This window comes from Methylobacterium sp. Leaf456 (genome assembly GCF_001425465.1).
In the GTDB taxonomy this organism is placed as follows: Bacteria; Pseudomonadota; Alphaproteobacteria; order Rhizobiales; family Beijerinckiaceae; genus Methylobacterium.
Window position 1 is genome coordinate 336,070 of sequence record NZ_LMQV01000043.1, and the last position, 111,814, is coordinate 447,883.

General features: G+C 69.4%; 105 protein-coding genes, 1 tRNA gene and 3 pseudogenes (1 of these 109 cut by a window edge). 63 read left to right on the forward strand and 46 right to left on the reverse strand.

Features of this window, described 5'->3' with window-relative positions; all coding sequences use genetic code 11:
* The 3 genes from prfA to ASG52_RS23060 form a co-directional block, all read right to left on the reverse strand.
* Positions 1–675 carry the 5' portion of a peptide chain release factor 1 gene (gene prfA / locus ASG52_RS23050; protein WP_056248364.1) on the reverse strand. 411 nt of this gene lie to the left of the window's left edge, so 675 of the gene's 1,086 nt are visible here — the first part of the coding sequence; it begins with the start codon at positions 673–675; its stop codon lies beyond the left edge, outside the window.
* 108 nt (positions 676–783) lie between these two features.
* Positions 784–3,048: a phosphoenolpyruvate--protein phosphotransferase gene (ptsP, locus tag ASG52_RS23055; protein ID WP_056248367.1), complete on the reverse strand. Its 2,265-nt coding sequence runs from the start codon at positions 3,046–3,048 to the stop codon at positions 784–786.
* A 143-nt stretch (positions 3,049–3,191) separates the two neighbouring features.
* Positions 3,192–4,427 (reverse strand): aspartate kinase, encoded by a 1,236-nt coding sequence (locus tag ASG52_RS23060; protein WP_056248369.1) that lies wholly within the window; start codon positions 4,425–4,427, stop codon positions 3,192–3,194.
* 166 nt (positions 4,428–4,593) lie between these two features.
* Between ASG52_RS23060 and ubiG the strand changes: the two genes are divergently transcribed.
* From ubiG to ASG52_RS23075, 3 genes are all read left to right on the forward strand, one after another.
* Positions 4,594–5,331, forward strand: a complete 738-nt coding sequence (gene ubiG / locus ASG52_RS23065; RefSeq protein ID WP_056248372.1) for a bifunctional 2-polyprenyl-6-hydroxyphenol methylase/3-demethylubiquinol 3-O-methyltransferase UbiG — start codon at positions 4,594–4,596, stop codon at positions 5,329–5,331.
* A 56-nt stretch (positions 5,332–5,387) separates the two neighbouring features.
* Positions 5,388–5,960 (forward strand): YbhB/YbcL family Raf kinase inhibitor-like protein, encoded by a 573-nt coding sequence (locus tag ASG52_RS23070; RefSeq protein ID WP_056248376.1) that lies wholly within the window; start codon positions 5,388–5,390, stop codon positions 5,958–5,960.
* A 76-nt stretch (positions 5,961–6,036) separates the two neighbouring features.
* Positions 6,037–7,011, forward strand: a complete 975-nt coding sequence (locus ASG52_RS23075; RefSeq protein ID WP_056248379.1) for an NADPH:quinone oxidoreductase family protein — start codon at positions 6,037–6,039, stop codon at positions 7,009–7,011.
* 66 nt (positions 7,012–7,077) lie between these two features.
* Here the strand turns inward: ASG52_RS23075 and ruvC are convergent, their stop codons facing one another.
* On the reverse strand, positions 7,078–7,644 hold the full coding sequence (ruvC, locus tag ASG52_RS23080; protein ID WP_056248381.1) for a crossover junction endodeoxyribonuclease RuvC: 567 nt from the start codon (positions 7,642–7,644) through the stop codon (positions 7,078–7,080).
* 87 nt (positions 7,645–7,731) lie between these two features.
* Complete coding sequence (locus ASG52_RS23085; protein ID WP_056248385.1) at positions 7,732–8,349, reverse strand: YceI family protein; 618 nt, start codon at positions 8,347–8,349, stop codon at positions 7,732–7,734.
* 103 nt (positions 8,350–8,452) lie between these two features.
* On the opposite strand from ASG52_RS23085, the gene ruvA reads away from it, so the two are divergent.
* Positions 8,453–9,070, forward strand: a complete 618-nt coding sequence (gene ruvA, locus ASG52_RS23090; protein ID WP_056248387.1) for a Holliday junction branch migration protein RuvA — start codon at positions 8,453–8,455, stop codon at positions 9,068–9,070.
* 34 nt (positions 9,071–9,104) lie between these two features.
* Here ruvA and ASG52_RS23095 read toward each other — a convergent pair whose 3' ends face one another.
* Positions 9,105–9,401 (reverse strand): DUF3572 domain-containing protein, encoded by a 297-nt coding sequence (locus ASG52_RS23095; protein WP_056248391.1) that lies wholly within the window; start codon positions 9,399–9,401, stop codon positions 9,105–9,107.
* A 77-nt stretch (positions 9,402–9,478) separates the two neighbouring features.
* Between ASG52_RS23095 and ASG52_RS23100 the strand changes: the two genes are divergently transcribed.
* Positions 9,479–9,859 carry a response regulator gene (locus ASG52_RS23100; RefSeq protein ID WP_056248867.1) on the forward strand — a complete coding sequence of 127 codons (381 nt, stop codon included), beginning with the start codon at positions 9,479–9,481 and terminating at the stop codon, positions 9,857–9,859.
* 64 nt (positions 9,860–9,923) lie between these two features.
* A complete protein-coding gene (locus ASG52_RS23105; protein WP_056248394.1) occupies positions 9,924–11,297 on the forward strand; it encodes a PleD family two-component system response regulator in 1,374 nt (457 codons plus the stop codon).
* A gap of 225 nt (positions 11,298–11,522) precedes the next feature.
* Here ASG52_RS23105 and ASG52_RS27990 read toward each other — a convergent pair whose 3' ends face one another.
* The 6 genes from ASG52_RS27990 to ASG52_RS23125 form a co-directional block, all read right to left on the reverse strand.
* Positions 11,523–11,678 carry a hypothetical protein gene (locus ASG52_RS27990; RefSeq protein WP_200945651.1) on the reverse strand — a complete coding sequence of 52 codons (156 nt, stop codon included), beginning with the start codon at positions 11,676–11,678 and terminating at the stop codon, positions 11,523–11,525.
* A 23-nt stretch (positions 11,679–11,701) separates the two neighbouring features.
* Positions 11,702–12,028, reverse strand: a complete 327-nt coding sequence (locus ASG52_RS23110) for a hypothetical protein (protein WP_056248397.1) — start codon at positions 12,026–12,028, stop codon at positions 11,702–11,704.
* Positions 12,021–12,365, reverse strand: a complete 345-nt coding sequence (locus ASG52_RS23115; RefSeq protein WP_056248401.1) for a hypothetical protein — start codon at positions 12,363–12,365, stop codon at positions 12,021–12,023. Before ASG52_RS23115 ends, ASG52_RS23110 begins: the two co-directional genes overlap by 8 nt.
* 116 nt (positions 12,366–12,481) lie before the next feature.
* Positions 12,482–13,447 (reverse strand): cysteine synthase A, encoded by a 966-nt coding sequence (cysK, locus tag ASG52_RS23120; RefSeq protein WP_056248404.1) that lies wholly within the window; start codon positions 13,445–13,447, stop codon positions 12,482–12,484.
* A 258-nt stretch (positions 13,448–13,705) separates the two neighbouring features.
* Entirely contained in the window at positions 13,706–13,882 is a 177-nt protein-coding gene (locus tag ASG52_RS27995; protein ID WP_200945652.1) for a hypothetical protein, read from the reverse strand.
* Between the two features lie 123 nt (positions 13,883–14,005).
* Complete coding sequence (locus ASG52_RS23125) at positions 14,006–14,512, reverse strand: META domain-containing protein (RefSeq protein WP_056248408.1); 507 nt, start codon at positions 14,510–14,512, stop codon at positions 14,006–14,008.
* 300 nt (positions 14,513–14,812) lie between these two features.
* Between ASG52_RS23125 and ASG52_RS23130 the strand changes: the two genes are divergently transcribed.
* A complete protein-coding gene (locus ASG52_RS23130) occupies positions 14,813–15,142 on the forward strand; it encodes a helix-turn-helix domain-containing protein (protein ID WP_056248411.1) in 330 nt (109 codons plus the stop codon).
* A gap of 6 nt (positions 15,143–15,148) precedes the next feature.
* On the opposite strand, the gene ASG52_RS23135 is transcribed toward ASG52_RS23130, so the two are convergent.
* A complete protein-coding gene (locus tag ASG52_RS23135; RefSeq protein WP_056248413.1) occupies positions 15,149–16,375 on the reverse strand; it encodes an NAD(P)/FAD-dependent oxidoreductase in 1,227 nt (408 codons plus the stop codon).
* Positions 16,372–17,376, reverse strand: coding sequence for a LysR family transcriptional regulator (locus ASG52_RS23140; RefSeq protein ID WP_056248416.1), 1,005 nt, complete (start codon positions 17,374–17,376; stop codon positions 16,372–16,374). The genes ASG52_RS23135 and ASG52_RS23140 overlap by 4 nt, the downstream gene beginning before the upstream one ends.
* A gap of 155 nt (positions 17,377–17,531) precedes the next feature.
* Between ASG52_RS23140 and ASG52_RS23145 the strand changes: the two genes are divergently transcribed.
* Complete coding sequence (locus ASG52_RS23145) at positions 17,532–18,581, forward strand: class 1 fructose-bisphosphatase (protein WP_056248418.1); 1,050 nt, start codon at positions 17,532–17,534, stop codon at positions 18,579–18,581.
* A gap of 40 nt (positions 18,582–18,621) precedes the next feature.
* Positions 18,622–19,482, forward strand: a complete 861-nt coding sequence (locus ASG52_RS23150; RefSeq protein WP_056248420.1) for a phosphoribulokinase — start codon at positions 18,622–18,624, stop codon at positions 19,480–19,482.
* A gap of 170 nt (positions 19,483–19,652) precedes the next feature.
* On the opposite strand, the gene ASG52_RS23155 is transcribed toward ASG52_RS23150, so the two are convergent.
* From ASG52_RS23155 to ASG52_RS23165, 3 genes are read right to left on the reverse strand one after another with little or no spacing between them, the layout of a single operon-like run.
* Positions 19,653–21,464: a DEAD/DEAH box helicase family protein gene (locus ASG52_RS23155; protein WP_056248424.1), complete on the reverse strand. Its 1,812-nt coding sequence runs from the start codon at positions 21,462–21,464 to the stop codon at positions 19,653–19,655.
* A 30-nt stretch (positions 21,465–21,494) separates the two neighbouring features.
* The gene (locus tag ASG52_RS23160; RefSeq protein ID WP_286159148.1) at positions 21,495–21,824 is read right to left on the reverse strand and encodes a hypothetical protein; all 330 of its coding nucleotides are present in this window, start codon (positions 21,822–21,824) and stop codon (positions 21,495–21,497) included.
* Positions 21,821–22,219, reverse strand: a complete 399-nt coding sequence (locus ASG52_RS23165) for a CBS domain-containing protein (RefSeq protein WP_156384096.1) — start codon at positions 22,217–22,219, stop codon at positions 21,821–21,823. The genes ASG52_RS23160 and ASG52_RS23165 overlap by 4 nt, the downstream gene beginning before the upstream one ends.
* A gap of 253 nt (positions 22,220–22,472) precedes the next feature.
* Between ASG52_RS23165 and oxlT (ASG52_RS23170) the strand changes: the two genes are divergently transcribed.
* The 5 genes from oxlT (ASG52_RS23170) to ASG52_RS23190 all read left to right on the forward strand — a co-directional run bounded on the left by oxlT (ASG52_RS23170) (position 22,473) and on the right by ASG52_RS23190 (position 29,868).
* Positions 22,473–23,768: an oxalate/formate MFS antiporter gene (oxlT, locus tag ASG52_RS23170; RefSeq protein WP_056248432.1), complete on the forward strand. Its 1,296-nt coding sequence runs from the start codon at positions 22,473–22,475 to the stop codon at positions 23,766–23,768.
* 601 nt (positions 23,769–24,369) lie between these two features.
* Positions 24,370–25,110, forward strand: coding sequence for an aquaporin Z (gene aqpZ / locus ASG52_RS23175; RefSeq protein ID WP_056248435.1), 741 nt, complete (start codon positions 24,370–24,372; stop codon positions 25,108–25,110).
* A gap of 477 nt (positions 25,111–25,587) precedes the next feature.
* A complete protein-coding gene (oxlT, locus tag ASG52_RS23180; RefSeq protein WP_056248436.1) occupies positions 25,588–26,898 on the forward strand; it encodes an oxalate/formate MFS antiporter in 1,311 nt (436 codons plus the stop codon).
* 248 nt (positions 26,899–27,146) lie between these two features.
* Positions 27,147–28,904 (forward strand): oxalyl-CoA decarboxylase, encoded by a 1,758-nt coding sequence (gene oxc, locus ASG52_RS23185; RefSeq protein ID WP_056248440.1) that lies wholly within the window; start codon positions 27,147–27,149, stop codon positions 28,902–28,904.
* Positions 28,905–29,148: 244 nt separating this feature from the next.
* Entirely contained in the window at positions 29,149–29,868 is a 720-nt protein-coding gene (locus ASG52_RS23190) for an alpha/beta hydrolase (RefSeq protein ID WP_056248442.1), read from the forward strand.
* Positions 29,869–29,870: 2 nt separating this feature from the next.
* Here the strand turns inward: ASG52_RS23190 and ASG52_RS23195 are convergent, their stop codons facing one another.
* The 3 genes and pseudogenes from ASG52_RS23195 to ASG52_RS23205 all read right to left on the reverse strand — a co-directional run bounded on the left by ASG52_RS23195 (position 29,871) and on the right by ASG52_RS23205 (position 33,138).
* Positions 29,871–31,100, reverse strand: coding sequence for an HPP family protein (locus tag ASG52_RS23195; protein WP_286159149.1), 1,230 nt, complete (start codon positions 31,098–31,100; stop codon positions 29,871–29,873).
* 205 nt (positions 31,101–31,305) lie between these two features.
* A pseudogene (gene frc, locus ASG52_RS23200) lies at positions 31,306–32,557 on the reverse strand (formyl-CoA transferase).
* A 107-nt stretch (positions 32,558–32,664) separates the two neighbouring features.
* On the reverse strand, positions 32,665–33,138 hold the full coding sequence (locus ASG52_RS23205) for a PAS domain-containing protein (RefSeq protein ID WP_056248445.1): 474 nt from the start codon (positions 33,136–33,138) through the stop codon (positions 32,665–32,667).
* A gap of 178 nt (positions 33,139–33,316) precedes the next feature.
* Between ASG52_RS23205 and ASG52_RS23210 the strand changes: the two genes are divergently transcribed.
* From ASG52_RS23210 to ASG52_RS23235, 6 genes are all read left to right on the forward strand, one after another.
* Entirely contained in the window at positions 33,317–33,760 is a 444-nt protein-coding gene (locus ASG52_RS23210; protein WP_056248448.1) for an OsmC family protein, read from the forward strand.
* Positions 33,761–33,799: 39 nt separating this feature from the next.
* Positions 33,800–34,156 (forward strand): YybH family protein, encoded by a 357-nt coding sequence (locus ASG52_RS23215; RefSeq protein ID WP_056248449.1) that lies wholly within the window; start codon positions 33,800–33,802, stop codon positions 34,154–34,156.
* A 40-nt stretch (positions 34,157–34,196) separates the two neighbouring features.
* Positions 34,197–34,574, forward strand: coding sequence for a hypothetical protein (locus ASG52_RS23220; protein WP_156384097.1), 378 nt, complete (start codon positions 34,197–34,199; stop codon positions 34,572–34,574).
* Positions 34,575–34,662: 88 nt separating this feature from the next.
* The gene (locus tag ASG52_RS23225; protein WP_056248454.1) at positions 34,663–36,345 is read left to right on the forward strand and encodes an efflux RND transporter periplasmic adaptor subunit; all 1,683 of its coding nucleotides are present in this window, start codon (positions 34,663–34,665) and stop codon (positions 36,343–36,345) included.
* 12 nt (positions 36,346–36,357) lie between these two features.
* Positions 36,358–39,561 carry an efflux RND transporter permease subunit gene (locus ASG52_RS23230; RefSeq protein ID WP_056248457.1) on the forward strand — a complete coding sequence of 1,068 codons (3,204 nt, stop codon included), beginning with the start codon at positions 36,358–36,360 and terminating at the stop codon, positions 39,559–39,561.
* A 34-nt stretch (positions 39,562–39,595) separates the two neighbouring features.
* Positions 39,596–39,946, forward strand: a complete 351-nt coding sequence (locus ASG52_RS23235) for a hypothetical protein (RefSeq protein ID WP_056248460.1) — start codon at positions 39,596–39,598, stop codon at positions 39,944–39,946.
* A 5-nt stretch (positions 39,947–39,951) separates the two neighbouring features.
* Here the strand turns inward: ASG52_RS23235 and ASG52_RS23240 are convergent, their stop codons facing one another.
* Positions 39,952–40,470 carry a hypothetical protein gene (locus ASG52_RS23240; protein WP_056248463.1) on the reverse strand — a complete coding sequence of 173 codons (519 nt, stop codon included), beginning with the start codon at positions 40,468–40,470 and terminating at the stop codon, positions 39,952–39,954.
* Positions 40,471–40,639: 169 nt separating this feature from the next.
* Here ASG52_RS23240 and ASG52_RS23245 point away from each other — a divergent pair, with 169 nt between their 5' ends.
* Positions 40,640–41,737: a PA0069 family radical SAM protein gene (locus ASG52_RS23245; RefSeq protein ID WP_056248466.1), complete on the forward strand. Its 1,098-nt coding sequence runs from the start codon at positions 40,640–40,642 to the stop codon at positions 41,735–41,737.
* Between the two features lie 58 nt (positions 41,738–41,795).
* On the opposite strand, the gene rnhB is transcribed toward ASG52_RS23245, so the two are convergent.
* The 3 genes from rnhB to ASG52_RS23260 all read right to left on the reverse strand — a co-directional run bounded on the left by rnhB (position 41,796) and on the right by ASG52_RS23260 (position 44,407).
* Entirely contained in the window at positions 41,796–42,434 is a 639-nt protein-coding gene (rnhB, locus tag ASG52_RS23250; protein ID WP_056248872.1) for a ribonuclease HII, read from the reverse strand.
* A 78-nt stretch (positions 42,435–42,512) separates the two neighbouring features.
* Positions 42,513–43,589 (reverse strand): glycosyltransferase family 4 protein, encoded by a 1,077-nt coding sequence (locus tag ASG52_RS23255; protein WP_056248469.1) that lies wholly within the window; start codon positions 43,587–43,589, stop codon positions 42,513–42,515.
* A 2-nt stretch (positions 43,590–43,591) separates the two neighbouring features.
* On the reverse strand, positions 43,592–44,407 hold the full coding sequence (locus ASG52_RS23260; RefSeq protein WP_056248471.1) for a UDP-2,3-diacylglucosamine diphosphatase: 816 nt from the start codon (positions 44,405–44,407) through the stop codon (positions 43,592–43,594).
* Between the two features lie 645 nt (positions 44,408–45,052).
* On the opposite strand from ASG52_RS23260, the gene ASG52_RS23265 reads away from it, so the two are divergent.
* The 8 genes from ASG52_RS23265 (at position 45,053) to ASG52_RS23300 (ending at position 55,535) form a co-directional block, all read left to right on the forward strand.
* The gene (locus ASG52_RS23265; RefSeq protein ID WP_056248474.1) at positions 45,053–46,261 is read left to right on the forward strand and encodes an aminotransferase class V-fold PLP-dependent enzyme; all 1,209 of its coding nucleotides are present in this window, start codon (positions 45,053–45,055) and stop codon (positions 46,259–46,261) included.
* 108 nt (positions 46,262–46,369) lie between these two features.
* Positions 46,370–47,314 carry a D-2-hydroxyacid dehydrogenase gene (locus ASG52_RS23270; RefSeq protein ID WP_056248478.1) on the forward strand — a complete coding sequence of 315 codons (945 nt, stop codon included), beginning with the start codon at positions 46,370–46,372 and terminating at the stop codon, positions 47,312–47,314.
* Between the two features lie 250 nt (positions 47,315–47,564).
* Positions 47,565–48,431 carry an NADP-dependent methylenetetrahydromethanopterin/methylenetetrahydrofolate dehydrogenase gene (locus ASG52_RS23275; protein ID WP_056248481.1) on the forward strand — a complete coding sequence of 289 codons (867 nt, stop codon included), beginning with the start codon at positions 47,565–47,567 and terminating at the stop codon, positions 48,429–48,431.
* A gap of 3 nt (positions 48,432–48,434) precedes the next feature.
* Positions 48,435–49,061: a methenyltetrahydrofolate cyclohydrolase gene (gene fchA, locus ASG52_RS23280; RefSeq protein ID WP_056248483.1), complete on the forward strand. Its 627-nt coding sequence runs from the start codon at positions 48,435–48,437 to the stop codon at positions 49,059–49,061.
* Between the two features lie 314 nt (positions 49,062–49,375).
* A complete protein-coding gene (locus ASG52_RS23285; RefSeq protein ID WP_056248486.1) occupies positions 49,376–50,548 on the forward strand; it encodes a malate--CoA ligase subunit beta in 1,173 nt (390 codons plus the stop codon).
* Positions 50,549–50,568: 20 nt separating this feature from the next.
* Positions 50,569–51,459, forward strand: coding sequence for a succinate--CoA ligase subunit alpha (sucD, locus tag ASG52_RS23290; RefSeq protein WP_056248489.1), 891 nt, complete (start codon positions 50,569–50,571; stop codon positions 51,457–51,459).
* Between the two features lie 205 nt (positions 51,460–51,664).
* On the forward strand, positions 51,665–54,436 hold the full coding sequence (locus ASG52_RS23295) for a phosphoenolpyruvate carboxylase (protein WP_056248492.1): 2,772 nt from the start codon (positions 51,665–51,667) through the stop codon (positions 54,434–54,436).
* A gap of 127 nt (positions 54,437–54,563) precedes the next feature.
* Complete coding sequence (locus ASG52_RS23300; RefSeq protein WP_056248494.1) at positions 54,564–55,535, forward strand: HpcH/HpaI aldolase/citrate lyase family protein; 972 nt, start codon at positions 54,564–54,566, stop codon at positions 55,533–55,535.
* 80 nt (positions 55,536–55,615) lie between these two features.
* Here ASG52_RS23300 and ASG52_RS23305 read toward each other — a convergent pair whose 3' ends face one another.
* The gene (locus ASG52_RS23305; protein ID WP_056248497.1) at positions 55,616–56,614 is read right to left on the reverse strand and encodes an AraC family transcriptional regulator; all 999 of its coding nucleotides are present in this window, start codon (positions 56,612–56,614) and stop codon (positions 55,616–55,618) included.
* Positions 56,615–56,747: 133 nt separating this feature from the next.
* Between ASG52_RS23305 and ASG52_RS23310 the strand changes: the two genes are divergently transcribed.
* A complete protein-coding gene (locus ASG52_RS23310) occupies positions 56,748–57,191 on the forward strand; it encodes a cupin domain-containing protein (RefSeq protein WP_056248500.1) in 444 nt (147 codons plus the stop codon).
* Positions 57,191–57,745 (forward strand): DUF2380 domain-containing protein, encoded by a 555-nt coding sequence (locus ASG52_RS23315; protein WP_082552706.1) that lies wholly within the window; start codon positions 57,191–57,193, stop codon positions 57,743–57,745. The genes ASG52_RS23310 and ASG52_RS23315 overlap by 1 nt, the downstream gene beginning before the upstream one ends.
* Before the next feature lie 145 nt (positions 57,746–57,890).
* Here ASG52_RS23315 and ASG52_RS23320 read toward each other — a convergent pair whose 3' ends face one another.
* Positions 57,891–58,268: a 4a-hydroxytetrahydrobiopterin dehydratase gene (locus ASG52_RS23320; protein ID WP_056248502.1), complete on the reverse strand. Its 378-nt coding sequence runs from the start codon at positions 58,266–58,268 to the stop codon at positions 57,891–57,893.
* Between the two features lie 199 nt (positions 58,269–58,467).
* On the opposite strand from ASG52_RS23320, the gene ASG52_RS23325 reads away from it, so the two are divergent.
* The 8 genes and pseudogenes from ASG52_RS23325 (at position 58,468) to xoxJ (ending at position 65,296) form a co-directional block, all read left to right on the forward strand.
* Positions 58,468–59,460: an ABC transporter substrate-binding protein gene (locus ASG52_RS23325; RefSeq protein ID WP_056248876.1), complete on the forward strand. Its 993-nt coding sequence runs from the start codon at positions 58,468–58,470 to the stop codon at positions 59,458–59,460.
* A 35-nt stretch (positions 59,461–59,495) separates the two neighbouring features.
* Positions 59,496–60,230 carry an ABC transporter permease gene (locus tag ASG52_RS23330; protein ID WP_056248505.1) on the forward strand — a complete coding sequence of 245 codons (735 nt, stop codon included), beginning with the start codon at positions 59,496–59,498 and terminating at the stop codon, positions 60,228–60,230.
* Positions 60,211–60,957, forward strand: a complete 747-nt coding sequence (locus tag ASG52_RS23335; RefSeq protein WP_056248508.1) for an ABC transporter ATP-binding protein — start codon at positions 60,211–60,213, stop codon at positions 60,955–60,957. The genes ASG52_RS23330 and ASG52_RS23335 overlap by 20 nt, the downstream gene beginning before the upstream one ends.
* Positions 60,958–61,607: 650 nt before the next feature.
* On the forward strand, positions 61,608–62,968 hold a 1,361-nt coding region (gene xoxF1, locus ASG52_RS23340; protein WP_286159150.1), incomplete at its 3' end, for a lanthanide-dependent methanol dehydrogenase XoxF1.
* A gap of 1 nt (position 62,969) precedes the next feature.
* Positions 62,970–63,372: pseudogene (locus ASG52_RS28540) on the forward strand (PQQ-dependent dehydrogenase, methanol/ethanol family); the annotation flags it as partial.
* A gap of 1 nt (position 63,373) precedes the next feature.
* Positions 63,374–63,613: pseudogene (locus ASG52_RS28545) on the forward strand (PQQ-dependent dehydrogenase, methanol/ethanol family); the annotation flags it as partial.
* 229 nt (positions 63,614–63,842) lie between these two features.
* On the forward strand, positions 63,843–64,433 hold the full coding sequence (gene xoxG / locus ASG52_RS23345) for a methanol metabolism c-type cytochrome XoxG (RefSeq protein ID WP_056248510.1): 591 nt from the start codon (positions 63,843–63,845) through the stop codon (positions 64,431–64,433).
* Complete coding sequence (gene xoxJ, locus ASG52_RS23350; RefSeq protein WP_056248513.1) at positions 64,433–65,296, forward strand: rare earth element methanol dehydrogenase accessory protein XoxJ; 864 nt, start codon at positions 64,433–64,435, stop codon at positions 65,294–65,296. Before xoxG ends, xoxJ begins: the two co-directional genes overlap by 1 nt.
* Positions 65,297–65,356: 60 nt before the next feature.
* On the opposite strand, the gene folK is transcribed toward xoxJ, so the two are convergent.
* From folK to pqqA, 9 genes are all read right to left on the reverse strand, one after another.
* On the reverse strand, positions 65,357–65,833 hold the full coding sequence (gene folK, locus ASG52_RS23355) for a 2-amino-4-hydroxy-6-hydroxymethyldihydropteridine diphosphokinase (protein WP_056248516.1): 477 nt from the start codon (positions 65,831–65,833) through the stop codon (positions 65,357–65,359).
* The gene (gene folB, locus ASG52_RS23360; RefSeq protein WP_056248518.1) at positions 65,830–66,198 is read right to left on the reverse strand and encodes a dihydroneopterin aldolase; all 369 of its coding nucleotides are present in this window, start codon (positions 66,196–66,198) and stop codon (positions 65,830–65,832) included. Before folB ends, folK begins: the two co-directional genes overlap by 4 nt.
* Positions 66,191–67,042 carry a dihydropteroate synthase gene (folP, locus tag ASG52_RS23365; protein ID WP_056248520.1) on the reverse strand — a complete coding sequence of 284 codons (852 nt, stop codon included), beginning with the start codon at positions 67,040–67,042 and terminating at the stop codon, positions 66,191–66,193. Before folP ends, folB begins: the two co-directional genes overlap by 8 nt.
* Before the next feature lie 83 nt (positions 67,043–67,125).
* Positions 67,126–67,488: a hypothetical protein gene (locus ASG52_RS23370; RefSeq protein ID WP_056248523.1), complete on the reverse strand. Its 363-nt coding sequence runs from the start codon at positions 67,486–67,488 to the stop codon at positions 67,126–67,128.
* The gene (locus tag ASG52_RS23375) at positions 67,469–68,191 is read right to left on the reverse strand and encodes a hypothetical protein (RefSeq protein ID WP_056248526.1); all 723 of its coding nucleotides are present in this window, start codon (positions 68,189–68,191) and stop codon (positions 67,469–67,471) included. Before ASG52_RS23375 ends, ASG52_RS23370 begins: the two co-directional genes overlap by 20 nt.
* Entirely contained in the window at positions 68,188–69,342 is a 1,155-nt protein-coding gene (gene pqqE, locus ASG52_RS23380; protein ID WP_056248528.1) for a pyrroloquinoline quinone biosynthesis protein PqqE, read from the reverse strand. The genes ASG52_RS23375 and pqqE overlap by 4 nt, the downstream gene beginning before the upstream one ends.
* Positions 69,339–70,415, reverse strand: coding sequence for a pyrroloquinoline-quinone synthase PqqC (pqqC, locus tag ASG52_RS23385; RefSeq protein WP_056248530.1), 1,077 nt, complete (start codon positions 70,413–70,415; stop codon positions 69,339–69,341). The genes pqqE and pqqC overlap by 4 nt, the downstream gene beginning before the upstream one ends.
* Positions 70,416–70,607: 192 nt before the next feature.
* Complete coding sequence (gene pqqB / locus ASG52_RS23390; RefSeq protein WP_056248879.1) at positions 70,608–71,507, reverse strand: pyrroloquinoline quinone biosynthesis protein PqqB; 900 nt, start codon at positions 71,505–71,507, stop codon at positions 70,608–70,610.
* A 48-nt stretch (positions 71,508–71,555) separates the two neighbouring features.
* Complete coding sequence (gene pqqA, locus ASG52_RS23395) at positions 71,556–71,645, reverse strand: pyrroloquinoline quinone precursor peptide PqqA (protein WP_012317526.1); 90 nt, start codon at positions 71,643–71,645, stop codon at positions 71,556–71,558.
* Between the two features lie 555 nt (positions 71,646–72,200).
* Between pqqA and ureE the strand changes: the two genes are divergently transcribed.
* The 6 genes from ureE (at position 72,201) to ASG52_RS23425 (ending at position 77,538) form a co-directional block, all read left to right on the forward strand.
* Positions 72,201–72,674, forward strand: a complete 474-nt coding sequence (ureE, locus tag ASG52_RS23400) for an urease accessory protein UreE (protein ID WP_056248533.1) — start codon at positions 72,201–72,203, stop codon at positions 72,672–72,674.
* 4 nt (positions 72,675–72,678) lie between these two features.
* The gene (locus ASG52_RS23405; RefSeq protein ID WP_056248883.1) at positions 72,679–73,359 is read left to right on the forward strand and encodes an urease accessory protein UreF; all 681 of its coding nucleotides are present in this window, start codon (positions 72,679–72,681) and stop codon (positions 73,357–73,359) included.
* 13 nt (positions 73,360–73,372) lie between these two features.
* Positions 73,373–74,068, forward strand: a complete 696-nt coding sequence (locus ASG52_RS23410) for an urease subunit gamma (protein ID WP_056248536.1) — start codon at positions 73,373–73,375, stop codon at positions 74,066–74,068.
* Positions 74,069–74,324: 256 nt separating this feature from the next.
* A complete protein-coding gene (gene ureC, locus ASG52_RS23415) occupies positions 74,325–76,037 on the forward strand; it encodes an urease subunit alpha (protein ID WP_056248539.1) in 1,713 nt (570 codons plus the stop codon).
* On the forward strand, positions 76,034–76,675 hold the full coding sequence (gene ureG / locus ASG52_RS23420; protein ID WP_056248541.1) for an urease accessory protein UreG: 642 nt from the start codon (positions 76,034–76,036) through the stop codon (positions 76,673–76,675). Before ureC ends, ureG begins: the two co-directional genes overlap by 4 nt.
* 8 nt (positions 76,676–76,683) lie before the next feature.
* The gene (locus ASG52_RS23425) at positions 76,684–77,538 is read left to right on the forward strand and encodes an urease accessory protein UreD (protein ID WP_286159152.1); all 855 of its coding nucleotides are present in this window, start codon (positions 76,684–76,686) and stop codon (positions 77,536–77,538) included.
* A gap of 196 nt (positions 77,539–77,734) precedes the next feature.
* On the opposite strand, the gene ASG52_RS23430 is transcribed toward ASG52_RS23425, so the two are convergent.
* From ASG52_RS23430 to ASG52_RS23450, 5 genes are all read right to left on the reverse strand, one after another.
* Positions 77,735–78,523 carry a WecB/TagA/CpsF family glycosyltransferase gene (locus ASG52_RS23430; protein ID WP_056248546.1) on the reverse strand — a complete coding sequence of 263 codons (789 nt, stop codon included), beginning with the start codon at positions 78,521–78,523 and terminating at the stop codon, positions 77,735–77,737.
* A complete protein-coding gene (locus ASG52_RS23435) occupies positions 78,520–79,725 on the reverse strand; it encodes a glycosyltransferase (RefSeq protein WP_056248550.1) in 1,206 nt (401 codons plus the stop codon). Before ASG52_RS23435 ends, ASG52_RS23430 begins: the two co-directional genes overlap by 4 nt.
* On the reverse strand, positions 79,722–80,666 hold the full coding sequence (locus ASG52_RS23440) for a GDP-L-fucose synthase family protein (protein ID WP_056248553.1): 945 nt from the start codon (positions 80,664–80,666) through the stop codon (positions 79,722–79,724). The genes ASG52_RS23435 and ASG52_RS23440 overlap by 4 nt, the downstream gene beginning before the upstream one ends.
* Before the next feature lie 8 nt (positions 80,667–80,674).
* On the reverse strand, positions 80,675–81,775 hold the full coding sequence (gene gmd / locus ASG52_RS23445) for a GDP-mannose 4,6-dehydratase (RefSeq protein WP_056248556.1): 1,101 nt from the start codon (positions 81,773–81,775) through the stop codon (positions 80,675–80,677).
* A 448-nt stretch (positions 81,776–82,223) separates the two neighbouring features.
* Entirely contained in the window at positions 82,224–83,348 is a 1,125-nt protein-coding gene (locus ASG52_RS23450) for a lipid II:glycine glycyltransferase FemX (RefSeq protein WP_082552709.1), read from the reverse strand.
* A 591-nt stretch (positions 83,349–83,939) separates the two neighbouring features.
* On the opposite strand from ASG52_RS23450, the gene ASG52_RS23455 reads away from it, so the two are divergent.
* The 6 genes from ASG52_RS23455 to ASG52_RS23480 all read left to right on the forward strand — a co-directional run bounded on the left by ASG52_RS23455 (position 83,940) and on the right by ASG52_RS23480 (position 92,344).
* Positions 83,940–85,166: a DUF2252 family protein gene (locus ASG52_RS23455; RefSeq protein WP_056248558.1), complete on the forward strand. Its 1,227-nt coding sequence runs from the start codon at positions 83,940–83,942 to the stop codon at positions 85,164–85,166.
* A gap of 348 nt (positions 85,167–85,514) precedes the next feature.
* Positions 85,515–86,810: a quaternary amine ABC transporter ATP-binding protein gene (locus tag ASG52_RS23460; RefSeq protein ID WP_056248561.1), complete on the forward strand. Its 1,296-nt coding sequence runs from the start codon at positions 85,515–85,517 to the stop codon at positions 86,808–86,810.
* Positions 86,726–87,577 (forward strand): ABC transporter permease, encoded by an 852-nt coding sequence (locus ASG52_RS23465; RefSeq protein WP_056248564.1) that lies wholly within the window; start codon positions 86,726–86,728, stop codon positions 87,575–87,577. Before ASG52_RS23460 ends, ASG52_RS23465 begins: the two co-directional genes overlap by 85 nt.
* Before the next feature lie 97 nt (positions 87,578–87,674).
* Positions 87,675–88,511 carry a glycine betaine ABC transporter substrate-binding protein gene (locus tag ASG52_RS23470; RefSeq protein ID WP_056248566.1) on the forward strand — a complete coding sequence of 279 codons (837 nt, stop codon included), beginning with the start codon at positions 87,675–87,677 and terminating at the stop codon, positions 88,509–88,511.
* A gap of 78 nt (positions 88,512–88,589) precedes the next feature.
* Entirely contained in the window at positions 88,590–89,948 is a 1,359-nt protein-coding gene (locus ASG52_RS23475; protein ID WP_056248568.1) for a hypothetical protein, read from the forward strand.
* A 353-nt stretch (positions 89,949–90,301) separates the two neighbouring features.
* Entirely contained in the window at positions 90,302–92,344 is a 2,043-nt protein-coding gene (locus tag ASG52_RS23480) for a methyl-accepting chemotaxis protein (RefSeq protein ID WP_082552710.1), read from the forward strand.
* Between the two features lie 292 nt (positions 92,345–92,636).
* Here ASG52_RS23480 and ASG52_RS23485 read toward each other — a convergent pair whose 3' ends face one another.
* Positions 92,637–93,668: a GlxA family transcriptional regulator gene (locus ASG52_RS23485; protein ID WP_056248888.1), complete on the reverse strand. Its 1,032-nt coding sequence runs from the start codon at positions 93,666–93,668 to the stop codon at positions 92,637–92,639.
* A 435-nt stretch (positions 93,669–94,103) separates the two neighbouring features.
* On the opposite strand from ASG52_RS23485, the gene ASG52_RS23490 reads away from it, so the two are divergent.
* From ASG52_RS23490 to ASG52_RS23535, 10 genes are all read left to right on the forward strand, one after another.
* A complete protein-coding gene (locus ASG52_RS23490) occupies positions 94,104–95,357 on the forward strand; it encodes a sarcosine oxidase subunit beta family protein (protein WP_056248573.1) in 1,254 nt (417 codons plus the stop codon).
* A gap of 15 nt (positions 95,358–95,372) precedes the next feature.
* Positions 95,373–95,669 (forward strand): sarcosine oxidase subunit delta, encoded by a 297-nt coding sequence (locus ASG52_RS23495; protein ID WP_056248575.1) that lies wholly within the window; start codon positions 95,373–95,375, stop codon positions 95,667–95,669.
* A gap of 1 nt (position 95,670) precedes the next feature.
* Positions 95,671–98,661: a sarcosine oxidase subunit alpha family protein gene (locus ASG52_RS23500; protein WP_056248578.1), complete on the forward strand. Its 2,991-nt coding sequence runs from the start codon at positions 95,671–95,673 to the stop codon at positions 98,659–98,661.
* A complete protein-coding gene (locus tag ASG52_RS23505; protein ID WP_056248580.1) occupies positions 98,654–99,220 on the forward strand; it encodes a sarcosine oxidase subunit gamma in 567 nt (188 codons plus the stop codon). The genes ASG52_RS23500 and ASG52_RS23505 overlap by 8 nt, the downstream gene beginning before the upstream one ends.
* A complete protein-coding gene (locus ASG52_RS23510) occupies positions 99,217–100,581 on the forward strand; it encodes an L-serine ammonia-lyase (RefSeq protein WP_056248583.1) in 1,365 nt (454 codons plus the stop codon). Before ASG52_RS23505 ends, ASG52_RS23510 begins: the two co-directional genes overlap by 4 nt.
* A gap of 438 nt (positions 100,582–101,019) precedes the next feature.
* Entirely contained in the window at positions 101,020–104,118 is a 3,099-nt protein-coding gene (locus tag ASG52_RS23515; RefSeq protein ID WP_056248584.1) for a bifunctional diguanylate cyclase/phosphodiesterase, read from the forward strand.
* 133 nt (positions 104,119–104,251) lie between these two features.
* On the forward strand, positions 104,252–104,839 hold the full coding sequence (locus ASG52_RS23520; RefSeq protein ID WP_056248586.1) for a PilZ domain-containing protein: 588 nt from the start codon (positions 104,252–104,254) through the stop codon (positions 104,837–104,839).
* Between the two features lie 155 nt (positions 104,840–104,994).
* Positions 104,995–105,282: a hypothetical protein gene (locus ASG52_RS23525; protein WP_056248891.1), complete on the forward strand. Its 288-nt coding sequence runs from the start codon at positions 104,995–104,997 to the stop codon at positions 105,280–105,282.
* A gap of 123 nt (positions 105,283–105,405) precedes the next feature.
* Positions 105,406–106,782: an ethanolamine permease gene (gene eat / locus ASG52_RS23530; protein WP_056248589.1), complete on the forward strand. Its 1,377-nt coding sequence runs from the start codon at positions 105,406–105,408 to the stop codon at positions 106,780–106,782.
* Positions 106,783–106,792: 10 nt separating this feature from the next.
* Positions 106,793–107,488, forward strand: coding sequence for a glutamine amidotransferase-related protein (locus ASG52_RS23535; protein ID WP_056248592.1), 696 nt, complete (start codon positions 106,793–106,795; stop codon positions 107,486–107,488).
* Between the two features lie 8 nt (positions 107,489–107,496).
* Here the strand turns inward: ASG52_RS23535 and ASG52_RS23540 are convergent.
* Positions 107,497–107,581: transfer RNA gene (locus tag ASG52_RS23540), tRNA-Leu, on the reverse strand.
* A 231-nt stretch (positions 107,582–107,812) separates the two neighbouring features.
* Between ASG52_RS23540 and ASG52_RS23545 the strand changes: the two genes are divergently transcribed.
* Positions 107,813–108,394, forward strand: a complete 582-nt coding sequence (locus ASG52_RS23545; RefSeq protein ID WP_056248594.1) for a YqaA family protein — start codon at positions 107,813–107,815, stop codon at positions 108,392–108,394.
* Positions 108,391–108,897 carry a disulfide bond formation protein B gene (locus tag ASG52_RS23550; RefSeq protein WP_056248599.1) on the forward strand — a complete coding sequence of 169 codons (507 nt, stop codon included), beginning with the start codon at positions 108,391–108,393 and terminating at the stop codon, positions 108,895–108,897. The genes ASG52_RS23545 and ASG52_RS23550 overlap by 4 nt, the downstream gene beginning before the upstream one ends.
* Here ASG52_RS23550 and ASG52_RS23555 read toward each other — a convergent pair.
* The 4 genes from ASG52_RS23555 to ASG52_RS23570 form a co-directional block, all read right to left on the reverse strand.
* Entirely contained in the window at positions 108,861–109,478 is a 618-nt protein-coding gene (locus tag ASG52_RS23555; protein ID WP_056248601.1) for a ParB-like protein, read from the reverse strand. The genes ASG52_RS23550 and ASG52_RS23555 overlap by 37 nt on opposite strands.
* A gap of 161 nt (positions 109,479–109,639) precedes the next feature.
* Positions 109,640–110,059 carry an EVE domain-containing protein gene (locus tag ASG52_RS23560; protein WP_056248604.1) on the reverse strand — a complete coding sequence of 140 codons (420 nt, stop codon included), beginning with the start codon at positions 110,057–110,059 and terminating at the stop codon, positions 109,640–109,642.
* Between the two features lie 246 nt (positions 110,060–110,305).
* Positions 110,306–110,761 (reverse strand): opioid growth factor receptor-related protein, encoded by a 456-nt coding sequence (locus ASG52_RS23565; protein ID WP_056248606.1) that lies wholly within the window; start codon positions 110,759–110,761, stop codon positions 110,306–110,308.
* Positions 110,758–111,768, reverse strand: coding sequence for an NAD(P)H-dependent glycerol-3-phosphate dehydrogenase (locus ASG52_RS23570; RefSeq protein ID WP_056248610.1), 1,011 nt, complete (start codon positions 111,766–111,768; stop codon positions 110,758–110,760). Before ASG52_RS23570 ends, ASG52_RS23565 begins: the two co-directional genes overlap by 4 nt.
* Positions 111,769–111,814 lie beyond the last annotated feature (46 nt).

Here is a 111,814-nt window from a genome sequence, read left to right on the forward strand (position 1 = left end):
GATCTTCAGGTCGGCGTCGTTGATCGCGATATCGACCTCCTCCGCCTCCGGCAGCACCGCGACGGTGGCCGCCGAGGTGTGGATGCGACCCTGGGTCTCGGTGTCGGGCACGCGCTGGACCCGGTGGGCGCCGCTCTCGAACTTGAGGCGGGAGAACACCGAACGGCCCTTCACCTCGGCCACGACCTCGCGGAAGCCGCCGACGGTGCCCTCGCTCTCCGAGATCACCTCGACGCGCCAGCCCTTCGACTCCGCGTATTTCGCGTACATGCGGAACAGGTCGCCGGCGAAGAGCGCCGCCTCGTCGCCGCCGGTGCCGGCGCGGATTTCGAGGATGGCGCTCTTCTCGTCGGCGGCGTCCTTCGGCAGCAGGATGAGCTGGAGGGCGCGGTGGGCCCGCTCCAGTGCCTCTTCCGCCTCCGGCTTCTCGTCGGCGGCCATTTCCCGCATCTCGGGATCGCCGCCGGGCTCGTCGATCATCGCGCGGATGCCGGCGAGGTTGGTCTCCGCCGCCCGGTAGTCGCGGATGCCCGCCACGACCCCGTCGAGCTCGGACAGCTCGCGGGAGAGCTGCACGATATGCTCGGGCGAGCCCGTGCCGTCGGCGAGCTGCGCCGTGACGAACTCGTGCCGGGCCAGGATGGCGTCGAGGCGGTCGGAGGGGATGGGTGTCACGGGGTCTTCGATGTCACGACGTGGGAAGGGGGCTTCCCTACTTCACTGCCGCGCAGAGGGCGAGTGCCGCCGGGAGCATGGGCATCATCGCTGTCGCGAGCGCCCGCCTTACACCGGCACGCCGTGCGTCTTGGCAAAAGCCGCGAGCGCGGGCCGCAGCGAGGCCCCGTCGGTCACCTTGGTCAGTTCGGCGTCGATGAGCGCCGCGACGGCGCCCGCGTCGGCTAACAGCACCATCGCCTTGATCGGGCCGATGGCGGCGGGCGACATCGAGAAATCGCGGAATCCGAGGCCGATCAGCGCCAGCGCCTCCAACGGACGCCCGCCGATCTCGCCGCAGACCGTCACCGGGCAGTTCTGCGCGGCGGCGCGCTCGGCGATCAGGCGGAAGGCCCGCATGGCGGCGCCGCAGAGCGGGTCGAAGCGGTTGGCCACGCGCCGGTTCTCGCGATCGACCGCGAACAGGAACTGCATCAGGTCGTTGGAGCCGACCGAGAGGAAGTCCGCCTCGCGGGCGATCTCGTCGATCTGGAACAGGAGCGAGGGCACCTCGACCATGGCCCCGAGGCGGCACTCGCTCGGCAGGGTGTAGCCGTGGCGGCGCAGATGCGCCTTCTCGCGCTCGACGATGGCGCGGGCGCGGGTGAACTCCTCTACTGTGGCCACCATCGGGAACATGATCTTGATCGGGCGGCCGGCGGCGGCCTTCAGCAGCGCGCGCAGCTGCACCCGCAGGAGGGCCGGCCGGTCGAGGCCGATGCGGATCGCCCGCCAGCCGAGCGCTGGGTTCTCCTCCTCCAGGGTCGGCATGTAGGGGAGGATCTTGTCGCCGCCGATGTCGAGCGTCCGGATCGTCACCGGCAGGTCGCCGGTGGCGGAAAAAACCGCCTCGTAGAGCGCCTGCTGCTCGGCCGCCGAGGGCATCCGCTCGGCCACCATGAACTGGAGCTCGGTGCGGAACAGGCCGACGCCCTCGGCCCCGGTCTCGTGAAGATGGGTGAGATCGACGAGCAGGCCCGCGTTGAGGTGGAGGCCGATCCGCACCCCGTCGCGGGTGGCGGCGGGCACGTCGCGCAGCGCCCGGTACTGCTCCTGCCGCCGGGCGCGCAGGCGCACCATCTCGGCGTAGGAGGCCTCGATCTCCGGCGTCGGGCGAATCTGCACCTCGCCCGAGAGGCCGTCGACGATGATGGCGTCCCCTGAGTCGCACAGGCCGGTGGCGTTGGCGATCTCGCCCACCGCCGGGATGCCCAGCGCGCGGGCCACGATGGCGATGTGGCTCGTCGGCCCGCCTTCCTCCAGCACGACGCCGCGCAGCCGCGCCCGATCGTAGTCGAGCAGCGCCGCCGGCCCCATGGAGCGGGCGACCAGGATGGCGTTCTCGGGCAGGCCGTCGGCACCGCGCCCCTCCTGGCCGACGAGGCGGCGCAGCAGGCGGTTGGCGAGGTCGTCGAGGTCGTGCAGGCGGTCGCGGAGATACGGGTCGCTCTGGCGCAGCATCCGGGCGCGGTTGTCCGACTGCACCCGCTCGACCGCGGCCTCCGCCGTCAGGCCCGACTGGACCGCCTCGCGCATCCGGCGCAGCCAGCCCTTGTCGTGGGCGAACATGCGGACGGTTTCCAAAACCTCGCGGGATTCGCCCGAGCCGATCCCGTCGCCGCGCTCCACCAATTCGTCGATGGCCGAGCGGACCTCTTCGATCGCCGATTCCAGCCGCTCGACCTCGCGCTCGACGTTCTCGGCGATCAGGGTCTTCACGACGATGCGCGGCTCGTGCAGCACCACATGGCCGAGCCCGATGCCGTCGGCGAGCGCCACGCCGCGGGGGCTGACCGGGCGGCGTGCCGCGGAGCCGGCCCCGGGGGCGAGCGCCTGCAGCTCGCCCGAGGCGATCATCTCCGAGAGCACCATCGCGGTGGTCTGGAGCGCCTCGATCTCCTCCTCGGAATAGACCCGGTAGGTCTTGTTCTGCACCACCAGCACGCCGAGCGTGTTGCCCGCGCGCAGCAGCGGCACGCCGAGGAAGGCGTGGTAGATCTCCTCGCCCGTCTCCGGCCGGTAGGAGAACGAGGGGTGCGATTGCGCGTCGGACAAGGCCAGCGGCTCGGCCGTCTTGGCGATCAGGCCGACGAGGCCCTCGTCGGCGCGCAGGCGGGTGATGTGGACCGCGTCGCGGTTGAGGCCCTCGGTGGCGAACAGTTCGAGGGTGTTGTCGTCGTCGCGCACGACGTAGACCGAGCACACCTCGGCGATCACGTTCTGCGCGATCAGGACGACGATCCGGTCGAGGCGCGCCTGCGGAGAGACCGACTCCGCCATGGCTTCGCGGAGCCGGCGCAGCAGCAGGCGCGGGCCTCCGGGCGCAGCGGGCATCGGGTCGTCAATCCGGGTCGGCTAGAGCACCGAAGGGTGCCCTAGACTGGAAATTTCACGTCGGCCGGTCCGCTTCCCTCCGGTCCCGCGTCTCGGGCCGGGATCGGCGCAACCCTCACGTGCGGGCGCGCCGACGGCTACGGTCAGGCCTTGTCGAGGCCGTATAGCGAGTGGAGCGTGCGAACGGCAAGCTCCGTGTAGGCCGCGTCGATGAGCACCGAGAACTTGATCTCGGAGGTGGTGATCGCCCGGATGTTGATACCCTTCTCGGCCAGCGCCCGGAAGGCCTTGGCGGCCACGCCCGCATGCGAGCGCATGCCGACGCCGATGGCCGAGACCTTGACCACGTCGGTGGCGCCCTCGATCTGGCCGAAGCTGATCGTCTCGCGCTGGGCGTCGAGGATCGCGCGGGCGCGCTCGTAGTCGGCCGCCGGAACCGTGAAGGTCATGTCGGTGGTCGATTGGTCGCCCGACACGGTCTGGATGATCATGTCGACGTTGATGTTGGCGTCCGCCAGCGGCCCGAAGATCGCCGCGGCGATGCCAGGGCTGTCCTTCACGGCGCGGAGCGTGATCTGCGCCTCGTCCTTGGCGAAGGCGATGCCGGTGATGGTCTGCTGTTCCACGATCTGATCCTCGTCGCAGATGAGGGTGCCCGGCCGCGCGGCATCGGGGGGATCGAAGGAGGAGCGCACCGTGGTCGGCACGCGGTGGATCATGGCGAGCTCGACCGAGCGCACCTGGAGCACCTTGGCCCCGAGCGACGCCATCTCCAGCATCTCCTCGAAGGTGACGCGCTCCATGCGCCGGGCCTTCGGCACCACCCGCGGATCGGTGGTGTAGACCCCGTCCACGTCCGTGTAGATGTCGCAGCGCTCCGCGCCGATGGCGGCGGCCACCGCCACGGCGCTCGTGTCCGAGCCGCCGCGCCCCAGCGTCGCGATCCGGCCGGTCTCGGCATGCACGCCCTGGAAGCCCGCGATCACCGCGACTTCGCCGCGCTTGAAGCCGGCGTCGAGGTTCTTGGGGTCGATACCCTCGATCCGGGCCGAGCCGTGGGCGTCGGAGGTGTGGAGCGGGATCTGCCAGCCCTGCCAGGAGCGGGCCTTGATGCCGATCTTGTTCAGCGCCACCGCCAGCAGGCCCGACGTGACCTGCTCGCCCGAGGCCACGACGGCATCGTACTCGGTCTCCGCATAGAAGGCGTCGGCGCCCTTCACCCAGGCGACCAGCTCGTTGGTCTTGCCCGACATCGCCGAGACCACGACGGCGACCTCGTAGCCGGCCGCGACCTCGCGGGCGACGTGGGCCGCCACGTTGCGGATGCGCTCGACGTTGGCGACGGAGGTGCCGCCGAATTTCATCACCAAACGGGGCATGTCGCGTCCGGTCTGCCTCTCGTCGCCCTAAGATACCGGCGTGCGCCACATCGCCTGCGGTCAGGTCGGGCGCGGCTGTACCGGGGATGCGCCCGGCGGGTACAAGGGGCCTCCGGCCGTGTCAATCGGACGGCCGACAGGTTGAAACGATACGAAAGTGAGCCGGATGACGAGCGCCTCGGTCGATCGGGACGAAGTGGCGCGCTTCGATGCGCTGGCCGCGCGCTGGTGGGACGCGCGCGGGCCGATGGCGGTGTTGCACAAGTTCAACCCCGTGCGGGTCGGCTACATCCGCGACGAGGTGTGCCGCACGTTCGGGCGCGATCCGGCCGCGCCGTTCCCGCTGGAGGGCCTGAGCGTGGTCGATATCGGCTGCGGCGGCGGCGTGCTGTCCGAGCCCCTGGCCCGGCTCGGCGCGACGGTGACCGGGCTCGATCCGGCGCGCGCCAACATCGCCGCCGCCCGTGCCCACGCGGAAGGCGAAGGGCTCACCATCGATTACCGCGACGAGACCATCGAGGCGGTGGTGGCAGGCGGCGCCCGGTTCGACGTGGTGCTCGCCATGGAGGTGGTCGAGCACGTCTCCGACCGCGCCGGTTTTTTGCGCGCGACGTGTGAGGCCGTCAGGCCCGGCGGGCTCCTGTTCGCCGCGACCATCAACCGGACGATGCGCTCCTTCGCGCTCGCCATCGTCGGCGCCGAATACGTGCTGCGCTGGCTGCCGCGGGGCACGCACGACTGGGAAAAGTTCGTGACGCCGGCCGAGCTGACCGCCGACATCGAAGCCGGCGGACTCAGCGTCACCGACACGACCGGGGTGGTCTACAACCCGCTCGGAGATTCCTGGAGGGCGAGCCGGGATACGGGGGTGAACTACATGCTGGCCGCGCACCGCCCGGCCTGAACGAAGCGGGCCGGCCGCCGTTGTTCCGGTTCAGGATCAGGACGGGATAGGCCACCATGCTGGAAAAGCTGCCGCACGCCGTTGGCGAAGCCCTGTCGGGGGTGAGGGCCGGCATCGAGAAGGCCGCGTTCCACACGGTCGCGGCGCAGGCGCCCGCCACGTTGCGGGTGACGAGTCCGGCCTTCACTGAGGGCGCGCCGATCCCGGCCCGCCACACCGCCGACGGCGAGGGCGTCTCGCCCCCGCTCGCCATCGCGGGCGTGCCGCCGGAGGCCGCCGCCCTGGTGCTGTTCGTGGAAGACCCCGACGCACCGGCCCTGCACCCCTTCGTCCACCTGATCGCCTGGAACCTCCCGCCGCGGGACCGGGACTTCGCCGAGGGCGCGTTCGCGAGCCCGGCCGGGGAGGGGGGGCGGCACGATCTCGGCCGCAACTCCTTCCTCAAGGACGGCTGGCTTCCCCCGGACCCGCCGACCGGCCACGGCCCGCACCGCTACCTGTTCCAGGCCTTCGCGCTCGCCCGCGCGCCGGACCTCTCGGCCTCGCCGGGGCGCGCCGCGCTGCTGGAGGCGCTCGACGGCACCGTGATCGCCAAGGGGTGGCTGACGGGGACGTACGAGCGGGCGTGAGCGCTTGCGCGACGGGCGCGGCGACGGGCATTGAAGGGAAATGCATCGGCGCGCGTGAGGCGGAGACCCGGACGGTATGAAAGCCCTGATGTGCACCCGGCTCGGTGGGCCGGAGGATCTTGCGGTCGAGGATGTGGCCGATCCCGATCCCGGGCCCGGCGAGGCGCTGGTGCGGGTGCGGGTCGCCGCGCTCAACTTCTTCGACACGCTGATCATCGCCGGCAAGTATCAGGTGAAGCCCGAACTGCCGTTTTCGCCCGGCGGTGAGGCCTGCGGGATCGTCGAGGCTCTGGGCGAAGGCGCCGAGGGGTTCGCGGTCGGCGACCGGGTCATGGTCCATCTCAGCCACGGCACCGCGCGCGAGCGCATCGCTGTCCCGGTGGCGCGGCTCGCCCGCGTGCCGGACGGCGTCTCGGACGAGGTCGCGGCGGGGCTCTCCATCACCTACGGGACGACGCTGCATGCGCTGGTCGATCGCGCCCGCATCCGGCCCGGCGAGACGCTGGTGGTGCTCGGGGCCTCGGGCGGGGTCGGACTTGCGGCCGTCGAACTCGGCAAGCTGCTCGGCGCCCGCGTGATCGCCGGCGCCTCTTCGCCGGAGAAGCTGGAGGTCGCCCGCGCGCATGGGGCCGACGACCTCATCGACTACAAGGCGGACAACCTGCGCGAGGCGCTACGCCGCCTCGCGCCTGAAGGCGTCGATGTCGTCTACGACGCGGTCGGCGGGGACCTCGCCGAGCCGGCGATGCGGGCGCTGGCCTGGAAGGGCCGCTTCCTCGTGATCGGCTTCGCGGCGGGCGAGATTCCGAAGTTTCGCCTTAACGTCATCATGCTCAAGGGCATCGACGTGCAGGGCGTCCACTGGGGCGCCTTCGTGGAGCGCGAGCCGGCTCTGCACCAGAAGAACCAGACGCAACTCCTCGCCTGGGCCGCGGAGGGCAAGCTGACGGTGAAGGTCCACGGGGTCTATCCGCTCGACGCCTACGCGGAGGCGCTGGGCATCCTCAAGCGCCGTGAGGCCAGCGGCAAAGTGATCCTGAAAGTCAGCTGATTCCGGTCCAGGGTGTCCAGAGGGCAAGCCCTCTGGCGGGTCGTCAGGGCGGAGCCCTGACACCATTCACCCCTGCCGGGCGAGCGCGGCGGCGATCCGCGCCGCGCCCGGTCCGCTGCCCGCGGGCACGGCGTTGCGGCGGTCGATCGCAGCGCGGCCGCGATGGCTCGCGTGGGTGATCGCGATGGCGAGGGCGTCCGCGGCGTCGGCGACCTTGAACTCGGCCTTGGGGAGCAGGAACCGCACCATCGCCTGGATCTGGACCTTCTCGGCATGGCCCGATCCGGTCACGGTCTTCTTGACGAGGTTGGCGGCGTATTCCGCCACCGGCAGCCCGGCCAGCGCCGGCACCAGCAGGGCGATGGCGCGGGCATGGCCGAGCTTGAGCGTCGCCTGCCCGTCCTTGTTGACGAAGGTCTCTTCCACCGCGACCTCGTCGGGCGCGTGGCCGGCGACGACGCGGGTCAGCCCCTCGTGCAACTCGCGCAGGCGCAGCGCCAGAGGCAGATCGCCGTCCGAGGTCACGACCCCGCAGGCGAGATAGGACAGCTTGCTCCCCCGCGCGACGATGAGGCCCCAGCCGGTGCGGCGGAGGCCCGGATCGATGCCGAGGATGCGCACGTCGTCGGTCATCGGAGGTCTCCGGCCCTACGCCGCCGCGGCGCGCGACCTTTGTGCGCACATATCGTGAACGAAGAGTTCCGGCAAACAGCTCCGCCGTCATTCCACCGCCTTGAACTCGCCCTCCAGCCGCAGGGCCACCTCGTCCCCCAGCACCGGCAGGAAGGCGTTCACGCCGAACTCCGAGCGCTTGATCACGGCCCATCCGTCGAAGCCCACGGTATAGAGCTTGTCGACCGGATGCGGGCCGGCTTGGTTGAAGGTGGCGTCGAACGAGACGGGTTTCGCCACGCCGCGCAGCGTCAGGGTGCCGTTGACGCGGGCCGTGGTCGGGCTCGTGGGCTCGACCGAACTGCTGACGAAGGTCGCCTCGGGATGGGCCTCGACGCTCAGGAAGTCCGGCGCCTTGAGGTGGGCGTCGAGCTTGTCGTTCAGCGCGTTGACGCTGGCGGTGCCGATCCTCACCGAGAGGCGGCTCTCGGCGGGCGCCTTCGGGTCGAGGGCCAGTTCGCCCGACACGTCGGTGAACTGGCCGTAATAGGTCGAGTAGCCGAGATGGCTCAGCGACCACGTGATCTTGCCGTGCGCCGTGTCCAGCCGGTAGCGCCCGGCCTTCACCTGTCCGGGGTCCTTGGTGAGCGCGGGCGGACCTTCTTGCGCCATCGCGGGGGCGGCTGCGCTCGCGAGGAGGAGGGCGGCGAGGAGCGTACGCTTCATGCGGTCACCTTGTCGGTTGGGCCGCCCTGACGGATATGGCGTTCGGGCGGGCGCGGCAACGAGGGGCCGGGCGCCGATCCTGACAAACGATCGGTGATTCCGGATGATCGGCAAGCTCAAGGGACTGGTGGATTCCTACGGCGAGGATTTCGTCATCCTCGACGTGAACGGCGTCGGCTACGTGGTGCATTGCTCCGCCCGCACGCTCCAGCGCCTGCCCCCGCCCGGCGAGGCGACCGATCTCGCCATCGAGACGCATGTGCGCGAGGACATGATCCGCCTCTACGGCTTCCGCTCGGACGCGGAGCGGGAGTGGTTCCGCCTGCTCCAGACCGTGCAGGGCGTCGGCACCCGCGTCGCGCTCGGGGTGCTCTCGGTGCTGGAGCCGGGCGCGCTCGCCTCGGCCATCGCCACCGGCGACAAGGGCGGGATCGCCCGCGCGCCGGGCGTCGGCCCGCGGCTCGCCGCCCGGCTCGTGGCCGAGCTGAAGGACAAGGCGCCGGCCTTCGCCCCGATCGATCCGGCGCTCATCGCGCTGACCGGCTCGGTCGAGGACCGCACCGCGCCCCAGCCGGTGGCGGATGCGATCTCGGCGCTGGTCAACCTCGGTTATCCCCAGGTTCAGGCGTCCGCCGCGATCGCCGCCGCGCTGAAGGCGGGCGGGGAGGGGGCGGAGGCCAAGATCCTGATCCGGCTCGGCCTGAAGGAACTCGCCCGTTAGCGGTTTCCGGAGATCGTCGCGAAAATAAAGCCGTTCAAAAGCCGTCGTCGAACGGCGGCGGTTGCAGCCTCTGCCACGCGGCGGCGATTTTTTCCGGCTTCACCTCCAGCGCCTGCGCGCAGGCGATGAGCCGCAATTCCTCGCCCATCACGTGGTCGAGCACGGCCGTGAGGAAGCCCGGATCGCGGGCGCTCTCGCGTAAGCGGCCGGGGTCGAGCCCGCTCTCGACGACGAAGCGGGTGAGCCGCTCGTCGTCGCCCGCGATCCAGCCCAGCACTTCGACCGCGAGACGCTCGTCACCGGCTGCCGTATGATCAAGTTTGCGTTTCATCAACGAGTGGCAGTTTAAAGAGAGTTCGAGGGCTGTGCCAGGTGATGGAGCGCGGTCGGACCGCCTCGGAGCAGGTCATGAAGAAAACCGTTCTCATCGTTGAGGACAACGAGCTCAACATGAAGCTCTTCAACGACCTGCTGGAGGCGCACGGCTACGCGACGCTGAAGACCGCCAACGGCATCGAGGCGATCGAACTGGCCCGCGCCCACCATCCCGACCTGATCCTCATGGACATCCAGCTGCCCGAGGTGTCGGGGCTGGAGGTGACCAAGTGGCTCAAGGACGACGACGATCTGCGCGACATCCCCGTCATCGCCATCACGGCCTTCGCGATGAAGGGCGACGAGGAGCGCATACGCGAAGGCGGCTGCGAGGCCTACCTCTCGAAGCCGATCTCGGTCGCGAAGTTTTTGGCAACGGTCCGTCGCTACATTGGCGAAGACGGCGCCGCCTGATTCTCCCGAGAGCCCCTCTCTCGAGGATACCCCGGCGGCCGGTCAGCCGCATAGCGGAGGAACGATGTCGGCCCGCGTCCTGATCGTAGACGACCTCTATCCGAACGTGCGGCTGCTCGAGACGAAGCTGTCGCTCGAGTATTTCGACGTCGTCGTCGCCATGAACGGGCCCGACGCCCTGACGATCTGCGAGCTCGGCGCCTGCGACGTGGTGCTGCTCGACGTGATGATGCCGGGCATGGACGGCTTCGAGGTCTGCCGCCGCCTGAAATCGAACCCCAACACCGCCCACCTGCCGGTGGTGATCGTCACCGCCCTCGATCAGCCCGCCGACCGCCTGCGGGGGTTGGACGCCGGGGCCGACGACTTCTTGACCAAGCCCATCGACGACACCGCCCTGATGACGCGGGTGCGCAGCCTCGTGCGGCTCAAGGCCGTGACCGACGAGCTGCGCTCGCGCGCGCTCGCCACCCGCGCCATCGGCGGCGTCGATCCCCTGGCGCTCGCCGCCGCGGACACCGGCGAGAACGCGAAGGTGCTTTTGGTCGAGGATCGCGCCAGCGCCATCGACCGGATCGGCACAGCGCTCGCGCAGCACCATCAGGTGACCGTCGAGACCGATCCGCACCGCGCGCTGGTGCTCGCCCCCGAGGGCGGGTTCGAGGTCGCGCTGGTCAGCCTCGATCTCGAAGGCTTCGACGGCCTGCGCCTCTGCAGCCAGCTCCGCTCGCTCGAGCGCACCCGCAACCTCTCGCTCATTATGCTCGGCGAGATGGGCGAGAAGACCCGCATCACCCGCGGGCTCGAATTCGGTGTGAACGATTACCTGCTGCGCCCGATCGACCGGAACGAACTGGTGGCGCGGGTGCGGACGCAGGTGCGCCGCCGCCGCTTCACCGAGACCCTGCGCGGCGCGCTCCAGGCCTCGATGGAACTCGCCATCACCGACGACCTCACCGGCCTGCACAACCGGCGCTACCTCGACCGCCAGATCGGTCCGGTCTTCGGCGACGCGATGCTGCACCAGAAGGGGCTGGCCTGCCTGCTCCTCGACATCGACCGCTTCAAGACGATCAACGACACCTGGGGCCACGAGGCCGGCGACGAGGTGCTGCGGGCCTTCGCCGAGCGCATCCGCGCGCAGGTGCGGCCGATGGATATCCTGGCCCGCTACGGCGGCGAGGAGATCGTGATGGTGGTGCCCGGCGTCGATCTGCCGGAGGCGCAAGCCATCGCCGAGCGCATCCGCGAGCGCGTCGAGGCCGCGCCCTTCGCCGTGCAGCGCGGCACCCGCGAGATTCCGGTCACGGTCTCGATCGGCGTCGCCGTGCGCCGCGGGTCCGACACCAACCCCGCCGACATTCTGGGACGGGCCGATGCCGCGCTGTATCGGGCAAAGTCCGCCGGGCGGAACCGGGTCGAGGCGGCTGCGGCGTGAGAGGAAGCCTGCCCCTGCGCAAGCCGGAGCGTGAAGGCTGATGCGCCATCCCTCTCCCCTCCGCGGGAGAGGGTGGGCTTCGCATAAGCGAAGGTTGGGTGAGGGGAGCGACGTTTCAGGAGAGTTCGGGGCGAGGGCGGCCAGGCGGAACCGTGGTTCCCCTCTCCCGTCCGCTCCGCGTAACCCTCCCCCGCAGAGGGGGAGGGTTACGCGCGCTGGTGGCGTTCAGCCCGCGCCCGGATCGGTCTCGTCACCCTGGCCCGGCACGCCGGGCTTTCCGTCGGTCTTCTCGTTCGGGTCCTTGACGGCGTCGGGCGCCGAGTTGGTCGGCTTGCCGCCGTCCTTGTCCGTCTCGGACGAATCCTTGTCGCGTTCGTTCATCGGCTCACACCCCCCTTTCGATCTCAGGATCGTTTGGCCCGGTCGGGCTCACCCGCCACCGGTTCGCCCGCGCGCGGACCGGCGGACGCCTTGCGGTCGGAATGGCCGCCGGAGGAGCCGCCGATGGCGGGCGGCGTGCGCCCTTCCTCGGAGCCGTCCGTGCCCTTTGCCCACTCGCCCGTCCGCTCGTCGTCGCTGCGTCCGCCCGGGCCCTGCCCGGTGATCGCCGCCTGCTCGGGCGTCTGATGGCCGCCGCCCGCCGGGCTCGGGCCGCGGGAGCCGACCGAATCCTCGGGCTTGCGGGTGCCGACGTTGGTCAGGTCCTCATCGGGACGGTTCTCGTTACCCATGACGCGGCGGCTCCTCGCTGCCGACGGCGGCGGTGGCGCGCTCGATCGCCTCTTCGGCCTTGGCGTCCGGCTTGGGGCCGTTCGTCGGATCGGAGATGCGGCGCAGGTTCTCCGGCGGGGTCTCGGCCTCGGTCTGGTCGGTCGCGTCCGAACGCGGCGTGCCGGAGGCGATGCGCGCGGCTTCCGCCGTTCCGTCGGGGTTGCCCTTCAGCTCGGCCTGCGTCCGCGACGGGATGCCGACATCCAGCGGCGAGGCGGTGCCGAAATCCTGGCCGTTGCGGTCCGCGTAGGCGTCGAACTCCTTCAGCGACGGCCGGGTGCGGTCGGTGTCGGTCATGAATGCTCTCCTCGGATTTGCCGGGACAACCGTCCGGGAACCCGAGGAGTTGCCACAACTCGAAGAGTTGCCGCGCGGGCCCTGCGACAGGCCCGCGCCGTTGCGCTGAAAAAAGACTAACCGATGCCCTCGAACAGCACCGACGAGATGTACCGCTCGGCGAAGGAGCAAGCGATGGTGACGATCCGCTTGCCCTGGAACTCCGGCCGCGCCGCCAGTTCCAGCGCCGCCGCGACGTTGCCGCCGGTGGAGATGCCGCCGGGGATGCCCTCGAGCTTGGCGAGATCGCGGGCGGTGTCGATCGCCTGCTGGTTGGTCACCTGAAGCACGCCGTCGAGCACGTCGGTGTGAAGGTTCTCGGGGATGAAGCCCGCGCCGATGCCCTGGATCTTGTGCGGGCCCGGCTGGCCGCCGGAGATGACGGGCGAATCCACCGGCTCGACCGCGAACACCTTGAGGCCGGGCAGACGGGGCTTGAGCACCTCGCCGACGCCCGTCACCGTGCCGCCGGTGCCGACGCCCGCCACGAACGCGTCGAGCCGGCCGTCGGTGTCGTTCCAGATCTCTTCGGCGGTCGTCTTGCGGTGGATCTCGGGGTTGGCCGGGTTGGCGAATTGCTGCGGCATCACCGCCCCGTCGATCTCGGCGAGCAGTTCTTCCGCGCGGGCGATGGCGCCCTTCATGCCCTTGGCGCCGGGCGTCAGCTCCAGCTGCGCGCCGAGGAAGGCGAGCATCTTGCGCCGCTCCAGCGACATCGTCTCGGGCATGACGAGGATCAGGCGGTAGCCGCGTGCGGCGGCGACGAAGGCCAGCGCGATGCCGGTGTTGCCCGAGGTCGGCTCGACCAGGGTGCCGCCGGGCTTCAGGCGGCCCGAGGCCTCCAGCGCGTCGATCATGTTGACGCCGATGCGGTCCTTCACCGACGCGATCGGGTTGAAGAATTCGAGCTTGAGCAGGATCTCGGCATCGACGCCGCGCTCCTTGGTGAGCCGGTTGAGGCGCACCAGGGGGGTGTTGCCGATGGTCTCGGTGATCGAGCCGTATACGCGGCCGTGTCCGGCTTTACGCGCGGTGTCTGTCATGGCGGTCCACTCCCTGGTCGGCGAAATCGAGGGACTGCGGCGCGTCGTCGAAAGCGCCGATCCGCCCCCGCTGTCCGGCGCAGGGCTGTAGCCGATTTCCCAAGGAACGTCGAGGTTTACGGGGTTTCTACGGGGGAGCTCCGCATTCGCCGGGCGGCGGGGAATTCTCTTCTCCCGCCGGCTTCTGCGACGACAATACTCTTATCCGAAGAGCCGCTTCCGCATCGGTAATGATCTCTCGGATTCCCAGCGCGCGTGTCAGGCCGGCCCGAGAGCGGCGGCGAGCACCAGCAGGGCGACGGCCGCGCTGGTCGCCCAGGCGGCGAGGAGGGCGGCGCCCTCGTGGTGGGCGCGCATGAAGGTGTAGCGCGGCAGCGCGACCGCGTGCGGCACCACCTTCGGCACCACGCGCTGGTGAACCCGGCCGATCCGCATCCCGTCCTCCGCTGGAAGACCGGTCGCGCGGGGGCGCCACCGGTAGCGGGTTCAGGAAACGGCCAGGACGCCTGACGAGGAATGAATCCGCGGGAGCGACCGCGGATCGTCGTCAATGCCCGGTTAAAGGGCGCGGTCGAACTTCAACTCGCCGCTCTGGGTACGGATCACGAGCTGCGAGCCGACGAGGTCCCAGGCGCCCGAGGTGCGCAGCGCGACCAGGAAGGACTGCTCGGTGGCGGCGAGCGCCTTGTCGCAGCTCTTCTTGGTGAGCGCGAGCGGGCCGACCGCGAGGTTCTGCTCGCGTAGGGGGAAGGCGGTCGCCGTGAAGGTGTTGCATCCGCCGTAGCCGCGGGCGCGGTACTGGCTGTCGATGATGAAGGTCGGGCGGTCGTTGCCGCTGAACGGCTTGCCGTTGAGGCTCACCGCGGTCCAAGTGGCGCCGAGCGGGAACATCTTCTCCTGCGGCTTGGCCCCGGGGACGTATTGCGGCTTTTTCTCCGGCGCGCGTCCGCCCTGGCCGAAGCCGGTGATCGCGTTGGTGCCCTGCTGCGCCAGGGCCGGCCCGGCGGCCAGCGTGGCGATGGCGACCGCGCCGGCGGCCAGCGCGGCGGTCAGCTTTCCGTTCATGTCCTTACGACCCCCTTCGCTCGCTCGGCTGCTTCGGTGTGTGAAGTCATGTCGCCGATGCCGTTGCCTTCGCATCGGCGCTGAGATCGTCGAAGGCGATTCGCGTGGACCGGCGGCGGAACGGGAAATCGTCAGAGATTCAAGCACAATTATGGTCGCGGCTGCCCTCTGCGCCGCCGTTCACAGGCGTGAGGCGCCGCCGCGCCGCTTTCTTGGTGCCTTCGCCGAAACGATTGCCGCGCCTGCCCCGTTGTCCGGCAGACGGGCCATGCGGCCGGACAGGGTGAGCAGGAGAGCGGTTTGACGGGATCGGACGAAGCGGGCGCGAGCGGCACCAGCGGCGAGAACCTCAACACGATCGGGCCCGGCCAGTCCCGGGCGGCGCGCGGCCTGCTCGGCTGGAGCGTGGCGGACCTCGCCCGCGCCTCCGGCCTCGACGAGGGCTTCCTGACGGGCTTCGAAGCCGGCAGCGGCGATCCGGCGTCGGGCCAGATTGAGGCCCTGCGCAGCGCGCTGATGCGGGAGGGCGTGGTCTTCACGGACGGCGACGGCGTGCGCCTCTCCGAGCGCCAGAGGGGCGGCGACGAGGGTACGCGCTTGGGCGACCTGACCACCGAAAACGATCGGTAGAGACGCTCAGGCGGTGGCGAGCGCCTTCAGATCGAAGGCAGGGTCCGCCGCCTGCTCCGGGGTGAGCGAGCGGCCGGCCGCGATGATCCGGCGGGCCGCCATGTGATCGGCCGGGCGATCGACCGACTCGACCGCGGCGAGGCGCCCCTGGCGGAAGCGGAACACGGAAAAACCCGCGCCGGCGCGACGCAGCACGCTGGAATCCTCCGGGCTGCCGAGCCCCGCGATCTGCAGCTTGCGCGGGCCCTGGTCGCTCCAGAACCACGGCACCGCGTCGTAGGCCGCCGGGCGCCCGGTGAGGCGGGCGGCGAGGCAGCGGCCCTGATCGACGGCGTTCTGCACCGATTCGATCCGCACCCGGTCGCCGCCAGGCAGCCCCGCGGCGAAGCGGGTCGGGAAGCGGGCGCAGTCGCCGATGGCCGAGATCGCGGGATCGGAAGTCGCCAGGAAGGCATCGACCGCGATGCCGTCCTGCACGGTCAGCCCGGCTTCCGCGGCAAGCTCTTGGTTCGGCACCACGCCGATACCGACGAGGACGAGGTCGGCGGGCAGATTTTTTCCATTGGCCAAGGCAACGGACGTGACGTGTCCGTCCGCGCCTTCGATGGCGCTCACGCCGACTCCGAAAAAGATCGTGACGCCGGCCGCCTCATGGAAGTCGCGAAACGCCTGCGAGGTCTCCGCCGAGACCGCCCGCGCCATGACACGCGGCGCCGCTTCGATCACCGTGACGGACAGGCCGCGGGCGGCGCAGACGGCCGCGAATTCGAGTCCGATGAAGCCGGCCCCCACCACGACGATGTTTTTTGCATGCTCCAGCGCGCTTTTGAGCGCGTCGGCCTCGTCGAGCGAGCGCAGACCGTGGACGCCGACGAGATCGGCACCGGGCACCGGCAGCGCCCGGTTGCGGGTGCCGGTGGCGAGGATCAGGTGGTCGTAGGCGAGAGCGTCGCCGTCCTCCAGCCGCACCCGGTTCTCCGCCCGGTCGATGCCGGTCGCGCGGGCGCGGCGATGGGTGATGGCGTGCTCGGTGAAGAACGTCTCCTGCCGCAGGAGCAGGCCGCGGGCATCGGTCTTGCCGGCAAGATAGGCCTTGGACAGAGGCGGGCGCTGGTAGGGCGGCTGCGCCTCCTCGCCGACGAGGGTGAGGGGGCCGGTGAGACCCGCCTCCCGCAGCGAGGCCGCGGCCTGGAAGCCGGCCTGACCCGCGCCGACGATCAGGATGCCGCTCACTCGCCCGCCTCCGCGGCGAGGTCGGCCCCGTTCCGCTCGGAGGCGAGCCGCGGCGCCATCTCGGCGGCCATGCCGGCGAGCGCTTCGTCCGGCAGGCGCGGCAGGAAGCGCCGGCCCTCGCGAGACAGGTAATCCCAGAACGCATCCGCCGCCGGGCCCAGAACCTTGTCGGAGCGGCGCACCACGTACCAGTCGCGGCGGATCGGCAGGCCCTGCACGTCGAGGAGCGCGAGGCGCCCGCTCTCGACCTCCGAGGCCACCGTGTGGCCCGACAGGAGCGCGATGCCGAGGCCCGCCATCACCGCCTGCTTGAGCGTCTCGTTCGAACCGGCATCGATCCCGAGCTTGGCCCGGCGGATCATCACGCCGTTCATGAATTCTTCGAAGACCGAGCGCGTGCCCGAGCCCTCTTCCCGAACGAGGAAGGATTCCTCGGCCAGATCGGCCCGGCTCAGGCCCCGGCGCCCGGCGAGCGGATGATCCGGAGCGGCGATCACGACGAGCGGATGGGGCCCGAAGGTCTCGGCCTCGATGGCGAAGTCGCGCGGCGGGCGGCCCATGATCGCGAAATCGATGTCGTAGTTGCGCAGCGCGTCGATCGTGCCCTGGCGGTTGCCGACGGTCAGCGCGATCTCGACCTTCGGATGGCTCTCCATGAAGCCTGCGATCACGGCCGGGGCGAAATATTTCGCGGTGGAGACCACGCCGAGCGCCACGCGCCCGCCGCCGCCCCCTTTCAAGGTGCGAAGCCTGTCGGTACAGGTCTCCAGCACGGTGTTGATGCTGTTGATCGCCCACAGCATCTCGCGGCCGGCATCCGTCGGCTTGAGGCCGGTGGGCGTACGGTCGAACAGCAGGAGCCCCGCCTCCTCCTCGAGCTGGCGGATGCGGGCGTAGAGCGCCGCGGAGGTGACGTTGAGCTCCTGCGCCGCCCGCGTCATGGTGCCGAGCCGCGCCACCGCGGCGACCGCCTGGAGCTGCTTGAGCGAGAGATTGCGCATGATTCGCTTTTAGTTTTTTTGCGCGGCACCACAAGTTTTTTCAAAAACCTTCCCCGACTGTGTTGCGCCCGCTGGCGCAGGCGCCACGGCACGGGGTATCATCGGGGCGAGAAATCCGCCGGGCCGGCGGTGACGGGAGCGAGCGCGACAAGCCGATGACGAAGCCGACCGGGTCCTCCCTCGACGCGTTTCTCGACGCCGAGGTCGCGCGCGACGCGACGCTCGCCGACACTGCCGCGACGATCCGCGCGCTCAGTGCCGCCGCCATCGACGTGAGCGAGACCTGCGGGCGCGGGGCGCTGGCGGGCGATATGGGCGCGCAGGGCGAGCACAACAGCGACGGCGACGTGCAGAAGGCACTCGACGTGATCGCCCACAAGCGCTTCATGCAGGCGCTCGAACAGGCCCCCGTCGCCGAGGTCGCCTCGGAAGAGGCCGACGACGTCGTGGTCCTGAACCTCGATGCGCCGCTGGCGGTGGCGATCGACCCGCTCGACGGCTCGTCGAACATCGCGGTGGGCATGGTGGTCGGCACCATCTTCGGCATCCGGCCGAAGGTCGTCGCCGAGAACGACCCCAACGCCTCGTTCAAGACGCCGGGCACGACGCAGACGGCCGCAGGCTTCGTCGTCTACGGTCCGGCCACCACCTTTGTGCTGACGCTGGGCAACGGCACCCGCATCTTCACCCTGGAGCGCACTGAGGGCGTATTCCTTCTCACCCACGACGCCCTGAAGGTGGTGCCGTCGGCCAACGAATACGCCATCAACGCCTCGAACGCCCGCCACTGGGACGGCCCGATCAAGGCCTTCATCGAGGATTGCCAGCGCGGCACGGACGGCCCGCGCGACCGCGACTTCAACATGCGCTGGACCGCGGCCTTGGTCGCCGACGCGCAGCGCGTGCTGATCCGCGGCGGGGTTTTTCTGTATCCGGGCGACAGCCGCAAGGGCTACGGCCAGGGCCGCCTGCGCCTGCTCTACGAGACCGCGCCGATGGCCTTCCTGATGGAGCAGGCCGGGGCCGCCGCCACGGACGGGCGCACCCGCGTCCTCGATCTCGTGGCGACCAAGATTCACGAGCGCTCGCCGCTGGTGTTCGGCTCGACCGACGAAGTCGCCGCCGTCACCGCCTACTACGACGGGCGTCAGCCCGCCGCCGGGCGCTCACCGCTGTTCGGCCAGCGCGGCCTGATGCGCAGCTAACGGCCCCCTCGGCGCGTCATCCCATCAGTCGCAAAGCATCATGTCGGCGCGTCACCCCATCATCTCGGTCACCGGCTCCTCGGGCGCCGGCACCACCTCGGTCCGCAACACCTTCGAGCAGATTTTTCGCCGCGAGGACGTGAGCGCGGTCTACATCGAGGGGGACGGCTTCCACGCCTACGACCGCGACACGATGCGGGCGAAGATGGCGCGCGAGCCGACGCTGAGCCACTTCGCGCCCCGCGCCAACCTCCTGCCTGACCTGGAGGAGGTGTTTCGCAGCTACGGCGAGAACGGCACGGGGCGCACCCGCCACTACGCCCACGACGCCGACGAGGCCGCCCGCTACGGCATTTCCGAGGGAAGCTTCTCGGAGTGGGAGCCGTTCCAGCCGGGCTCGGACCTGCTGTTCTACGAGGGCCTGCACGGCTGCGTCGTCGACCACGCGGTCGACATCGCCCGCTATCCCGATCTCAAGATCGGGGTGGTGCCGGTAATCAATCTCGAATGGATCCAGAAGCTCCACCGCGACCGCTCGACCCGCGGCTACTCGACCGACGCCGTCACCGACGTGATCCTGCGGCGGATGCCCGACTACGTGCAGACGATCTGCCCACAATTCTCGTGGACGGACATCAACTTCCAGCGGGTGCCGATGGTCGACACCTCGAACCCGTTCATCGCCCGCTGGATACCCACCGCCGACGAATCGATGGTGGTGATCCGCTTCAAGGACCCGAAGGGGATCGATTTTTCCTATCTGGTCTCGATGATCCACGACAGCTTCATGAGCCGGGCGAATTCCATCGTCATCCCCGGCGGCAAGCTCGATCTGGCGATGCAGCTGATCCTGACGCCGATCATCATGCAATTGGTGGAGCGGAGACGGCGGCTGGCCTGAGACGCTGCTGCCCTCCATTTTTCCCCGTCCCTGCGCCGTCATTCCGGGGCTCGCCGTATGGCGGGAACCCGGAATCCACGACTGGCCGCGATGGTTCGATTGCGACCGGGCACCGCGCATCACGGGTGGATTCCGGGTTCCGCTCCGCGGCCCCGGAATGACGTGGAGGATCAAGCGGTCGCTTCGGCTGCCCCCCAAGCCCCCAACGTCGCAACACTCCCCGGCACCAGCCGCTCGTCCAGGCCGGGCAGGTCTGCGCCCTCCGGCCCCGCGAAAAGTCCCGCCGCGGCCAGCGCCCGCGCCATTGCCGGGTCGGCCCGCATCGCGGACAGCCCGTCCCGGTCGAGGGCCGTCAGGCGGCCCCGCTCGAACCGCGCAAACACCCGGCCGGTGTCGCGCTCGGCGAAGCGCACGGTGTCGAGTCGGCGCAGGATCGCCCGCAGGAAGGCGGCGTCGCGCTCCGGCTCGGCGCTCGCGCCGCGATAGACCTCATGTGGCGCCCGGGCGCCGATGTCGATGCGGCGGTAGCGCTCGATGCTCATCAGGGCGCGGGCGTCGAGGATGGTGATCTCGCCGTTGCCGCCGAAGGCGATGGTCCGCGGCCGCGCGCCTTTTCGCACGTCGTTGTCGAGGAACTCGAAAAACACCGCCCGGTCGCGGCGCAGCGCCCAGGTGAAGAACAGCCGCGGCATGCCGGTGAAGGCCTCGACGTTGTGGGCGAGCAGGTCTTCGACGGCCTTGTAGCGGCCGAACTCCTCGCCGCGCTTCCACGCCCGCTCCACCGTCTCCTCCGGGGGCGTGACCATGAACTGCAGGTAGACGCGCTGGCCGAACCGGGTCAGCAACTGGCCGGTGCCGTCGCCGTTCGGCTCGACCGAGAAGCTGTCGAAGCGGAAACGGTCGATCAGCAGATGCGACAGGCGCCCTGCTGCGGCCTTCGCCGTGATGTGGCGGTCGAGCTTAGCGTCCACGATCTCGACCTCGTGGCCGGCCAGTGGCCCGGCATAGCGGCGCTGGGGCCCGAGGGCGTCGTAATCGAGCAGGAACTTGCGCCAGACATCCGGCGTGACGACGGCGAAGTCGGACCAGCCGGCGCCGATCCGCCCGGCGAGGTCGCGCTGGTAGGGGCGGATCGTGCTCTTGCCCGAGGCGGAAGCGCCCTTGACCGTCATCACCACCGGCTCGGCCTGGGGCGCCAGCTGCCGGTAGCCGTGGGCGCACACCACCGCGTCCATCCACGGCGCGATCAGCGCGCCGATGCGGCGGCTGCCCTCGCGGTTGACCACGAGGATCAGGGCGAGGCGCGCGAGGAGCGCCCGGTCGCGGATGAGCGTGCCCTGGCGGGCGATGACGGCCGAGACGACGATCCGGAGTGCGCCTCGCACGGCGCCCTCCAGGCCGTCCGCCTCGCACGCCGCCTCGCCGGACTGGCCGCAACGCGCGTCGAGCCGGGCGAGCGCCCGCGCCTGCCAGTCGCCCGGATGGGGCGGGACGCTGGGTTTCCCCGGCAGCAGGCCGAGCCAGCGCCGGGGCGCGGGCGGCTCCGCGGGCTCGTCGAGAAGGACGGCGATTTCCTGCGCCAGCAGCGTTTCGGCCTCGCTTCGCACCGTCTCGAAGGCGGCCTCGACCTGGGCCATCCGCGGGGCGACGCCCTCTTTGAGGATCGCGGTCACCATGGCGCGGAAGTTGACGCCGAGGTCGGCATAGACCTCGCCGACCGGCACCGACAGGTCGGCCATCACCCGGATCAGCACTTCGTGCACCGCGAGTCGCTGCGGCCTGAACGGGGCGAGCCGGGTCGCGGGCAGGCCGCTGAGATCGGACAGCTCCAGAATCTCAGGCAGCGGCAGCGCCACGTTCTCGGGCCGAAACACGGTCGCGAGCGGCATCAGGGCGCGCGGCAGACCGGGTTCGAGGCCCGGATTCCAGGCATCAAAAGCCGGCCCGCTCGCCTGCTCGGTCACGGGCGCCGGGGAGGCCATGGAAACGTCCTCCCCCAAGTCGCAAGAGAATCAGGCGGCGGAGGCGTTGTCGATCGCCTCGAAGCGGATCTGGTAGCGGTCGCCCCAGAGCGTGTCGGCGCGCACGGTCCATTCGGCGTCGAAGAACAGTTTTGCGCAGAACGTGCTCTTGAAGATGCAGACCGCGATGATCCGCTCGTCGAGCACGCGGATGTGGCGGCTCTCCAGGCCGGCTGCGATGCCGTTGCGCGGCAGCATGTCGACGCTCGACATCCCGAACTCGTTCTCGCCGGGGAAGACGATCGGGCATTCGACGACGACGAGGTGCTTCATCTCGGGAGCCTGTTGCGGCGAGGGCGATGGGGTCGAAGGATTGTTCATGAGACGACTCCGGCGGCACGCTCGGTCGCGCAATCCCAGATGCTCAGGATCGCGCTGACCCGGCAGGACTCCATCAGCGCGATGTGATCGACCTGCCGGTCGCAGAAGGCGCGCAGCCGCTCCTGGGCGGAGGCTCCGACGTCGACGGCGGGAAAGTCGTGATCGGTGATGAGCCAGACGCTGCGACCATACACGTCCGGTCCCTCCGCGGCGACCGCCCGGAAGATGTCGCGCTGGGTCAGCAGGCCGATGACGGGGGCGTCCGCGCCCGGTCCCTCAACCACGACCAGCGCCCCGAGACCGGGCTCGGCGAGCGCCTGCATCGCCTCCGCGACCGAGCGGTCGCGGTGGATGGTGCGGATGCGGGCAGAATCCTGATGCATCGTTGCCGGCACGGCGCTCCTCCATCCGGGCGCTCTGGCGGCGTCCCTGACCTGAGACTGGTATACAGAATACCTGTTGTCAATTCTGGATTTTGAATTATGGTGCCGGTCAGCGGGGCAGCACGAACAAGCCCACCGCTTAATCCGAGCCCCGCTGAATTAACTTGCCGGCCTCCCGCCCGCCTCCGCACGCCCCATCCCCGGGGTGGGGGCCACCGGCCGACGCAGCCCGGACAACCGGGCGCATCACCTGGAGAGACGTCCCATGTCCACGCTCACCGCGACATCCGCATCACCACCCGTCAACCGCTGGGTCCAGCTCACCCTCGGCATCGTCTGCATGTGCATGATCGCCAACATGCAGTACGGCTGGACCTTCTTCGTCAACCCGATCCAGGAGCGCCACGGCTGGGACCGCGCCGCGATCCAGGTCGCGTTCACGATCTTCGTCGTCACCGAGACCTGGCTGGTGCCGATCGAGGGCTGGTTCGTCGACAAGTACGGCCCGCGCATCGTCACCCTCGTCGGCGGCCTGCTCTGCGGTGTCGCCTGGGTAATCAACGCCTATGCCGACTCGCTGTTCATGCTCTATCTCGGCGCCGCGATCGGCGGCACGGGGGCGGGCGCCGTCTACGGCACCTGCGTCGGCAACTCGCTCAAGTGGTTCCCGGACCGCCGCGGGCTGGCCGCCGGCCTCACCGCCATGGGCTTCGGCGCCGGCTCGGCCCTGACGGTCGTGCCGATCCAGGCCGTGATCCACCATTACAGCTACGAGCACGCCTTCTTCTGGTTCGGTATCGGCCAGGGCCTCGTCGTGATGGCGGTGGCGCTGCTCCTGTCCGCGCCGAAGAAGGGCGACGTGCCCACCATCGCCCGCGTCAGCCAGAGCAAGCGCGACTACGCGCCGTCCGAGATGGTCCGCACCCCGATCTTCTGGGTGATGTACGCGATGTTCGTCATGATGGCCGCGGGCGGCCTGATGGCCACCGCGCAGCTCGGCCCCATCGCCAAGGACTTCCACATCGCCGACACCCCCGTGAGCCTGATGGGCATCACGCTGCCGGCGCTCACTTTTGCTGCCACCATCGACCGGGTGCTCAACGGCGTGACGCGTCCGCTGTTCGGCTGGATCTCCGACCATATCGGCCGCGAGAACACGATGTTCCTGTCCTTCGGCATCGAGGGCGTCGGCATCTACATGCTGAGCCAGTTCGGCCAGGACCCGTTCATGTTCGTGATCCTGACCGGCCTCGTGTTCTTCGCCTGGGGTGAGATCTACTCGCTGTTCCCGGCGACCTGCGGCGACACCTTCGGCTCGAAATACGCCGCCACCAACGCAGGCCTGCTCTACACGGCGAAGGGCACCGCGGCGCTCATCGTGCCCTATACCAGCGTGCTGACCACGATGACCGGCTCCTGGCACGCGGTGTTCCTGGCAGCCGCCGCCCTCAACATCATCGCGGCGCTCATGGCGATCCTCGTCCTCAAGCCGATGCGCCAGGGCTACACCAAGGCGCAAGCGGCCGGAGAGGCCGAGGTGAAGCCGGTGATCGCCCACTGACCGGGAGCGGCCGGCCGCGCGCCGGCCGGTCGAGACGAACGCGCGCCGCGGCGGAACACGCCCGGCGCGCTTTCTTGTGCGTGCGACGATGCGGCTCGCCGAGGCCCCCGGCCATGCCCTCGGAGCGCGGGAGGCCGCCGGCCTGATCGGACGATTGCGGTCGGGGCGACGGTCGATGCCGGGCATCACGGATCCCCGCGCCTTGCGTCCCGGTCGCCCTTCCGGCGGAGGCGGATGTCCACCGCCGTCCGATCCGCAGCGCGGGGCGGCCGCGTTGAGATGGATCAAAACGCTCTCCCGGCCGGGATGCCAGGATGGCCCGTCAGCAGGGCGGGAGGGAATCGTCACCCTGGTCCTTCGATCCGCCCAGCCGGGCGGTCCGCCGCATGCGCGGGCCGGTCGGGCCGGGGCCACGGAACGACACGGGCCAACGGGCTGCCGCGGAGACCGGCCGATCCGGAGCATGCGCGGCCATGGCCCGTGCGGCGAAGGCCGTGACGCCGGGGTTCCGGCGGGCACTCCCGAAACCGGGGCCCGATCCGATTCCGGTACCCGCCTCACACGCCCTTCGAGGGAGCCACGCAGCCGGAGAGGTATCGGGATGAATCGCGACACGATGCGCAGGGCCACGGCCGAGTTCTTCGGAACCTTCTGGCTGACCTTCGGCGGATGCGGCGCTGCGGTGTTCTCAGCGGCCTTTCCCGATCTCGGTATCGGCTTCCTCGGCGTTGCGTTCGCCTTCGGGCTCACGGTGCTGACGATGGCTTATGCCGTCGGCCACATCTCCGGCGGCCATTTCAACCCAGCCGTCACGCTCGGCTTGTGGTCGGCGCGTCGTTGCGCGAACCAGCACGTCCTGCCCTACATCGGCGCGCAGGTGGCCGGCGCCCTGGTCGCGGCGGTGGTGCTCTACAGCATCGCCTCGGGGAAGGCGGGCTGGGTGCCGAACGGGTTCGCCTCGAACGGCTACGGCGCGCTCAGCCCCGGCCAGTACAGTCTCGCGGCCTGCCTCATCACCGAATTCCTGACGACGTTCTTCTTTCTCTTCATCATCATCGGCACCACCTCCAAGGGGGCGGCGGTCGGCTTTGCCGGGATTCCGATCGGGTTCGCGCTCGTGCTGATTCACCTGATCTCGATCCCCGTGACCAACACGTCGGTCAATCCGGCACGCAGCACCGGAACGGCCCTGATCGCGGGCGGCGAGTACGTGGCGCAGCTGTGGCTCTTCTGGTTGGCGCCGATCCTGGGAGCGTTGGCGGCGGGCGCCTTGGCGTGGTGGCTCTACGAGCCCGTCGATCTCGTCGAGACGACCGTGATCGAGAAACGCGCGGTCGTCTGACGCGCCGTCCGTCGGATCGCATCGGGGGAGTCGGCGGCCTCGACGCGATCGGGCGGAGCGCGGAAGAGTGGTCGCGGCGCGGGGCGCGCCCGCAGCGTCGCGACAGCTTGGTGGTCATGGCTGTCCTGTCCGGAAACGCGAGTTTGTCGGGAAGACGCTTGAGCTGATCCTGAACAGGGATCGGCGAAAAGCTTCTTCGTCTGCGCATTCCGACGCGGCCCGCGGCCGTTTGCGTCATGCGCGCGACGTCGCGGCGTTCGCCGATGCCGCCGCGCCCGGCGTCCCCTGCCCCTCACCAGCCTCCTCTACCCCCCTTGCCGCCGGCACCGGGGCAGAAGGTGCGCGCCCTATCGCAGCGGCGCCCTGCGCGATTGCACGTGCCAAACGCTTTTTTATTCCTGGTATATTGTATGCCTTGCGTCATTATGCATGATGCCGCCCCGAGGGGTCACCGGACGCCATAAGAGGAATACCGGGATGGAACGCCAGACGGCACCGCGGGAGGCGCAGGACGCCTCTTCCGCCAAGTGGTGGCAGCTCGCCTTCGGCGTGCTCTGCATGGCGATGATCGCCAACCTGCAATACGGCTGGACATTGTTCGTCGATCCGATCGACCAGACCCACCATTGGGGTCGCGCCGCGATCCAGCTCGCCTTCACGATCTTCGTCGCCACCGAGACGTGGCTGGTGCCGGTCGAGACGTGGTTCGTCGATCGCTACGGCCCGAAGGTCGTGGTCTTCTTCGGCGGCGTGATGATCGCCCTGTCCTGGGTGCTGAACGCCTACGCCGACTCGCTCTTCCTGCTCTATACGGCGGCCGTCATCGGCGGCATCGGCGCGGGCTCGGTCTACGGCACCTGCGTCGGCAACGCGCTGAAGTGGTTCCCGGACCGTCGCGGCCTCGCCGCCGGCGCCACCGCCGCGGGCTTCGGCGCGGGCGCCGCCATCACCGTCGTGCCGATCGCCAAGATGATCGCCGCGCACGGCTACGAGCAGGCCTTCCTCACCTTCGGCATCGGCCAGGGCCTCGTCGTGGTCGCCCTGTCGTTCCTGTTGCGCAAGCCCTCGGTCGCAGTGCCGGTGACGCGCAAGAGCCTGCGCCTGCCCCAGACCAAGGTGGATCGCACGCCGAAGCAGGCGGTGCGCACCCCGGTCTTCTGGACCATGTACGCGATGTTCGTGATGGTGGCCTCCGGCGGCCTGATGACGGCGGCGCAGATCGGCCCGATCGCCCACGACTTCCACGTCGCCGACGTGCCGGTCAGCCTGTTCGGCCTGCAGATGGCCGCGCTGACGATGGCGATCTCCCTCGACCGCATCCTCGACGGCTTCGGCCGGCCGTTCTTCGGCTGGGTGTCTGACAATATCGGCCGCGAGAACACGATGTTCATCGCCTTCACCGTGGCGGCCACCGCTTGCCTCGTGATGTACGGCTACGGCCGCAACCCGTACGTCTTCGTCTTCGCCACCGCCGCCTATTTCGCGGTGTTCGGCGAGATCTACTCGCTGTTCCCCGCGACCTGCGGCGACACGTTCGGCTCGAAGTACGCCGCCAGCAATGCCGGCCTGCTCTACACGGCGAAGGGCACCGCGGCCTTCCTCGTGCCGATGGCGAGCCTGCTCTCGGCGGCCTATGGCTGGCCGGCGGTGTTCGCGCTGATCATCGCCCTCAACATCACGGCGGCTGCGCTGGCGGTGTTCGTCTTGAAGCCGCTGCGTCGCCGCTACCTCGCCTCCGAGGCCGAGACGGCTGAGGCCTCCGACGCGAGCGCCGTGCGCCTCGCCTGACCGAGGCTCGGCCGCCCGACATCTCCGGATTCCTGCAAACGCGCGGCCTCATCACCCGCGCGTTTCGTTTGACCGCCTAATTGGTATTTGGTATACCAAGCCTGTCGCGACAAGACTCGCAGGCCGGAACGAACGGCCTGGCGCCCCCACGGCGCCGCAGAATCGCAAGAATGCGAGGCACCTCCCGAGGGCCCGCACATCGCCAAAAACCAGCGACGAAGAATTCAAGCCGAAAGGGAGAACGCCGCATGACCGTCCAGGCCCAGAACATCGACGCGATCACCGCGGGCGCCATGCCCCACGAGGAAGCGGAGCTGACCGACGGCTTCCACCTCGTCATCGACGCGCTCAAGCTCAACGGCATCGAGACGATCTACAACGTCCCCGGCATCCCGATCACCGATCTCGGCCGCCTCGCCCAGGCCGAGGGCCTGCGCGTCGTCTCCTTCCGCCACGAGCAGAACGCAGGCAACGCCGCCGCCATCGCTGGCTTCCTCACCAAGAAGCCGGGCATCTGCCTCACCGTCTCGGCGCCGGGCTTCCTCAACGGCCTGACGGCGCTCGCCAACGCCACCACCAACTGCTTCCCGATGATCCTGATCTCCGGCTCGTCCGAGCGCGAGATCGTCGATCTGCAGCAGGGCGACTACGAGGAGATGGACCAGCTCGCCATCGCCAAGCCGCTGTGCAAGGCCGCCTTCCGCGTGCTGCACGCCGCCGACATCGGCATCGGCGTGGCCCGCGCGATCCGCGCGGCGGTCTCCGGCCGTCCCGGCGGCGTCTATCTCGACCTGCCCGCCAAGCTGTTCTCGCAGGTGATCGACGCGAGCCTCGGCGCCAAGTCGCTGGTCAAGGTGATCGATGCGGCCCCGGCCCAGCTCCCGGCCCCGTCCGCGGTCGCCCGCGCCCTCGATCTGCTCAAGACCGCCGAGCGTCCGCTGATCGTTCTCGGCAAGGGCGCGGCCTACGCCCAGGCCGACGAAGCGGTACGCGCACTGGTGGAAGAGTCCGGCATCCCCTACGTGCCGATGAGCATGGCCAAGGGCCTCCTGCCCGACACCCACCCGCTCTCGGCCGGTGCCGCCCGCTCGACCGCGCTCAAGGATTCCGACGTCGTCGTTCTGGTGGGCGCCCGCCTCAACTGGCTGCTCTCCCACGGCAAGGGCAAGACCTGGGGCGAGCCCGGTTCCAAGCGCTTCATCCAGATCGACATCGAGCCGCGCGAGATGGACTCGAACGTCGAGATCGCCGCCCCGCTGGTGGGCGACATCGGCTCCTGCGTCGAGGCGCTGCTCGCCGGCATCCGCAAGGATTGGAAGGGCGCGCCGCAGGGCTGGATCGAGACCATCCGGGGCAAGCGCGAGGCCAACATCGCCAAGATGGCCCCGAAGCTGATGAAGAACTCCTCGCCGATGTGCTTCCACTCGGCGCTCGGCGCGCTGCGCACCGTCATCAAGGAGCGGCCCGACGCGATCCTCGTCAACGAGGGCGCCAACACGCTGGATCTCGCCCGCGGCATCATCGACATGTACCAGCCGCGCAAGCGCCTGGACGTCGGCACCTGGGGCGTGATGGGCATCGGCATGGGCTTCGCCGTCGCGGCGGCCGTCGAGACCGGCAAGCCGGTGCTGGCGGTCGAGGGCGACTCGGCCTTCGGCTTCTCCGGCATGGAGGTGGAGACCATCTGCCGCTACGATCTGCCGGTCTGCATCGTCATCTTCAACAACAACGGCATCTATCGCGGCACCGACACCGACCCGACCGGCCGCGATCCGGGCACCACGGTGTTCGTGAAGGACAGCCGCTACGACAAGATGATGGAGGCCTTCGGTGGTGTGGGCGTCAACGTCACCACGCCGGACGAGCTGAAGCGGGCGGTCGATGCCGCGATGGATTCGGGCAAGCCGACCCTGATCAACGCGGTCATCGACCCGGCCGCCGGCAGCGAGAGCGGCAACATCGGCAGCCTCAACCCGCAGAGCACGCTGAAGAAGAAGACCGCCTGAGGCCTTTTGGCTTCCGCCGCTGAGTGAACCGGACCGCGGTGCCGCAAGGCGCCGCGGTTCTTTTTGTTTTAAAGCCGAGCCGCGCGATTGCCGGGGCATTCTCCTCCCCGTTGTGGGGAGGAGGTAGGAGGTGGGGGGTGGTTCAGGATGAGTCGCCGAGCCTTATCCGGCACCACCCCCACCCCTGACCCCTCCCCACAAGGGGGAGGGGAAAGCGCGGCCGACCTCGTCAGGGACGCAATCCATGGCCTCCTCCGCGACCGATCCGACCCTTCCCCTCGACCCGCGGCTCGCCGGGCGGCTGTCGTTCCTGCCGCGGCTGCCGACGAAGCCGGCGCTGGGGCCGGGGCGGCACGCCCTCGGGCTGTTCGAGACCCGCGACGCGGTGCTGTGCGTGCCCGAGCACGTCGATCCGCGCCTGCCGACCCCGCTGGTGGTGCTGTTCCACGGCGGCGGGGGGAGTGCGGAGAAGATCCTGCCGATGCTGGAAGGACACGCCAAGGCGCGCGGCTTCCTGCTGCTGGCGCCGCAATCGCTCCATCCGACTTGGGATCTCGTCATCGCCGGCAACGGGCCGGACCGCGAGCGGCTCGACCGGGCGCTGGCCGAGGTCGCCGACCGCTTCCTGATCGATCCCGGCCATCTCGCCTTCGCGGGCCATTCCGACGGGGGCAGCTACGCGCTCTCGCTCGGCCTCACCAACGGCGACCGGGTCAGCCACCTGATCGTCTCGTCGGCCGGCTTCCTATCGGTCCACATGCAGGCGGGCGCGCCAAAAATCTTCCTGTCGCACGGGACGCGCGACGAGCAGATCGCTATCGACCGCAGCGCCCGCCACCACGCCCGCCTGCTGCGCGGCGCCGGCTACGACCTGACCTACGTCGAGTACGACGGCCCGCACGCCTACGACCCTTCGGTGGTGACTCAGGCGATCGAGTTTTTTCTGGCCGACTTCTTCGCCTGAATTCAGGCGAGCCCGGCCGCGAGGTCGGGCGACACGCCCTCCGTGCGGGCCCGCGCCGCGGCGCCGGTCTGCGGCGGTTCCGCGGCGCGGTTGGCCGCTTGGTTCACCAGGGTTTCGATCAGGTCGGACTGGGAGACCACGCCGCACAGGCGGTCCTCCGCCCCGACCACGGGCAGGTGGTGGTGGCCGCCGCGGGCCATGCGCACCGCGACTTCGGCGAGCGTCATCTCCGGGCGCAGGCACGCCACCTCGGGCGTCATCACGTCGGCGGCACAGCCATGCGGGGCGCGGCCGCGGCCGAGTGTCAGCTGCCAGCGCCGGGCGAGGCCGAGGCGGGGGCCGCGGTGGTCCCACTCGGCCTTGTCCATCAGGTCGGTCTGAGTCAGCACGCCGAGCACGCGGGCGTTCTCGTCGGTCACCGGCAGCATCTTGATGTGGTGGCGCCGCAGCAGCGCCAACGCCTCGCTCAAGGGTGCCTCGGGGGCAATGGCGACGACATCGCGGGTCAGGATCGAGGCGCAGGTCTCCGGTCCGGAGCGGCGCACCAGGGCGCTGAGCTGGGCCCGCCGCAGCAGCGCCTCCAGATCGCCCCGGCCGATATCGAGCACCTGATCGAAATCCGCGAGCGCGGCGTCGATGTCGCCCGCCGTCAGGCCCATGCCGGAGGAGGGCGCCGGGGCCGTGGCCGCGGCGGCCGGGGCGTGCGGATAGGAGCGGCCGGTGAGGTTGTTGAAGGCGACCGCCACGCCGAGGATCAGCAGGGTGTTGACGCCCACCGGCCACAGCACGAAGCCGTAGCCGAGATCGTGGATCGCCGGGCCGCCGAGCACGGCGGTGAGCGCCACCGCGCCGCTCGGCGGGTGCAGGCAGCGGAAGGCCATCATCAGGCCGATGGCGAGCCCGCCCGCGAGGCCGGCGGCGATGAGCGGATCGGGCACGAGGAGCCCGATGCTCACGCCGACCAGCGCGGCGATCAGGTTTCCGCCGAGGATCGACCAGGGCTGCGCCAACGGGCTCGACGGCACGGCGAACAGCAGCACCGCGGAGGCGCCCATCGGCGCGATCAGCGCCGGAAGCGCGGCGCCGTTACCGATGGCCGCGCGGGCGACGAGCCCGGTGACGAGGAGCCCGAGGAGCGCCCCGCAGGCGGCGCGCACGCGTTCGCGGAGGCTGACGGGAGCCTGCTGGGGCAAGAGGCGGCGCAGCAGGGGATGGGTCGGGAATGCATTCACCGGCAGGCACCGTGAGCAAGGGCGCGGACGGGGAGGGGCGTCGATCGAGCGGTGTCGCGAATCGAGCCCGGAAACAAGAAAGGCCGGACCGTAGGGCGGCCCGGCCAAGTTACACGGAGGAGAAAAACAGCCCGGACTCGACGTGAGTCCGGTCAGGCACTCCCGGGGCGGCTCGCCCGACCCGGGAGGATTCTTGAGCGAGGTCTTAAACCGCGCGGGACTCGTGCATCGCGGCGATCTGCTCCGACGAGTAGCCGAGGTCGGCCAGCACTTCGTCGGTGTGCTCGCCCAGCAGCGGGGACGCCTTGATGTCGACCTTCAGGTCCGAGAACTTGATCGGCGAGCCGACGGTCAGGTACGAGCCGAGCTTCGGATGCGGGACCTCGACGATGGTGCCGCTGGCGCGCAGCGACGGATCGGCGGCGATCTCCTTCATCGACAGCACCGGCGAGCACGGGATGTCGAACTTGCGCAGGATGTCGACGGCCTCGAACTTGGTCTTGTCGGCCAGCCAATCCTCGATGATGGCGAAGATCTCAAAGATCTTGTCCTGGCGGGCGCGGGGGGTGTTGTAGGCCGGGTCGTCGATCCACTCAGGCCGGTTGAGTGCCTTGCAGATCGGGGCCCAGGCATGGCCCTGGATGGTGAAGTAGATGTAGGCGTTCGGGTCCGACTGCCAGCCCTTGCACTTCAGCACCCAGCCCGGCTGGCCGCCGCCGCCCGCGTTGCCGCCGCGCGGCACCACGTCCGAGAACTCGCCGTGCGGGTACTGCGGGTACTCTTCGAGGTAGCCGATGGCGTCGAGGCGCTGCTGGTCGCGCAGCTTCACGCGGCAGAGGTTGATCACCGAATCCTGCATCGACACGGCGACCTTCTGGCCCTTGCCGGTCTTGGTCTTGGCGTGCAGCGCCGTGAGGATGCCGATGGCCAGATGCATGCCGGTGTTGGAGTCGCCGAGCGCGGCGGCCGACACGGTGGGGGGGCCGTCCCAGAAGCCCGTGGTCGAGGCGGCGCCGCCCGCGCACTGCGCGACGTTCTCGTAGACCTTCAGGTCTTCGTAGTGGTGGCCGTCGGAGAAGCCCTTCACCGAGGCGAGGATCATGCCGGGGTTGAGCGACTGGATGTGGGCCCAGGTGAAGCCCATGCGGTCGAGCGCGCCGGGGCCGAAGTTTTCCACCATCACGTCGGATTCGCGGATCAGCTTCTCGAGCACTTCCTTGCCCTGGGGCGTCTTGGTGTCGAGCGTCAGCGAGCGCTTGTTGGAATTCAGCATCGTGAAGTAGAGCGCGTCCGCGTCCTCGACGTGGCGCAGCTGGTTGCGGGTCACGTCGCCGGCGCCGGGGCGCTCGACCTTGATCACGTCCGCGCCGAACCACGCGAGCAGCTGCGTGCAGGCGGGACCCGCCCTGCACGTGGGTGAAATCGATGATCCGGATGCCCTCGAGCGGCTGGGACATGCTGGTGTTCTCCCTATGACGACTTCGTTGAAGGTAGAGTGAAGTCTTGGCGTGAAATCTTGGAACGAAAGGTCGTGTTCTTGTTGCAAGCTTAGGCTCGTCTGAGTTCAGGCGAGCACGAGGGTGCCGAGCGCTTCCTCCAGTTCCGCCATCCGGCGGCGCAGGCGGCGCTCCTCCTCGAAGCGCTCGGTCTCGTCGCGAATGACCGCGACGATTCCGCTGACGTCCCCGTCCGCCCCGAACAGGAGCGAGACGGTGAAGGCGATGGACAGGGTGTGCCCGTCCTTGTGCAGGGCCGGCACCTTGAGCAGCGTGGTCCCGTAGCGGGTCTGCCCGGTCCGCATGGTCTTGGCGTAACCGTCCCAGTGGCGCCGCCGGTGGCGCTCCGGGGTGATGAGATCGAGCATCTCACCCATCGCCTCGGCCTCGCTGAAGCCGAAGATCCGCTCGGCGGCCGGATTCCACGTGACGATCCGGCCGTCCGCGTCGGAGATCACCACCGCATCGCCCAGGGCCTCGACCAGCCCCGAGACGTCGACGGCCGGTGAAGGGGATGTCGTTGGAGATATCGCTTCGGCCATGGCCTCGCGCTCCTTCCTGTCCCTCGCCTCGTCGCTCGATCGCCACCGGAGAGAGCGGGCTCTCTCCGGTGGCGTCGCATTGGCATCTGGTATACCAAATACGGAAAGCGGGTCAAGCGACGGTGTCTGCAACAAGGACCGACTTGCCGGGTTGAGACCGGCGACGGGAGGAGCGGCCATGTCGGACAGACCCAGCATCAGCATCCGGCAGGTCGAGCGCTTCGCCTTCCGGGTCGAGTTCGGCCCCGCCTTCGAGACCCTGCTGACCGACGAGCCGGTGCCGATCGGCGATGGGCTGGGCCCTTCGCCCGAGCAGGTGCTGATCGCGGCGGTGAGCAATTGCCTGTGCGCGAGCTTCGTCTTCGCGCTGGGCAAGTTTCATCAGGACGGCGGCGGCGTCAGCGCCCAGGCGAGCGGGCGGCTCGGCCGCAACGCGGAGGGACGCCTGCGCCTGGAGGGCATCGACGTCGCCATCGCGCTCGGCGCCGAGGCCGCCTCGATGGACCGGATCGACCGGGTGCTGGAGCAGTTCGAGCGGTTCTGCACCGTCTCCGAGAGCGTCAAGGCCGGAATCCCGGTCTCGGTCTCGGTGCAGGACGGGGCCGGCACGCGTTTGAAATAGCCGCCGATCTGAGCGGCGTGACAGGGAGGATTTTTCGGGATGAGCGACAAGGCGAAAGAACCGGGCGATCTCGCCCGGCTGTTCCACGCGCGGGCCAATGCCGGCGATGTCGAGGGGCTGGTGGCGCTCTACGAGCCCGGCGCCGTGCTGGCGGCGGGCGAGGTGGTGGCGACGGGCCACGACGCGATCCGCCGCTTCTACACCGACCTTCTGGCCCGCAAGTCCGACTTCCCCGAGCCCGAGACCTTGCCGGCGCTCACGAACGGCGATCTCGGCCTCACCTTCGCCTGGCTGCCGAACGGCTCGCTCTCGGTCGAGGCGGCCCGCCGTCAGCCCGACGGGCACTGGCTCTGGGCGATCGACCAGCTCAAGATCAAGCCGGCCAAGAAGGACTGAGCGTTCCCGCTTCGCCCCGGTCGTGCTATGGAGGGGTGTGATGCGTGCTCACCGCCCCTTTCGGTATGTGCTCGCCGTGATCCTTCAGGTCGCGGCGCTGCTCGCGCTGTCGATCGCCGCCCCGGCGCATGCCCGCGCCCACGGGGTTGCGGAGCACGGCCACGCGCATGTCCATCACGCCCACGCCCAGGCCGACCACGGCACCGAAGCGTCCGATGCCTCGGCGCCAACCGGGGACAGCCATTCCGGCCAGTGCTGTGGGCTGCATTGCCCGTTCCACATCCCCTTCGTCGGCGCCGCCGACGTGACCGTGGCGCTCCGCTGGAACGCTGAAGCCACCTTCCGCCGCCCCCACGACGCCTCCTTCGCCAGCGTCGTTTCCGAAGCGCTCCCCGAACCGCCTCGATCCTTCGCCTGAGCCCGGCGCGCTTTTGTGCGCGCGCCTGACGCGGCGGCCCGAACCCAAGCCGCCGCGCGCGTCCCCGCTCGCGAAGGATCGATTTGCCATGCCCGTTTCATTCGTCCCGGCCCTGCGCGCGGCTGCGCTGGCGCTCGGCCTCTGGGCTGCTGCCGCCACCGCCCACGAGGGCCACGACCACGAAGAGCCCCCCGCCGCCGCGACCGTCAGCGCCCCGCGCGGCGCGTCGAGCAGCCAAACCCTCGAACTCGTCGCGGTCGCCCGCAGCGGGCGCCTCAGCCTCTATCTCGACCGGGCCGGCACCAACGAGCCGGTCACCGATGCTACGATCACCGCCGAGACGCCGGAGGGCACGGCGCCGGCCGAGGCGATGCCGGACGGCAGCTACGGCCTGCCCGCCCACTGGAGCACCCATGCCGGCGAGTACGAGGTGCTGTTCACGGTACAATCCGGCGGCACCACCGACCTCTTCCCGGTCGCCCTCACGATCCCCGAACCGCCTCCGCCGCCCGCCGCCGACGATGCCTGGGCCCAAAGCCTCGCCGTGGCCCACGACTTCCGCCGCCACATCGAGGAGGCCGACCCGCTGCCCTTCGCGGTCGGCGGCGCGGGCTTCCTGCTCGGCGTCGTCCTCACCCTGCTGATGCGCGGGCGCCGCCGCGTCCCGGCCGCCGCTCTGGTCGTGTTCGTGCTGGCGCTCGCCCTCGCGCCGCGCGCCTTCGCCCATGAGGGGCACGACGACGGTGGGCCGCTCGCCGCCCCCAGCGGCCAGGACCTCGCCCGCCGGATGCCGGACGGGGCGATCTTCGTGCCCAAACCGACCCAGCGGGTGCTCGCCGTGCGGACCGTGGTGACGGCCTCGGACACCCTCAGCCGCACCGTCGAGCTGCCGGGGCGGATCATCCCCGATCCGAGCGCCAGCGGCGTTGTCCAGTCCTCCGTCGGCGGTCGCTTAGCGCCCCCCGATTCCGGCCGCTTCCCGCGGCTCGGCACGCGGGTGCGGAAGGGCGAGGTGCTCGCCACCGTCACGCCCCCGGTCCAGGCAGTCGATGTCTCCGACATGCGCCAGCGCCAGGGTGAGCTCGACCAGCAGATCGCCATCATCGAGCGCCGGGTCGAGCGCTACCGCAAGCTCGCGCCGGGTGGCGCGGTCTCGCAGGTTCAGCTCGACGACGCGCTGGCCGAGCTGAAGGGGCTGGCCGACCGCCGCGCCGCCCTCGACGCCATCCGCCAGCACCCCGAGGCCCTGACCGCGCCGGTCGATGGCGTCATCGCCGAGGCGAGCGCGGTGGCGGGCCAGATGGCGAGCCCCGGCGTGCAGGTCTTTCAGATCGTCGAGCCGAGCCGGCTCTGGGTCGAGGCGCTGAGCTTCGACGCGCTCGCCACCGGTCAGGACGCCACCGCGCGGCTCGCCGACGGCCGCAGCTTACGCCTCTCCTTCATGGGTGCGGGGCTCGCCGACCGCAGCCAGGCGGTGCCGATGCATTTTGCGGTTCAAGGCGCGCCGCTGGAGCTGCGCACCGGCCAGTTCGTCACCGTTCTGGCAGCACTCGACGCGCAGCAGACCGGCCTCGCACTGCCCCGCACCAGCGTGGTCCGCGGCGGCAACGGTCAGAGCCTCGTCTACGAGCACACCGCGCCGGAGCGGTTCGAGCCGCGCGAGGTGCGGGTCGAGCCGCTGGACGCCGGCCGTGTGCTGGTGGTCTCAGGCGTGGCGCCGGGCAAGCGCATCGTTACGCAGGGCGCCGAACTCCTCAATCAGGTCCGCTGAGGAGGCCCGCCGATGTTCACGCTCCTCGTCTCGCACTCGCTGCGCAACCGCGTCCTCGTGCTCGCACTCGCGGCCGTCCTCGTCGTCTACGGCGCCTTCACGGTCACCCGGCTGCCCGTCGATGTCTTTCCCGATCTCAACCGGCCGACCGTGACGATCATGACGGAGTCCGAGGGCCTCGCGCCCCAGGAGGTCGAGCAGATCGTCACCTACCCGCTCGAGACGCAGATGAACGGCCTGCCCGGCGTGTCGCGCGTCCGCTCGGTCTCGGGCGTCGGCCTCTCGGTGGTCTATGTCGAGTTCGATTGGGGCACCGACATCTACCGCAACCGCCAGCAGGTCGCCGAGCGCCTCGCCATGGTGCGCCCGCAACTGCCCCCAAACGTCACGCCGATGATGGGGCCGATCTCCTCGATCATGGGGCAGATCGTGATGGCGGCTCTGAGCGGCGGTTCGGTCTCGCCGATGCAGTTGCGGGAACTCGCCGACTTCACCATCCGCCCGCGCCTGCTCTCGATCCCCGGCGTCGCCCAGGTGATTCCGATGGGCGGGGAGGTGCGCCAGTTCCGCGTCGCGCCCCAGCCGACGGCGCTCCGCGCGCTCGGCGTCACCTACGCCCAGTTGGAGGCCGCGCTCGCGCAGTTCGGTACCAACACCGGCGGCGGCTTCACCGACCAGTACGCCCGCGAATACCTGATCCGGAACCTCGGCCGGACCATGAACCTCGACGACCTGCGCAACATGGTGGTCGCGACCGTGGGCGGCCGGCCGATCTCCCTGCGCCAAGTCGCCGAGGTGTCGTTCGCCGCGAAAGTGAAGCGGGGCGACGCCGGCTACATGGGTGCGCCCGCGGTCGTGATCTCGGTGGAGAAGCAGCCCGGCGTCGATACCGTGCGCCTCACCCGCGAGGTCGAGGCGGCCTTGGCCGACATCACCGCGAGCCTCAACAACTGCGACGGCGGCAAAGCCTCGCCGGTCGCCACCGGAGCCGAGGCGGCGGGCGAATCCTGCGCCTTCAAGGGCGTGCGCGCCGACCGGCTGATCTTCCGGCAGGCCAACTTCATCGAGACCTCGATCGGCAACGTCGAGACGGTGCTGATGGAGGCGATCGTCGTCGTCGCCGTGGTGCTGTTCGCCTTCCTGCTCAACGTGCGCACCACCGCGATCTCGCTCGCGGCGATTCCGGTCTCGATCCTGGCCACGGCCATCGTGTTCCACCTCGCCGGGCTGTCGATCAACACGATGACGCTCGGCGGGCTCGCCATCGCCATCGGCGAACTCGTCGACGACGCGGTGGTCGACGTCGAGAACATCTATCGCCGGCTCGGCGAGAACCGGCGGGCGGGCTCTCCGAAAAGCGTCTTCACGGTGGTGGTCAAGGCTTCGAACGAGGTGCGCTCCGGCATCGTCTACGCCACGATGGTGATCGTGCTGGTGTTCGTGCCGCTCTTCGCCCTGTCGGGCATCGAGGGGCGGCTGTTCGCCCCATTGGGCCAAGCCTACATCGTCTCGATCCTGGCGAGCCTTCTGGTCTCGATCACCCTGACGCCGGTGCTCGCCTACTACCTCCTGCCCGGTCTCAAGCGGCTGGAGGAGCACGAGAGCGGCCTGATCCGCGTCCTCAAGCGCCTCAACGCCGCCGTGCTGCGGGCGCTCCTCGGCCACGCCCGCCCGGTGATGCTTTTGGCCGCCCTCGCGGTGGCTCTGGCGGGAATCGGGGCGGCCTTCCTGCCGCGGGCCTTCCTGCCGCCGTTCAACGAGGGCTCGTTCACCGTCACCATGGCGTTCAATCCCGGTATCTCGCTCTCGGAGAGCGACCGGATCGGCGGCGTCGCCGAGCGCCTGCTCCTCGACATGCCGGACGTGAAATCCATCGGCCGCCGCACCGGCCGGGCCGAACTCGACGAGCATGCGGAAGGCGTCCACTCCTCCGACCTCGAAATCGACCTGAAGCCGGGCGCCCGGCCCAAGCCCGCACTGATCGCCGACATCCGCGACCGCCTCGCCGTGCTGCCGGTCTCGGTCAATGTCGGCCAACCGATCTCGCACCGGTTGGAGCACATGCTGTCCGGCGTGCGCGCCGAGATCGCGCTCAAAATCTTCGGCGACGACCTTGATACCCTGCGCAGCCTCGCCGAGGACCTGCGGCGGCGCCTCTCCACGATCCCCGGCCTCGCCGACCTGCAGGTCGAGAAGCAGGTGCTGATCCCGCAGCTCGAAATCCGCGTGGACTATGCCCGGGCCGCCCTCTACGGCGTGCAGCCGGCGGCGCTCATCGAGCAACTGAGCCGGCTTTCGAACGGTCAGACCGTCTCGCGCGTCATCGATGGCACCCGCCGTTTCGACGTGGTGATGCGCCTGCCCGATACGATGCGGACCACGCAGCGCCTCGGCGACCTCTTGGTCGAGACCCCCTCCGGCTGGGTGCCGGCGCGGCAGATCGCCGACATCCGCGAGACCGACGGGCCGAACCAGATTCTTCGCGAGAACGCGCGGCGCCGCATCGTCGTGCAGGCCAACACCGTCGGCGGCGCCGACATGGGCGCGATCGTCGGCGCGATTCAGAAGGAGATCGCCGCGACCGCACTCCCCAACGGCTACGTCACGCGTCTCGAAGGCGCGTTCCAGGCGCAAGAGGAAGCGAGCCGGACCATCGGCCTGCTCTCGCTGCTGTCGCTCGGGCTCGTCTTCGCCCTGCTCTACAGCCGCTACCGCTCGGCTGCGTTCACGCTGATCATCCTGGGCAGCATCCCGCTGGCGCTGATCGGCTCGGTGGCCGCACTCTGGATCGCCGGACAGCCGCTCTCGGTCGCCTCGATGATCGGCTTCATCACGCTCACCGGCATCGCCACCCGCAACGGCATCCTCAAGGTCAGCCACATCCTCAACCTGGCGATCCACGAGGGACTGCCGTTCGGGCCCGACCTCGTCATCCGCGGCAGCCTGGAGCGACTGGCCCCCGTGCTGATGACGGCCTTGGCCGCGGGCGTCGCCCTGGTGCCGCTGCTGATCGGCGCCGACGCGCCGGGCAAGGAGATTTTGCACCCCGTGGCGGTGACGATCTTCGGCGGACTGATCAGCGCGACCCTGCTCGACACGGTGCTGACGCCGCTCCTGTTTCTCGCTTTCGGCCGCGCCCCGCTGGAACGCCTGCGCGAACAGGCGCGCCGCCCGGCCTCCGACCACCCCGAGGGCGCCCCCGCCGGAGCGTTCTGACATCCCTCAAAGGTCTGATCGAAAGGACATCCCCATGCGCTTCCTCGTCACCGCGCTCACCCTCGCCCTCTCGGCCCCCGCCATGGCGGGCGGCCCCAACGGCGGTCAGGTCGTCATGGCCGAAGACCATCCGGTCGAACTCGTCGTCACCGATACGGGCCTGACCTTCTTCGTCAGCGAGGAGGGCGGCCAGCCGATCGCCACGGCGGGTCTTTCGGGCAAGGCCTACATCCAGGCCGGCGGCAAGACCGAGACCGTGGCGCTGAAGGGCGCCGCCCCGAACCGGTTCGTCGGCGACCTCAAGACGCCGCTGCCGCCGGGCGCGAAGATCGTGCTCTCGGCCAAAGTCCATGGGCACGGTTTGCAGGCGCGGTTCGAGCGATAAGACGCTCAGGCCCGCTCCAGCCGGGCCAGCAGCAGCCGCACCTTGAGGCGGGGGGCGAAGGGCAGCCCCGCCAGCAGCCGCTCGCGCCGCACCACGTCGCCGGCCCGCGGGCGGCTCGCGCCGACGACGCTCTCGCCGCGCGCCGCGAGGCGACCGGGCAGGCCGGCATGGAGCCGGCGCATCCGGCCGAGCGCCGTGTCGGGCCGGGCGGTGCCGACGAAGCGGTCGAGGCTGCGGATCCAACCCTCGGAGGGGATGTCGCCCGGCTCCAGGCAGAGCAGCCAATCCCGCCGCGCGACCTTCGCCCCCGCGATCCACGGGTTCGTGCCGGGCGGCCGCACGACGAGGGTCGCCCCGCTGCCCTCGGCGATGGTCTCCAGGGCCTCGTTCGCGGTCGCGGTGACGATCACGGCATCGCCCACGAGTCCCGCCGCCACGCCCGCGACGAGCGCGCTCAGCGTATCGGCCAAGCCCTCGATCGCCGAGTCGGCGGGGCGTGCCACGTGGATCAGGCCGGAGATCATCGGCGGGCCAAAGCACCTGTCGCGAACGGAAGATCGGTTTTGTGCCGTCTAGGCCATGCCGGCCCGAGAGGCGACAGGCGTACATTTCGGAGGATGCACGAATCTTGTGCAGTGACGATGATTGAGTTCATGATATGTTCTTGTCCCATACGGTGAGGGATCGGAAGCGATGGGGGAAGCGGCGGGCCGGCTCGCGGGCAACCGCGTGGCCGCAGAGGGCCGGCGCGGGCGCGGGGCGACGGCCAACCCGGACGGGCGCTTCGAGGCGACCCGGCGCGAGGCCTTCGACGACGGCTGGCACCCGGACGAGGTCGCTATTCGCCGCACCGAGGTGACGCCGGAGCGCGCCCGCACCATCATCACCCGCAACGAGTCTCCCGACATCTCGTTCGACCGCTCGATCAACCCCTATCGCGGCTGCGAGCACGGCTGCATCTACTGCTTCGCCCGGCCCAACCACGGCTATGCCGGGCTCTCGCCGGGGCTCGATTTCGAGACCAAGCTCTTTGCCAAGCCCGACGCGGCGGCGCTGCTGGAGCGCGAATTGTCGGCACCGGGCTACCGGCCGCGCACCATCGCGCTCGGCACCGCCACCGACCCCTACCAGCCGATCGAGCGCGAGCACCGCCTCACCCGCGCGGTGCTGGAGGTGCTGGCCCGGTTCCGCCATCCGGTCGGCATCGTCACCAAGTCGAACCTGATCCTGCGCGACCGCGGTCTCCTCGCGGAGATGGCGGCACAGGGCCTCGTGAAGGTCGCGATCTCCGTCACCACCCTCGATCCGGGCCTGGCCCGGCGAATGGAGCCCCGCGCCCCGCATCCGGGCAAGCGCCTGGAGGCGATCGAGGGGCTGGCCGCGATGGGCGTGCCGGTGATGGCGATCGTCGCGCCGATCATCCCCTCGCTCAACGACCACGAGATCGAGGCGATCCTGGAGCGCGTGCGGGCGGCGGGCGCCCGCGAGGCGTCCTACGTGCTGCTGCGCCTGCCGCACGAACTCGACGACCTCGTCGGCGACTGGCTTTCCGAGCATTATCCGGGCCGTCGCGCCCACATCTTTTCGTTGTTGAGCGGCGCCCGCGGCGGCAAGACCTACGACGCCGCTTTCGGTACCCGCATGATCGGCGAAGGCCCCTACGCCGACCTGATCCGCCGCCGCTTCGCCCTGGCCAAGCGCCGGCTGGGGTTTGCGGACGATCCACTGCGGCAGACCACGGAGCTGTTCTGCCCGCCGCCGCGGGTGGGGGAGCAGCTGGCGTTGTTTTGAACCGCCGCTTCCTCCTACCAAACCCCTCATCCTTCGAGGCTGCGCTTCGCTCCGCACCTCAGGATGAAGAGGAGGGTGGGATGGATCGGTGTGGCACGCCATCCCCGAACCGCCCGGTGAAACTCACCCGATGGTGCGGGCTGCGCCCCGACTTCGAAAGCCCGGCGAGATGCGCCGCGGTGCCGTAACCGGCGTTGCGCTCCCAGGCATAAGCCGGGTGGCGGAGCGCCAGTTTCCGCATCAGGTCATCCCGCAAAGTCTTGGCGACGATGGAGGCGGCGGCGATCTGCGGCACGAGGCGGTCGCCGCCGATCACCGCACGGCAGGGCTGGTCGAGGCCGGGGATCGGGTCGCGCCCATCGACCCAGACCGGGCCGTCGAGCCCCAACCGCCGCACCGCCCGGCGCATGGCGTCGAGGGTGGCGCCGCGCACGTTGATCCGATCGACCAGCGCCCGCGAGCCCCCGGCCAGGGCCACGCGGGCATGCGCCCGGATCAATGGCGTCAGCGCCTCGCGGGCGGCGCGGTCGAGACGTTTGCTGTCGTCGAGGCGGGCCAGCAGATCGGGCGGGAAGGCCACCGGATCGAACCAGACCGCGGCGACCATCACCGGCCCGCAGAGCGCGCCGCGCCCGACCTCGTCGCAGCCGATGACGGCCGGATAGGTGACGGCGAGCGCGGGATCGAAGGGACGCATGGGCGGGCCGGGGCAGGGAAGGGCGCCGGTTTTGGCATCCCCGCCGGCCCCGGTCATCCCGCAGCGTTCGAAAAACGCTCAGGCGAAGCGCTTGGCCTCGTCGCCTGCCGCGTCAGACCGGAGGCGGCGCGGGATCGCCCGCATCGGCCCGAGGGCGTGGGCGAGCGCGATGTTCTCGTAGAACTGGCGCGCGCTCTCGGCCCAGGTGTAGCGCAGGGCCTCGTCCCGGCAGCGCGCCCGCGGAAGGCCAAGCGCCGCGAGCGCCGCCGCGCGCAGGTCGTGGTCGAGGGCGCCCGCGCCGGTCTCGCCGATCACGTCGAGCGGGCCGGTCACCGGAAAAGCCGCCACCGGCACGCCGCAGGCCAGCGCTTCCAGCAGCACGATGCCGAAGGTGTCGGTGAGGCTCGGGAACACGAACGCGTCGGCCCCGGCGTAAGCCCGCGCCAGCGCCTCGCCGGTGAGCGCGCCGAGGAAGTGGGCCTCCGGTGCCAAGGCCTGGAGGCGGGCCCGGTCCGGTCCGTCGCCGACGACCACCTTCGAGCCCGGCAGATCGAGGCTCAGGAAGGCCGAAAGGTTCTTCTCGACCGCGAGGCGCCCGACCGAGAGGAAGATCGGCCGGGGTAGCCCCGGAAACGCATCCCCGTCGCAGGGGCGGAACAGGTCGGTGTCGACGCCGCGGGTCCAGCGCATCAGCCCGGCAAAGCCCCGCGCGGAGAGTTCCCGCTCCAGCGAGGGCGTGCTCACCATGGTGCCGCTGCCGGCGGCGTGGAAGCGGCGCAGCCACGCGTAGCTCCAGGCCTCCGGCACGGGGGCGCGGGCGGCGAGGTATTCGGGGAAGCGGGTGTGGTAGCTCGTGGTGAAGGCCTGCCCCCGCCGCAGGCAGGCGCCGCGCACGGCGTGGCCGATCGGGCCTTCGGTGGCGATGTGGACATGCGTCGGCGCGAGCCGGTCCCAGCGGGCGAGCACGCGGCCCGCGGTCACCAGCGAGAGCCGGATCTCGGAATAGCCCGGCATCGGGACGCAGGCGAAGTCGGCGGGCGTCAGCAGCACCGTCTCGACCCCGAGCGTACGGCCGGCCTCGGTCATGCGCTCGATCGAGCGCACCACGCCGTTGACCTGCGGGTGCCACGCATCGGTGGCGATGAGGAGGCGCATCTTTAGGCGACGGCGCGGGGGAGGGGAGCGGGCTCGTAGGCCTCCGCCGCGCCGCGCTGGCGCAGCAGGGTCGGGTAGTGCAGCACCTCCATCCGGCCGTCGTAATGCTCGACGATGCCGGTGCAGGATTCCACCCAGTCGCCGGTGTTGAGGTAGGTCAGGCCGTCGATCTGGCGGTGGGCGGCGTGGTGGATGTGACCGCAGATCACCCCGTCGGCGCCCTGGCGCTTGGCCTCCGCGGAGAGAAACGTCTCGAACTGGCCGATGAAGTTGACCGCGTTCTTCACCTTCAGCTTCGCCCAGGCCGAGAGCGACCAGTAGGGCAGGCCCAGCCGCCGCCGGACGCGGTTGACCACGGTGTTGACGGCGAGCGCCGCGGTGTAGGCCCAGTCGCCCAGATGCGCGAGCCACTTGGAATGGCGCACCACCATGTCGAACTGGTCGCCGTGGATGACGAGGTAGCGCTTGCCGTCGGCCGCCTCGTGGATGCGGCTCTCGGCGATCTCCACGCCGCCGAAGGTCATGCCGATATAGTCGCGCAGGAACTCGTCGTGGTTGCCCGGCACGTAGACGACGTGGGCGCCTTTGCGCACCTTGCGCAGCATCTTCTGCACCACGTCGTTGTGGCTCTGCGGCCAATACCAGCCCGAGCGCAGCTGCCAGCCGTCGACGATGTCGCCGACGAGGTAGATCGTGTCGGCATCGACATCGCGCAGGAAGTCGAGCAGCAGAGCCGCCTGGCAGCCCTTCGTGCCGAGATGCAGATCGGACAGAAAAAGCGTCCGAACGCGGATGGTCGTCTCCGGATCCTGTGACACCAGCGCCTCCGGCCTCGCGAACGGCCAGAGCCAAAACCCAATCCGATCTCAGTTTGATGACGGCGGCGGGGACGGGTGTGCAGGATCGTGCCGCTTGCCTGCTCCCTCGCCCGCTCCCTCGGCTGCGCCGCAGCGAGCCTCGCTCCGCGGCCCGCGTGCGGTGCACCTGCGGGCCGTGCATACGAAAATCTTTTTGTTTTTCAGTTCAGTTTTTTCGGTTTTGCATCTTCGTCCGGGGGGCGCATAACGGCGGCCAAGGTGATCCGCCGCGCGCGGGCCGTCGAGGCTCGCGCGGGACACGCCCGGCAGAGGCGTCAGGGTCACCGCGACGGGATGGGGACGCCGACGACAATCAGCGGGAGCGCGCTTGAATGCGCCGCGAGGCTGACGCATCGAGGGTTCGGTTCTTTCGGAGGCGACCGGCGTGTCTGCACGCGCCGCGACGCGGGCGGGATCACAGCCGCTTCGCCGCTCCGGGCCGTTCGACGATCCGACATCGCAGAGTGACGGTTGCTTGCGGCGGACGCATCCCGCGCGCCGCGGGGCCGACGACGTTTCGCGGCGGGCGTTCGCCCGCCATCCAGGATTAAGGCGGGCACGCGGTCACGAAGGCCGGCCCGCGGGTTTCAAGTGGAGGAGACATTCATGGCGGCAACGAGACGTCCGGGACGCAACCACCTGTTCGTTCCCGGCCCGACCAACATCCCGGACCGTGTGCAGCGCGCGATGATCGTGCCGTCCGAGGATCACCGCTCGGTCGACTTCCCGAACCTGACGAAGCCGCTGTTCCAGGACACCAAGAAGGTGTTCGGCTCGACCGACGGCACCATCATCCTGTTCCCGGCCTCCGGCACCGGCATCTGGGAATCGGCGCTGACCAACACGCTGGCGCGCACCAACAAGGTGCTGACCTCGCGCTTCGGCCAGTTCAGCCACCTCTGGATCGACATGGCCCAGCGCATCGGCCTGGACGTGATCGTTCAGGAGGAGGAGTGGGGCACCGGCGCCGATCCGGCCAAGATCGAGCAGGCCCTGCGCGAGGACCGCAATCACGAGATCAAGGCCGTGATGGTGGTCCATAACGAGACCGCCACCGGCGTCACCTCGGACATCGGCGCCGTGCGCAAGGCGATCGATGCCGCCGGCCACCCGGCTCTGCTGTTCGTGGACGGCGTGTCATCGATCGGCTCGCTGCCGTTCAAGGCCGACGAGTGGAAGGTCGACTGCGCCATCGCCGGCTCGCAGAAGGGCCTGATGCTGCCGGCCGGCCTCGGCGTGATCTGCATCAGCCCGAAGGCGCTCAAGGCCTCCGAGGCCCTGCGCGGCAACAACGACCGTCTCGCCCACGTCTACTTCGACTGGCAGGACATGCTGAAGCAGAACCCGGGCGGCTACTTCCCCTACACCCCGTCGGTGCCGCTGCTCTACGGCCTGCGCGAGGCGCTGGCCTGCCTGTTCGAGGAAGGCCTGGAGAACGTCTACCACCGCCATCACGTGCTCGGCGAGGCGACCCGCCAGGCCGTCGCGGCCTGGGGTCTCAAGACCTGCGCCAAGGAGCCGAAGTGGAACTCGGACACCGTCACCGCGATCCTGGTGCCGGAGGGTGTCGACGGCGCCAAGATCATCAAGCACGCCTACGAGCGCTACAACCTCGCGCTCGGTGCCGGCCTGTCCCAGGTCGCCGGCAAGGTGTTCCGCATCGGCCACGTCGGTGACCTGAACGAGCTGTCGCTGCTCGGCGCCATCGCCGGTGCCGAGATGTCGCTCATCGACAACGGCGTCAACGTGACTCCCGGCTCGGGCGTCGCGGCGGCCTCCAGCTACCTGCGCGAGAACCCGCTCGCCAAGAGCTGATTTCAAGAAGCGGCGCCGTGCCAACGGCGCCGCTTCCACAAGTTAAGAACAGGTGAGGAAACAGCGGGCCGGCGGACGCCAGCGCCGGTCGGCCGGAAGGGGTCCAGAATGACGAAGAAAGTCGTGTTCCTTGACCGCGAGTCGCTCGATGCGACGGTTCGCGAATTCAACTTCCCGCATGCGTACAAGGAATACGAGTCGACCTGGACGCCGGAGGAGATCGTCGAGCGCCTCCAGGGCGCCGAGATCGCCCTCATCAACAAGGTGCCGATGCGCGCCGACACGCTGAAGCAGCTTCCCGACCTGAAGCTGATCGCGGTGGCGGCCACCGGCACGGACGTGGTCGACAAGGCCGCGGCGAAGGCCCAGGGCATCACCGTCGTCAACATCCGCAACTACGCCTTCAACACCGTGCCCGAGCACGTCGTCGGCCTGATGTTCGCGCTGCGCCGCGCCATCGTGCCCTACGCCAACTCCGTGCGGCGCGGCGACTGGAACAAGTCGAAGCAGTTCTGCTACTTCGATTATCCGATCTACGACATCGCCGGCTCGACGCTCGGCATCATCGGCTACGGGGCACTCGGCAAGTCGATCGCCAAGCGCGCCGAGGCGCTCGGCATGAAGGTGCTGGCCTTCGACGTGTTCCCGCAGGACGGGCTCGTCGATCTCGAGACGATCCTGACCCAGTCGGACGTCATCACGCTGCACGTGCCGCTCACGCCCGACACCCGCAACATGATCGGGGCCGAAGAGCTCAAGAAGATGAAGAAGTCGGCGATCCTCATCAACACCGCCCGCGGCGGGCTGGTGGACGAGGCCGCGCTTCTCCAGGCGCTCAAGGACGGCACCATCGGCGGCGCCGGCTTCGACGTGGTGGCCCAGGAGCCGCCGAAGGACGGCAACATCCTGTGCGACGCCGATCTGCCGAACCTGATCGTCACCCCGCACGTGGCCTGGGCGAGCAAGGAGGCGATGCAGATCCTCGCCGACCAGCTCGTGGACAACGTCGAGGCCTTCGTCGCGGGCAAGCCGCAGAACGTCGTCGAAGCGTAAGGCCATCCACCCCCGTCGTCATTCCGGGGCCGCGTAGCGGAACCCGGAATCCACGACTCGGAAGGACGGACTTGGCGCGACGGAGCGGTGCTCGGCGCCGCATCACGGGTGGATTGCACGCCTCCGGCGCGCCCCTTCGGGTCCGGGTTCTCTTACCGGCGCCCCGGAATGACGGGTTTGAATGGGTGGCCTCGATGCCACTCAAGGAAGCGCTCCGCGTCTCACGCGGACACCGACTCTCAGAGGAATCATGTCCAAGAAGCTGCTCTTCCAATTCGACACCGATGCCACGCCGAGCGTGTTCGATGTCGTCGTCGGCTACGACGGCGGGGCCGACCACATCACCGGCTACGGCAACGTCACCCCCGAGAACGTCGGCGCCTATGTCGATGGCACCATCTACACCCGCGGCGGCAAGGAGAAGCAGTCGACGGCGATCTTCGTCGGCGGCGGCGACATGGCGGCGGGCGAGCGGGTGTTCCAGGCTGTCAAGAAGCGCTTCTTCGGCCCGTTCCGCGTGTCCTGCATGCTGGATTCGAACGGCTCCAACACCACCGCCGCGGCGGGCGTGGCCCTCGTCGTCAAGGCGGCGGGCGGCTCGGTGACGGGCAAGAAGGCCGTGGTGCTCGCGGGCACCGGCCCGGTCGGCATGCGCTCCGCGGCCCTGCTCGCGGGCGAGGGCGCCGAGGTCGTGCTGTGCGGGCGCAAGCTCGACAAGGCGCAGGCCGCGGCCGATTCCGTGAACAAGCGCTTCAAGGTGAACGTCACCGCCGCCGAGACCGCGGACGACGCCTCGCGCGCCGAGGTGGTGAAGGGCGCGCATCTGGTTTTCGCCGCCGGCGCGATCGGCCTCGAACTGCTGCCGCAGGCGGCTTGGCAGAACGAGTCCTCGATCGAGATCGTGGCCGACTACAACGCCCAGCCGCCGCTCGGCATCGGCGGCATCGAGGCGACCGATAAGGGCAAGGAATACGCCGGCAAGCGCGCCTTCGGGGCGCTCGGCATCGGCGGCCTGAAGCTCAAGCTGCACCGCGCCTGCATCGCAAAACTGTTCGAGTCGAGCGAGGGCGTGTTCGACGCCGAGGAAATCTACAAGCTGGCGAAGGAGATGGCCTGAGCCATGGCTGCATCTGAGAGCATCGAAACGTTCCTCGACGGGCTGGCGAGTTCGGCCCCGACCCCCGGCGGCGGCGGGGCAGCCGCCATCTCCGGCGCCATGGGCGCGGCGCTCGTGTCGATGGTGTGCAACCTCACCATCGGCAAGAAGAAGTACGTCGAGGTCGAGGCCGACCTGAAGCAGGTTCTCGAAAAGTCCGAGGCCCTGCGGAAGACGCTCACCGGCATGATCGCCGACGACGTCGAGGCATTCGACGCCGTCATGGGGGCCTACGGCCTTCCCAAGGGCACCGACGAGGAGAAGGCCGCGCGGGCGCAAAAAATTCAGGAAGCGCTGAAGACCGCGACCGACGTGCCGCTCGCCTGCTGCCGGGCCTGCCGCGAGGTCATCGATCTCGCCGAGATCACCGCCGACAAGGGCAATCTCAACGTCATCTCGGATGCGGGCGTCGCGGTGCTCTCCGCCTTCGCCGGCCTGCGCTCGGCGGCGCTCAACGTCTACGTCAACGCCAAGGGCCTGGACGACCGCGCCTTCGCCGAGGAGCGGCTCAAGGAACTGGAAGGTATCCTCGGCGAGGCCGCCGCGCTCAACGAGCGGGTCTACGAGGTCGTCAAGGCCAAGGTGAACTGACGCAATTGTCCTCTCACCGGCGCATTTCGGGCTTGCCCGAGATGCGCACCTCGCTCGCCCGGATCGGGCAAGCCCGATCCGGGTGGGGAGGGGACGCGCGCGGCGATGCTGCACCGCAAGATGATGTCAGGCAACGAGCGGTCTCGCCATCCGCTGCTGCTGATTTTGTATTTTAGAAGCCCGCTAAATCACTGACGGGTAAGCAAACTGAACCACATCAGAAGAAAAAATTGAGAGCAGACCCGCTTCCCGAAAACTAATTTTTCCGCGAAGGTCGCTCCAACGAAACGCGAGGAAACGCGAAGGAGGTCTCGATGGACGTTCACGAGTACCAAGCAAAAGAGCTGCTCGCGAGCTTCGGGGTCGCCGTCCCGAAGGGCGCCGTCGCCTTCAGCCCTGATCAGGCGGTCTACGCCGCGACCGAACTCGGCGGCTCGTTCTGGGCGGTGAAGGCTCAGATCCACGCCGGAGCGCGGGGCAAGGCCGGCGGGATCAAGCTCTGCCGCACCTACAACGAAGTCCGCGATGCCGCCCGCGACCTGCTGGGCAAACGCCTCGTGACGCTCCAGACCGGCTCCGAGGGCAAGCCGGTGCAGCGCGTCTACGTCGAGACCGCCGATCCGTTCGAGCGCGAACTCTATCTCGGTTACGTGCTGGACCGGAAGGCCGAGCGCGTGCGCGTCATTGCCTCCCAGCGCGGCGGCATGGACATCGAGGAGATCGCCGCCAAGGAGCCCGAGGCCCTGATCCAGGTGGTGGTGGAGCCCGCCGTCGGCCTGCAGCAGTTCCAGGCCCGCGAGATCGCGTTCCAGCTCGGGCTGAACATCAAGCAGGTCTCGGCCGCGGTGAAGACCATCATGAACGCCTACCGGGCGTTCCGTGATTGCGACGGCACCATGCTGGAGATCAACCCGCTCGTCGTCACCAAGGACGACCGCGTGCTGGCGCTCGACGCCAAGATGTCGTTCGACGACAACGCCCTGTTCCGCCGCCGCAACATCGCGGACATGCACGACCCGTCCCAGGGCGATCCGCGCGAGGCCCAGGCCGCCGAGCACAACCTCAGCTATATCGGCCTCGACGGCGAGATCGGCTGCATCGTCAACGGCGCAGGTTTGGCCATGGCCACCATGGACATGATCAAGCACGCGGGCGGTGAGCCGGCAAACTTCCTCGATGTCGGCGGCGGCGCCAGCCCTGAGCGCGTCGCGACCGCCTTCCGGCTGGTCCTGTCGGACCGCAACGTCAAGGCGATCCTCGTCAACATCTTCGCCGGCATCAACCGCTGCGACTGGGTCGCGGAAGGCGTCGTCAAAGCGGCCAAGGAAGTGAAGATCGACGTGCCGCTGGTGGTGCGTCTGGCCGGCACCAACGTGGAGGCCGGCAAGAAGATCATCGCGGAGAGCGGGCTCGCCCTCATCACCGCCGACACCCTGACGGACGCCGCGAAGAAGGCCGTCGAGGCCTGCAACGGCGCCAAGCGCTAAGGAACGGGGAGGATCACGCCATGAGCATTCTCATCGACGAGAAGACCCCGATCATCGTCCAGGGCATCACGGGCGACAAGGGCACCTTCCACGCCAAGGAAATGATCGCCTACGGCTCGAACGTCGTCGGCGGCGTCACACCCGGCAAGGGCGGCAAGACCCATTGCGGCGTGCCGGTGTTCAACACCGTCAAGGACGCGGTGGAGGCGACCGGCGCCACCACCTCGATCACCTTCGTCGCCCCGCCGTTTGCCGCGGACGCGATCATGGAGGCGGCGGATGCCGGGCTGAAGCTCGTCTGCTCGATCACGGACGGCATCCCGGCCCAGGACATGATGCGGGTGAAGCGCTACCTGCGCCGCTACCCGCGCGACAAGCGCACCATGGTGGTGGGCCCGAACTGCGCCGGCATCATCTCGCCCGGCAAGTCGATGCTCGGCATCATGCCCGGCCACATCTACCTGCCGGGCAAGGTCGGCGTCATCTCGCGCTCCGGCACGCTCGGCTACGAGGCCGCCGCGCAGATGATGGAACTCGGCATCGGCATCTCGACCTCAGTCGGCATCGGCGGCGATCCGATCAACGGCTCGTCCTTCCTCGATCACCTCGCCCTGTTCGAGCAGGACCCGGAGACCGAGGCCGTGCTGATGATCGGCGAGATCGGCGGCCCGCAGGAAGCCGAGGCCTCGGCCTGGATCAAGGAGAATTTTTCCAAGCCCGTCATCGGGTTCGTCGCGGGCCTGACCGCCCCGAAGGGCCGCCGGATGGGCCATGCCGGCGCGATCATCTCGGCGACCGGCGACAGCGCCGCCGAGAAGGCCGAGATCATGCGCTCCTACGGCCTCACCGTGGCGCCCGATCCGGGCTCCTTCGGCCAGACCGTCGCCGACGTCCTCGCCCGCGCGGCCTGAGGCCGCCATTCCCCTCCCCCCTTGCGGGGAGGGGTAGGGGTGGGGGTGGTTCAGGGGGAACCTCAGCGCCTTATCCTGCCCGACCCCCACCTCCGGCTCTTCCCCGCAAGGGGGAGGAGAGGCGCCCCGTGAATGGAGGCGATCCATCGTTGTGCGGGCACGGCCCGCAAAGTCCCAAAAATGAACCTCGCCAGGGGGGATTCCCATGACCAAGACGCTGCACGCCCGGCCGTCAGCCGCGACCGACACGACCTTCGCGCCGCCGGTCATCACCGGCACGGCCACTGAGGACGCCCTCGAGATCCTGTTCCACGCCCTGCTCGACGTGGCACGCCGCCACGATCCCGAGCTGGAGGACGTGCTGCACGGGCGTGCCGACATCTCGTCCTACACGCCCGAGATGCTGGCCCGCGCGCTCCAGGTGCAGGGCATCTGGTTCCAGCTCGTCTCCATCGCCGAGCAGAACGCGGCCATGCGCCGTCGCCGCCACGTCGAGCGCGACCAGGGTCGCGAGGCGCTGAACGGCTCGTTCGCGCGTGTGCTGGCGGAGGCCTCCGCCAAGGGCATCGACGCGCCGCAGATCCACGCGCTGCTGAAGAACCTGCGCATCCGCCCGACCATCACGGCGCACCCCACCGAGGGCAAGCGCGTCACCGTGCTGGAGAAGCTGCGCCGCATCTACCTCGTGCTGCGCGAGCTGGAACTGCCGCGCTGGACCGAGCGCGAGCGCAACGGCCTGATGAACGAGTTGCGCGACCAGATCGAGCTGATCTGGATGACGGGCGAGCTGCATCTGGAGAAGGCCACCGTCGAGCGCGAGGTCGCCTGGGGCCTGCACTTCTTCGACGAGTCGCTGTTCGAGATGCTGCCCGAGATGCTGCTCTCCTTGGAGGAGAGCCTCGCGCAGTATTATCCGGACGAGACCTTCGAGGTGCCGCCGTTCTTCCAGTTCGGAAGCTGGATCGGTGGTGACCGCGACGGCAACCCCTACGTCACCGCGAGCGTGACCCGCGAGACGCTGCAGCGCAACGCGCTGGCGAGCCTGCGGCGCTACCGCGACCGCATCACCCATCTCGGCCGCGTGCTCTCGATCACCGAGCGTTCGCTGCCGGTGCCGGAAACGTTCCGCACCGAACTCGCGAGCCTGCTCGCCGAATCGGGTGACGCCCGCGCCATCGCCAACCGCAATCCCGGCGAAGCCTACCGCCAGTTCCTGTCCTGCGTGCTGCGCAAGCTCGAAGCGACCATCGCCCGCAACAAGGGCGTCCGCTCGGTCGGGCCCGATTATCCGAGCGCGGACGGGCTGATCAACGATCTGCGCACCCTGGAGAAGGGGCTCGCCGACGCCAAATGCGGCTCGCTCGCCACCGACATCGTGCGCCCCGTGCGCCGCATGGTCGAGATTTTTCGGTTTTCGACCGTCCGCCTCGATCTGCGCGAGAATTCCACGCGCACCACCAAGACGCTCCACGCCCTGTGGAAGCTGCGCAACGGCGACCGCGAGCCGCCGGCCCTCGATTCGCAGGCGTGGAAGGAGTGGCTGCTCACTGAGCTCGCCCGGCCGCGCACCCCGGAGACCTCGTTCGAGGACTACGCCGACCGGCTGCCCGACGACGCCCGCGAGACGCTGGCGACCTTCGCGCTGGTGGGCGAGATGCGCGAGCAGCTCGACCGCGAGGCCTTCGGCGCCTTCATCCTGTCGATGACGCGCTCCACCGTGGACGTGCTCGGCGCCTACCTTCTGGCCAAGGAGGCCGGCCTCTTCCTCGACGCCGCCGGCACCGAGATCTGCCCGTTGCCGGTCGTGCCGCTGTTCGAGACCATCGACGACCTGCGCGCCGCGCCCGCCATCATGAAGGAGCTGCTCGGCATCCCCGTGGTGCGCCGCGCGACCCGCTGGCAGGGCGGGGTGCAGGAGGTGATGATCGGCTACTCGGATTCGAACAAGGACGGCGGCTTCGTCGCCTCGAACTGGGAGCTGTACAAGGCGCAGACCAAGCTGACCGATCTCGGCAAGCAGGCCGGCGTGCCGATTGCCTTCTTCCACGGTCGCGGCGGCTCGGTCAGCCGCGGCGGCGTGCCGACCCATCGCGGCATCGCGGCCCAGCCGCCGGGCTCGATCAACGGGCGCTTCCGCATCACCGAGCAGGGCGAGGTCGTTTCGTTCAAGTACGCCAACCGCGGCACCGCCGCCTACCAGATGGAGCTGCTGGCGGCCTCCGTGTTCGAGCACGCGCTGCATTCGGAAAAGAACGGCCTCAACGGCTCGCGCTCCGAGTCCGACGACGCGCTGGAGGCGCTCTCGGGCGCTTCGCGGGCGGCCTACGTCAACTTCATCCAGGCCGAGGGGCTGGTCGATTACTTCCAGGCAGCGAGCCCGCTCGACGAGATTTCGCTGCTCAACATCGGCTCGCGGCCGGCGCGCCGGTTCGGCGCCAAGTCGCTGTCGGATCTCCGCGCGATCCCGTGGGTGTTCGCGTGGTCGCAGAACCGCCACGTCATCACCGGCTGGTACGGCGTCGGCTCGGGGCTGAAGAGCTTCATCGACGTGCGCGGGGAGCAAGGCGAAGCTTTGTTGCGGCGCCTGTTCGAAAACTCGCGTCCCTTCCGTCTCGTCCTCGACGAGGTCGAGAAGACGCTGCTGATGGTCGATCTGGAGATCGCCCGCGACTATGCCGGCCTCGTCGAGGACGCGGGCGTGCGGGGGCGCATCTTCGGTATGATCGAGCGCGAATACGCGCTGACGCGGGAGATGGTGCTGCGCATCAGCGGCGACCGCGAACTTGCCCAGCGCTTCCCGCAGTTCCGCGAGCGCCTGCACGGGCGCCTGCCGACCATCAATCAGGTCAGCCGCGAGCAGGTCGAGCTGCTGCGCCGCTACCGCAGCGAGACCGACGAGGACAAGCGCGAGGCGGTGAAGTCTGCGCTGCTCCTGTCGATCAACTGCATCGCCGTCGGCTTCGGCGCGACCGGTTAAGGCGAACGATCAGGTTCACGTGTCGCTGGGCTCGGCTGGACGGCCGGGCTCCGCGCGCGAGATAGACGGCGCGACGCGCGAGAACGCGGGTGCCGAGGCAAACGGTCTCAGAAACGGAGGAATCACGATGAGCTTCACCCTGATCCAGCAGGCGACCCCCCGCCTGCACCGCTCGGAACTCGCGGTTCCCGGCTCCAACCCGACCTTCATGGAGAAGTCGGCCACGTCGGCCGCCGACGTGATCTTCCTCGACCTCGAGGACGCGGTCGCTCCCGACGACAAGGAGCAGGCCCGCAAGAACATCATCCAGGCCCTGAACGACATCGATTGGGGCAACAAGACCATGATGATCCGCATCAACGGTCTCGACACCCACTACATGTACCGCGACGTGGTCGATATCGTCGAGGCCTGCCCGCGCCTCGACATGATCCTGATCCCCAAGGTCGGCGTGCCGCAGGACGTCTACGCCATCGACGTGCTGACGACCCAGATCGAGCAGGCCAAGAAGCGCGAGAAGAAGATCGGCTTCGAGGTGCTGATCGAGACCGCGCTGGGCATGGCCAACGTCGAGGCGATCGCCCAGTCCTCCAAGCGTCTCGAGGCGATGTCCTTCGGTGTGGCCGACTACGCCGCCTCCTGCCGCACCCGCTCCACCGTGATCGGCGGCGTCAACGAGGACTACTCGGTCCTCACCGACAAGGACGAGGCCGGCAACCGCCAGACGCATTGGCAGGACCCGTGGCTGTTCGCCCAGCAGCGCATGCTGGTGGCCTGCCGCGCCTACGGCCTGCGCCCGGTCGACGGCCCGTTCGGCGACTTCTCGGACAAGGACGGCTACCTCTCCGCCGCCCGCCGCTGCGCCGCCGCCGGCTACGAGGGCAAGTGGGCGATCCACCCCTCGCAGATCGAACTCGCCAACGAGGTGTTCACGCCCTCCGAGAAGGAGGTCGACAAGGCCCGCCGCATCCTCGTGGCCATGGAAGAGGCCGCCAAGGCCGGCCGCGGCGCCGTGGCCCTCGACGGCCGCCTGATCGACATCGCCTCGATCCGCATGGCCGAGGCGCTGATCCAGAAGGCCGACGCGATGAAGAAGTAATTTTTGCGACCGTCTCGCCCCGCGGGGGCGATGCCGGATCGGTGACGGAGAAGGCCGGGTTCGCCCGGCCTTTTTCGTTATCAGGCCGGCGGCCCGTTCCGCAGGCTGCTGCGCCACTGGCGCGGCGTCAGGCCTGTCCATTCGAGGAAGGCACGGCTGAAATGAGCCGCGTCCGCATAGCCGAGTTCGAGTCCGATGCGGCCGATGGGCAGGCGGTCGACTGCGAGCAGAGCCCTGGCACGGCGGATCAGCACGCGGCGCTGTATCTCCGCGTAGCCGGTTCCCTCGGCTTCCAGCCGCCGCTGGAGGGTGCGCCGCGACAGCCCGAGGCGACCGGCGATCCCATCGATGGACGGGCGCGCCTCGTCGAGACCGAGTTCGATCAGGTGCGCGACGCACGTCCCGAAATCGCTGCCGATCGGCGTGTCGTCGGCGGCCTCTGATGCATCGAGGCGGTTCGGATTCGGGGCTTCGAGGTGGTGTATCGGAAAGACGAGGCCCGCCCGTGGTCCGAGCGCGATCTCGCAACCGAACGCATCCTCGATCTCCCTGCGCGCGGCGAGATGCGCGCCCGTCACCACGGCCCGCTCCGGCCGCCACGCGGCGCCGAGGAAGTGGCGGACCGTGCCGAGGAGATAGCCGAGCGCCAGCACCTCGTTGGCCTGCCGCCCCGCCTCGATCCGCTCCGTGACTGCGTAGCCGTAGAAGGCGTCCGCCCTGCGCCGATGCAGGCCGGTCCAGGTTGCCGTCTGGAGAAGCAGGGGCGTGACGACCTCCACCCGCTGCACAGCCGCACCGAGCGTCGCCGAGAGGCGGACCTGCACACCGATGGGCCCAAGGCCGGCGATGCCGGTGGCCGTCGAGAGCCGGGCCGGCAGGGACGGATCGCCGATCTCGCGGATCGCAGCCTCGACCAGCGTGAGCTGGTCACGTAGCAGGATCAGCCGGTCGGGCGTATCGAGCAGGGTCAGCGGCATCCCGGCCCGGCCGAACACCCGCGCGAGCGATCCGCCCGCCGTCCGGATCGCCTCGGCGATCGGCCCCATCGTCCGTGCCCGGGTCAGACCGTGATCCGACATGCGCGCCTCCCGTCCTCACGGTCGGTGGGCTGGCACCGAATGGCAAGAGCGGAACGCGGAACCGGTCTCCAATCCGGATCGGCCGAGGGAGCGCGGGCACCCCGCCTGCGCACGGCCGCATCCGGAGGACGCCATGCCGACGCTCCCCTTCGACGACCGCGCCATCGCGTGGCAGACCATCAAGGGCTTCGACCACGCCGCCTACCACATCCTCAGCGTTGATGAAGACGCGCGGATCGTCGATCTGCTCTTCAAGTTCGCGGCCAACGAGCGGATCGCCCTGCATCGGCACGGGGCCGATTACCGGACGCTCGTCCTGCAGGGCGAATTGCGGATCTACCGGCCGGACGGTAGCCTGAAGGAGGTCCGGCCCGTCGGCAGCTACGTCGCCGGCCGGGCCGGCGGCGAGCCGCACACGGAGGGCGGCGGCGATCAGGACGTGATCGTCTACTTCACGAACCGCTTCATCGACGGCCCGGTCTACGAAATCCTCGACGAGAGCCACGCCGTCGTCGCGACCTTCGGCATCCCGGAGTTCAAGGCGCTTCACGCGGCGCAGGCCGTGAGGTCGGCTTGATGTCCGCCGCTTCCTTGGCCGCTTCCTTGGCCGGCGCCATTCCGGCGAACGGTCGGCGGGTCCGAGCCGTCGCGCTCGTGTTGGCCGCGCTCGCCGCCGCCCCCGCCGGAGCCGAGGGGACTCGCCCGCCCGCGCTCGCGGTGCTGCCGATCAAGCTCCTCGACACGTCCGGCGAGCCGACCGATCAGGCCGCGCAGCATGCCGAGCGGCTGGCGCGGCTCGGCGAGAGTCTGGCCGCCGACCTGACCCGTCTCGGGCTCGCCCGCGCGACGCTCCTTCCGGCCGACGGCCCGTTGGGGGCCTGCCCTCCCAGTGATGCCGCCTGCGTTCTGCGTGTTGCCCAGGAGGAGGGTGCCGCGTGGGTCTTCGTCGGCGTGGTTCACAAGAGCAGCACGCTGATCCTGCAGCACTGGGCGCGGCTGGTGGATGCACGCACCGGCCGGGATATCCTGTCCCGCGACCTCAACTTTCGCGGCGATACCGACGAGGCATGGCAGCGTGCCGAACGCTTCCTCGTCGAGCAGGTCCGAGACGGGCTCAAAGGCAGCCGCTGACCTGGAGACGCCGACCTGATTGCATCAGGTCGGCGTCTCCGAATTGTTGTTGTACCGCGCATTCTTGCGACGAACCGGTGTCCACTTCGTCGGAATGCGCTTGGGCGCGATCCGCATCTCGATCCGCGCCGAGGCGGACCCGGCCCTACTTCTCGTACTTGATGTAGGCGAACCGCGGGTCCGTCGGCGTGCCTTCCAAGCCGCCGCCCTCGGTGCCGGGCTGCCAGCCCACCACCTCCTCGATCTTCTTGGCCAGCGAAAAATCCTTCTCGGTGATGCCCTTGGCGGCGTGATTCATCAGCCGCACTTCGACCCAGGCATAGGAGGCCGTGAGGTCGGGATGGTGCCACGCCGCCTCCGCCAGATGGCCCACCGTGTTGATCACCATCAGCGTGCTCTTCCACGAGGCGGTCTTGTAGGTGCGGCGGATCCAGCCGTCCTCCAGCCGCCATGCCGGCAACTCTTCCTTCAGCCGCTGCTCGATCGTCGCCTCGTCGAACACCGCTTCACGCGTCTGCGTCATCGTTCGCCCTCCCGCTGTCCTCGGCCGGAAAGTGCTCCGGGCGGAGTGGCCGCGCAAGCGTAAGAGAGCCGGATCACGCCTGCGTGTCGCACGGGAAAGGCCGGGCTCGGCTGTGGACGCCGCAGGGGCCAGCCCTTATGAGATTCTTCAACAGAATGGCGGCCGCTCGCGGTCGTCGGAACAGCGGGAGGTGACGCCGATGCTGTCACGGCGCGGAATGCTCGCGGCCGGAGCGGCGGCGCTGGCCGGGTTCGGCCAGTCGTTGGGGTCGGCGCGCGCGGCGGCGGAAACGTTCCGGCTCGGCGTGCTGCCCTTCGGCACCGCCTCCTGGGAAGCTGCCGTGATCAAGGAGCGGCGCCTCGACGAGGCCAACGGCTTCACCCTCGAGACCGTCAAGCTCGCCGGCAACGATGCCGCCCGCATCGCCTTCCTGGGTGATCAAGTCGATGCCATCGTCGGCGACCTGATCTGGGCGGCCCGCCTCGGCAACGAGGGCAGGGGCGTGCGCTTCACCCCCTATTCCACCACCGAGGGCGCCCTGATGGTGCCCGCGAACAGCCCGATCACCGATCTCAAGAGCCTCGCGGGCAAGCGCCTCGGCGTCGCGGGCGGTGCCCTCGACAAGAACTGGATTCTTTTGAAAGCGCAGGCGCGCGAGGCGGCCGGGCTCGATCTCGACTCCGCCGCGCAACTCGCCTACGGCGCGCCGCCGCTGCTGGCGCAGAAGCTGGAGAGCGGCGAGCTCGATGCGGCGCTCCTCTACTGGCAATACTGCGCCCGGCTCCAGGCCAAGGGCTTCAAGCGGCTGATCTCCGCCGACGACGTGATGCGGGCGTTCGGGGCGCAGGGACCGGTGGCGCTGATCGGCTACCTGTTCGAGGGCCGCACTGTCACGGAGCGCCCCGAGATCGTGAAGGGTTTCGCCCGCGCCTCGACCGCGGCCAAGGAAGCGCTCGCCACCGATGCCGGCCTGTGGGCCACCGTGCGCCCGCTGATGGCGGCGGACGACGACGCCACCTTCGAGGCGTTGAAGCGCGAGTTCCTCTCGGGCATCCCGCGCCGCACGGTCGGGGCGGAGCGGGCGGACGGCGAGCGCATCTACGCGACGCTCGCCCGGCTCGCGGGCACGCAGCTCCTTGGCTCCGGCAAGACGCTGCCGCCGGACCTCTACCTCGACGCGTCCAAAGCGTGAGGCCGATGCCCGCTTCGGCCGCCTGATCCGACCGCATGGCCCTGATCGCGCGCCTCGTCTCGCTCGCCGTTCTGCTCGCCCTGTGGCAGGGCGTCTCCGTCTATGCCGACGTGCGGACCCTGCCGGCGCCGAGCGCGGTCCTCGCCTTCATCATCCGCGAGGCCGAGAGCGGCGACCTGCTGTTCAACGTCGGGGTCACGCTCGCCCGCGTCGGCATCTCCTTCGTCATCGCCATGAGCCTCGGCGTCCTGCTCGGCATCGCGCTGGGGCGTTCCAGGCTCGCCGACCGGCTGCTCGACACGCCGCTCCTCATGGTGCTGAACACGCCGGCCCTCGTCATCACGGTATTGGCTTATGTCTGGCTGGGGCTCACCGAGACCGCGGCGATCGTCGCGGTCGCCATCAACAAGCTGCCCAACGTCGCCGTCATCATGCGCGAGGGCGCGCGCGGGCTCGATCCGGGCCTGGAGGAGATGGCCCGGACCTACCGGCTCGACCGCCGCACCTGGATCGCCCACGTTCTGCTGCCGCAACTCCAGCCGTTCATGGTGGCGGCGGCCCGCTCCGGCATCTCGCTCGCCTGGAAGATCGTGCTCGTGGTCGAGCTGCTCGGGCGCCCGAACGGGGTGGGCTTCGCCATCAACTACTACTTCACCCTCTTCGACGTGACCGCCGTGATCGGCTACAGCGTCGTCTTCATGAGCGTGATGCTCGCCATCGACGCCCTGATCCTCCAGCCCCTCGACGCCCATGTCCGCCGCTGGCGCTGAGTCGACGCTGCTCACGGTCCGGGTCGACCGCAAGGTCTATCGCCGCGCCCGCACCGAGCCGGTCGAGGCGGTGCGCGGCCTCGCCTTCTCGCTGAGCGCGGCCGAGATTACCTGCCTGATCGGCCCCTCGGGCGCGGGCAAGACCACCACCTTGCGCATCCTGCTCGGCCTGGACCACGACTTCGAGGGCGCGGTGACGCCGGACCCGAACGCGGTCGGCATCGCCATGGTGTTCCAGGACCCGCGCCTGCTGCCGTGGCGGACCATCGAGCAGAACGTCCGCCTCGGCCTGCCGCGGGACCGGCGCGGGCGCGACCTCGACGGGCTGTTCGAATCCCTCGGGCTTGCGCCCTGGCGCGAGCGCTTCCCTGGAGCGCTGTCGCTCGGCATGCAGCGGCGGGTGGCGCTCGCCCGCGCGCTCGCGCTGGAGCCGCGCATCCTCGTCCTCGACGAGCCGTTCGTTTCCCTCGACGACACCGCCGCCGCGGGCTTACGTGGACTCGTGGTCGAGACCGTCGCCGGGAGGGGCACCAGCATCCTGATGGTCACCCACAACGTGGCCGAGGCGCTGGAGATCGCCGACCGGCTGCTGCTGGTCTCGGCCCGGCCCGCGAGCCTGCTCGCGACCGTGCCTCTCGACCGGCCGCGGGGCCAGCGCGACCGGGCATTCCTGGAGGCGACCCGCGCCGACCTCGCCGCACGCTTCCCCGGCGTGATCGCCCAGTAGTTTTCGACAGGCCGATTCGCGGTGCGCGCGTCCCCGTTGCTGCTTGCGATCGGGAGGATGCGGCAAGGCAACGCACGGGATCGGACCTATCCACCGTCCCGCCGCTCATCATCCGGCCTAAGCCCGATCAGCGAATGATCCGAAGCGCTTGCGCTTGGCCGAAGGGCGTCCCTGCGGCGCCGTGATCGAAGTGGCCGGGCGCGCTGCAACCCGCGCATGCCACGGTTCGAATTGCCGGATTTGCCCGCCGCCACATTCCGGAAGCGCATGGTGAATGCTGCGCCGCGACGATTCTTTGCAAGTTGAGCCGAGGACTTTTGCGCCGCGTACAATTTGTTGCAGCGCAAAATCCAGGTGGGTCCAAACAAATTTCTTCGAATGTGCCTGTCCACATGCGACATTCCACCGGAGAAAGCGTGTTGACGCCGCCCGAAATTTTCTTAGAGTTCGTTCAAGCTTCGGACTTGGGGAGCCGCCAGGGATGCGGTTCCGGCCGGTTAAGCCGTTGATGGGTCGGGATAATCCTGCGCCGTCTGCGCCTTTTCGCGAGTTGCCGAGGCTCAATTGATCCCTGTCGCAAACAGCAGGCCAGTCTTCAGCGGCAATACTTCGTGTTGCCGGCTGCGGATCAAGGTCTGTCGGAGGAATCCATGAGAGCGGTACACCTTCTCGCACTCGGTGCCGGCATCGCCGCCGCCACCCCGGCGCTGGCCAACGAAAGCGTCCTGAAGTCCATCGCCAACCCGGCGGAGCAGGCGCTTCAGACGGTCGATTACGCCAACACCCGTTATTCCAAGCTCGACCAGATCAACGCCGGCAACGTCAAGAACCTCCAGGTCGCCTGGACCTTCTCGACCGGCGTGCTGCGCGGCCACGAGGGCTCCCCGCTCGTCGTCGGCAACATGATGTACGTCCACACCCCCTTCCCGAACATCGTCTACGCCCTCGACCTCGACCAGGGCGCCAAGATCGTGTGGAAGTACGAGCCGAAGCAGGATCCGTCGGTCATCCCGGTGATGTGCTGCGACACCGTCAACCGCGGTCTGGCCTATGCCGACGGCACCATCCTGCTGCATCAGGCCGACACCACCCTCGTCTCGCTCGACGCCAAGTCCGGCAAGGTGAACTGGTCGGTCAAGAACGGCGACCCGTCGAAGGGCGAGACCAACACCGCCACTGTTCTCCCGGTGAAGGACAAGGTCATCGTCGGCATCTCCGGCGGCGAGTTCGGCGTGAACTGCCACGTGACCGCCTACAACCTCAAGGACGGCAAGAAGGTGTGGCGCGGCCATTCGCAGGGCCCCGACGCCGACATGATCATGGACCCCGAGAAGACCACCCATCTCGGCAAGCCGGTCGGCAAGGACTCCTCACTGAAGACCTGGGAAGGCGATCAGTGGAAGACCGGCGGCGGCTGCACCTGGGGCTGGTTCTCCTACGATCCCAAGCTCGACCTCTTCTACTACGGCTCGGGCAACCCCTCGACCTGGAACCCGAAGCAGCGTCCGGGCGACAACAAGTGGTCGATGACGGTGTGGGCGCGTAACCCCGACACCGGCGCCGCCAAGTGGGTCTACCAGATGACCCCCCACGACGAGTGGGATTACGACGGCATCAACGAGATGATCCTCACCGACCAGAAGGTCGACGGCAAGGATCGCCCGCTGCTCACGCACTTCGACCGTAACGGCTTCGGCTACACCCTCGACCGCGCGACCGGCGAACTCCTCGTCGCCGAGAAGTACGATCCGGTGGTGAACTGGGCCACCAAGGTCGACATGGACAAGGGCTCCAAGACCTACGGCCGCCCGCTGGTCGTGTCGAAGTACTCGACCGAGCAGAACGGTGAGGACGTGAACTCCAAGGGCATCTGCCCGGCGGCTCTCGGCTCCAAGGACCAGCAGCCGGCGGCGTTCTCGCCCAAGACCAACCTGTTCTACGTGCCGACCAACCACGTCTGCATGGACTACGAGCCCTTCAAGGTGACCTACACCCCGGGCCAGCCCTATGTNGTTCTCGCCCAAGACCAACCTGTTCTACGTGCCGACCAACCACGTCTGCATGGACTACGAGCCCTTCAAGGTGACCTACACCCCGGGCCAGCCCTATGTTGGCGCGACCCTGTCGATGTACCCCGCCCCCGGCTCGCACGGCGGCATGGGTAACTTCATCGCCTGGGACGGCGTGGCCGGTAAGATCAAGTGGTCGAACCCCGAGCAGTTCTCGGCTTGGGGCGGCGCGCTCGCCACGGCCGGCGACGTGGTGTTCTACGGCACCCTCGAAGGCTACCTGAAGGCCGTCGACTCAAAGACGGGTAAGGAACTCTACAAGTTCAAGACCCCGTCGGGCATCATCGGCAACGTGATGACCTACGAGCACAAGGGCAAGCAGTACGTGGGCGTCCTGTCGGGCGTCNAAGGAACTCTACAAGTTCAAGACCCCGTCGGGCATCATCGGCAACGTGATGACCTACGAGCACAAGGGCAAGCAGTACGTGGGCGTCCTGTCGGGCGTCGGCGGCTGGGCCGGCATCGGCCTTGCGGCCGGTCTGACCGACCCGAACGCCGGCCTCGGCGCGGTGGGTGGCTACGCCGCCCTGTCGAGCTACACCAACCTCGGCGGCCAGCTCACCGTCTTCGCTCTGCCGAACAACTAAGTCTCGGACAGCTCCCGCCGACCGTGAGGCCGGCGGGAGGGCTTCCGATCAAACGGAAGTCCCCGCGAGAGACGCTCGGTCGCATGGCCCAGCCATGCAAAGAGATGCCGGTGCGGTTTCCGCGCCGGCATCTTTATGTTTTTATAATGAGCATGTAAGAAGCCGGCGTAACCGCACGTTTATGTTGCGGTGCAATATCACGGTCTCGGGAGAAACGTCGTTGTCCTCAATGAAAACCATCGCTCTGCTTGGTCTCGTCGGCGCCGCCGTCCTCGGCACGGTCCCTACGGCCACCCTCGTCTTCGCGCAGGACGCCAAGGGCGACTTCGCCAACAAGCTCGATCCGAACGCCAAGGAGATCGATGAGCCGGTCCTGAAGGCCGCCGCCGCCGTGAAGGACGAGGACGGCAAGTACTTGGACAAGGACGGTCACCCGACCTTCCGCATCACCAACGACGGCAAGAAGGTCGATTGGTACACCTACGGAGGCTATCGCCGCTATCACGCCGAGTGCCACGTCTGCCACGGCCCGGACGGTATGGGCTCCACCTACGCGCCCGCCCTCAAGGATTCGCTGAAGCGCCTCTCCTACGAGGAGTTCTACGGCATCCTCGCTGGCGGCAAGCAGGACGTGAACAACACCTCCAACCAGGTGATGCCCGCCTTCGGCGATAACAAGAACGTGATGTGCTACGCTAACGACCTCTACGTGTACCTGCGCGCCCGCGCTGCCGGTGCCTGGGGTCGTGCCCGTCCGGCCGAGAAGGAAGACAAGCCCGAGGCCTACAAGAAGGCGGAGACCGAGTGCCTGGGCGGCTGATGCCCCGGAACCACTCTTTTATCGTCGTCGTCGCGCTCCTGCTGGTTGCAGCAGGGGCGCGCGACGCTCGGGCCCAGCACCTGCCCGATCTCGTCACGACCGATGTCCTGCGGGTCTGCTCGGACCCCGGCAACATGCCGTTCTCCCAGCGCAAGGGCGACGGCTTCGAGAACAAGATCGCGGCCATCGTTGCCGACGAGCTGAAGGTCAAGCTGCGCTACTACTGGTTGACGCAGGGGCCCGGCTTCGTCCGCAACACCCTCGGCAACGGATTGTGCGATCTGATCATCGGGACCTCGGGCGGCGAAGTGGTGCAGCCGACGAACCCCTATTATCGCTCGGCCTACGCCGTGGTGACCCGCAAGGGCGAGATCGAGGGCCTCAAGGCGCTCGACGACCCGCGGCTGAAGGACAAGAGGATCGGCGTCATCGCCGGCACCCCGCCCGTCGCGCGGATGAGCGAGGTCGGCCTCTCGGGCGAGCGGATGACGCCCTACCCGCCTTACGCCTTCGGCGACGACCGCAAGCACCAGACGGTCGCGGCCGGGGTCATCGCCGACCTCGCCGAGAAGAAGATCGACGTGGCGATCCTGTGGGGGGCGGCGGCCGGCTGGCTCGCCCGGCAGAGCGGCGTGCCGATGGATGTCGTGCCGCTGCTCAACGAGCCGGGGCGCCCCGCGCTGACCTTCCGGGTCTCGATGGGCGTGCGCCACGGCGAGGACGACTGGAAGCGCAAGATCAACACCGTCGTCCGCAAGCGCAAGGACGACATCGAGAAGGTGCTGCGGGATTACGACGTGCCGCTGCTTGCCGAGGAGGAGAACAAGCTCCTCGAACCGAGCGCCGACGCCAAGACGCCGTAAGTCGAATCTGAGGTGGCGACTAGAAAAGGGCCCGGATGCGCCAAGCGTCCGGGCCCTTTCTCATCTGTGCCGCTCGATGCCCGTGGCGTCGAGCTTGGCCAGGGCATCCCGCACGGTCTCGCCGCCGATGACGAGATCGGGGGCGATCTCGGCGAGCGGCACCAGCACGAAGGCGCGCTCGCGGACGTAGCGGTGCGGCAGGACGAGGCGTTCGTCCGACACCTCGGCGCCCTCGTAGGACAGCACGTCGATGTCGATGACGCGCGGCCCCCAGCGGCGGTCGCGCACCCGGCCGAGCGCCGTCTCGATGGCGAGGCAGGCCTCCAGCAACGCGTGCGGCGTCAGATCGGTCTCGACCGCGACCGCGGCGTTGAGGAACCAGTCCTGATCGGTGTCGCCCCAGGGTGGCGTGCGGTAATCGGCCGAGCGGGCGGTCAGGCGGATGCCGGGCCATGCGGCCAGCCGCTCGACGGCAGCCCCAAGCATCGCGGCCTTGTCGCCGATATTGCTCCCGAGGCCGAGATGAGCCCGCGTCATGGCCGGCGCTCCCGCTCGATCTCGATGGCCGCGTAATCGAGCACCGTCGGGATCGGTGCACTCGGTTTGTCGATCCGCACCCGGATGCGCTCGATCCGAGAGAACCGGGAGAGGCAGGTCTGGGCAATGGCCTCGGCCAGGGCTTCGATCAGGGCGAAGCGCCGCTCGGTGGCGGTCTCCACCGCGATCTGCGCGAGGTCGGCGTAGCTCACGGTGTGCGCCACGTCGTCGCTGCGTCCGGCCTCGGCGAGGTCGAGCCGGCAATCGAGCGAGATGTAGAAGCGCTGGCCGAGCCGCTCTTCCTCCGGGAGCACGCCGTGGCGGGCGAAGACCGCGATGCGGTGGACGAGGATACGGTCAGCCACGGGCGGTGTCCGGTCGCATCACCGCGTCGAGCACCCGCAGGGCCTCGACATGCTGGGCGACGTCGTGGACGCGGACGATGTCGGCGCCGAGGGTCCCGGCGAGCACGTGGGCCGCGATCGAGCCGACGAGGCGGTCGCGCGGGGCGGTCTCCCGGTCGTGCAGCCGCCCGAGCAGGCTTTTGCGCGAGACGCCGACGAGGAGGGGAAAGCCCAGCGCGCGGATCTCGGGCAGGCGCCGCAGGGCTTCCAGATGCTGATCCCAGCTCTTGCCGAAACCGATGCCGGGATCGAGGACGATATCGGCGTCCGGGATGCCAGCGCGGCGGGCGATGTCCAGCGAGCGCTCGAAGAAGCGCTTCATGTCGGCGACGATGTCGAGGTTCGGGTCGATCGTCTCGCGGTTGTGCATGACGATGACCGGCGCACCGTGCACGGCGGCGACGCGGGCGATGTCGGGCTCGCGCTGCAGGCCCCAGACGTCGTTGACGATAGTGGCACCGGCCTTCAGGGCCACTTCGGCGGTCGAGGCCTTGTAGGTGTCGATCGAGATCGGGACGGACAGGCCGGGGGCAAGCGCGACGATCACCGGCAGGACGCGGGCCTGCTCCTCGTCGGCCGGCACCGGCGCGTGGCCCGGCCGGGTCGATTCCCCGCCGATGTCGAGGATATGCGCGCCGTCCGCCATGAGGGCATCGGCCTGCGCGCGGGCGGCCGCGACGCCCTCGAACCGGCCCCCGTCCGAGAACGAGTCCGGCGTGACGTTGAGGATGCCCATGATCAGGGTGCGCCGCCCGAGATCGGGCAGCAGCGCCTGGAGACGACTCGGGGGAGGGGAGGCGGACATCAAGAACCGGATTTCAAGGCAAGGCGGCTTCGATCCGGCCTAGCCTCTCGAACGCCGGGAGGCCAGCCCCCGGCGAAACCCGATTAGGTCGCGCCGCGGTAGCAGCGGATCTCGGCTTCGGCCTGGGCGCGGCGGAGATCGGCGACGCGGTCGTCGAACATTTTGGTCGCCTTGAACGCGGTGGTGCGCTGGCCGATGCCCTGGCGCATCGACAGGATGGTCGAGGCCTGCACGTACTTGTCGTAGGGCAAGATCGCGGCCATCGCGTCGAGGGAGCAGGAGCACTTCTCCAGCGCCTCGCGTGTCTGTCCGTTGGCGGCCATGCAGCCGAACACGTAATCGGCCCTGGCATCCGTCGGATAATCGTTCTCCTCGGCCTGCGCAGGCGCAGCGAAGAGCGCGGCGAGCAGAGCCGCCGCGAACGCCTCAGGAATCCTTCTGATCATAGTCCAGCCTCTCTTCGAGGAGTTCGCCGCCGTCCGGCTTGGTGGCACGGGCCTGGATCGAGACGATTTCGCCCGGCACCTCCGGCGAGGTGACGAAGGTGTAGGTGAGCCCGTCGAAGCCGCGCATGCGGTCGGTCAGCGGGTCGCCGAGGAAGGGCTGCATCTCGATCTTCCAGCCCTCGACCTTGCGGCCCTTGAACTCGACCTCGGTCTTCGTGATCGTCGCCTTCTCGCGCATGCCCTTGCGGATGGCGTTCTTGAGGTAGCGCGGGTTGGCCTCCAGCAGGCCGGCGAGCCCCTTGAGGTGGTTCTCGAGGAACAGGCTGAGCACGGGGTTGCCCGGCATGTCCACGAAGGGTCCCGCGGGAACGCGGTTACCGCCGGAGAACATCTGCACCCGCACGTCGCGGCTCTCGGCGCTCTTGCCCGGCTCGATCGTGAACTTGATCTCGTCGTTGAGCGGCGGGCCGTAGGGACCGCGGACGATGCCGCTGCGGCGCAGGTAATCGTAGGTGATCGTGCTGCCCGGCGCGGTGTTCTTCATCTGCGGCCGCTCGAACAACAGGTCGCCCGCGTCCTGCTTGGTCGCGTCGGTCGCCGCCGGCGTCGGAGTGTCGGGGGCCGCCCATACGGCGGTTGTGGCCAGGGAAGTCGTGGTGAGGGAGGCCGCGGCGAGCGCGGCCAGCAGGAGGTTACGGCTCAAAGGGGTGCCTTCTCGGTCAAAGGACTTTGCACATTCGTCCCGATGGAGCGGTATATATAGTCCGGCGGGTTCTCGGCAGCCTCTTCCGCGGCGAGATCGCGCATCTTCCCGTGCAGCGGCGAGAGCGAGCAGGCCGGATCGGTGTTGGCGGCGTCCCCGGTGAGCGCCAGCGCCTGGCAGCGGCAGCCGCCCCAATCCTTCTCCCGCCGGTCGCAGGAGCGGCAGGGCTCCTTCATCCACGAGGTGCCGCGATAGGCCGCGAACGCCGGCGATTGCGTCCAGATGTCGCCGAGCGAGTGGTCGTTCACGTACCAGAATTCGAGGCCGGGGATGGTCTCGGCGGCGTGGCAGGGCAGCACCTTGCCCTGCGGCGTCACGTTCATGAGCTTGCGGCCCCAGCCCCCCGCGCAGGCCTTCGGGTACTTGGCGTAGTAGTCCGGCACCACGAGGTCGATGACGAGCTGACCCTTCAGCCGCTCGCGCGCCGCCTCGACGATGCGGATCGACTCGTCGACCTGCTTCTTGTCGGGCATCAGCGAGGCGCGGTTGACGTAGGCCCAGCCGTAATACTGGGTGTGGGCCACCTCCAGCCGCTTGGCCCCGAGCTTGACCGCGAGGTCGATGAAGCCCGGTACCTCGTGGATGTTGCCGCGATGGATCACCGAGTTCAGGGTCAGCGGCAGGCCGAGTTCGGTCACGCGGGCCGCGAACTGCATCTTCTGGGGCTGCGCGTTCTTCAGGCCGCCGATCTTCTCCGCGTTGGCGGCATCGACGCCCTGCACGGACAGCTGCACGTGGTCGAGGCCGGCGTCGTAGAGGGCGTCGAGCTTGGCGAGCGCCCCGCCGACGCCGGAGGTGATCAGGTTCGAGTAGAGGCCGAGTTCGGCGCATTTGGCCGTGATCTCGACGATGTCGTTGCGCGCGGTCGGCTCGCCGCCCGAGAGGTGGACGTGCAGCACGCCGAGCGCCGAGGCCTCGTTCAACACCCGCAGCCACGTCGCCGTGTCGAGTTCGGCCGAGCGCCGGTCGAGTTCGAGCGGGTTCGAGCAATAGGGGCAGCGCAGCGGGCAGCGGTGGGTCAGCTCGGCGAGCAGACCCACGGGCGCCGGGATGACGTCGGCGGGGGAGGGGGCGGGCGCGGGTGCGTTCATCGCTCCAAGACCCTTTTCTGCGCGAGGTCGGCCAGCATCACGACGATGTCGGCCTCGATGACGGCGGGGTCGGCGTCGTAGGTCTGGCCCAGGGTGCGGGCGATCTGCGAGACGCTCGCGGTGCCGTCGACGAGCTTGAGGACCGCGACGGCGTTGTCGTCGAGGTCGAAGGTGCGCTCGGGGGCGAGCAGCACGTGCTTGTTGCGCACCTCATCGAAACGCAGGCGCACGCCGCGCGGCAGCCGCGGCACGTCGCCGCCCGAGAAGGCGGCGGGCTTCCCTGCGGGCAAGCCCTCCGACACGAGGCCCTCGCCCGGCTGCCACGCATCCGGCGGGATCATGCCCGGCGCCACATACGAGAAGTACAGCGCGTCGAGCTGGGTCCAGAGCACGTTGCACTTGAAGGTCAGCGCGGCCATGGCGGCGCGTTGCTGCTCCGGCGTCCGGGCGTGCTGCTTCACGTAGTCGAGGGCGAAGTCGGCGTCGCGCGGGGCCTGGGTCAGGCGCTTGTCGAAATAGGCCAGCGTGTCCTTGGTGATGAAGTCGTAGTTCTTCAGCATCCCGGCGACGCGCTCGGAGATGATGGTCGGCGAGAACATCTCGGTGAGCGAGGAGGCGATGGCCTCCAGCAGGGAGCGCTCGGAGACGAAATGCACGTAGGCATCGACCGAGAAGCGCGTCGCCGAGAGGATGCCCTTGGTCGAGAGCACGTAGTCGCGGGTGAAGCCGACACCCTCGGCGAGCTTCAGCCAGCGCTCGATGCCGCCATCGCCCTCGTGGTCGCCGTCGTGATCGACGATGCGCTGGCGCCAGATGCGGCGCAGCTGCGCGTCCGGCAGGCGGGCGAGCACCGCGGCGTCCTTCACCGGGATCATCGCCTGATAATAATAGCGGTTGAGCGCCCAGGCCCGCACCTGATCCTTCGAGAGCTTGCCGTCGTGCAGCAGGCGATGGAACGGGTGCAGGTTGTGGTAGCGGCGGGCGCCGATGTCGCGCAACGCCGCCTCCAATTCCTCATGGCTCAGGAGCCGGTCGCCGGCGTCGGGGACGGGGGGCAGAAATTGGGCGGTCATGGCGTTGGGCTCTCCCCGTCTCTCTGGCGTTTTTTTGGGACTCTCGGGGGCGCGTCCTGAGAGTGACTCTAAGATGGGCCGCGGTGCCCGTGAAGGACAGGGCGCCCACCGCACGATTGTATCGTGCAAAATATATTGGGCCGGCCCGGGGGAAGCCAAGGGGCCTCCGGGCCTTGCCCTCTTAGTTCCGGCTTAGAGGTCGAGCGCCAGCCCGTCATGGGCCACGGTCCAGCCCCGCGCTTCGACGCTCGCGCATTCGGGGGAATCCTCGACCAACACCGGATTGGTGTTGTTGATGTGGACGAACACGCGCCGGCGGATCTCGACATCGGCGAAGGACGCGACCGAGCCGGTCTCGCCGTTCATCTGGATGTGGCCCATGCGCCAGCCGGTCTTGGTGCCGACGCCCGCGCGGATCATGTCGTCGTCCTCCAGGACCGTGCCGTCGAACAGCAGGGCATCGACGCCCGAGACGCGGGCCTTGAGGTCGTCGGTGACGCGGGCGCAGCCGGGGATGTAGGCGAGCCGCTTTCCCCCGGCCTCGATCATGGTGCCGACCGTGGTCTCGGTCTCGGCGCCGATCTGCATGGAGGCGTCCTCCAGCCAGAGCGGCACCTTGCCGGGCACGGAGAACAGGGTGACCTTGAGGCCGGGCACCGGCTCGAAGGTCTCGTTCAGCGAAATCGTCTGCCGCTTCACCACGTCGGCCGCCATCACGTCGAAGACGCGGTTGTCGGTGACCGATCCGAGGATGCCGGGCGTGGCGTAGAGGGTGAAGGGCTGGCCCTCGCGGAGCGTCAGCAGGCCCGCGACGTGATCGACGTCGCCGTTGGTCAGCAGCACCGCGTGGATCGGCGAGTGGCGCAGGCCCTCGCGCGGATGCATCTGCGGGTTGGCCTGGATCTGCTGGCGGATGTCGGGGGAGGCGTTCAGCAGGAGCCAGCGCTCTCCATCGGGAGAGACCGCGATGCTCGACTGCGTGCGCGGCTTGACGCGGGCGTCACCCGCCCAGGCCAGGGAACAGATGGAACAGCGGCAGTTCCACTGGGGAACGCCGCCGCCCGCTGCCGAGCCCAGGATCACGACATGCATGGTGTTGACCCGCTCGTCCGCGATCGTCCAGGCCCGGCTCAACCCTTCTTAGTTGAAGGTGTCGATCTCGGCCGACTCGTAGCTCGTGACTTCCATGCCGACGCAGATCTCGGAAACGATGGGGGCGGCCCACTTCATGGTGTTTCTCCTGCAACATTATCGGACATCAGGGTCTCGCGATCGACACTCTAAGAAGATCGTAAGATACTGACGGCGCACTGATTTTTCAGCGCTGGAGGTGTATCGCCCAACCCGGCCCGGCCCGCAAGACCCAAATTGCCGCTTTTTCCCAGCTCACCGTGCGGGATGTTGCCGAAAGCCTTAACGGCGGTGGGGGTGCGTTCACCGCAACGGACCGGCAGGCGGGGGCCATGGCCCTGACCCGTATCGGGTTTTTCGCGGCGCCCGCGGCGGCCCGCCGCAGGGGGCGAAATCCGTCTCGCTCCGGACGCCGGCGGCCGGCTGCCATGCCGAGGCGATCCCGAGGGCGACAGCGCCGAAAATTGCATGGGGGGCGGCGCCGGCTTCGATCGAAGCGGAGGCGGTTGCGTATTTCTCGGCAAGAAAACTATGTTCCAAGCACGATGCGAGGGGCGCCGCCCCCTGGCGTCGGGTCGTCGCTGAGCGACCGTCCCGCATCGGGTTCATCGCGAAAGCGTACCCGATCCCACCCGAAGCCGGAGCCGCGAAAGCATGCGGATGATCCAACAGATCCTGGGCAGCCGGCAGGATGCGGACTTGGCCGCGCGGCTGCACCATCTCGACCATCACGGCGCCGTCGACATCCTGCGGGTGGACGGGGCCGACGTCGCCCGGCGGCGACTGCGCGCCGTCACCGCGGGGGGCGAGGAGATCGCGCTGGCGCTGCCGCGGGATCAGGCCCTGTTCGACGGGGCGGTGCTGCTGCTGGAAGAGAACCGCGCCATCGTGGTGCGGGTGGGGGCGGAACGCTGGCTGCAGTTGGAGCCCAAAGACCCGGCGGATGCGCTCGAACTCGGCTACCACGCCGGCAACCTGCATTGGCGGGTGCGGTTCGCGGAAGGGGCGCTGCTGGTCGCGTTGGAGGGGCCGGTCGAGAGCTACCTCGTGCGGCTCGGCGCCCTGGTCGAGGAGGGCCGCGTCGCCCATTCCGTTGTCGATCCGGCAAAAGATGCGGGTGGGGCCTGAGCCGGTGCTCGCGGAGCTGATCGCGTTCCAGCAGGCCGATGCCGCGTTTCCGAGCGGCAGCTTCGCCTTCTCCAACGGCATCGAGGGCTTGGCGGCGCAGGATTCCGGCTTCGGCGAGGTCGAGTTGGCAAAAGCGGTGGCGGCGGCGCTCGACTTCCGCTGGGCCGGGACCGACCGGGTCGCCCTCGTTCTGGCCCACCGGGCGGGGGCCGACGCGCTGCCGCGGCTGGCGGCGGTGGATGCGGCTTTGGAGGCGGCCTCGCTCGCCGAGCCGATGCGGATCGGTAGCCGGCGCAACGGTGCCTCGCTGCTGGCGGCCCATGCTCGCCTCGGCACGGCAGGCGCGGCCCAGATGCGGGCCGCGGTGCGGGCGGGTTCGATGCACGGGCACCTCGCCACCGTGCAGGGCGCGTTGTGGCGCGGGCTCGGTCTGTCCGAGGAGAAGGCGGGATCGATTGCCGGCTACGGGTTTGCCGCCGGCCTCACCTCGGCCGCGGTGCGGCTCGGGCTGGTCGGCGCCATCGAGGCACAAAGGGTGCTCTCCGGCGCGCTGCCGCGGATCGCCCGGATTCTGGAGCGCCCGGTCGAGGAGCATGACGACATCGTGCTCACCGGCTTCACCCCGCTGATCGAGATCGCCGCGATGCGCCAAGCGCAGGCCGAACTCCGGCTGTTCGCGAACTGAGAAGGACGCGCCGATGCTGCTCACGCCGACCGAACTCGAACGGCTGACGATTTTTTCCGCCGCCGAACTCGCCCGCAAGCGCCGGGCGCGGGGGCTCCGGCTCAACTATCCCGAAGCGGTGGCGATCATCACCGACGAGATCCTGGAGGGTGCCCGCGACGGGCGCTCGGTCGCCGACCTGATCGGCTGGGGCTCGACGATTCTGACGACCGACGACGTGATGCCCGGCATCGCGGCGATGATGCCGATCTTGCAGGTCGAGTGCGTCTTCCCCGACGGGACCAAGCTCGTCACCGTCCACGAGCCGATCCGCCCCGCGGAAGGGTCCGAGCCCGACACGCTGGAGCCCGGCGCGATCCTGCCGCTCGAAGGCGACATCGAACTCTCGGCGGGCCGCCCGCGGGTGACGCTGGACGTCACGAATACCGGCGACCGCCCGGTGCAGATCGGCTCGCACTACCACTTCTTCGAGGTCAACCGGGCGCTCGATTTCGACCGCGCCAAGGCCCTGGGCTTCCGCCTCGACATCCCCGCCGGCACGGCGGTGCGGTTCGAGCCCGGCCAGCGCAAGACCGTGACGCTCACGGGCTTCGGCGGTGCGAAGGAACTCACCGGCCTCAACAACCTGACGCAAGGGCGGCTCGACTCGGATGCCGCCCGCGCCGACGCGCTGGCGCGCGCCAAGGCCCGCGGCTTCAAGGGCGCCTGAGCGCCCGTTCGAGATCGCACCGATGCCGCCATACGACGATCCCACCCATCCCCCTCATCCTGAGGTGCGGAGCGAAGCCTCGAAGGAGGGCTCCAGCGGAGCGCGCGATCCCTGGAGCCCTCCTTCGAGGCCCGCTCTCGCGGGCACCTCAGGATGAGGGGGGTGGATGGGATGAGTCGGTCGAAAAGCCTCTCAGAATGAGGGGGTGGGGTGGGATGAGTCCGTCGAATAGGTCTTGAGGGAAAGTCACAAAGAAATGGTCACGATCCCCCGGCGCGATTACGCGGCCCTCTACGGCCCCACCACCGGCGACGGGGTGCGGCTCGCCGACACCTCGCTCGTCGCGGTGGTCGAGCACGACCACGCGGTCTACGGCGACGAATGCCTCCACGGCGGCGGCAAGACGCTGCGCGACGGCATCGGGCTCGCGCCCGGCGTCACGGCGGCTGAAGGAGCCCTCGATTTCCTGCTCTGCAACGTCCTCGTGATCGACCCCGTGCTCGGCATCGTGAAGGGTGATCTCGGCATCAAGGACGGGCGCATCGTCGGTCTCGGCAAGGCCGGCAACCCGGCGATCATGGACGGCGTCGATCCGCGCCTGATCGTGTCGGCGGGCACCACGGTGCGCGACTGCGAGGGGTTGATCGCGACGCCCGGCGCCATCGACGTGCACGTTCACTTCGATTCCGCGGGGCTCCCCGACCACGCCATCGCGTCGGGCGTTACGACTTTGCTCGGCGGCTCGCTCGGACCGATCACGGTCGGCATCGATTCCGGCGGGCCGTTCAATACGGGCAAGATGCTCCAGGCGGCCGAAGCGTGGCCGGTCAATTTCGGTTTTCTGGGCAGGGGCAACACCCACCGGCCCGCAGCTCTGAAGGAACAGTTGGAGACCGGCGTACTGGGTCTCAAAATCCACGAGGACTGGGGCGCGATGCCGGCGGCGATCGACTCGTGCCTCGCCTTCGCCGACGAGCACGACTTCCAGGTCCAGCTCCACACCGACACGCTCAACGAGTCCGGCTTCGTCGAGGACACCCTGGCGGCGATCGGCGGCCGCACGATCCACATGTACCACACGGAAGGGGCGGGCGGCGGGCATGCGCCGGACATCATCCGCGTGGCCGGGCTGCCGCATTGCCTGCCGTCCTCGACGAACCCGACCAATCCCTACACGGTCAACACCTTCGACGAACACCTCGACATGACGATGGTGTGCCACCACCTTAATCCGGCGCTGCCGGAGGACGTGGCCTTCGCCGAGAGCCGCATCCGGGCGCAGACCATCGCGGCCGAGGACGTGCTGCACGATATCGGCGCGATATCGATGCTCGGCTCCGACAGCCAGGGCATGGGCCGCATCCACGAGGTGATCTGCCGGACATGGCAGCTCGCCTCCAAGATGAAGGACCAGCGCGGCGCCCTGCCGGAGGAGAAGCCGGGCTTGGGCGACAATGCCCGGATCAAGCGCTACATCGCCAAATACACGATCAACGCGGCGCGCACCTTCGGCATCGACGCCCATATCGGCTCGCTGGAACCGGGGAAGATGGCCGACATCGTGGTCTGGCGCCCGGCCTTCTTCGGCATCAAGCCGGAACTCGTCATCAAGGGCGGCTTCATCGCCTGGGGCGCCATGGGGGATTCCGCGGCGTCCTTGATGACCTGCGAGCCGATGCTGATGCGCCCGCAATGGGGGGCGTTCGGGCTGGCGAAGCAAGGCCTGTCGGCCTGCTTCGTCCATCCGCTGGCGATCGAGGGCGGGCTTCGCGACAGCTTAGGGCTTCGAAAGAACCTGCTGCCGGCCCGCGGCACCCGCACGCTCACCAAGGCCGACATGCTGTGGAACGACCTCTGCCCGGAGATCCGGGTCGATCCGCAGACCTTCGAGGTGTTCGTGGACGGGCAACTCGCCACCTGCGAGCCCGCCCGCACCCTGCCGCTCACCCAACGCTACATGCTGCGATGAACGCTCCCGTGACCGCATTCCCACAGCCCGTCACCGCCGCTCGCATCGGCATCGGCGGCCCCGTCGGCTCGGGCAAGACCGCGCTGATCGAGCGGCTGATCCCGGAATTGCAGGCCCGCGGCGTCGATCTCGCGGTCGTCACCAACGACCTCGTCACCAAGGAGGATGCCGAGCGCCTGCGCCGCTCCGGGCTGATCGACCCGGCCCGGGTCGAGGCGGTGGAGGCCGGCGCCTGCCCGCACACCGTCATCCGCGAGGACCCGACGCTCAACATCGCCGCGGGCGACGATCTGGAGGCAAAGTTCCCCGGCCTTCAGCTGCTGATCTTCGAGTCGGGCGGCGATAATCTCGCCTCGACCTTCTCGCTCGATCTGGTCGATTGGTGGATCTTCGTCATCGACGTGGCGGGCGGGGACGACATCCCGCGCAAGCGCGGCCCCGGCGTGCTGCGCTGCGACCTGCTGGTGGTCAACAAGACCGACCTCGCCCCACATGTCGGCGTCGATCTCGAAGGCATGCTCGCCGAGGCCCGGCGGGTGCGCGGCGACAAGCCGGTGGCGGCCACCAACGCCCGCTCCGGCGAAGGGATCGCGGCGGTCGCCGACGCCATCGCCCGCGCCGTGCTGTTCGCGCCTTGATGTCGTCGTTGACGGATCGCACCTCGGGCGAGGTTCTGGAGACGGTCGGCCGCCGGGCCGAGGCGCGGCTCGTCTTCGCCCGCGGCGGCGGCGCGACGGTGCTGACGCGCCAGCACGTGCCCTACCCGTTCCACGTCACGCGGGTGTTTCGCCTGCACCCGGAGGCGCCCGATCTGGCGAGCCTCTACCTGCAATCGGCCTCGGGCGGCCTCTACCGCTCGGATCACCTGACGCTCGCCATCGAGGCGCGGCCGGGGGCGCGAGCCTTCGTCACGACCCAGGCCGGCACGGTCGTCCATCGCGGCGGCCCGCTGCCGACGCGGCAGGACACGCGGGTGCGCGTCAGTACGGATGCGTTCCTCGCCTACACGCCGGACCCGCTGATCCTGTTTCCCGGCGCCCACTTGAGCATCGCGACCGAGATGGAGGTGGAGCCCGGCGCCCGCGCCATCCTCACCGAGAGCGTGGCCTGCCACGATCCGGCGGGGAGCGGCCTGCCGTTCGAGCACCTCACCATGAGCCTGCGCCTCACCGATCCGTCGGGCCGGACCTTGGTGCGGGAGCGCAGCGCCATCGACGGCCCCGCCTTCACGGCGGCGGATTCACCGCTGGGGACGCACCGCGCCTACGGCACGATGATCCTGATCGGCCCCGCCGACCTCCTGCCGGCACCGCGCACGCTCCAGGCGGAAGGCGACGCGGCCGGCTGCCTTGCCGGGGCGAGCCCGCTGCCGAACGGTGCGGGGCTGGGGCTGCGTATCCTCGCGCCCGACGGCGGCCGACTCTCGACCGGCCTCGACGCGCTGGCCCGGCTCGCGTTTCAGGCGCTCGGCGGCTGCGCGCCGGCTCGGCGGCGGAAGTGAAGGGGCCGCTACGAGCGTCTTTTTGATCGGCTTCTCCCACCCATCCCCTCATCATGAGGTGCCGCGCGAGCGGCCTCGAAGGAGGGCTCCAGCGGATCGCGCGATCCCTGGAGCCCTCCTTCGAGGCTACGCTTCGCTCCGCACCTCAGGATGAGGGGGACTGGTAGGAGCAGTCTGTCGAACGAGCCCTGAGCCCCTACTCCGCCGCCCCGGCCGGGCGGCGGCGGCGCTCGGAAGCCACCAGCGCCAGGAAGCGCGGGATCGTGTGGAGGTAGCGGCCGGTCAGGCGGCGCGGCTCGCGCAGGAGGCGGTAGGCCCATTCGAGGCCGGTGACCTGGAACGCCACGGGCGCGCGGGGCACCCGGCCGGTCAGCACGTCGAAAGCGGCGCCGACGCCCATCGCCACGGTGCCGGGCAGATGCGGGGCGTGCTCGGCCATGAACAGCTCCTGCTTCGGCGTGCCGAGCCCGATCCAGAGGATCTGCGCGCCGGAATCCCGGATGCGCTGGTGCATGGCGGCGGTCTCTTGCGCATCGAGCGGGCGGAACGGCGGCGTCTCGGTGCCGACGACCTGAAGGCCCGGAAGGCGCGCCTGCATCGTCTCGGCCAGCGCCCCGGCGACGCCCTCGCCGCCGCCGAGGAAGTAGTGGCGCCAGCCGTGAACGAGGCCGGCGCGGCAGACCGCCTCGACCGACTCGATGCCCGGCACCTGCCCGATGCCGCGGGCGCCGCGCAGGCGCCCGAGCCAGTAGAGCGGGCGCCCGTCGGGGCAGACCAGCATGGCGGCCTCGTGCGCGGCGAGCAGGCGCTCGTCCTCCGTGGCGCGGACGATGCCGTGGGCATCGCGAAACACCACGAAGGTGCCGGGCCGGATCCGGCCGGAATCGAGGCGGCGGCGGATCGCGCCGATCATGCCCTTCATGTCGACGGCGGAAATGCCGGTCCCGGCGAGGCGGAACCGGGCGACCGCGGGATCGTGGCTCATCGGGCGATCTCCAGAACGGGGGTGGTGAGCGGGAGGGGGGCGGCCGCGCGGGCGGCGCAGGCCCGGCGGTAGATCGAGAGGAGCGCCGACGTGGTGGCCTCCTCGGTCCAGTCGCGCAGGTAGGCGGCACGCGCCGCCTGGCCCATGCGGCGGGCGGCGGGCGGGTCGGCGAGGATGCGGGCCATGGCACGCGCGAGATCGTCCGGATCGCCGGGGGTGACGAGCAGCCCCGTCACGCCGTCCTCGACGAGGTCGGCGAGCGCGCCGATGCGCGAGGCGATGACCGGAGTACCGGCCGCGAAAGCCTCGGCGACCACCATCGGCAGGCCCTCGTACCAGAGCGACGGGACGACCAGCGCGGCGGCGCGAGCCATCCGGGCCTGGACCTCGGCGCCCGGCAGCGTGCCGAGCAGGTCGATGCCGGGGGCGCCTTCGAGCGTGTCCCGCAGCGGGCCTTCACCCGCGACGTCGATGCTCTGGCCGAGTTGCGCGGCGGCGGCTTTGAGGGTCTCGACGCCCTTCTCGCGGCTGAGCCGGCCAGCGAACAGGATTCTTTGGCGAGGCGCCTCGGAGGGTTCGCCGGGGTCCGGCAGACCGTTCGGCTTCACCACGATGCGCTCGGGCGGCAGGCCTGCCGCGACGAAGCGGCCGCGGGCAAACGGAGTCAGCACCACGAAGGCATCGACGTCGCGGGTCCAGGTGCCGATGCGGCGGTGGCGCTCGATCATCCGGGCGACCGCGAAGGTGCCGATTTTGGAGCCGCGGTAGCAGCCATGGCGCACAGCCGCATAGGCCGAGCCGGTGACGCAGGTCTCGCAGGGTTGCCCGTCGCGCATCAGCAGGGCGCCGGCGCAGGCGAGGCGGAAATTGTGCAGCGTCTGGACGGTCGCCGCGCCCTCCGCCCGCACCGCGGCGAAGACGCCGGGCGAGACCAGCGGGAAGGTGTTGTGGGCATGCACCACGTCCGGCCGGAACCGGCGCACGGCCTCGACCACCCGCGCGATGCCGCGGCGCGCATGCGGCGCCTCGAAGGCCGCGCGCAGGCGATCGACCGGCCCCTTGATGTCGTCGTTGGAGAAGAACAGCGTCTCGACCGTGCAGCCGGCCCGCGCGAGCGCCGCCGCCTCGCGCTCCACGACGGCATCCTCGCCGCCGCGGATCTGATAGCGGTTGTGGACGATGAGGACGCGGCGCGCGCTCACCGGTTGCGGCCCCCGCCCCCGAGGAAGTCGGCATAGGCGCGGGCCAGCCCCTCTTCGAGGCCGGTCATCGCGCGCCATCCCAAGCCGGCCAGACGCGACACGTCGAGCAGTTTTCGAGGGGTGCCGTCCGGCTTGTCGGAATCGAAGGCGAGTTCGCCCTGATAGCCGACGACCTTCGCCACCGTGCGGGCGAAGTCCGCAATGGTCACGTCCTCGCCGGTGCCGACGTTGAGGATGTCCTCATTCGACCAGTTCTGCATCGCGAACACGCAGGCGTCGGCGAGGTCGTCGACGTAGAGGAATTCGCGGCAGGGCGTGCCCGTGCCCCAGATCGTGACGCTGGGCGCCCCCGCCTCGCGCGCCTCGTGGAAACGGCGGAGCAGCGCGGCGGCGACGTGCGAATTCTCCGGATGGTAGTTGTCGCCCGGCCCGTACAGGTTCGTCGGCATCACGGCGACGAAGTCGCTGCCGTGTTGCTTGCGATAGGCCTGGCACAGCTTGATCCCGGCGATCTTGGCGACCGCGTACCACTGGTTGGTCGGCTCCAGCGGGCCGGTCAGAAGCGCGTCCTCGGTCATCGGCTGGGCCGCGTGCTTGGGGTAGATGCACGAGGAGCCGAGATACAGGAGCTTCTCCACGCCGCGATGGTGTGCGGCATGGATCACGTTCGCCGCCATGGCGAGGTTGTCGTAGAGAAAGGTCGCCGGATAGCGGTCGTTGGCCTGGATGCCGCCGACCGTGCCGGCGGCGTGGAACACCGCCTGCGGGCGCACATCCGCAAAGTAGGCCTCGACCGAGCCGAGATCGCGCAGGTCCACCCGCTCGCGGCCGTGAGCGAGAACTTCGCAGCCCTCGCTCGCGAGGCGGCGCACGAGCGCTGCCCCGGCCATGCCGCGGGCGCCCGCCACAAAAACCCGTTTGCCCGAGAGGTCGTAGCGCATGAGGCTGCTCACTCGGCGGCGATGCGCAGCGGCGCGCCGTGGTGGCGCGGGCGGCGGAGCGCCGTCTCGGCCTCGAAGCGGGCCTCTTCGAGATCGGCCTCGACCATCTCGCGCACCAGCTCCGCGAAGGTGGTGCGCGGGGTCCAGTTCAGGGCTTCCCGCGCCTTGGTGCCGTCGCCGACGAGGAGATCGACCTCCGTCGGGCGGAAGAAGCGCGGATCGATGCGAACGAGCGCCGCGCCGGTGCGGGCGTCGCGCCCGACCTCGTCCACGCCCTGGCCTTCCCACACGATGGTGCGGCCGACCTCGGCGAAGGCCGCCTCGATGAAGCTGCGCACGGAGCGGGTCTCGCCGGTGGCGATCACGTAGTCGTCGGGCTTGTCCTGCTGCAGCATCAGCCACATCGCCTCGACGTAGTCGCGGGCGTGGCCCCAGTCGCGCTGGGCGTCGATGTTGCCGATCCAGAGGCAGTCCTGCGCCCCGGTCTCGATCCGGCCGACCGCGCGGGTGATCTTGCGGGTGACGAAGGTCTCGCCGCGGATCGGGCTCTCGTGGTTGAACAGGATGCCGTTCGAGGCGTGGATGCCGTAGGCCTCGCGGTAGTTCACCGTGATCCAGTAGGCGTAGAGCTTGGCCACGCCGTAGGGCGATCGCGGATAGAACGGCGTCGTCTCGCGCTGGGGCACCGCCTGGACGAGGCCGTACAGCTCCGAGGTCGAGGCCTGATAGAACCGCGTCGTCTCGGTCAGCCGCAACTGGCGCAGGGCCTCGAGGATGCGAAGCGGGCCGACGGCGTCGGCGTTGGCGGTGTATTCCGGCGTCTCGAAGCTGACCGCGACGTGCGACTGGGCGGCGAGGTTGTAGATCTCGTCCGGGCGCACGTCGGCGATGATGCGGGTCAGCGCGGCGGAATCGGTCATGTCGCCGTAATGCAGGCGCAGGCGCACGTCGTCGTCGTGCGGGTCCTGATACAGGTGGTCGATGCGGCCGGTGTTGAAGCTCGACGAGCGGCGCTTGATGCCGTGGACCTGATAGCCGCGGGCCAGCAGCATCTCCGCCAGATAGGCGCCGTCCTGGCCCGTGATGCCGGTGATGAGTGCAGTCTTCATCGTGTCCCTCGGTACGCGCCAACTGAAGAATTCGGCCGCATGTCCTGCCGAAGCGGGACGGGCCGGTGAGATCGAAGCCATTTCAGCAAGCGGTGTGCCCTCGGATTCTGTGCCGGAACGGGATGTTTGGCTCAGGGAAGGACGGATTTGGCTTGGCCGAAAGGATTCTTGTGATGGCGAGGGGACAGGCGACTTGTTTCGGGATTCGACTGTCCGCCCCGCGCTGGAGACTGGAGCGGACAATCACGGTCCCGGACTAAATTCCGGTGTAGCAAGACGCTTTACGACAAGAGTATGATTTGCTTCGAATTTGATGCTTTTTGCGCAGATGCGGCTGCATCGGCAAAACCACCCCGTCTCACAATGACGGGGTGGGGCGGTGGGCCGAGCGACCGGACGGAAGCGTGCCGGATCGACCGCCTCGTGGAAGCGGCGCGGCGCCCGCCGCTCAGCGTTGCGTCAGCAGCGCGGCGGCGAGCGAGCGGACGAGGCGGTTGCGGCCGTGGAGCCAGAGGGGGGTGCTCTGGACGGCGCGGCGGCTGACGCCGCGCTTGAAGTCGAACACGCCGCGGTTGCCCGCCGGATCGATGCCGCCGAGGTCGTAGACCGGGCAGCCCTCGGCTTTCGCCGCCTCGATCAGGGTCCAGACCGAGAGCGCGGCAGCGTTGGTGGCCCGGGCGCGCTCGTTCGAGGCGGCGAAGAAGTCGGTCCAGCGCTCAGCGGCCCGGTGGGCGATCCGCACCATGATGGGCGTGCCGTTCTCGCGCAGTTCGAGGATGACGAGGCGCGGGTCGGCGGCGGCGATGTCGCGATAGGCCTGCGGGTTCAGGGTGTTGGAAAACCCCTTGCGGGCCTGGAGCGCGGCATACATCCCGGCGAAGGTGTCGAAGGCGGCAAGGCGCTCCGCCGGATCGGTCAGGATGACGGTCTCCAGATCGGGATTGCGCTTGGCCTTGGCGAGATTGCGGCGCCACTTCGAGTCGAGCCCGGCCTCGATCACTTCGGGATCGCGGGTCAGGTCGAGTTCGAGGGTGTGGTGGCGGGCCGAGACCACCGGCACGAAGCCGAGCGCCAGCAGCGCCGGCACCGCCTCGTTGTGTTGGAACTCGTGGAAGTTCACGCCGAGCAGATCGAAGGGGCCGAGCGCGAGGTGGTCGCGGAAGGCCGACAGCGTGGCCTCCGCCCGCGCCGCGCCGGCCTCCGTCAGCACCGGGCACCCTTGCGCCAGGACGAAGCGGGCGAAGCTCACGCGGCGCACCTGATACTGGACGAAGGCGAGGTCGCGCCCCTGCGCGTCGCGCACCGCGACGCGGCGCACCGACCAGTTCAGGCGGCCCTTGTAGGTGCCCCAGGGCCGGGCGGCGTAGAGGTTGGCGCCCGGCACGTCGGCAAGGCGGGCGTCCCAGTCCGGCGCGTCGGTGAGGTCGATGACCGCGAGGTCGTCGGCGGCGGGGCGGCGCTCGATCGCGGCCGATGGCGTGAGATCGCGACGCCGGGTGTCCGAGCGGGCGGCGGGCCGCCGCAGGTCCGGGGCCGCGGTGGCGATGCGCGCCAGGGTTCGCGAATGATTCATCGTTGACTCCGACGCTGCTGCGGGCCGGGGAGCCGTCGGTTCCCCGGCCATCGATGGAAGCCCCCTGAATTGCCCCGGTTCGGGCAAGATCGTCGTGCGGCGGCAAAGCTTTGCGCCGCGGGTCGTCTCGACTTGTACCCGATAGCGCCGAGTCGCGCGCCATCGTCCGGTCGTCGTAGGGCCGGGCTCTTCTTGGCCGTTACGGCGGAGAGCGTTCCGGCAGGCGGTCGGGTCGCTCAAGCCGGCGACGACGTCTGCGCGCCTTGCCATGCGACCTTGTCACGACTGAACGCGGCAGCGGCGCCGGATATTCCCCCGTGAGCGCTCGAAGCGCCTCCGTAAAGACTACCGAGAACCGCACCGGCTTGGCTACGTTTCGCAAACGCGTCTCAACCATACCGGGGCGTTGGGCCGCGCCTGGATCTACAGGGGCCCCGCGTTGACGGTCTAGAGCATCGGCCCGAAAGGTGGGAACCGGCTTTCGGAAAAAGCCGATGCGGTACAAGAACCTAGAGCATCGGGCTGGATACGACATCCAGCCCGATGCTCTAGGGGGGCAGCGGCGCCCGCGCCGGGCGCGAAGGGGATCGGATGACGCGGCATCGAGCGGTGGAGCGGGCGGATCGCGAGGCCGTCCTGGAGCGCCAGCGCGCGCTCAAGATGGCGAAGTCGGCCCACGCCTATGTCCGCGGCAACACCCTGAAATTCTACGAGTGGCTCGACGGCCTACGCCGCGGCACCCTGCCCGAGGGGCCGCCGATCTGGATCTGCGGCGATTGCCACCTGGGCAATCTCGGGCCGCTCGCCGACGCCGATGGCGAGGTCGCGATCCAGATCCGCGACCTCGACCAGACCGTGATCGGCAACCCCGCCCACGACCTCGTGCGGCTCGGCCTGTCGCTGGCGAGCGCGGCGCGCGGCTCCAACCTGCCCGGCGTCGTCACCGCGCGGATGCTGGAGGAGATGGTGCGCGGCTATCGCGACGGACTGGGCTCGCGCGACGGCGAGGGCGAGCCGCGCGAGCCCGACGCGGTGCGCACGATCCGGCACCGGGCGCTGGGACGGCGCTGGAAGCACCTCGCCCGCGATCGGCTGGACGACGAGGATCTCAAGATTCCCCGCGGGCGCCGCTTCTGGGCGCTCGCCGACGACGAGCATGAAGCCCTCGACGCGCTGTTCCACGAGGACGCCGTGCGCGAACTCGTGCTCGCCATCGACGGGCGTCACGCCGAAGAGGCGCGGGTGAGGCTGCTGGATGCCGCCTACTGGATGAAGGGCTGCTCCTCGCTCGGCTTCCTGCGCTGCGCCGCGCTGCTGCGCATCGACGAGCGCGGCGAGAGGCCGAGGCTGGCGCTGGTCGACCTGAAGGAAGCCGTGCCCGCCGCCGCGCCCCCGGCGCCGAAGGCCAAGCTGCCGAAGGGGGTGAAGATGCCCAAAGACCCGGCCGAGCGGGTGGTCGCCGGTGCCCGCGCGCTCTCGCCCCATCTCGGCGAGCGCATGCTGCCCGCGCGCATCCTCGGCAAGCCGGTGGTGGTGCGCGAGCTGCTGCCCCAGGACCTCAAGCTCGACGTCGATCAGTTCGGCAGCGGTGAGGCGGTGCGGGCGGCCCGCTACCTCGCCCACGTGGTCGGCGCGGCCCATGGCCGGCAGATGAGCCGGACCGTGCGCGCCGAATGGCGCCGCGCCGTCGCGAGCGGCACCCCGGCGGCGGAGGGCGCGCCGTCCTGGCTGTGGTCGAGCGTGGTCGAACTCGCGGGCCGCCACGAGGTCGGCTACCTCGAACATTGCCGCTCCTACGCCGACGCGGAAGCCGCCTGAGCCACACCTCCATGCCGGGGCCGCATTGCGGCCCCACCGCGGACGCCATTGAATCGCCCGCGCGCTTGACGATATCGCAAGTCCAGCGGCGCTATTTGCTCGTGTCGCAGTCAAGCCGTGCACAATATTATGCCATCGTGACGAAATCGGTCGCGATGTTGCGGTGCAGCGCCGGAATCTGCCGGTAAACTTCCGATCATGTCGGCTCTGCGGCAAAAAGCGTCGCCGCAGGACAAGCCGCAGGGGCTGTCGGGTTTAGCTTTTGATCAGATCAAAACAAGTCAAGCAGTACTGCGGGCGCCGGGAGGCGAATGCCGTAATGCGCTGATCCGAAGAGGTTGCTAGCACATGGGCCGCATCACTCTTGAGAACGTCAGCAAAGTCTTCGGCGCCAACTCCGCCCAAGCCATCGACTTGATCTCTCAAGGAAAGCGCAAGGCCGAAGTGGCCCAGGCCTGCGGTGCGGTCGTCGGCTTACGCGACATCTCCTTCGATGTGCACGAGGGCGAGATCCTGATCCTGATGGGACTGTCGGGCTCGGGCAAGTCCACCCTGCTGCGGTGCATGAACCGCCTCGTCGAGCCCACCGTCGGCCGCATCCTCGTCGACGACGTCGACGTGACGAAGCTGGGCCGCAAGGAGCTGCTGGCCTTCCGCCAGAAGGCGTTCGGCATGGTTTTCCAGCACTTCGCCCTGCTGCCGAACCGCACCATCCTGTCGAATGTCGGCTTCGGCCTGGAGATCAAGAACGTCCCGGCCAAGCAGCGCATCGACGCGGCGATGCGGGCGATCGAACTCGTCGGCCTCAAAGGCTGGGAAAGCAAGTATCCCAACGAATTATCCGGCGGCATGCAGCAGCGCGCCGGCCTCGCCCGCGCTCTGGCGGCGGATGCCGACATCCTGCTGATGGACGAGGCCTTCAGCGCGCTCGACCCGCTGATCCGCCGCGACATGCAGGCGGAGCTGCGCGAATTGCAGCGCTCGCTCAAGAAGACCATCGTCTTCGTCTCGCACGACCTCGACGAGGCCGTGGCGCTCGGCGGTCGCATCGTCCTGATGAAGGACGGCGAGGTGGTCCAGATCGGCCAACCCGAGGAGGTCGTGGCGCGGCCCGCCACCGAGTACGTCCGCCGCTTCGTCGAGCATATCGATCTGGCCGCGGTGATGCGCGCCGGACAGGTCGCCGACGGCAGTGCGGTCGTGCTGGCCCCCACCGACACCGTGGCCGAGGCGCGGCTGCGGACGGTTGCGGGCGGCAGCGACGGCTGGCTCGTCGCCGACGGCGCGGGCCGCTTCGTCGGCCGGGTGCGCGCCGAGCGCCTCGCCGCCGCGCGCACCGGCGAGACCGTGTCCGGCCTGCTCGATCTCGATCCCGGCATCGTCGCGGCGGAAGCCCGCCTCGACGCGGTGCTGCCGCAGGTCGCGGCCAGCGGCGCGGTGGCGGTGGTGGCCGAGGACGGGCGCCTGATCGGCCTGATCACCAGCCGCGACGTTGTGCGCGCGCTCGCCGCGCGGCCCGGCAATTCTTCGTCTCAGACCCAACCGGCAGGAGCGGATCGATGGACTGGAACGTCCCCAAATTCCCCCTCGACACGCTCAGCGACAACGGTCTCGACTGGCTCACCGAGCATGGCAGCTGGCTGACCCGCGCCGTCAGCCGCACGGTCTCCGACTGGATCGAGGCGCTGACGACCGCCCTCATCGCGGTGCCGCCGTGGCTCGCGATCCTCGCGGCCTCGGCTCTCACCTACAAGATCGGCGGTCGCAAGGTTGGCCTGCTGACGCTCGGCGGGCTCCTGTTCCTGTGGAACCTGCGGCTGTGGCAGGCGACCGTCGAGACCCTGGTGCTCGTCATCCTGGCGACCATCGCGGCGCTGATGATCGGCATCCCGGTCGGCATCTGGTTCGCGCTGAGCCGACGCGCGTGGCGGACGTTCTCGCCCGTCCTCGACATGATGCAGACGCTGCCGAGCTTCGTCTACCTGATCCCGGCGCTGCCGTTCTTCGGCCTCGGCGCGGTCTCGGCCTGCTTTGCCACCATCGTGTTCTCGGTGCCGCCGGTGATCCGGCTCACCGCGCTCGGCATCCGCAACGTGCCCTCCGAACTGGTCGAGGCCTCCGACGCCTTCGGCAGCTCGGCGAGCCAGAAGCTGTTCAAGGTCCAGCTGCCGCTGGCGCTGCCGACCATCATGGCCGGCGTCAACCAGACCATGATGCTGGCCCTCTCGATGGTGGTCATCGCCGCGATGATCGGCGCCGGCGGCCTCGGCCGGGCGGTGTGGCAGTCGATCCAGCGGCTCGAGGCCGGGGCCGGGTTCGAGGCCGGCATCGGCATCGTGATCGTCGCGGTCATCCTCGACCGTTCGACCCAGGCGCTCGCCGCCAAGGCCCGTCCCCACGGCTCGGCTTGAAGCCTCACGGCCGTCCGGCGTCTCACTCGCCGGACGGTTCAGGCAAGCTCCGCACCATCAACAATTGTTAGTTTTCCCTCCTGACCACGAGACGATCATGCGCGCGACCACGCTGGGTGCCCTCTTCTGCCTCGCCCTGACCCAGACGCCGGCGGACGCCGCGAGCAAGCAGGTGCGCATCGCCTATGTCGAGTGGGCCGACGCGGTGGTCGCCACCAACATCCTCAAGCTCGCGCTGGAGGAGAAGGGCTACGAGGTGAAGACGATTCCGCTCGCCGCCGCCGCGATGTGGCAGGCCGTGGCGACGGGGGATGCCGACGCCAGTGTCGCGGCCTGGCTGCCGGTGACCCAGGCCGCCTATTACGAGAAGCTGAAGAACCGCCTCGAACTGCTCGGCCCCAACGTCACCGGCGCCAAGATCGGCTGGGCGGTGCCGGCCTCCTCCTCGCTCAACTCCATCGAGGACCTCAAGACCAAGTCGGCGGACGTCGGCGGGCAGGTGATCGGCATCGATCCGGGCGCCGGAATCATGAAGAGCTCGGAGGCCGCGATCAAGGCCTACGACCTGCCGGTCAAGCTCGTGGACGGCAGCGACGCGACCATGACCAGCGCCCTCAAGGACGCGGTGCGCCAGAAGAAGGACATCGTCGTCACCGCCTGGACGCCGCACTGGATGTTCGCCCGCTACGAGCTGAAGTACCTCGCCGATCCGAAGAAGGCCTTCGGTGACGACGAGAGCGTCAACACGCTCGCCCGCAAGGGACTGAAGGACGACATGCCCGAGGTCTACGCGATCCTGAAGAAGTTCAAGCTCTCGGTCTCCGAGGAAGAGGCCGTGATGGCCGAGAACGAGGAGAAGGGGGCCAAGCCCGCCGAGACCGCCGCCAAGTGGATCGCAAAGAATCGTTCCACGGTCGATGGTTGGCTCAAATGAAAGCTTGGCCATAATCCAAGCAAATGATAAGATTTACGGGTCGAATCACACAACAGTGAAATAGAGGCTGGGGGCGACATGACGATGAAAAGCTTGACGGCCGCCCTCATGGGGTGCGCCGCGGGGACGGTGCTGTGCGCTTCGACGGCGCTGGCGCAGGCGCAGGGCACGGTCGAACTCGACGCCGAGCCGAGCCGCGTGAATCGGGTTCAGCCGATCGCGGTCCCCGATCCGACCTACGCGCCCGAGGCCGCCAAGCCCGCCGGCAACTTCGACATCGCACCGCCGAAGGGCAAGACCGAGTTCGGCACCTTCACCTTCGGCGGCGCGATCCGCGCCCGCTACGACTGGCGCTTCAACGACGTCGGCCTCGGCGGGCAGCCCAAGGCGTCCGAGCATTTCGACTTCGACACGCTGTCGCTCAAGGCGGCCTACGATTCGGACACGATTTTTGGCGCCGCACAGTACCGCTTCTACGGCGGCAGCTCGATCTACGGGCCGCGCAACGGCTACCGGGGGTATCCCGGCGAGGTCAGCTTCCCGATGTGGGCCTATGTCGGCTACAAGCTCACCAAGGAAGACAGCATCACGGTCGGCCTCAACCAGGCGCCGTTCGGTCTGACGCCGTATTTCGGCAACAGCTTCATCGAGACGCTGGGCTTCACCATGGGCCTGGAAGAGGTCTACAACTTCGGCGTCAAGTACTCGCACGTCGAGTCGGACCTGAACTATCAGGTCGGCTACTATCCCGGCGCCAACCCGAACGCCATCGGCCTCAGCCTCGACAGCGCCCGCTACTCGACCAACATCGTCCGAGCCGATTCCTACACGCCCTTCGCCTCGCGCAACGCCGAACAGAACATGTTCATCGGTCGCGCCGAATACTTCCTCTACAAGAACGATTTCGCCTCCCTCGCGGTCGGCGCCTCGATCTGGCACTCGGACCTGTACAACTTCGACACCCGCCAGACCGGCACCAAGCAGCTCGAAGGCGTCCACGTGCTCGGCACCATGGGCGCCTGGGGCTTCAAGGGCATCTTCATCCGCCAGGACATCGACCCGAGGAACCCGCTCCGCAACGATCTGATCGGCATCGGCGGCTTTGACTTCTCCTACAACATGGCCACGCGCGGCAACTTCGTCTCGGCCGAGGTCAGCTACAAGATCGCCGACCCGATCGGGCCGTTCACCCTGGTGCCCTACGGCGGCTACAGCGCCTACTTCAAGGACAAGGCCAGCTTCCAGAACAGCGAGCGCTTCATCATCGGCGGCGCCTGGACGCTCACCGCCGACCCGAACCTGATCATCTACACCGAAGGCGTCATCGGCCGGAACGACCCCTATGTCGGCGCCGGACAGTTCTCCAGTGGGCTGGCGCAGGGCGGCGACAACAAGTGGAAGTCGCGCTTCATCATGAACATCGGCTATTACTTCTGAGTTTTTGCCGATCATTCGTCCCGCCCACTCCCTCATCCTGAGCGTAGCGAAGCCCTCCCTCGAGGCCTCCGCTACGCTCAGGATGAGGGGGACGGATGGGATGGGCCCGCCCAACAAGCTCTGAGATCGATCTTCGTCAACGGGCGCGGTTCCGGGCATTCCCGGAGTCGCGCCTTTTCGCGTGCGACGGGTTGTATTGATCGCCTGGCTTCGTATCTGATCGACATTGCGGGATCGACTACAGCGCATGGCACCTTTGCTTGGGAATACCGCTATAATTGCAAGAAATTCACCATAAAATAACCACTTCCACGCAATCTCCGGCCAAAGCAATCGCCGGGAGTCGGAGCGACATGGTAAGCAAGCACGGGTTGTCGAACCAGTTGATGTTCGTCACCGGAACGGCCGTCACCGTCGCCCTGGTCGGCTTCCTCGGGATCACGGCGTGGCGGACCGCGACCCAAGTCCGCGCGGACGTCACCGAACTCGCCGTCAAGGAAGCCTCCAACGCCGCGGGGCAGGTCGGCATCCAGCTCACCGAGGCGGTCTCGGCCGGCACCGCCATGACGGCGGGCCTCTCGGGGCTGATCGAGGCCGGCCAGACGCGCCGCGCCGACATCCTCGCGATGACGCGGGCGACCGCGCTCCGCTACCCGAGCCTCTACGGCGCCTGGATGTGCGACACGATCGAGCGCGCGCTGGAGAAGAGGCTGCCCGGCAGCGAGGCGGTCAACGACAAGGGCCTGTTCACGCCCTACTGGACCAAGAACGCCGCCGGCACGCCCGAATTCGCGACCTTCCAATTCGACGGCACCGAGCAATGGTACCGGGCGCCGGTCACGACGGGCAAGAGCGTCGTGACCGAGCCCTACCTCACCACCCGCGGCGACCTCGTCACCTCGATCACCGCGCCGATCACCCTCGAGGGCCGCGTCGTCGGCGTCGGCGGCGTCGACATCCGGCTCGATACCCTGCCCGAACGCCTCAGCGCGCTGCGCCCGTTCGGCACCGGCCGGGTGATGCTGCTGTCGCAGGGCGGCAAGTGGCTGGCCCCGCCGGCCCAGGGCCTGGAGATGAAGCCTTACGCGGATGCCGGCGCCGACGCGGTGAAGGCGGCGCTCGCCGACGGCAAGCGGCGCGTCCTCACCGACACCCCGGACGGGTCCTTGCGCCTGATCTATCCGTTCTCGGCGCCCGGCATGAACACGACCTGGGCGATGGTGATGGACGTGCCGGCCGCCGTGATCACCGGGCCGGTCTACCGGCAGCTCGCCGCGAGCGCGGCGGGCGGCCTCATCGTGCTCCTCGTCGTGCTGGTCACGATCTACGCCACCACGAAGCTGCTGATCGACCGGCCGCTGACCCGTTCGGTCCGCATCATCGAGAGCCTGATCGACCGGCGCTACGACACGGTGATTACCGACACCGACCGCAAGGACGAGATCGGCGCCATCGCCAAGGCGCTCGAGGTGTTTCGCGACAAGGCGGTTCAGGCCGAGCGGCTGGCAGAGGCGCAGGACGTGCAGCAGCGCCAGCAGCTCTCGCGGGCCGAATCGATCCGCAGCCATTCGCAGAGCTTCGACAGCACGATCTCGAACCTGACCGAGACCGTCCTGCGGCTCGTCGGCGACCTCGATTCGGCCTCTACCACGCTGAAGGGCGGGGCGGAGGCGACGAGCCTGCGCAGCGCGTCCGTGGCGGCGGCCTCCGAGCAGACCTCGGCCAATGTCGGCGCGGTCGCCTCGGCCGCGGAGGAACTGCTCGCTTCGGTGCAGGAGATCGGTCGCCAGATCGACATCTCGACGCAGATCGCCGCGAGCGCGGTCGCTCAGGCCGCCGACGCCCGCACCAAGGTCGATGCGCTGGCGGGGGCCGCCGACCGCATCGACGAGGTGGTCCGGCTCATCAGCTCGATCGCGGCGCAGACCAATCTCCTGGCGCTCAACGCCACGATCGAGGCGGCGCGCGCCGGCGAAGCCGGCCGGGGCTTCGCCGTCGTCGCCTCGGAGGTGAAGGAGTTGGCGAACCAGACCTCGCGGGCGACGGAAGAGATCGCCGTGCAGATCGCGGCGGTGCAGAGCGGCACCGGCGACACCGTCGCCGTCATCCAGGACGTTTCCGGCACGATCGAACGGATGAGCCAGATCGCGCAATCGATCCGCGAGGCGGCGTCGCAGCAGGGCCTGGCGATGCACGAGGTCGCCCGCAACATCCAAGAGGCGTCCGCCGGCACCCACGAGGTCTCGGCCAGCATCTCCGCGGTGTCGCGCTCGGCCGGCGAGACCGGCGAGACCGCGAAGGTGGTGAGTTCGGCGGCGATCGTGCTGCAGGACAAGTCGAACGCGCTGCGCAGCGAGGTGATGACGTTCCTCTCGAACGTCCGCGCGGCGAGCTGAAGGCATCGGAGCGAAAAAAAGCCGCCCTGGTCGGGGCGGCCGGAGGTCTTGGGAGGAAACGCTCACGAAGCTTGCGAAACCGGGCGGGTCGCCGCTGCGTTACCGGAAGACTAGGCCCGGCGCGCCCGCTGATCTTGCGGGAAAGCGACCTTTCGTTACGAATGCGAGGCGTTGTCGCGGTTCGGGCGCCGGCTCGGCCGCGCATACGGTGTCCGACCGATCGCATCGGCGACCCGCGTATCCCCTCTCCCCGCGTGCGCGGAGAGGGGGGAACCGATCGAAGCCGAAGCCCTCAAGCCTGCCCGAGCGAGCGCGCCTGCACCACCTTCCGCTCCGCGCTCGGCGGCTGGCCGAAGCAGTCGAGATAGGCCTTCGAGAAGTGCGAGGCCGAGGTGAAGCCGCATTCCATCGCCACCGAGAGCAGCGGCATCGCCGTCTGGCGGATCAGGTCGCGGGCGTGCTCCAGGCGGATGCGCAGGTAGTGCTTGGCTGGCGAGCGGCCGAGATATTTCAGAAAGAGCCGCTCCAGCTGGCGGGTCGAGAGATGGACCGCCTCGGCGAGTTCCTGGCTGCCGAGCGGCTCGGCCAGCGAGGATTCCATCAGCCCGACCACCTTGAGGAGCTTGGGGTGGGCCACGCCCAGGCGCATGCGAAGGTCCATCCGCTGGCGCTCGCCCGAATCGCGGATGCGGTGGTGGATGAGCTGGTCGGCAACGGAGGAGGCCACGCTCGGCCCGTGCTCGCGCATGATCAGCGACAGCATCATGTCGGCCGCCGCCGTGCCGCCCGCGCAGGTGAAGCGGTTGCGGTCGATCTCGAACAGGTCGGAGCCGATCTCCAGCCCATCGTGCTCGGACATCAGGCCCGGCAGGTTCTCCCAGTGGATCGTCGCCCGGTAGCCGTCGAGCAGGCCCGCCTTGGCCAGCACGTAGGTGCCCGTGCAGACGGCACCGATGGCGCTGCCGCGGGCACTGGCCCGGCGGAGCGCGGCGTGCAGCGCCCGATGGTCCGGCTTCTGGATGTCGACACCGCCGCACACGATCAGCATGTCGAAATCCTGCACCTCGCCGAACCGGCCCGAGACCTTCATCTCGATCCCGTTCGAGGCGATGCATTGGGTCCCGTCATCGGACCAGAGCGAGTAGCGGTAGAGGTCGTGCCCGGCGGCGCGGTTGGCGAGCCGCAGCGCCTCGATCGCCGAGGAGAAGGCGATCATCGAGAAGCGATCCACCAGCATGAAGCCGACGGTGATCGCCCGGCTGCCCACCGACGCCTCGACCGACGCCGCGTTGATCGGACACGTCTCCGTGGCCGCTATCGATATTTCCATTCCGACCACCGTTTGCCGGCCTGTGCCGCGGCTTGGTGGGCAAGTTGCGTGCCGACGGTGCCGGCCGCCGGACGGGGCGAGAGCGCCCCGATCCGATAGGCCGGTGACCGCGCGGCGCGTCCGCGGAAGGCGACGCCCACACCGGAACTTAATCTCCGATTGCGGGCTCAGCGCAATAGAATAATTCTCATTTGATCGGCCTATCCTTGTTGCACCGCAGTCGATCCGGCGGGCGGACAAGTGATTCGGCAGGCGTTTCGGCGATATGATTCGCGCACGCGTCCCCGAGCGGTCGGGCCGGGCGGCGCCCCGCCGCCGTAGGGCACCGGGGGGGTGCGTAAAGTCGTAAAATCCAAACTCGCGGTCGCCGTCGATCAAGCCCCCCCGCGGGGGCCGGACCATGATCCGTCAACACCGCGAGGTCGTCCGATGCGCCGCTTCTCCCTCACGTCGCTGCTCTCCGAATCCATGCGGGGCCATACCGGCTGGGGGCGCCAGTGGCGCGCGCCCGAGCCGAAGCCCCGCTACGACGTCGTCATCGTCGGCGGCGGCGGCCACGGGCTGGCGACCGCCTACTACCTCGCCACCGTCCACGGCATCACCAACGTGGCGGTGCTGGAGAAGGGCTGGATCGGCGGCGGCAACACCGGCCGCAACACCACGATCATCCGCTCCAACTACCTCTACGACGAGAGCGCGGGCCTCTACGAGCACGCCCTCAAGCTGTGGGAGGGCCTCTCCCAGGAGCTGAACTACAACGTGATGTTCTCGCAGCGCGGCGTCTTGATGCTCGCGCACAACATCCACGACGTTCAGAGCTTCAAGCGCCACGTCTACGCCAACCGCCTCAACGGCATCGACAACGAGTGGCTCTCGAAGGAAGAGTGCAAGGAATTCTGCCCGCCGATCGAGATCGGCGGACACCTGCGCTATCCGGTGCTGGGCGGCGCGCTCCAGCGCCGGGCCGGCACCGCCCGCCACGACGCGGTGGCCTGGGGCTACGCCCGCGGCGCCGACGCGCGGGGCGTCGACATCATCCAGAACTGCGAGGTCACCGGCATCCGCCGCGATGCCTCCGGCACGGCCATCGGCGTCGAGACCAGCCGCGGCTTCATCGGCGCGGGCCGGATCGGCGTGGTCGCCGCGGGCCACACCTCGACCGTGATGAACATGGCCGGCGTGTCGATGCCGCTGGAGAGCTACCCGCTCCAGGCGCTCGTCTCGGAGCCGGTCAAGCCCGTCTTCCCCTGCGTCGTGATGTCGAACGCGGTCCACGCCTACATCTCGCAATCCGACAAGGGCGAACTGGTGATCGGTGCCGGCACCGATCAGTACACCTCCTACAGCCAGCAGGGCGGCCTCCACATCACCACCCACACCCTCGACGCCATCTGCGAGCTGTTTCCGCAATTCACCCGCATGCGGATGCTGCGCTCCTGGGGCGGCATCGTCGACGTGACCCCCGACCGCTCGCCGATCATCGGCAAGACCCCGGTCCGGAACCTGTTCGTCAATTGCGGCTGGGGCACCGGCGGCTTCAAGGCGACGCCGGGCTCGGGCCACGTCTTCGCCCACACGCTGGCGACCGGCACGCCGCACGCGATCAACGCGCCCTTCACCCTCGACCGCTTCCGCACCGGCCGCCTCATCGACGAGGCGGCGGCGGCGGCCGTCGCGCACTGACTGGAGATCGACCCGATGCTGCTGATCGCCTGTCCCCATTGCGGCAACCGCCCCGAGACCGAGTTCCGCTGCGGCGGCCAAGCTCACATCGCCCGACCGGAGCAGCCGGGCGCCATCGATGACCAGAACTGGTCCGAGTACCTGTTCGTGAGGAAGAACCCGCGCGGGGTCCATGCCGAGCGCTGGAACCACGCCCATGGCTGCGGGCGCTGGTTCAACGCGCTGCGCGACACGGTCAGCGACCGCTTCATCGAGACCTATCCGATGGGCGCGAGCCCAAAGTCTGAGACCACCAGCGAGGCGAGGGCGTGAGATGGCACAGCCGTTCAGATTGTCCCGCGGCGGACGCATCGACCGTTCCCGCCCCATCGTCTTCGAATTCAACGGCAAGCCGATCCACGGCTACCAGGGCGACACCGTCGCCTCGGCGCTGATCGCCAACGGCATCCACCTCGTCGGGCGCTCGTTCAAGTATCACCGCCCCCGCGGCATCCTCAGCCACGGCCCGGACGAGCCGAGCGCCCTGCTCTCGGTCGATCGCGGCCCCGGCCGGGTCGATCCGAACAACCGCGCCTCCGTGGTCGAGGCCCGCGCGGGGCTGCGCACCACGTCGCAGAACCACTGGCCGTCGCTCGAGTACGACATCGGCGCGGTCAACGACCTGCTGTCGCCGGTCTTCGTCGCGGGGTTCTACTACAAGACCTTCATGTGGCCGCGGAAGTTCTGGGACAAGGTCTACGAGCCCTTCATCCGCGCCGCCGCCGGCCTCGGCAAGGCGCCGACGCAAGCTGATCCCGACCGCTACGCCAACCGCCACGCCCATTGCGACGTGCTGATCGTCGGCGCCGGCCCCGCCGGCCTCGCCGCCGCGCTCGCCGCCGCGAGAACCGGTAAGCGCGTCATCCTCGCCGACGAGGGGCCCGAGCCGGGCGGTTCGCTGCTGCACGACCCCAAGGCCGAGATCGACGGGCGGCTGGCCTCCGACTGGCTCGCCGACACGCTCGCCGATCTCGACGCCCGCGAGAACGTCATCCTGCTGCCGCGCACCACCGTCTTCGGCTATTACAACCACAACCACGTGGCGATGACCGAGCGCGTCACCGACCATCTGCCCTCAGTTGCCGGTCAGGCGCCGCGGGAGCGTCTGTGGCAGGTGCGGGCCGGCGAGGTGATCCTGGCGGGCGGCTCCCACGAGCGCCCCCTCGTCTTCGCCGACAACGACCGTCCGGGCATCCTGCTCGCCGAGAGCGTGCGGGTGTTCCTCAACCGCTACGGCGTGGCCCCGGGCCACCGGCTCGTCGTGGCCACCAGCGGCGCCTCCGCCTATCAGGTCGCCCTCGACGCCAAGGCCGCCGGCCTCGACGTGACCCTGGTCGATCTGCGGCTTGAGGCCGATTGCGGGCCGGAAGTGACCCGCCTGCGCCAGGTCGGCGTCGAAGTCCTGACCGGTCACACCGTGGTCGGCTCCAAGGGCCGCAAGCGCGTCTCCGGCCTCATCGTTGCGCCGGTCGAGAGCAACGGCCGCTGCGGGGCGCGCCGGGTCATCCCCTGCGACTGCGTCGGCATGTCCGGCGGCTGGACGCCCGCCGTCCACCTGTTCTCGCAGTCCCGCGGCAAGCTGCGCTACGACGATGCCCTCGACGCCTTCGTGCCCAACATCTCGGCGCAGGCCGAGCGCTCGGCGGGTGCGGCACGCGGCACCTACGATCTGGCCGGCTGCCTCACCGAGGGTTTTGCGGCGGGCGCCGCCGCTTCGGGGTCGTCCGAGACCCGCACCTTCGGGGCGAGCCCGACGCTCACCGGCTTCCAGCCGGTGCGGGTGATGCCGACCGACGCCGACCCAACGAGGGTCCGCGCCTTCGTCGATTACCAGAACGACGTCACCGCCAAGGACATCAAGCTCGCGGTGCGCGAGGGCTTCCAGTCGATCGAGCACGTCAAGCGCTACACCACCACCGGTATGGCGACCGACCAGGGCAAGACCTCGAACATGAACGCGCTCGGCATCGTCGCCGGGCAGCTCGACAAGGCGTTGCCCGCTGTGGGCACCACCACCTTCCGCCCGCCCTACACCCCCGTCACCTTCGGCGCGCTCGTCGGGCCGGCACGGCACGCCCTGTTCGATCCGATCCGCACCACGCCGATCCACGGCTGGGCCGAGAGCCACGGCGCCACCTTCGAGAACGTCGCCCTGTGGCGCCGCGCTTGGTACTTCCCGAAAGCCGGCGAGGATCTGCACGAAGCGGTCGCCCGCGAGTGCAAGGCAGTGCGTGAAGGTGTGGGCATCTTCGATGCCTCGACGCTCGGCAAGATCGAGGTGGTCGGGCCGGATGCCGCCGAGTTCATGAACCGGATGTACGTCAACCCCTGGGCCAAGCTCGCCAACGGCCGCTGCCGCTACGGGCTGATGCTGAAGGAAGACGGCTACATCCTCGACGACGGCGTCGTCGCCCGCGTCTCCGACCAGTGCTTCCACGTCACCACGACGACCGGCGGGGCCGCCCGCGTGCTCGGCCACATGGAGGACTACCTCCAGACCGAGTGGCCGGACCTTCAGGTGTTCCTGACCTCGACCACCGAGCAATGGGCGGTGATCGCGCTGCAGGGCCCCAAGGCCCGCCAGGTGATCGAGCCGCTGGTGGAGGGCATCGACCTGTCGCCGGAGGCCTTCCCGCACATGGCGATGCGCACCGGCACGATCTGCGGCGTGCCGACCCGGCTGTTCCGCGTCTCGTTCACCGGCGAACTCGGCTTCGAGATCAACGTGCCGTCCGATCACGCGCTCGCCGTGTGGGAGGCGATTTTTTCCGCGGGCGAGCCCCACGGCATCACCCCCTACGGCACCGAGACGATGCACGTGCTGCGCGCCGAGAAGGGCTACATCATCGTCGGCCAGGAGACCGACGGTACGGTGACCCCGGACGATGTCGGGATGGCCGGCATGATCGCCAAGACGAAGGTCGACTTCGTCGGCAAGCGTTCGCTGGCGCGGCCCGACGTGATCGCCACCACCGGCCGCAAGCAGCTCGTCGGCCTCATGACCGAGGATCCGAAGCTCGTCCTCGACGAGGGCGCGCAGATCGTCGCCGATCCGAACCAGCCGATCCCGATGCGGATGCTCGGCCACGTCACGTCGAGCTACTGGAGCCCGAACTGCAACCGCTCCATCGCGCTGGCGCTGGTGGCGGACGGGCGCGCCCTGATGGGCCGGACGCTCCACATCACCACGCCCGACGGCTTCACCCGCGCGACCGTGAGCGAGGCGGTCTTCTTCGACACCAAGGGAGAGCGCGTCAATGCTTGAGGTTCGCTACCGCACCGCCCGCACCCTCCCGCTCGGCCGGGTCGAGGTCCGCCCCTCGGGCGTCTCGATCCGCCCCGCCGACGCCGAAGCCCGCTTCGTCCTGCGCGTCCGCTCGACGGAGGGCGAGGTCGCCGGCCTGCCGCTGGATCGGCCGATCAACACCGTGTCGGGCGACGACCGGCGCTGGATCGCCCGGCTCGGGCCGGACGAGTGGCTGATCGGCGTGCCCGAGGGCGAGGCCGACCTGTTGCAGACCTCCGCGGCGAGCGATCTGGCCGGCCGGGCCCACGCCCTGGTCGATGTCTCGAACCGCAACGTCGGCATCGACGTCGAGGGCTTGCGCGCCGCGGAACTCCTCAACGCCGGCTGCCCGCTCGATCTGGGCGACGCCGCCTTCCCCGCGGGCAAAGCCACCCGCACGCTGCTGGGCAAGGCCGAGATCGTCCTGATCCGCCGCGCCGGCGCGCAAGCCCGCTACCGGGTGGAATGCTGGCGCTCCTTGGCCACATACGTGCATGGCTTCCTGCAAGAGGCGGGCATGGGGATCGGCGAGGGATGATCAGCGTCTTCGACCTGTTCAAGATCGGCATCGGCCCGTCGAGCTCGCACACCGTCGGCCCGATGATCGCCGCCCGCCGGTTCCGCGAGCGGGTCGCAGGACAAGCCCAGACCGCCCGGATCGGCGCCGAGATCTTCGGATCGCTCGCCTGGACCGGGCGCGGCCACGGCACCGACCTGGCCATCTTCTTGGGATTGCTGGGCCACGATCCGGCCACCGTCGATCCCGACCGGGTCGGTGAGTATACGAAGGCTCTCACCGAGCGCGGCGCCCTCGACCTGCCGGGCGCGGACGCTCCGGTGGCGTTCGACACCGCCCGCGACCTCGTCTTCAACTTCACCGAAATCCTGCCGCGTCACACCAACGGCATGCGCTTCCGCGCTCTCGACGGCGCGGGCGACGTGCTGGCCGAGACGACCTGCTACTCCATCGGCGGCGGCTTCGTCGTGGACGAGGGCGAGGCCGAGGGTGCCGGGCTGGAGGCGAAGCCCGTGCCCTATCCCTTCGCCAGCGCCGCCGAGCTGCTGGCCGTCTGCGCCGAGACGGGTCTCGGCATCGCTCAGGTGCAGATGGAGAACGAGCGGGCTTTGCGATCCGAACCCGAGATCGAGGCCGGCCTCGACGCGATCCGCGACGCGATGCTCGCCTGCATCGACCGGGGCCTGCGCATGGACGGCGAGTTGCCCGGCGGCCTCAAGGTGCGCCGCCGCGCCAAGCGCCTGCACGCGCAGCTCCAGGAAGGCCGGCTCTCCAACAGCCGCCCGGCCCACGAGATCATGGACTGGATCAGCCTGTTCGCGCTGGCCGTCAACGAGGAGAACGCCGCGGGCGGCCGGGTCGTCACCGCGCCGACCAACGGCGCCGCCGGCATCGTCCCGGCGGTCCTGCGCTACGTCGTCGAGTTCTGCCCCGGCTGGTGCGATGCCCACGGGCGCGACTTCCTGCTCACGGCGGCGGCCGTCGGCGGCTTGATCAAGAGCCGCGCCTCGATCTCCGGCGCCGAGGTCGGCTGCCAGGGCGAGGTCGGCTCCGCCGCCGCCATGGCGGCGGCCGGCCTCGCCGCGGTGCTCGGCGGCAACGCGTTGCAGGTCGAGAACGCCGCCGAGATCGCCATGGAGCACCATCTCGGCATGACCTGCGACCCGATCGGCGGCCTCGTGCAGATCCCCTGCATCGAGCGCAACGCCTTCGGGGCCAACAAGGCGGTGGCCGCCGCCTCGCTGGCGCTCCGCGGGGACGGCATCCACTACGTGACGCTCGACGAGGTCATCGAGACGATGCGCCAGACCGGCCTCGACATGCAGGACAAGTACAAGGAGACCTCGCTCGGCGGTCTCGCTGTCAACGTCGCCGCCTGCTGATTCTTTCGGTTTTTGGGCTCCGCCGCCTCGCTCGCGCACAAGGGCGTCGGCCCGAAAGGCGGCGGCCGACGTTCTGTGGAAGCCGGTGCGGCATGAAGCCCCGGAAGGACTTCGGTCCATGCGTGGGCTGCGGCGTTGCTGACCTTCTCCTGCCGGCCATTGCGCGGGATCGCGGCCTCTTCCGATGAAGCGTCCGCCGAGGACCGGTCGATCGCGGGCTCTCGCGGCGATCTATACCGGTATGCGCGTAAATAATAGTAAGATCATACCGGCTCTATCAGTTGTCAATTTTCATCCCACGCTTCTTTAACGTTTGGCCGGCAGCGTAACGATCAAGCCAAGATAAAACGCAGTCGGTCCGCGCATCATGCAGTCAATCGGGGGACGGGACGACCGGAGAGAGCCGCGGAGGCTCCGTAAGGGGAGCCCGGCGCGGCGATGGGGCGGCGGTCGCGGATCGCGCGGGGCCGGCGCCTGCGCCGGGCGCGGGCGGTCATGAGCGCGCTCGACGTCACGACCCGCCTTCTCCGCCTCATCCGGTCCGGTCTGCCGACGGGGGCGAGCCGCACCACCCTGATCGGGCTCTCGGTCTTCGCTGCCGGGCTGATCCTGCCGTTCATCGTGGTCTGCGCCCTGATCGGGCGCAGCTGGGTCGCCACCGAGGAGGGACGGCTGACGGCGGCGCTCGCTTCCGTGGCCGACGTCGCGGCCAGCGACGTCGATCGCTTCCTCGACGACCGCCTCGCCATCCTGCGGGCGCTCGCCACCTCGCCCGCCCTCGACCACGACGACTTCGCCCGCTTCGAGCGGCAGGTGCGCGAACTGCCCGGCCTGAACGGGATGGCGATCGTCCTGCGCGACGCCTCCGGGGCGCCCGTCGCGGCGGCCGATGCGGCGCCGGACACGACCGCCGTGGCCGGCCCCGTGGCGCCGGGCGTCTCCGATCTGCTCGACGGCGAGGGCGGCGCGGCGCCCGTGGTGCGGCTCGACGTCCCGGTGATGCGGCAGGGGCGCACCCGCTTCGTCGTCGGCGCGACCCTCGCCCCGACCGCCTTCGACGACGTGCTGCGCCGCAGCGGCCTGGGCGCGGAGCAGTTCGGCACGATCGCAGACCGGCGGGGCCGGGTGGTCGGCCGCTCCGACACGAGCCCGATGCGCCTCGGACAGGTCGTGCAGGGCTTTGCCGACCGCAGCGGCGCGCGGGGACTCTGGACCGGGATCGGCCCGTCGGGCCACGAGGTCCGGATCGAGTACCGGCGGCTCGCCGGAACCGGATGGCTCGTCAATGTCGGCATGACCCAGGCGGCGTTCCGCGCGCCGCTGAACCGCTCGCTCTGGGTGCTCGCGGGCTTGAGCGTCGCGCTCGTCCTCGGGGCGTTCCTGCTGACGCTGCCGATCGTCCGGCGCCTTCTGGCGGAGCGGCGCGCCCTCGACGACGCCTCGCACCTTCTGTCGGTGGCGCAGCAGGCGGCGGGCGCCGGCGCCTGGGACATCCGGGCCGACCGCATCAGCCTGTCGCCGGTCAGCGCCCGGATGCACGGCCTGACGGTCCCCGAGGACGGGGACGAGGCGCCGCTCGCGCTGTCGGTGGCGCAATGGGAGGCGCGCCTCTTCGCCGAGGATCTCCCCGGGGTCTGGACGGCCGCCATGGAGGGCGTCGAGCAAGGCACGACGTTCCGGGCCGATTTTCGCGTCCGCGCGCCAGAGCTGCCCGGGGGCTTGCGCTGGGTCCAGACCATCGGCCGTGTGATCGCCGACCCGCAGACCGGCCAGCCGGTGCGGATGATCGGCCTCCACCTCGACGTGACCGCCCAGCGCGACGCCGAGATGGCCCTGCGCACCAGCGAGGAGCGCCTGCGCGACAGCGAGGAGCGTCTGGCGCTCGCCCTCGACAGCGGCCAGGACGGCCTGTTCGACTGGGACGTGGCGGGCGGGGCGATCTGGGTCTCCCCCGGCTGGATGACGAAGCTCGGCTATCGCTCGGACGAGGCGTGGCAGACCTTCACCCTGTTCCTGGCGGGGGTGCATCCCGACGAGCAGGAGATCGTCGACGCGCGGATTCAGGCGCATCTCGCGCGCGACACCGATGCGTTCGAGCACGAATATCGCCGCCGCTGCGCCGACGGCTCCTACGTCTGGGTGCTGATGCGCGCCCGCGTCGTCGGCCGCGGGCCCGACGGCCGGGGCCTGCGCATGGTCGGCACGCTGATCGACATCTCGGAGCGCAAGGCGGCCGAGTTGCGCATCGTGCATCTCGCGCTGCACGACACGCTGACCGACCTGCCCAACCGCAGCCTGTTCCGCCAGCGCCTCGACCAAGCCCTCGCGCGCATCCGGCTGGCGCCGGGTCGCATCGCCGTGCTCGCCTGCGACCTCGACCGCTTCAAGGCCGTCAACGACACCTTCGGCCATCCGGTCGGCGACCGGCTGCTCTGCCTCGTCGCCGCGCGCCTGCGCACGAGCTTGCGCCGGGGCGACACCATCGCCCGGCTCGGCGGCGACGAGTTCGCCGTGATCCTGATCGACATCGAGAGCGAGGCGGATGCCGGCAGCGTCTGCGAGCGGATCATCGGCGTGGTGAACGAGCCGATCGTGCTCGACGGCGTCGCCATCGACATCGGCATGAGCGTCGGCGCCGCCGTGGTCTCGGGCGAGGACGCCGACCCCGAGGAGGTGTTCAAGCGGGCCGACACCGCGCTCTATCAGGCCAAGGCGGCGGGCCGGAACACCTTCCGCCTGTTCGAGGCCGAGACCCACGCCCGCACTGCTACCCGCAGCCTGCTCGCCCTGGAGATGAAGGAGGCGATCCGGCGCGGCGACTTCTTCCTCGTCTACCAGCCGCTGATCGATCTCAAAACGAACACGGTCGCGAGCTTCGATGCGCTGATGCGCTGGCGCCATCCCGAGCACGGCCTGATCTCGCCCGGCGAGTTCATCCCGGTGGCGGAGGAAACCGGCCTGATCGTCCCACTCGGCGCCTGGGCCCTGGCCGAGGCCTGCCGCGAGGCGATGCGCTGGCCCGAACCGCTGCGGGTCGCCGTCAACGTCTCGGCGGTGCAGTTCCGCGGCAGCCTGGAGGCCTCGGTCCTGTCGGCGCTGGCCGGCTCCGGCCTCGCCGCCGGGCGGCTGAAGCTCGAAGTCACCGAGAGCTTGTTCCTGCACAACCCGGAGCAGGCGCTGGCCTGCCTGCACCGCCTGCGCGGGCTCGGCATCCGCATCGCTCTGGACGATTTCGGCACCGGCTATTCGTCCTTGAGCTACCTGCGCCGCTTCCCCTTCGACAAAATCAAGATCGACCGGGGCTTCGTGCAGGATATCGGCGATCCCGACGCCGCGGCGATCGTGCGCGCCGTGGTCGGGCTCGGCGAGCGCCTCGGCATGGGCATCGTCGCCGAGGGCGTCGAGACGGCGGAGCAACTGGAGATCGTCCAGCGCGAGGGCTGCACCGAGGTCCAGGGCTACCTGTTCAGCCGGCCGCTGCCGGCCCTCGAGGCCCGCGCCTTCGCCGAGCGGCGCGACGTGCGGGCCGCGGCGTGACGCGCGGGCCCGAGCCTGCCGACACACGTTCCCGTGACGATACGGGATAGGCCTCGCCCTTGAGTGGTTCGAATAAGGCTCCGGTAAGAGGTCGGGATGAATCTGTCCCGGCCAATCGAGTGCGGTTGAAGTGATGGTGCGATTTCGCGAGTTGGTCTTCCCCCATCCCCTGGTCGGCTACTGCCTGCTTCCGGACGGGCGGGAATACGCCTGCTGCGCGACCCGCCTGTCGCCGGTCGGTGCCGAGTTCCAGTTGAATGCGACGCTCGCGGCGGGCGACGCCGTCACCTGCCGGCTCGACCGGGTCGGCCTCCTGCACGGCCACTTCACCGCGGCCTCGGAGAGCGGGTTCACCATGGCCTTCGCCCTGACGGACGCGCGCCGCGAGCGGCTGGCCGCCCGCATCGCGTGGCTCTCGGCCAATGCGGACGGGCGCGTCGAGCAGCGCGCCGCCCCGCGCATCGTCCCGGCGCGGCCCGAGGTCACCCTCGTGTTCGACGACGGCTTCCCCATCGACGGGCGCATCCTCGACCTGTCGCCCTTCGGCGCGGCCATCGCCCTCGACGGACGGCTGCGCCCGCTCGTCGGACAGACCGTCAAGGTCGGCAAGCGCTACGCCCAGGTCGTCCGCATCCTCGAGGGCGGCCCGGAGCGGGGCATGGCGGTGCGGTTCCGCCTGCCGTTCACCCCCGAGACCTTCAACCCGTCGATCGTCCTGTAAGGAACGCCCGCGCTTCCGCTCCGTTACCCTGGCCATCAGCCCCAGAGCTGACGGCCTGACTGCATCAGGCCGTCGGCTCCGGGGTCTTGCTTTACCGCGCATTCTTTCGACGAACCGGTATCCGCTTCGTCGGAATGCGCTTTGAGGAGAGCGGCATGCGGATCATCGCGACGGCATCGGCCCTGACGGTCGTGACTTTGCTGAGCGTCGGAACGGCGGAAGCGAAGGGATGCATCAAGGGAGCGATCATCGGCGGCGTCGCCGGGCATTACCTCGCCGAGCGCGGCGTGGTCGGCGCGGTCGCCGGGTGCCTGGCCGGGCGCGCGCTCGCCAACCGTCAGGCGCGGCGCCAGCGCGAGATCGATTACGGCTCCCGCGTCCAGCCCCGCGGCGCGGGCTACGGCGCCCCGCAGGGCACCGGTCAGCGCAGCTACGGCTACTGAGGGATCGCGGGGGCGCCTTTCGGCGCTCCCGCTTCGCCCGCGCGAGGCCCCACCTCGCCGACACGGCAACGCTCTTGCTTGGCGTTTCCCGCCATGGCCCTCTGGGTCTGCGGGGGACCAGCGATGACGACGCCTTCGACCACGCTCGACAAGAGTCTCAACGCCTTCCACCTCTGGGGCATCGCCGTCGGACTCGTCATCTCGGGCGAGTATTTCGGGTGGAGCTACGGCTGGGCGCAGGCCGGCACGCTGGGCTTCCTCGTCACCACGGTCGCGGTCGCCGCGATGTACGTGGCCTTCATCTTCAGCTTCACCGAACTCACCACCGCGATCCCGCAGGCCGGCGGCCCCTTCGCCTATGCGCTTCGCGCCTTCGGGCCGACGGGCGCGGCGATCGCCGGCTACGCCACGCTGATCGAGTTCGTGTTCGCGCCCCCGGCCATCGCGCTGGCCATCGGGGCCTATCTCAACGTCCAGTTCCCCGGCCTCGACCCGAAGCACGCCGCGCTTGGCGCCTACCTCGTGTTCATGGGCCTCAACATCGTCGGCGTGCAGATCGCCGCGACCTTTGAGCTCGTCGTCACGGTGCTGGCGGTGGCCGAACTCCTCGTGTTCATGGGCGTCGTCGCCCCGGCCTTCAGCGTGTCGAACTTCGTGGCCGGCGGCTGGGCCGGGCAGGATACGTTCACCGTGGGTGCGCTCGGCGGCATCTTCGCCGCGATCCCCTTCGCGATCTGGTTCTTCCTCGCCATCGAGGGCGTCGCCATGGCGGCGGAAGAAGCGAAAGACCCCAAGCGCACCATTCCCATCGCCTACATCACCGGCGTGCTGACGCTCACCGCACTCGCCTTCGGCGTGATGCTGTTCGCCGGCGCCACCGGCGACTGGAAGAGCCTGTCCGATCTCAACGATCCGCTGCCGCAGGCGATGAAGCGGGTGGTCGGCGAATCGAGCGGCTGGCTGCACATGCTGGTCTGGCTCGGTCTGTTCGGGCTCGTCGCCTCGTTCCACGGCATCATCATGGGCTATGCCCGCCAGATCTTCGCGCTGGCCCGCGCCGGCTTCCTGCCCGCAATCTTCGCCCGGGTGCATCCGCGCTTCCGCACGCCCTATCTCGCGACGCTCGCGGGCGGCGTCGTCGGCATCGCGGCGATCTACAGCGACAGCCTGATCAGCGTCGCCGGGCAGTCGCTCACCGCCAGCATCGTCACCATGGCGGTGTTCGGCGCGCTGACCATGTACGTCGTCAGCATGCTCGCCCTGTTTCAATTGCGCCGCAGCGAGCCCGGCCTCGCCCGGCCCTACCGGGCGCCGCTCTATCCCTACGCGCCGGCCTTCGCGCTGGTCATGGCCGTCCTCTGCCTCGTGGCCCTGATCGTCTACAACCCGCTGATCTTCGCGATCTTTGCCGCCGTCATGGTCGTCGCGGTCGTGCTGGCGCGGGTCGTCGCCAAGCCTGCGGCGGCGGGACCGGTTTCGAGCTTCGATCCGGCGCTCTAAACCCGCATCCATGCGAATTGGCATTCTGGAAACCGGCTTCCCGCCGGAGCGGCTCGGCGGGCGCTTTCCGTCCTACGGCGCGATGGTCGAGGCCCTGATCGGCGACGGGCATTCTTTCGCGTGCTTCGACGTGACCGCGGGGCGATGGCCCGCGGCGCCCGACGCATTCGAGGCCTACGTCATCACCGGCTCACCCGCCTCGGTCTACGACCAGACGCCGTGGGTCGCCGACCTCCTCGCCTTCCTGCGCGACCTCGACCGCACGACAAAACTCGTCGGCCTGTGCTTCGGCCATCAGGCGCTGGCCCAGGCCTTCGGCGGCCGGGTCGAGCGCTCGGCGCGCGGCTGGGGCCTGGGGCTGCACGCCTACGAGGTGATCGAGCGCGCGCCCTTCATGGACGACGCCGGACCCATTGCGATCCCGGTGAGCCATCAGGATCAGGTCGTGGCCCTGCCTCCCGGCGCCCGGGTGCTGGCCGGCAGCGCCTTCACCCCCTATGGCGTGCTGGCCTATGCCGACCGGCCCGCCCTCTCGTTCCAGTGCCACCCTGAGTTCCACCCGGCCTACGCCCGCGCCCTCACCGAAGGCCACCGCGCGGGCGATGGGCACCCAGCCCTGGTGCGCGACGCGCTGGCCTCGCTGGAGGCCGGCGCCGACAACGACCGGGTGGCCGGCTGGATCCGCCGCTTCCTGAAATCCGATTGAGGGGGGCTTGGTGCGGGTAGAGGGAATCGAACCCCCACGCCTTGCGGCTGGCGATTTTGAGTCGCCCGCGTCTACCAATTCCGCCATACCCGCGACGCCTCCGCCTCATGGCACAGGCCGGGGCCTCAGGGCCAGCGCGAATTTTCGCTCGCGCTCACGCCCTCGCTTCGCGCCGGCTTCTGTGCTGAAAGGGCGGCGCTTCCCGCTCGCGCCTCATCTCGGATCTCGGATCCAAGCCGAGGCGCTCGATTCCTGTTTCTGCATCGTCTTTTTCCGAAAGCCGGAAGCCACCTTTCGGGCCGATGCTCTCGCGGATGAGGACCCATGATCCGCCGTCTCTACGAGTGGATACTCGCGCTCGCCGCCAAGCCCTCGGCGCCCTACGCGCTCGGGGCGGTCGCGTTCGCCGAAAGCTCGTTCTTCCCCGTGCCGCCCGACGCCATGCTGGTGCCGATGGCGGTGAGCCGGCCCGACCGGGTCTGGCTCTACGCCACCATCGCGACCGTCGCCTCGGTGCTCGGCGGCCTCGTCGGCTACGCCATCGGCGCGCTGCTGTTCGATTCGGTCGGGGTCTGGCTGTTCAACCTCTACGGGCTCGCCGACAAGGCCGAGACGTTCCAGCAATCCTACGCCACCTACGGGCATTGGGTGATCCTCCTGAAGGGGCTCACGCCGATCCCCTACAAGCTCGTCACCATCACCTCGGGCTTCGCCCATTACTCGCTGTTCTGGTTCACCGTTCTGTCGGTGGTGACCCGCGGGGCGCGGTTCTTCCTGCTCGCCTGGCTGCTCGGGCGCTACGGCGTCGGCATCCGCGCGGTGCTCGACCGGCACCTCAACGTGGTGGCGGGCCTGTTCGCCGCGGTGATCATCCTCGGCTTCGTCGCGTTCAAGGTGATGCTGTGAGCCTGCGGACCATCGCGCTGGCGCTCGCCGTCGCGGCGGCGGCGACTGTGGGCGCCGCGCTCGTGTTCGAGCACGGCTTCGGCTACGTGCCGTGCAAGCTCTGCCTGACCGAGCGGGTGCCGTATTATCTCGCCGCCCCGCTCGCGCTCGTCGCTGCCTTCCTGCCGCCGCGGCCGGCGCGGTTCCTGCTCGGACTCGTCGCGCTGGTGCTGCTCTACGGGACCGGGCTCGGCTCCTATCACGCGGGCGCCGAGTGGGGCTTCTGGCCCGGCCCGAACGATTGCGGCGGCGGCTCGGGGGCGGGCCCGGCCGATGTCGGCGACTTCCTCAAGAGCCTGGAGAGCGTGCGGCCGGTCGATTGCACGACCGCCGCGTGGCGTTTTCTTGGCATCTCCCTGGCGGGCTGGAACGCGCTGATCGCCGCCGCGCTGAGCCTCGTGGCCGCGGTTGCGGCCCTCGGCTTCGCTCAGCCCTCGACCGGGCCGCACCAGCCGGGCAGGTAGCCGGCCTCCGGCGACTTGGCGAAGCGCATGGCTCGCTCCAGCGCGGCGGAGAAGTCGTCGGCGATGATCTTCGGTTTGATCTTGCGTCTCAAAAAATCGGCCCAGAGGAACTCGCTGAACGGCGTCGTGTCCTTGGCGAATCCCCCCGCCCGGCGCAGCTCGCCCGCGAGGCTGCGATAGGGGTCGTCGGCGAGCGCCGAAATTTTCTTCGGGATGTCCGAGAAGCCGACCCGGACGCCGCTGGCGTCGTAGGGGTGAACCCAGGACTTGTGGTCGGCCACCGTCCAGAACGCGTCCTTGCTGAGCTTGTGCAGGTCGGCCACCACCGTCACCAGCACGCTCTCGACGCCCTCCTCGTGCAGCGCGCGGGAGAGGTGGTGATGGTCGATGACGTAGTGGTGCTTCTTCGGCCCGAGCAGCACCGGGATCATGTGAGAGCCGAGGAAGGCCGCCTTCTTGTCGGCGTCGTGCTCGCGCCAGCGGCGGCGCTTCTCAGCGACCTCGCGGTAGCCGACCGTCATCTGGGTCGGCCGCAGCTCGGCGATCGGCACGGGTTTGAGCAGGGGTTCGCGCGGGGCCATGGGGATTCGTCCGTCAGAGCATCGGCCCGAAAGGTGGGAACCGGCTTTCGGAAAAAGCCGATGCGGCACAAGCATCCAGCACGAGGTGCTGGTCGTTCGATGGCAAAGCGAGCGCGCACCGGCGCGAGAGCAAGCGGCCGAGCTTCACATTCGTGTGAAACCTAAAGCCCGTAGCCGCCCATGGCGCAGACCAGGGCCCACTCGTCGTCCGTCACGGGCTGGACCGAGAGGCGCGAGTTGACGACGAGCATCATGGCCTTCAGCGCGTCCTCCGCCTTGATGGCGTCGAGGGGCACGGGGCGGGGCATCGGCGCAACGGCGCGGACATCGACCATGCCGAAGCGGCCGGTCTCGTCGGTGTGGTCGGGATAGTACGGCTTGATGACCTCGACGATGCCGACGACGGCCTTGCCCTCGTTCGAGTGGTAGAAGAAGCCGCGCTCGCCGATCTGCATCGCCTGCATCTGCTTCTTGGCGAGGTGGTTGCGCACCCCGTTCCAGAACGTGCCGGCCTCGCCCGCCGCGACCTGCTGCTTCCACGACCAGGTCGAGGGCTCGGACTTGAACAGCCAGTGGGCCATGGGGGACGAGGGCTCCGTGGACGACGCCCCCGCTTACGGGAATCGCGGCCGCGCTTGAAGCGGGGTGGGGGGTGGGTGCGGGGCTTTCCAGGCGTCTCGGGCCGTCATTCCGGGGCCGCGTAGCGGAACCCGGAATCCACCCGTGATGCGCGGTGCCCGGCCGAAGACGAGCCGTCGCGGCCAGTCGTGGATTCCGGGTTCGCTTCGCGCCCCGGAATGACGGCGGTGGGGGAAGGCGCGTGGCGTTCAACCGAGCGCGCGTTGCCAGTAGGTGAGGCTATCCGGGTTCACGGGCGAACCCGCCGCCTCCACCCGGCCCATCACCAACTCATAAAAGTCCTGCGCCGCATCCCGCCCGATCAAGTCGCGCAGCGCCGTGAGGATGCGGGTGATGCGCAGGTGGTTGTGGTCGTAAGCGCGCAGCCAGCCGTCTGTGGCCTCGTAGAAGCGGGCCATGCGGGCGGTCGCGGCGCGCAGCCCTTCGGTGGCCGCCGGATCGGTGCGGATGGCCTCGGCCTCCATCGGCGTCAGCACCGGGGCGCCGGGCACCGCGCGGCTCGCCTCGGGGAGGGGAAAGCACCACTGGATGAAGTCGTGGACGCCCTCGATGCGGGCATCGTCGAAGGCGAGCACGTCGGCAAGACGCCGCCCGGCGCCGTCGCGGCCATGGCCGGCGAGGAAGGCGTGGATCGTGCCGCTCACTCGACCTCTCCCTTGAGCGGGCGCGACAGCAGGCGGCTCGTGGCGGCATCGACCGTGAGTTCGCCCGCGACCACCGCGGCGACCGCCTCGGCCACCGGCATCTCGACCGCGCGGGCGCGGGCGAGGCCGACCAGAGCCGCTGCCGTGAAGGCGCCCTCGGCGAGCTTTCCGCCCGCCGCGTCCTCGGGCGTGGCGCCTTTGCCGAGCCGCTCGCCGAAGGCGAAGTTGCGCGATTGCGACGAGGAGGCGGTCAGTACGAGATCGCCCAGCCCCGACAGGCCCATCAGCGTCTCGGCCCGGCCCCCATAGGCGCGGGCGAAGCGCATCAGCTCGGCGAAGGCGCGGGCGATGAGCGCGGCACGGGCACTCTCGCCCAGCCCCCGGCCGGCGACGATGCCCGACGCGATGGCGAGCACGTTCTTGCCCGCGCCGCCGATCTCGACGCCGCGCACGTCGTCTGTGTGGTAGAGGCGGAAGGCCGGGCCCGAGAGCAGGCCGGACAGGCGCGCGGCCTCGCGCCCGTCGGCGCAGGCGAGCGTCACGGCGGTCGGCAATCCCCTGGCGACATCGACGGCGAAGCTCGGCCCCGACAGCACCGCGACCGGGCGCTCCGGCCCGATCACCTCGGCGGCGACCGCGCTCATGAAGCTGTCGCTGCCGCGCTCGATTCCCTTGGCGCAGAGCACGATCGGCGCGTCCGGCCGCAGCACGGGCGCGAGCGTGCCGAGCACGCCGCGGAGCGTCTGGGCCGGGACGACGAGGAGCACGGTGGCGGCGTCATTGAGCGCGCCGGTCTCGGTGGTCGCCCGCACGCCCTCGTGCAGGCCGATACCCGGCAGGTAGCGGGCGTTGGCGCGGCTCGTCTGCATCTGCGCCGCGGTCTTTTCATCGCGCAACCAGAGCGTCACCGGATGCCCCGCGGCGGCGGCGGCGTTGGCGAGCGCCGTGCCCCAGGCCCCGCCGCCGATAACCGCGACGCCGCGCGCTCCGTCCGATGCCTGCTCCATACCGCACTCCGCCGGCGATTTTTTGGAGGGGACCGTCGGCGTGACG

What these genes read in the sequence shown, in the direction of transcription:
- ptsP (WP_056248367.1), bottom strand. Translation starts at nt 3,048, where the DNA reads ATGCCCGCTGCGCCCGGAGGCCCGCGCCTGCTGCTGCGCCGGCTCCGC.
- ASG52_RS23060 (WP_056248369.1), bottom strand. Translation starts at nt 4,427, where the DNA reads ATGCCCCGTTTGGTGATGAAATTCGGCGGCACCTCCGTCGCCAACGTC.
- ubiG (WP_056248372.1), top strand. Translation starts at nt 4,594, where the DNA reads ATGACGAGCGCCTCGGTCGATCGGGACGAAGTGGCGCGCTTCGATGCG.
- ASG52_RS23070 (WP_056248376.1), top strand. Translation starts at nt 5,388, where the DNA reads ATGCTGGAAAAGCTGCCGCACGCCGTTGGCGAAGCCCTGTCGGGGGTG.
- ASG52_RS23075 (WP_056248379.1), top strand. Translation starts at nt 6,037, where the DNA reads ATGAAAGCCCTGATGTGCACCCGGCTCGGTGGGCCGGAGGATCTTGCG.
- ruvC (WP_056248381.1), bottom strand. Translation starts at nt 7,644, where the DNA reads ATGACCGACGACGTGCGCATCCTCGGCATCGATCCGGGCCTCCGCCGC.
- ASG52_RS23085 (WP_056248385.1), bottom strand. Translation starts at nt 8,349, where the DNA reads ATGAAGCGTACGCTCCTCGCCGCCCTCCTCCTCGCGAGCGCAGCCGCC.
- ruvA (WP_056248387.1), top strand. Translation starts at nt 8,453, where the DNA reads ATGATCGGCAAGCTCAAGGGACTGGTGGATTCCTACGGCGAGGATTTC.
- ASG52_RS23095 (WP_056248391.1), bottom strand. Translation starts at nt 9,401, where the DNA reads ATGAAACGCAAACTTGATCATACGGCAGCCGGTGACGAGCGTCTCGCG.
- ASG52_RS23100 (WP_056248867.1), top strand. Translation starts at nt 9,479, where the DNA reads ATGAAGAAAACCGTTCTCATCGTTGAGGACAACGAGCTCAACATGAAG.
- ASG52_RS23105 (WP_056248394.1), top strand. Translation starts at nt 9,924, where the DNA reads ATGTCGGCCCGCGTCCTGATCGTAGACGACCTCTATCCGAACGTGCGG.
- ASG52_RS27990 (WP_200945651.1), bottom strand. Translation starts at nt 11,678, where the DNA reads ATGAACGAACGCGACAAGGATTCGTCCGAGACGGACAAGGACGGCGGC.
- ASG52_RS23110 (WP_056248397.1), bottom strand. Translation starts at nt 12,028, where the DNA reads ATGGGTAACGAGAACCGTCCCGATGAGGACCTGACCAACGTCGGCACC.
- ASG52_RS23115 (WP_056248401.1), bottom strand. Translation starts at nt 12,365, where the DNA reads ATGACCGACACCGACCGCACCCGGCCGTCGCTGAAGGAGTTCGACGCC.
- cysK (WP_056248404.1), bottom strand. Translation starts at nt 13,447, where the DNA reads ATGACAGACACCGCGCGTAAAGCCGGACACGGCCGCGTATACGGCTCG.
- ASG52_RS27995 (WP_200945652.1), bottom strand. Translation starts at nt 13,882, where the DNA reads ATGCGGATCGGCCGGGTTCACCAGCGCGTGGTGCCGAAGGTGGTGCCG.
- ASG52_RS23125 (WP_056248408.1), bottom strand. Translation starts at nt 14,512, where the DNA reads ATGAACGGAAAGCTGACCGCCGCGCTGGCCGCCGGCGCGGTCGCCATC.
- ASG52_RS23140 (WP_056248416.1), bottom strand. Translation starts at nt 17,376, where the DNA reads ATGCGCAATCTCTCGCTCAAGCAGCTCCAGGCGGTCGCCGCGGTGGCG.
- ASG52_RS23145 (WP_056248418.1), top strand. Translation starts at nt 17,532, where the DNA reads ATGACGAAGCCGACCGGGTCCTCCCTCGACGCGTTTCTCGACGCCGAG.
- ASG52_RS23150 (WP_056248420.1), top strand. Translation starts at nt 18,622, where the DNA reads ATGTCGGCGCGTCACCCCATCATCTCGGTCACCGGCTCCTCGGGCGCC.
- ASG52_RS23155 (WP_056248424.1), bottom strand. Translation starts at nt 21,464, where the DNA reads ATGGCCTCCCCGGCGCCCGTGACCGAGCAGGCGAGCGGGCCGGCTTTT.
- ASG52_RS23160 (WP_286159148.1), bottom strand. Translation starts at nt 21,824, where the DNA reads ATGAACAATCCTTCGACCCCATCGCCCTCGCCGCAACAGGCTCCCGAG.
- oxlT (WP_056248432.1), top strand. Translation starts at nt 22,473, where the DNA reads ATGTCCACGCTCACCGCGACATCCGCATCACCACCCGTCAACCGCTGG.
- aqpZ (WP_056248435.1), top strand. Translation starts at nt 24,370, where the DNA reads ATGAATCGCGACACGATGCGCAGGGCCACGGCCGAGTTCTTCGGAACC.
- oxlT (WP_056248436.1), top strand. Translation starts at nt 25,588, where the DNA reads ATGGAACGCCAGACGGCACCGCGGGAGGCGCAGGACGCCTCTTCCGCC.
- oxc (WP_056248440.1), top strand. Translation starts at nt 27,147, where the DNA reads ATGACCGTCCAGGCCCAGAACATCGACGCGATCACCGCGGGCGCCATG.
- ASG52_RS23190 (WP_056248442.1), top strand. Translation starts at nt 29,149, where the DNA reads ATGGCCTCCTCCGCGACCGATCCGACCCTTCCCCTCGACCCGCGGCTC.
- ASG52_RS23205 (WP_056248445.1), bottom strand. Translation starts at nt 33,138, where the DNA reads ATGGCCGAAGCGATATCTCCAACGACATCCCCTTCACCGGCCGTCGAC.
- ASG52_RS23210 (WP_056248448.1), top strand. Translation starts at nt 33,317, where the DNA reads ATGTCGGACAGACCCAGCATCAGCATCCGGCAGGTCGAGCGCTTCGCC.
- ASG52_RS23215 (WP_056248449.1), top strand. Translation starts at nt 33,800, where the DNA reads ATGAGCGACAAGGCGAAAGAACCGGGCGATCTCGCCCGGCTGTTCCAC.
- ASG52_RS23220 (WP_156384097.1), top strand. Translation starts at nt 34,197, where the DNA reads ATGCGTGCTCACCGCCCCTTTCGGTATGTGCTCGCCGTGATCCTTCAG.
- ASG52_RS23225 (WP_056248454.1), top strand. Translation starts at nt 34,663, where the DNA reads ATGCCCGTTTCATTCGTCCCGGCCCTGCGCGCGGCTGCGCTGGCGCTC.
- ASG52_RS23230 (WP_056248457.1), top strand. Translation starts at nt 36,358, where the DNA reads ATGTTCACGCTCCTCGTCTCGCACTCGCTGCGCAACCGCGTCCTCGTG.
- ASG52_RS23235 (WP_056248460.1), top strand. Translation starts at nt 39,596, where the DNA reads ATGCGCTTCCTCGTCACCGCGCTCACCCTCGCCCTCTCGGCCCCCGCC.
- ASG52_RS23240 (WP_056248463.1), bottom strand. Translation starts at nt 40,470, where the DNA reads ATGATCTCCGGCCTGATCCACGTGGCACGCCCCGCCGACTCGGCGATC.
- ASG52_RS23245 (WP_056248466.1), top strand. Translation starts at nt 40,640, where the DNA reads ATGGGGGAAGCGGCGGGCCGGCTCGCGGGCAACCGCGTGGCCGCAGAG.
- rnhB (WP_056248872.1), bottom strand. Translation starts at nt 42,434, where the DNA reads ATGCGTCCCTTCGATCCCGCGCTCGCCGTCACCTATCCGGCCGTCATC.
- ASG52_RS23255 (WP_056248469.1), bottom strand. Translation starts at nt 43,589, where the DNA reads ATGCGCCTCCTCATCGCCACCGATGCGTGGCACCCGCAGGTCAACGGC.
- ASG52_RS23265 (WP_056248474.1), top strand. Translation starts at nt 45,053, where the DNA reads ATGGCGGCAACGAGACGTCCGGGACGCAACCACCTGTTCGTTCCCGGC.
- ASG52_RS23270 (WP_056248478.1), top strand. Translation starts at nt 46,370, where the DNA reads ATGACGAAGAAAGTCGTGTTCCTTGACCGCGAGTCGCTCGATGCGACG.
- ASG52_RS23275 (WP_056248481.1), top strand. Translation starts at nt 47,565, where the DNA reads ATGTCCAAGAAGCTGCTCTTCCAATTCGACACCGATGCCACGCCGAGC.
- fchA (WP_056248483.1), top strand. Translation starts at nt 48,435, where the DNA reads ATGGCTGCATCTGAGAGCATCGAAACGTTCCTCGACGGGCTGGCGAGT.
- ASG52_RS23285 (WP_056248486.1), top strand. Translation starts at nt 49,376, where the DNA reads ATGGACGTTCACGAGTACCAAGCAAAAGAGCTGCTCGCGAGCTTCGGG.
- sucD (WP_056248489.1), top strand. Translation starts at nt 50,569, where the DNA reads ATGAGCATTCTCATCGACGAGAAGACCCCGATCATCGTCCAGGGCATC.
- ASG52_RS23295 (WP_056248492.1), top strand. Translation starts at nt 51,665, where the DNA reads ATGACCAAGACGCTGCACGCCCGGCCGTCAGCCGCGACCGACACGACC.
- ASG52_RS23300 (WP_056248494.1), top strand. Translation starts at nt 54,564, where the DNA reads ATGAGCTTCACCCTGATCCAGCAGGCGACCCCCCGCCTGCACCGCTCG.
- ASG52_RS23305 (WP_056248497.1), bottom strand. Translation starts at nt 56,614, where the DNA reads ATGTCGGATCACGGTCTGACCCGGGCACGGACGATGGGGCCGATCGCC.
- ASG52_RS23310 (WP_056248500.1), top strand. Translation starts at nt 56,748, where the DNA reads ATGCCGACGCTCCCCTTCGACGACCGCGCCATCGCGTGGCAGACCATC.
- ASG52_RS23315 (WP_082552706.1), top strand. Translation starts at nt 57,191, where the DNA reads ATGTCCGCCGCTTCCTTGGCCGCTTCCTTGGCCGGCGCCATTCCGGCG.
- ASG52_RS23320 (WP_056248502.1), bottom strand. Translation starts at nt 58,268, where the DNA reads ATGACGCAGACGCGTGAAGCGGTGTTCGACGAGGCGACGATCGAGCAG.
- ASG52_RS23325 (WP_056248876.1), top strand. Translation starts at nt 58,468, where the DNA reads ATGCTGTCACGGCGCGGAATGCTCGCGGCCGGAGCGGCGGCGCTGGCC.
- ASG52_RS23330 (WP_056248505.1), top strand. Translation starts at nt 59,496, where the DNA reads ATGGCCCTGATCGCGCGCCTCGTCTCGCTCGCCGTTCTGCTCGCCCTG.
- ASG52_RS23335 (WP_056248508.1), top strand. Translation starts at nt 60,211, where the DNA reads ATGTCCGCCGCTGGCGCTGAGTCGACGCTGCTCACGGTCCGGGTCGAC.
- xoxG (WP_056248510.1), top strand. Translation starts at nt 63,843, where the DNA reads ATGAAAACCATCGCTCTGCTTGGTCTCGTCGGCGCCGCCGTCCTCGGC.
- xoxJ (WP_056248513.1), top strand. Translation starts at nt 64,433, where the DNA reads ATGCCCCGGAACCACTCTTTTATCGTCGTCGTCGCGCTCCTGCTGGTT.
- folK (WP_056248516.1), bottom strand. Translation starts at nt 65,833, where the DNA reads ATGACGCGGGCTCATCTCGGCCTCGGGAGCAATATCGGCGACAAGGCC.
- folP (WP_056248520.1), bottom strand. Translation starts at nt 67,042, where the DNA reads ATGTCCGCCTCCCCTCCCCCGAGTCGTCTCCAGGCGCTGCTGCCCGAT.
- ASG52_RS23370 (WP_056248523.1), bottom strand. Translation starts at nt 67,488, where the DNA reads ATGATCAGAAGGATTCCTGAGGCGTTCGCGGCGGCTCTGCTCGCCGCG.
- pqqE (WP_056248528.1), bottom strand. Translation starts at nt 69,342, where the DNA reads ATGAACGCACCCGCGCCCGCCCCCTCCCCCGCCGACGTCATCCCGGCG.
- pqqC (WP_056248530.1), bottom strand. Translation starts at nt 70,415, where the DNA reads ATGACCGCCCAATTTCTGCCCCCCGTCCCCGACGCCGGCGACCGGCTC.
- pqqB (WP_056248879.1), bottom strand. Translation starts at nt 71,507, where the DNA reads ATGCATGTCGTGATCCTGGGCTCGGCAGCGGGCGGCGGCGTTCCCCAG.
- pqqA (WP_012317526.1), bottom strand. Translation starts at nt 71,645, where the DNA reads ATGAAGTGGGCCGCCCCCATCGTTTCCGAGATCTGCGTCGGCATGGAA.
- ureE (WP_056248533.1), top strand. Translation starts at nt 72,201, where the DNA reads ATGCGGATGATCCAACAGATCCTGGGCAGCCGGCAGGATGCGGACTTG.
- ASG52_RS23410 (WP_056248536.1), top strand. Translation starts at nt 73,373, where the DNA reads ATGCTGCTCACGCCGACCGAACTCGAACGGCTGACGATTTTTTCCGCC.
- ureC (WP_056248539.1), top strand. Translation starts at nt 74,325, where the DNA reads ATGGTCACGATCCCCCGGCGCGATTACGCGGCCCTCTACGGCCCCACC.
- ureG (WP_056248541.1), top strand. Translation starts at nt 76,034, where the DNA reads ATGAACGCTCCCGTGACCGCATTCCCACAGCCCGTCACCGCCGCTCGC.
- ASG52_RS23430 (WP_056248546.1), bottom strand. Translation starts at nt 78,523, where the DNA reads ATGAGCCACGATCCCGCGGTCGCCCGGTTCCGCCTCGCCGGGACCGGC.
- ASG52_RS23440 (WP_056248553.1), bottom strand. Translation starts at nt 80,666, where the DNA reads ATGCGCTACGACCTCTCGGGCAAACGGGTTTTTGTGGCGGGCGCCCGC.
- gmd (WP_056248556.1), bottom strand. Translation starts at nt 81,775, where the DNA reads ATGAAGACTGCACTCATCACCGGCATCACGGGCCAGGACGGCGCCTAT.
- ASG52_RS23450 (WP_082552709.1), bottom strand. Translation starts at nt 83,348, where the DNA reads ATGAATCATTCGCGAACCCTGGCGCGCATCGCCACCGCGGCCCCGGAC.
- ASG52_RS23455 (WP_056248558.1), top strand. Translation starts at nt 83,940, where the DNA reads ATGACGCGGCATCGAGCGGTGGAGCGGGCGGATCGCGAGGCCGTCCTG.
- ASG52_RS23460 (WP_056248561.1), top strand. Translation starts at nt 85,515, where the DNA reads ATGGGCCGCATCACTCTTGAGAACGTCAGCAAAGTCTTCGGCGCCAAC.
- ASG52_RS23465 (WP_056248564.1), top strand. Translation starts at nt 86,726, where the DNA reads ATGGACTGGAACGTCCCCAAATTCCCCCTCGACACGCTCAGCGACAAC.
- ASG52_RS23470 (WP_056248566.1), top strand. Translation starts at nt 87,675, where the DNA reads ATGCGCGCGACCACGCTGGGTGCCCTCTTCTGCCTCGCCCTGACCCAG.
- ASG52_RS23475 (WP_056248568.1), top strand. Translation starts at nt 88,590, where the DNA reads ATGACGATGAAAAGCTTGACGGCCGCCCTCATGGGGTGCGCCGCGGGG.
- ASG52_RS23480 (WP_082552710.1), top strand. Translation starts at nt 90,302, where the DNA reads ATGGTAAGCAAGCACGGGTTGTCGAACCAGTTGATGTTCGTCACCGGA.
- ASG52_RS23490 (WP_056248573.1), top strand. Translation starts at nt 94,104, where the DNA reads ATGCGCCGCTTCTCCCTCACGTCGCTGCTCTCCGAATCCATGCGGGGC.
- ASG52_RS23495 (WP_056248575.1), top strand. Translation starts at nt 95,373, where the DNA reads ATGCTGCTGATCGCCTGTCCCCATTGCGGCAACCGCCCCGAGACCGAG.
- ASG52_RS23500 (WP_056248578.1), top strand. Translation starts at nt 95,671, where the DNA reads ATGGCACAGCCGTTCAGATTGTCCCGCGGCGGACGCATCGACCGTTCC.
- ASG52_RS23505 (WP_056248580.1), top strand. Translation starts at nt 98,654, where the DNA reads ATGCTTGAGGTTCGCTACCGCACCGCCCGCACCCTCCCGCTCGGCCGG.
- ASG52_RS23510 (WP_056248583.1), top strand. Translation starts at nt 99,217, where the DNA reads ATGATCAGCGTCTTCGACCTGTTCAAGATCGGCATCGGCCCGTCGAGC.
- ASG52_RS23515 (WP_056248584.1), top strand. Translation starts at nt 101,020, where the DNA reads ATGGGGCGGCGGTCGCGGATCGCGCGGGGCCGGCGCCTGCGCCGGGCG.
- ASG52_RS23520 (WP_056248586.1), top strand. Translation starts at nt 104,252, where the DNA reads ATGGTGCGATTTCGCGAGTTGGTCTTCCCCCATCCCCTGGTCGGCTAC.
- ASG52_RS23525 (WP_056248891.1), top strand. Translation starts at nt 104,995, where the DNA reads ATGCGGATCATCGCGACGGCATCGGCCCTGACGGTCGTGACTTTGCTG.
- eat (WP_056248589.1), top strand. Translation starts at nt 105,406, where the DNA reads ATGACGACGCCTTCGACCACGCTCGACAAGAGTCTCAACGCCTTCCAC.
- ASG52_RS23535 (WP_056248592.1), top strand. Translation starts at nt 106,793, where the DNA reads ATGCGAATTGGCATTCTGGAAACCGGCTTCCCGCCGGAGCGGCTCGGC.
- ASG52_RS23545 (WP_056248594.1), top strand. Translation starts at nt 107,813, where the DNA reads ATGATCCGCCGTCTCTACGAGTGGATACTCGCGCTCGCCGCCAAGCCC.
- ASG52_RS23555 (WP_056248601.1), bottom strand. Translation starts at nt 109,478, where the DNA reads ATGGCCCCGCGCGAACCCCTGCTCAAACCCGTGCCGATCGCCGAGCTG.
- ASG52_RS23560 (WP_056248604.1), bottom strand. Translation starts at nt 110,059, where the DNA reads ATGGCCCACTGGCTGTTCAAGTCCGAGCCCTCGACCTGGTCGTGGAAG.
- ASG52_RS23570 (WP_056248610.1), bottom strand. Translation starts at nt 111,768, where the DNA reads ATGGAGCAGGCATCGGACGGAGCGCGCGGCGTCGCGGTTATCGGCGGC.